Below are 114,646 nucleotides of genomic sequence, written 5' to 3'. Positions count from 1 at the left end.
GCCCCGAGGGCGGGTTCAGCGACGCCGAACTCGCCGCCCTGGCCGACGCCGGCGCCGTGCGGGCGCTGCTGGGCCCCACCGTGCTGCGGACCTCGACAGCGGGCGTGGCGGCGCTGGCGGTACTGCAGGCGCGCTGCGGGCGCTGGTAGGGCCCGCTCCGAACGCCAACGCGGGACGGCCACCGCAGGACCCGAGGCGCCGGGCAGAGCGGAGGGGCCGCCGGCCGGGCGGGACCCAGAGGTCAGTGGGTCTCCAGGACCGGGTCGGTGCCGGCCTCGCCCGAGGAGCTGGGCGGCGTGGTGGAGGGCTGCTCGCCGTCCCCGCCGGCGTCGCCGCCGCCGGGCGGCGCGGGCGGGGTGGTGGAGTCGTCGGGCGAGCCGGGGTCGCCGCCGGGACCGCCGGGCTCGGGCGCGGGGTCGGCGGGCTCGTCGCACTCGGCGGGGGCCGGCGCCGCGGAGTCCGGCTCCTCCGGCGAGCCGCTGGGGGTGACCGGCGGTGCGGTGGAGGAACCGTCGGGCGGGCACGCCTGGGCGGGGCCGTAGGGCGTGGCGGGGTCCGCGGACGCCTCGGGCGCCAGGGCGTCGGTGGACGGCTCGGAGCCCTCGCTGGGGGGATCGCCCGCGGAGGGGCGGTCGGTGGGCTCGGACTCCACCAGGTCGTCGTCGCCGGGGTCGCCGCCGGGGCGCTCGGCGCCGCCACCGCCCTCCCCGGCCGGGGAGGTCAGCGACTGCGGCAGGATCTGGTCGCGGACCTGCGGCGTGCCCAGCAGCACCGAGCCGGCGATCAGCGCGGCGGCGCCCACCGCCAGCGACGGCCGCAGCCACGACGGCGTGAACAGCGCCCAGAACCGGGAGTTGCGCTGGGTGCGGGCCCGGATGGCGGTCAGCGCCTCGGGGGAGGGGGCGACGGAGTCGGCCTCGGCGCGCAGGATCGCGCGGAGACGGTCCTCGAAGGCGTCGTCTGGTCGTTCGGTCATGTCGTCTGCTCCAGAACAGAGCGGAGCGCGGCGATGCCCCGTGCCGTGTGGCTCTTGACGGCACCGCGGCTGATCCCCATGGCGTCGGCGATCTGCGCCTCGGACAGGTCACCGTAGTACCGCAGGACGATCGCCTCCCGCTGCCGGGTGGGCAGCGCCCGCAGTGCCTCGATGACCGCCGCGCGCTCCAGTTCGCCCAATGCTCCGTGTTCGGCGCTGGGAGCGTCGGGCAGTGCCTTCGGCGCGTGCTTTTCTACCACGGCGCGGTGCCGCAGAACCGAACGGGCCCGGTTGACCACGGATTGGCGCAGGTAGGACAGGGCCTTGTTGGGGTCGCGCAGGCGCCGCCAGGCGCCGTGCATCGCGACGAAGGCGTCCTGCACGACCTCTTCGGCGGTGGCGAAGTCGCGAACGAGGAGGGTGGCCAGCCGGACCAGCGGGCGGTACTGCTCGCTGTAGAGCTGGGTGACGGCCTTGTCGGCGTCCCATTCGGCGGTCATCGACGCCGCCGTGGCCCCCGCGACCATAGTCTCAGTCACGTCCGTAGGACGCGCGCCCTTGTCGCCGGGTTTACGAAAGGGCATACCTGTACTTCTCGTTCCGCCTCGTTGGTGCTGCGATCGGACGCTGAGCGCGAAACCGACCCCGCCGGAGCGAAGGCACGGCCGCACAAGCCCCGCGGCCACGGGCAGCGGGGTTGCCGACAGTACAGGACGGCGCGGGGGTAGTTACGCGAAGCAACAGAATAGCCCGCGCGGCCGGGCCCGGGACGCCCCCCGCGGGTGAGGGCGGGCGGACCCCGCGGAGGGCAAGACCTCACCCGCCGACCGCTTGCGGCCGGGCGCCCGAAGGGGGCCGCCCGCCGGGCCGCCCGGTCCTCCACAGGCGGGCGGCGCGCGCGGCGCACCACCCGCCACTCGGGCATCATGGGGAGTCGGCGGCGGGCGGCCCGCCGCCCCGCACCAGCGCCACCGGCCAGGGAGGACGACCCACAGGTGAGCACCTACGACCCCGACTGCCTGTTCTGCAAGATCGCCGCGGGCGAGGCCCCCGCCGACATCGTCCGCCAGGGCGAGCGCGTCGTGGCCTTCCGCGACATCAACCCGCAGGCGCCCACGCACGTGCTGCTCGTCCCGCGCGACCACTACCCCGACGCCGCGGGCGCCGCCCGGGCCGGCACCGGCCTGCTCGACGAGATCGCGCGCGAGGCGCACGCCATCGCCGAATCCGAGGGCATCGCCGAGACCGGCTACCGCCTGGTCTTCAACACCGGTTCGGGCGCCGGCCAGACCGTGTTCCACCTGCACGGCCACCTGCTGGGCGGCCGCGGCCTGGAGTGGCCCCCCGGATAAACCCCTGGGGTCGGCATCTGCGCCGTTGGTAGACTTTGGGCAGACGACACCGTTCGCTGCAGTCCACTGTCGCCACGGTGCTCCCATCCCCCGGCGCGGACCGCCGCACCAGCGATCCACACCCGTGACCCGGACATTCGAGAGGTAGGGGCGAGACGGCCGCAAGGCCACATCATGGTCGAGTCAACACAGCAGAGCACCCAGGTGAAGATCGTCGTGCCTGAGGAGCACATGATGGTCCACCTGCTGGGCTCGGGCGACGAACTGCTCCGCACGGTGGAGCGCGCGTTCGACAGCGACATCCACGTCCGCGGCAACGAGATCACGATCAGCGGCAGTCCCGAGGAGACCGCGCTGGTCGTGCGGCTGATCGAGGAACTGGTGGAGCTGGTGAAGAACGGCGCCACCGTCACCCCCGACGTCATCGACCGCACCCTGGGGATGCTCCGCTCTCCGGGCGACGGCGCCGAACGGCCCGCCGACGTGCTGACGATGAACATCCTCTCGGCGCGCGGGCGCACGATCCGGCCCAAGACCCTCAACCAGAAGCGCTACGTCGACGCCATCGACAAGCACACCATCGTCTTCGGCATCGGCCCGGCCGGCACCGGCAAGACCTACCTGGCCATGGCCAAGGCGGTCAAGGCGCTGCAGAACAAGCAGGTCAACCGGATCATCCTGACCCGTCCGGCGGTCGAGGCCGGCGAGCGGCTGGGCTTCCTGCCCGGCACCCTCTACGAGAAGATCGACCCCTACCTGCGGCCGCTCTACGACGCGCTGCACGACATGCTCGCGCCCGACTCCATCCCCAAGCTGATGGCGGCGGGCACGATCGAGGTCGCGCCGCTGGCCTACATGCGGGGCCGCACGCTCAACGACTCCTTCATCATCCTGGACGAGGCGCAGAACACCTCGCCCGAGCAGATGAAGATGTTCCTGACGCGGCTGGGGTTCAACTCCAAGATCGTGGTCACGGGCGACGTCACGCAGGTCGACCTGCCCAGCGGGTCCTCCAGCGGCCTGCGCACCATCGAGCAGATCCTCGACGGCATCGACGACATCGGCTTCTGCCGTCTGAACAGCAACGACGTGGTGCGGCACAAGCTGGTCAGCGCCATCGTCGACGCCTATGGTCGGTATGACAACCGGCAGAACGGTTCGCACAGCGTGCGCGGGCGGGCGGGCTCGGCCCGCGCGAACGGCGCCTCCGGCTCCGCCGGATGACCGTCCGCTAGCGTTCCGCGGGCGGCGCGCCCCGGCCGGCGCGCCGCCCGTCGCGGCGCCCGCCACCCGGGGCGGCCGCCGCGGCTTCCGACACCCATACGACATGAAGGCGCGCTGACCCATGAGCATTGACGTCGCGAACGAGTCCGGCGTCCCGGTGGACGAGGAGCGGCTGTCGCGGCTGGCCCGCTTCGTCCTCGACGCCATGCGGGTCCACCCGCTGGCGGAGCTGTCCGTCGTCCTGGTGGACGAGGAGCCGATGGCCGAACTGCACGTCCGCTGGATGGACGAACCCGGCCCCACCGACGTCCTCTCTTTCCCCATGGACGAGCTGCGGCCCGGCGGCCAGGACCGCCCCTCCGAGCCCGGCGTCCTGGGCGACGTGATCATCTGCCCCCAGGTCGCCGCGCGCCAGGCCGAGAAGGCCGGGCACAGCGCGCAGGAGGAGATCGACCTGCTGTGCACGCACGGCATCCTGCACCTGCTCGGCTACGACCACGCCGAACCCGACGAGCACAAGGAGATGTTCGGGCTCCAGGGCGAACTGCTGGCGGGCTGGCGGGCCGCCGAGACCGACGACCGCGCTGAGACGCGGGAGAACACCCCCAGATGACCCCGGGCACGGCGGTCCCGCTCGTCCCCGCCGCGTCGCCGGGGCCGCATCCGCTCGCGGCGGCCTTCGACCAGGCCGCCCTGGCGCCGCTCTACGTCTTTCCGGCCGCCGCCGTGTTCGCGCTCGCGGCGGCGTTCTTCGTCAGCGCCGAGGTCGCCGTCGCCCGGGCCGCCGGCATGACCGGCGACCTCGCCGACGACGACCGCCCCGGCACCCGGCGGCTGCGCGCGGTGCTGGCCGAGCCCGCCGGGCACCTGAACATGGTGCTGCTGCTGCGCGTCTTCTGCGAGGTCGTGGCGGCGGTGGCGCTGACCGTCGGGTTCGCCGGGTGGCTGGGCGCGGGCTGGCCCGCGGTGGTGAGCGCGGTGCTGGTGATGTCGGTGGTGGACTTCGTGCTCGTGGGGGTCACCCCGCGCATCCTGGGCCGGCAGTTCGCGCCCGCGCTGGCCGGCGCCAGCGTCACCGTCCTGGCGCCCGTGGCGCCGCTGCTGCGGCCCCTCACCCACACGCTGGTCCGGCTGGGCCGGGCGCTGACCCCGCGCACCATCGGCGACCGCGAGGGGCCGTTCACCAGCGAGAGCGAGCTGCGCCGGCTGGTGGACCTCGCCGAGCGCGGGCACGTGATCGACGCCGACGAGCGGCAGATGATCCACTCGGTGTTCAAGCTGGACGACACCTCCGTGCGCGAGGTGATGGTGCCGCGCACCGACATCGTGTTCGTGGAGCGCGACGCCTCGCTGGACGACGGGCTGACCCTGGCGCTGCGCAGCGGGTTCTCCCGGATACCGGTGCTGGGCGCCGACGAGGACGACGTGGTGGGCGTGGTCTACCTCAAGGACCTGGTGGCCCGCATCCGCCGCGACTGGGCGCGCGAGGAGGACGGCGGCGCGGCGCGGGGCGCGGCGGCCGGCGGCGACCCCGCGGCGACCGTCGAGACGGTCATGCGCGCGCCCACCTTCGTGCCCGACTCCAAGCCGATCGACGAGCTGCTGCGCGACATGCAGCAGCGGCGCATCCACGTGGCCGTGGTCATCGACGAGTACGGCGGCACCGCCGGACTGGTCACCATCGAGGACATCGTGGAGGAGATCGTCGGCGAGATCACCGACGAGTACGACGACGAGATCCCGCCGATCGAGCGGCTGGGCGAGGGCCGGGCGCGTGTCACGGCGCGGCTGCCGCTGGGTGAGCTGGCCGAGCTGTTCGGCGCCGAGCTGGACGTGCCCGAGGTCGAGACGGTCGGGGGCCTGCTCGCCTACGCGCTGGGCCGGGTGCCCATCACCGGTTCCCAGGCCGTCTACGCTGGGTTGCGGCTGACCGCCGAGGACACGGTGGGCCGCCGCAACCAGACGGCCACGGTGCTCGTGGAGGCCGTCGCCCCCCAGCCGGACGAGGGGCGGTGACCCCGCCCGGCCGCGTGTCCCACCCGCCCGACGAGGAGAGTGCACAGCAGTGAGTGAGTTGGCCGCGGTCGACCTCGGCCCCGAGGACGACAAGCTGATAACACTGGCCCGCGCCACGCGCGCCCGCACCGGTGCCGCCGAGGGCGCCGCGGTGCGCGACGAGACCGGCCGCACCTACACGGCGGCCACCGTGGACCTGCCGTCGCTGCGGCTGTCGGCGCTGCAGGCCGCCGTCGCGGCGGCCGTCTCCAGCGGCGCCGAATCCCTGGAGGCCGCGGCGGTGGTGACCCCCTCCACCACCCCGGCGGAGGCCGACACCGCCGCGGCCGCCGACATGAAGACCCCGCTGGTGGTGTTCGCCGACGTCGACGGCACCCCGGTCCGCGCCGTGCGGTCCTGACCCCGGCGCGGAGCAACGCTCGATCCCCGGCGCGGTGGAGCACCGCGCAGGGAGCGGATGAGACTGGAGAGATGGACGACCTCGACCTTGAGAAGCTGCGCGCGCCGCTGCCCATGCCCTCCTACCCGGAGGGCTTCCGCAGCGGGTTCGCCTGCTTCGTCGGCCGCCCCAACGTGGGCAAGTCGACCCTGATGAACGCGCTGGTGGGCCAGAAGGTGGCCATCACCAGCGACCGCCCGCAGACCACGCGGCGCACCGTGCGCGGCATCGTGCACCGCGAGGACGCCCAGCTCATCATCGTGGACACCCCCGGGCTGCACAAGCCGCGCACGCTGCTGGGCGAGCGCCTGGACAGCCTGGTGCGCTCCACGCTGGTCGAGGTCGACGTGATCGCCTTCTGCCTGCCCGCCGACGAGCCCATCGGCCGGGGGGACACCTACATCGCCCGCGAGCTGGCCGCCCAGCGCGACACCCCGGTGGTCGCGCTGGTCACCAAGACCGACCGCACCGACCGCGCGGGTGTCACCAGGCAGCTCATGGCGGTGGAGCAGCTGGGGGAGTGGGCCGACATCGTGCCGGTGTCGGCGCAGAGCGGCTTCCAGGTCGACACCGTGGCCGACGTGCTGTGCGGCCACCTGCCGGAGGGGCCGCCGCTGTACCCCGACGGCGACCTCACCGACGAGCCCGACGAGATGCTGGTGGCCGAGCTGATCCGCGAGGCGTCCCTGGAGGGCGTGCGCGACGAGCTGCCGCACTCCATCGCCGTGGTGGTCGACGAGATGGCGCCGCGCGAGAACTCCCGCCCCGGGCGCGAGCTGATCGACATCTACGCCTCGCTGTATGTGGAGCGCTCCAGCCAGAAGGCCATCGTGATCGGCGCCAAGGGCGCCCGCCTGCGGGAGGTCGGCTCGGCGGCCCGCCGGCAGATCGAGGCGCTGCTGGGCACCCGCGTCTACCTCGACCTGCGGGTGAAGGTGGCCAAGGACTGGCAGCGCGACCCCAAGCAGTTGCGCCGGCTGGGGTTCGACCAGCAGACGTGAGGGGGCCGCGCCGCGGACGCGGCGCGGCCCGCGCCCGGCGCTACTCGCGGTGGTCGAGGTCGGCGGCCAGTTCGGCTGCGGCGCGCTGGACGATGGGGGCGGCCCTGGTGACGAACTCCCAGCTGACACGGGCCTCCGGGCCCGAGATCGAGACCGCCATCATGGCGGGTCCGCCCCGGACCGGGACCGCCAGGCAGCGGACGCCGACCTCCTGCTCGCCGTCGTCGATGGCGTAGCCGCGCTCGCGGATGCGGGTGATCTCGGCGGCGAAGGCGTCGGGGGTGGTGATGGTGCGGTCCGTCGCCGCGGGCATGCCCGCGCGGTGCAGCACCGCCATGGCCTCCCGGTCGGGGAGCTGGGCGAGCAGTGCCTTGCCCACCCCCGCCGAGTGCGCGGGGACCCGCCGGCCGACCTCGGTGAACATCCGCATGGCGTGCTGGGAGGGGACCTGGGCGACGTAGACCACCTTGTCGCCGTCGAGCATGGCCAGGTTGGCGGTCTCGCCGAGTTCCTCGACCAGGTGGGTCAGGTGCGGGCGCGCCCAGGTGCCCAGCATCCGCGAGGCGCTGTCGCCCAGCCCGATGAGCCGGGGGCCGAGCGCGTAGCGCCGTGAGGGGAGCTGGCGCACGTAGCCCTTGCCCACCAGGGTGCGGATGATGCGGTGGATGGTCGGCAGGGGCAGCCCGGAGGACTCCGCGAGCTGGCTGAGGGAGATCTCGCCGCCCGCGTCGGCCATGATCTCCAGCAGGGCGAAGGCGCGGTCGAGCGACTGCACGCCCCCGCCGCGCGCCTTGGCCGGGGTGTCGGCGGCGTCGGCCGCCGCCGATGGCGTTGCCACGTCCGGTGCTCCCTTCCCAGTGCCGCCGCTCGGCGCCGGGGGTTCCGGCGGGAGCGCCTGCGGGTGCTGTTTCGGATTGTAGAAGCCGAGCTCCGCCATACAGAAGCCGGATAAAGGCGGCCGTCCTCCCATTGGGGTGGTTGACAAGCCCCCAGGGCTGGCACAGACTCATGCCATTCCTTCAAGTGAAAAGCAAATTCCGCGAAGTGGAAATGAGCCTTCCGTAGCGGAGTTCGCCCCCGCGGCCGCCCTTTCGGCGCCGCGCTCCTCTCCCGCCACCCAGCCGCAGACGACGCTTCGCGCCCGAGGAGGCGAGCCGTGAGCCGCACCGTGCCGACCCTGCCCTACACCGTGAACTGCTCCCTGGTGTTCACCGAGCTTCCGCTGCTCCAGCGCCCGGCCGCCGCCCGGGCCGCCGGGTTCGAGGCGGTGGAGTTCTGGTGGCCCTTCGAGCGGGCGGTCCCCGCCGACTCCGAGGTCGACGCCTTCGTCGCCGCCGTCACCGACGCCGGGGTCCGCCTCACCGGCCTCAACCTCTTCGCCGGGCGGCTGCCCGGCCCCGACCGGGGCGTGCTGTCCCATCCCGACCGCGTCCAGGAGGTGCGCGACAACCTGGAGGTGGTCGCCGCGATCGCCGAGCGCACCGGCACCACCATGTTCAACGCCCTCTACGGCCTGCGCCTGGCGGGCGTGGACCCCGCCGAGCAGGACGAGACCGCCCTGCTGAACACCGTCACCGCCGCCAAGGCGCTCGGCCGGGTCGGCGGCACCGTGCTCATCGAACCCCTCAGCGGCGCCGAGGACTACCCGCTGCTCACCGCCGCCGACGGCGCGGCGTTCGTCGACCGCGCCCGCGCCGCGGGCGCGCCCAACGTGGCGCTGCTGGCCGACCTCTACCACCTGGCCGTCAACGGCGACGACGTCGCGGCCGTGGTGCGCGACCGCGCCGCCGAACTCGGCCACATCCAGATCGCCGACGCCCCCGGGCGCGGCGAACCCGGCACCGGAGACCTGCCGCTCCTGGACCTGCTCGCCACCGCCCAGGCCGGCGGCTACACCGGCCACGTCGGCCTGGAGTACCAGCCCAGCGGGGCCAGCGCCGACAGCTTCGGCTGGCTCGGGCGCTGAGCCCCCCGCCCCGCCCTCCCGAACCGATCCCCGAACCGCTCCGCGCCCCCGGCGGACGCGGACCCGCCCGGCACCCGGCGCGGCCGCCGGACGCCCTGCGGCGCACCCGCGCCGCCCTTCAGCCACCTCGCACCGCCCTCCGGCGCCGCGGCGGCCGGCCCGGCGGGCGGCCCCGCCGGCCCTCCGTCCCCGCGTCCGCGGCCCCGGCCCGGCCGGCGCCCGCCGCCGACCGGCACCGCCGGCCCCGCCCCCGCGCCCCGCGCGCGCCACCGCATGTGAAAGGGAGACACGACCGCGATGCCCCAACCGCACACCATCGGATTCATCGGCCTCGGCATTATGGGCCTGCCCATGGCCACCAACCTGGTCAAGGCCGGGTACACCGTGCGCGGCCTCGACCGCAGCCCCGACAAGACCGCCCGCTTCGTCGAGAACGGCGGCACCGCCGTCCACTCGTGCGCCGAGGCCGCCGAGGGCGCCGACACCGTCATCACCATGCTGCCCGACTCCCCGGACGTGGAGGCGGTGCTCCTCGGCGACGACGGCGTCTTCGCCGCCGCCGCCCCCGGCACGCTGGTCGCCGACATGAGCACCATCCGCCCCGACACCGCCCGCGCGGTCGCCGCCGCCGGCGCCGAGCGGGGCCTGCGCGTGCTCGACGCGCCCGTCAGCGGCGGCGAGGCCGGTGCCGTGGAGGGCGCGCTGTCCATCATGGTCGGCGGCGCGGCCGAGGACGCCGCCGCGGCGGCGCCCGTCTTCGGCCCGCTGGGCACCCCCGTGCACGTCGGCCCCTCGGGCGCCGGGCAGACCGTCAAGGCCGCCAACCAGCTCATCGTCGCGGGCAACATCCAGCTCGTCGCCGAGGCGCTGGTGTTCCTGGAGGCGCACGGCGTGGACACCGGCGCCGCGCTGCGCGTCCTCAACGGCGGCCTGGCCGGCAGCGCCGTGCTGACCCGCAAGGGCGAGGCCATGCGCACCCGCAGCTTCGAGCCGGGCTTCCGGATCGAGCTGCACCACAAGGACATGGGGATCGTCACCGCCGCCGCCCGCGAGGCCGGGGTGCCCATCCCCGTGGGCGCGCTGGTGGCCCAGTTCGTGGCCGCGCTCAACGCGCAGGGCCACGGCGGGCTCGACCACTCCGCGCTGCTCAAGCTGGTCGAGCGGCTCGCCGGCGACCGGCGGTAGGCGCGCGGCCGCAGGGGACCGCACCAAAGGGCCCGGGCGCGCCCGCGCCCCAGGGCGGTGGGACAGGCGGCCGCGCAGCGAGAAGGCCCGCCGGCGGGACGGGCCGCGGCCGTCGCGATTCGAAGGTGAGTCCGCGCGACGACCGGGGCCTGGGTGTTGGCCGCACCCGGCGTCCCGCCGGCGGACCCGGCAAACCCCCTAGCACTGAAGGGTTCCCTCACATGGTACAGATGCCCGCGATGAACGCCGTGGTGGAGGTGCTGAAGTCCGAAGGCGTCGACGTCGCCTTCGGCTGCCCCGGCGCCGCCATCCTCCCCCTCTACAAGGCGCTGGAGGAGGTGGGCGGCATCGAGCACCTGACCGTCCGCCACGAGGAGGGCGCCACCCACATGGCCGACGCCTGGGCCCGCACCAACGGGCGGGTCGGCGTGGCCATCGGCACCTCGGGGCCGGCCGGCACCAACATGATCACCGGCCTCTACACCGCGCTCGCCGACTCCGTCCCCATGGTCTGCATCACCGGCCAGAACGTCTCGACCAAGCTGCACCAGGAGGCGTTCCAGGCGGTCGACATCGTCGCCGTGGCCACGCCCGTCACCAAGTGGGCGGTGCAGCTCAAGGAGGCCGGCCAGGCCCCGTGGATCTTCCGCGAGGCGTTCCGGATCGCCCGCGAGGGCCGCCCCGGGCCGGTGCTGGTCGACATCCCGCTCGACATCGCCCAGCGCACCGTCACCTACGACCCCGCCATCGACGCCCCCCTGCCCGTGCACCCGGTGCGCCCGCACCCCCCGCGGGTCGAGCGCGCCCTGGACATGCTGCTGGCCGCCGAGCGGCCCCTGCTGCTGGCCGGGGGCGGGGTCGTCACCGCCGACGCCGCCGCCGAGCTGCGCGCGGTCGCCGAGTACCTGCAGGTGCCGGTGCAGACCACGCTCATGGGCAAGGGCGCCTTCGACGAGGACAGCCCGCTGTTCGCCGGGATGACCGGCATCCAGACCTCCCAGCGCTACGGCAACGCCTCCTTCCTTGAGGCCGACCTCGTGCTGGCGGTGGGCGCGCGCTTCGGCGACCGCCACACCGGGCGGCTGGACGTCTACCGGGGCGACCGCGCGTTCATCCACGTCGACATCGAGCCCACGCAGATCGGCAAGGTCTTCGAGCCCGACCTCGGCGTGGTCTCCGACGCCCGCCTGTTCCTGCGCGAACTGGCCGGCCTCGCCGCCCGGCGCGGCCCCGCCCGCGCCCCCGGCCCGTGGGTGGCGCGCGTCAACCGGCTCAAGGCCGAGCTGGGCCGGCGCGAGGACTTCGACACCGTGCCCATCAAGGCGCCGCGCGTCTACAAGGAGATCAACGCCGCGTTCGGCCCCGAGACCTACTTCGTCACCGCCATCGGGCTCTACCAGATCTGGGGCGGCCAGCACCAGAAGGCCCACCTGCCGCGCCACTACCAGGTGTGCGGCCAGGCGGGGCCGCTGGGCTGGGAGATCCCGGCGGCCATCGGCGTGCGCAAGGCGCTGGAGCGCACCGACCCCGACGCCGAGGTGGTGGGGATCGTGGGCGACTACAGCTTCCAGTACACCGTCGAGGAACTGGCGGTCGCCGCGCAGTACGACGTCCCCTTCGTGCTCATCATGATCAACAACGAGTACCTGGGGCTCATCCGCCAGGCCGAGATCCCCTACGGCATGAACTACCAGGTCGACATCCACTACGACGACCACGGCACCGACAACGTCCAGATCATGGCGGCCTACGGCTGCTCCGGCCGCCGGGTGACCGAGCCCGCCGACATCCGCCCGGCGATCGACTGGGCGCGCAAGGAGGCCCAGCGCACCAGCCGCCCGGTGCTGGTGGAGATCATGATCGAGCGTGAGGCCAACACCCCCCACGGCCCCGCCATCGACGCGGTGGCGGAGTTCGAGCCGCTGCCCGGCGCCGCAGCCTAGTCCGGGCGGCGCCCGCCCGCGGGGGAGGGGGCGCTGGGCGCGCGCCCAGCGCCCCCTCCCCCCCGGTTCGCCCGCTGTTCACCCGCCGCCGCCCGCGCCGCCGCATCCGGCGTACCGGCGCGGGCGGCGGGTTGCGAGGGGGTGAACAGCGGCGCCCGGACGCGGGCCGGGCGGGGCCTCGTGTCACGAGCGGGTGAGCGGACCTGCTAACGTGGCAACCACTATGCTGCGCGAGCTGCTCCTCCTTAGCGGCCGCGGCGGGGGTCGTTAACCAGGTCGGCTCCCTCGCCGCGGGGCTTCGGCGTGTTCTTGGTCGGCCGTGATCGCGAGCTTTCTCTCCAAGGAGCCTTTTCCATGGTGCCGCAGCAGCAACCCAGTGGTATGCCCGTACACCGCTACCGCCCGTTCCCGGTCGTGGACCTGCCCGACCGCACCTGGCCCGGCAAGACCATCACCACCGCCCCGCGCTGGCTGTCCACCGACCTGCGCGACGGCAACCAGGCCCTGATCGAGCCGATGGACCCCCAGCGCAAGCACGAGATGTTCGACCTGCTGGTGCGCATGGGCTACAAGGAGATCGAGGTCGGGTTCCCCGCCGCCAGCCAGACCGACTTCGACTTCGTGCGCAGCCTGATCGAGGGCGGCAAGATCCCCGACGACGTCCAGATCTCGGTCCTGACCCAGGCCCGCGCCGAGCTGATCGACCGCACCGTGCAGAGCCTGGTCGGCGCCAAGCGCGCCACCGTGCACCTGTACAACGCCACCGCGCCGGAGTTCCGCCGGGTGGTGTTCAACGTCGACCGCGACGCGTGCAAGGCCATCGCCGTCAACGGCACCCGCGAGGTCATGGCCTGCATCGAGCGCTACCTGGGCGACGCCGAGTACGTCGGCTACGAGTACTCGCCCGAGATCTTCATCGACACCGAGCTGGACTTCGCGCTGGAGGTCTGCGAGGCCGTCATGGACGAGTGGCGGCCCGGCCCCGGCCGCGAGATCATCCTCAACCTGCCGGCCACCGTCGAGCGCGCCACGCCCAACGTCTACGCCGACCAGATCGAGTGGATGAGCCGCAACCTGAGCCGGCGGGAGTACGTCTGCCTGTCGGTGCACCCGCACAACGACCGCGGCACCGGGATCGCCTCGGCCGAGTTCGGCGTCATGGCCGGCGCCGACCGCGTCGAGGGCTGCCTGTTCGGCCACGGCGAGCGCACCGGCAACGTCGACCTGGTCACCCTGGGCATGAACCTGTTCAGCCAGGGCGTGGACCCCCAGATCGACTTCTCCGACCTCGACGAGATCCGCCGCGTGGTCGAGCACTGCACCCAGCTGCCGGTCGCGCCGCGCCACCCCTACGGCGGCGACCTGGTCTACACCGCCTTCTCCGGGTCCCACCAGGACGCCATCAAGAAGGGCTTCGCCGCGCTGGAGCGCGACGCCGCCGAGGCGGGCGTGCCGGTGTCGGAGTACCGCTGGCAGGTGCCCTACCTGCCCATCGACCCCAAGGACGTCGGCCGCAACTACGAGGCCGTCATCCGGGTCAACAGCCAGTCGGGCAAGGGCGGGGTGTCCTACATCCTGCAGCGCGACCACGCGCTGGACCCGCCGCGCCGCCTGCAGATCGAGTTCTCCCACAAGGTGCAGGCCCACACCGACGCCGAGGGCGGGGAGTTCACCGGCGAGCGCATCTGGGAGATCTTCACCGACACCTACCTGCGCGACAACGGGCCGGTGGCGGTGCTGGCGCACCGCTCCGACTCCGGGGCCGACGGCACCTACCGCATCAGCGCCGACGTGCGCGTCCACGGAGAGATCCGCGAGATCACCGGCTCCGGGCAGGGCCCGATCTCGGCGTTCTGCGACGCGCTGACCGCCGTCGACGTGAAGGTGCGGGTGCTGGACTACGTCGAGCACTCCCTGGACGTCGGCTCCGACGCCCGCGCCGCCGCCTACGTCGAGGCCGAGATCGACGGCCGCACCGTGTGGGGCGTGGGCATCCACCACAGCATCACCACGGCGTCGCTGAAGGCGGTGTGCAGCGCCGTCGGCCGCGCCCAGGCCGAGGCCGCCGAGGAGGGCTAGCTAAGCGCCGGCCGCGGGGCGCACCGCCCCGCGGCCCCTGCGGACCCTCGGCGGCCCCGGGCGGCCCCCGCGTCCCGGTCCGGGCCTCTCCCGGCGCTACTCGGCGCCGAAGTTCTGCGCCCACATTCCGTCGGTGACGCCCACGCCGATCTCGGTGTTGCCGCAGTCGAGGATGTTGGCGCGGTGGCCGGGGCTGTTCATCCACCCGTCCATGACCGCCTCGGCCGAGGAGTAGCCGGCGGCGACGTTCTCGCCCGACCACGCCGAGTACCCGGCCTCCTCGGCGCGCTCCTGGGGTCCCACGCCCTCGGGCGTCTCGTGCGCCATGTAGTCGCGCTCGGCCATGTCGTCGGCGTGGTTCTGGGAGGCGGCGGTGAGCCGGGGGTCCACCCGCAGCGGGGCGCAGCCGGCGTCGGCGCGCTCGTCGTTGGCGATCTCCACGACCGCCGCGGCCAGGGACGGGGGCGCTCCGGGGGCGTCCGGGCCGTCCTGCCCGGGGTCCTCGGGCCCGGGGCCGGCCTCGGGCGGGGCGGGCTCCGAGGGCTGGGGGGAGACCTCGATGACCGTGCCGCCGCTGGCCACGCCGCCGTTGGCCGCCGCGCCGCCCCCGGTGCCTCCGGCGCCCGCTCCGGCTCCGGCGGCGGAGCCGGCCTCCTCGGGCGCACCGCCGGAGCCGCCGACGTCGTCGAAGAAGTCGTCGGCGGCGGGCGGCAGGGCGTCGTCGGGCACTCCGGCCGCACCGGTGCCGCTCTCCTCGGCGAAGGGCGCCGCCCCCGGGCCGCCCGCGGCCACGATCAGCGCGGCGGCCAGGCCCAGGCCGACCGGAACCGCCGTCAGGGAGCCCACCAGGGTGCGCCGCCAGGTCCCGCCGCGGTGCGCCTCCGCGCGGCGCCGCGCGCGGGTGCCGCCGCGTCTCCGGCCGCGCCTGCGTTGTCCGCGAGCCATCTCCAAACCCCTGTTCCGTCGGGAGTCTCGGTGCAGGCGATCGTAGAGCAAATCGGGGCGCATGGGGAGAAAGTCATCTATCAGCGGGCGTGCTGGACACATCGCCCAGGGCAGACGGGCTGTGGACGGCGGCACCGGCCGGCCGGCCGATCCGCGACAATGGGGGAGTGAGCCTGTACCGCGACGAAGGAGTCGTCCTCCGCACCCAGAAACTGGGCGAGGCCGACCGCATCGTCACGCTCCTGACCCGGCGCACCGGCCTGGTGCGGGCGGTGGGCAAGGGCGTGCGGCGCACCAAGTCCCGCTTCGGCGCCCGCCTGGAGCCCTTCACCCACGTCGACCTGCAGCTCTACACCGGCCGCACCCTCGACGTCATCACCCAGGCCGAGACCCTGCGCGCCTACGGCGAGACCATCGTCACCGACTACCCCCGCTACACCGCCGCCACGGCCATGCTCGAAACCGCCGAGAAGATCGTCGTGGTCGAGAAGGACCCCGCCCTGCGCCAGTTCCTGCTGCTGATCGGCGCGCTGCGTACCCTGGGTGAGGGCACCCACGACCCCCGGCTGGTCCTCGACGCCTACCTGCTGCGCTCGCTCGCCGTGGCCGGCTACGCGCCGGCGCTGCAGGAGTGCGCCAAGTGCGGCTCGCGCGGCGAGCACCGCTCCTTCGCGGTCCACGCCGGCGGATCGGTGTGCTCGGTGTGCCGCCCCCACGGCTGTACCCACCCCGCTCCCGAAACCCTGCGGCTGATGGTCGCCCTGCTCGGCGGAGACTGGCCCGAGGCCGACTCCAGCGCCGACCGCCACCGCACCGAGTGCAGCGGGCTGGTCGCCGCCTACCTGCAGTGGCACCTCGAAAACGGAATCCGATCCCTGCGTCTTGTGGAGCGCTCTTGAGCCTGTTCAACAACCCGCCCGAAGCCCCGATCCAGGGCTACCGCCCGCCCAACCCGCACCCCAGCGGCGCCCGGCCGCCCGAACTCCCCAAGGAACTGGTGCCGCGGCACGTGGCGGTCGTCATGGACGGCAACGGCCGCTGGGCCAAGCAGCGGGGCCTCGCGCGCACCGAGGGCCACAAGGCCGGCGAGAGCTCCCTGTTCGACGTGGTCGAGGGCGCGCTGGAGCTGGGCGTGGGCTACCTGTCGGCCTACGCGTTCTCCACCGAGAACTGGAAGCGCTCGCCCGAGGAGGTCCGCTTCCTCATGGGCTTCAACCGCGAGGTCATCCGCCGCCGCCGCGACGAACTGCACGCCATGGGCGTGCGGGTGCGCTGGGCGGGTCGGCGCGGGCGGCTGTGGAAGAGCGTCATCTCCGAGCTTGAGGACGCCGAGGAGATGACCAAGCACAACACCGCGCTCACCCTCCAGTTCTGCGTCAACTACGGCGGGCGCGCCGAGATCACCGACGCCGCCGCGGCGATCGCCCGCGCCGCCGCCGAGGGCCGCCTCAACCCCGACCGCATCACCGAGGCCACGCTCGCCAAGTACCTCGACGAACCCGACATCCCCGACGTCGACCTCTTCCTGCGGTCCTCGGGCGAGCAGCGGTTCTCCAACTTCCTGCTGTGGCAGTCGGCCTACGCCGAGATGGTCTTCCTCGACACGCTCTGGCCCGACTTCGACCGCCGCCACCTCTGGCACGCCTGCCAGATCTACGCCAGCCGCGACCGCCGCTACGGCGGCGCCGTGCCCAACCCCGTCGAGCCCGAACCCCACACGGGGGAGTCCCGGTGACACTCGACCTCCACCGCGACCGCCTGTCCTACGCCGCCCTCGGCGACAGCTTCACCGAGGGCGTCGGCGACCCCTACCCCGACTCCGCCGCCGGCGCCCACGGGCACTACCGCGGCTGGGCCGACCGCTTCGCCGAGCACCTGGCCGCCCAGGTGCCCCGCCTCGACTACGCCAACCTGGCGGTGCGCGGCAAGCTGCTGCGCCAGGTGGTGGCCGAGCAGTTGCCCGCGGCCCTCGACATGGCGCCCGACCTCGTCACCTTCTCCGCGGGCGGCAACGACGTCCTGCGCCCCGGCGCCGACCCCGACCGGCTCGCCGACGCCCTGGAGCAGGCGGTGCGCCGGCTGCGCGGCGCCGGATCCGAGGTCGTGCTGTTCACCGGCGTCAACTGGAGCACCGGCTACATGCGGGTGCGCATCGGGCTGTTCGCCCGCTTCTACCTGAACATCCGGGCCGTCGCCGACCGCAACGGCTGCTACCTGGTCGACCAGTGGGCCATGCGCGAACTCCTCGACCCCCGCGCCTGGGACTCCGACCGCCTGCACATGTCGCCCGAGGGCCACCGCCGGCTCGCCGTGCGCGTGTGCGAGGTGCTGGGCGTGCCCGTCGAAGACCGCCCCGGCGACTGGCCGCCGCTGCCGCCCGCCGACCCCCGCGCCCGGCGCCGCGAGAACGCCCGCTGGGCGCGCGAGTTCCTGGTGCCCTGGATCGGCCGGCGGCTCACCGGCCGCTCCTCGGGCGACAACGTCGTGGCCAAGCGCCCGCGCCTGGAACCCCTGGCCGCCCCGCGGCCGGAGGCCCCGGCCGGGGCGCCCGACCCCGAGGGCTGAACCCGCTCCGCGCCCGGTCGGGGCGCGGGGTGAGTCCGCTTACACATTTGACCGATCCCGCAACCTACTGTCGCGTAACCAGGGGGCCGAGTTGCATGATCGGTGTCCATGAGCGGCTTTGAGACCGGGCGCGAGATCCTCTCCTACGTCGCCCTCGGCGACAGCTTCACCGAGGGCATGGACGACCCCTATCCCGACTCCGCGAGCACGCCGCACGGCCGCTACCGCGGCTGGGCCGACCGGCTCGCCGAGCACCTCGGCGCCGACGGCACCGAGGTGCGCTACGCCAACCTCGCCGTGCGCGGCAAGCTCATCCGCCAGATCGTGGAGGAGCAGGTGCCGCTCGCGGTGGAGTGGCGGCCCGACCTGGTCACCATCTGCGCCGGCGGCAACGACATCATCCGCCCCGGCGGCGACCCCGACCTGGTGGCCCGGGTCTTCGAGGCGGCCGTCCGGCGGCTGCGCGCCACCGGTGCCCACATCGTGATCTTCACCGGCATGGACACCGGGTTCCAGCCGGTCATGCGCCACCTGCGCGGCAAGGTCGCCACCTACAACATGCACCTGCGGGGCATCGCCGACGACCACGGCTGCGACGTCGTGGACCTGTGGAGCATGAAGGTGCTCCAGGACCGCCGCGCCTGGAGCGTGGACCGGCTGCACCTGTCGCCCGAGGGACACCGCCGCGTGGCGCTGAAGGTCTGCGAGGTCCTCGGCGTTGCGGCCGCCGGTGACTGGCGCGAGCCCTGGCCGGCCGACGGCCCCCGCGACTGGCGGGCCGCCCGCCAGGAGGACCTGTCGTGGGCGCGGGAGTACCTGGTGCCCTGGATCGGCCGCCGGCTCACCGGGCGGTCGTCGGGCGACGGCCTCGCGCCCAAGCGCCCCCGCCTGGAGCGGCTGGAGGCGCTGGAGCGCATGCAGGACGCGGCGCGGCGCGTGGCGGCCGACACCGAGCGCGGGGTGTGAGGCCGAAGGACCGGTTGACCGGCGGGAGGGAGCGCGGGTGGCGGCGGGGTCAGCGCTTGGCGGCGGCGCAGTCGCCGCAGGTGCCGAACACCTCGACCGTGTGCGTGATGTCGGTGAACCCGTGCTGGGCGCCCACGGAGTCGGCCCAGCGCTCCACCGCGGGACCCTCGATCTCGACGGCCTTGCCGCAGCCGCGGCAGACCAGGTGGTGGTGGTGGGAGTCGGTGATGCACGCGCGGTAGACGGCCTCGCCGTCGTCGGTGCGCAGGACGTCGACCTCGCCGGAGTCGCTCAGCGCCTGCAGCGCGCGGTAGACGGTGGTCAGGCCGATCTTGGAGCCCTCGGAGCGAAGGTCGGCGTAGAGGTCCTGGGCACTGCGGAACCCGCTGCTCTCGGTGAGGGCCTGGCGGACGGTCTCGCGTCGTGTACTCATGTGACTGCACCCCCCTGCTCGGTCTGGGGAATCGTACCCGGACCGGGATCCTCCGCGCCTCCCCGGCCGGCGCGCGCGGCGCCCCGCGCGCCGCGCAGCAGGTAGCCGCCCGCCACCGCCGCGACGAACACCGCCAGGGTCAGCAGCACGATGGCCGCGCCGGGCGCGACGTCGACGTAGTAGGCGGTGGACAGCCCGCCCACGGCCGAGGCCGTGCCCACCACCGCGGCCAGCGCCACCGTGACCCGGAAGCTGCGGGTGAGCTGCTGGGCGGCGGCCACCGGCACCACCATCAGCGCGCTGACCAGCAGTACGCCCACCACGCGCATGGCCAGCACCACGGTCAGCGCCGCCGTGACCGCGATGACCAGGCTGAGGAGCCGCACCGGCAGGCCGTGCGCGCGGGCGACCTCCTCGTCCTGGCAGAGCACGAACAGTTCGCGGCCGAAGTAGCCCACGACGCCCAGCACCAGCACGGCCAGCAGCGCCACCAGCACGATGTCCTCGGAGCTGACGGTGGTGACCGACCCGAACAGGTAGGAGTTCAGGGTGGCGACGCCCCCGCCGGGCGCCAGGCCGATCAGCACAACGCCGCCGGCGATGCCGCCGTAGAACAGCAGCGCCAGGGCGATGTCGCCGCTGGCGCGGGCGCGCGCCCGGATCAGCTCGATGAGCCCGGCGCCCGCGGCCGCGGCGATCGCGGCGGTGATGATGGGCGAGGTGCTGGTGAGGAAGCCCATGGCCACACCGGTCAGCGCGACGTGGCCGATGCCGTCGCCCAGCAGCGCCAGGCGGCGCTGCACCAGGAACGTGCCGATGACCGGGGCGACCATGCCCACCAGCACGGCGGCGAGCAGCGCGCGCCGCATGAAGTCGAGCTGGAGCATCTCAGCCACGGCGGGGAACCTCGAGATCGGGCACCGCCGAGGGCGGGGCGGGGTCGGCGTGCGGGTGGACGTGGTCGTGGCCGGGGCGGGCGCAGTCGCCCTCGGGCGCCAACGGCGCGCCGTCGTGCACCACGGTGCCCTCCGACAGCACCACGCTGCGCTGGATCAGCGGCTCCAGCGGGCCGGTCTCGTGCAGGACGAGCACGACGGTGGCGCCGCGCGCGGTGAGCCGGGTGATGGCCTCGGCGAGGGCCTGCTGGTTGGCGGAGTCGACGCCGGCCATGGGTTCGTCCATGAAGACGGTGTCGGGGCGGGCCGCCAGCGCGCGGGCGATGAGCACCCGCTGCTGCTGGCCGCCGGAGAGTTCGTGCACGGAGTCGCGCGCGCGGCCGGTGAGGCCCACGGCCTCCAGCGCCTCGGCGACGGCGGCGCGGTCGGCCGCGGTGGGCAGGCGCAGCCGGCGGCGCCGGGCGACCTGGCCGGAGGCCACGACCTCGCGGACGGTGGCGGGCACCCCGCCGCCCGCCGACAGCCGCTGGGGGACGTAGCCGATGCGGCCCCAGTCGCGGAAGCGGCGCAGCGGAACGCCGTGGAGGTCGATACGGCCGCCGGTGGGGGCCACCAGGCCGAGCATGGCGCGCACCAGGGTGGACTTGCCCGAGCCGTTGGGACCCATGACGGCGAGGGTCTGGCCGGCCGGGACGTCGAGGTCGACACCCCGCAGCACGGGCACGCGGTCGTAGGCCACCGTGAGGCCCGCGACCCGGACGGCGGGGGCCGCGCCCGCCGCGGCGCCGGGGGCGGCGGCGCGGGCGCTGAGGGAGCCGAGCATGGAGGTGGACACCTCTTAAGTGTGCGGATAACGAAAACGGTTGTCAAAACCCGTAAACACCCAGGACAGCGGCTGGATTCCCGCTGTGACCGGGCTCGCCCCGCACCCGCGCCCGCGCGGTCGGGCCGGCGCGGCTAGAGCACGCCGCTCTGCAGCACCGCCAGCACCAGCAGCACCGCCACGACCACCACCCGCATGGCCCGCTCGCCGCTCTTCAGCCGCGGCCAGGCCAGGAACGCCAGCCAGCCGAAGAACGCCGCGAGCAGCGCCAGCAGCAGCGCGCCCGCCGCACCCGGCAGCGCCAGCCCGGCGATGAGCACGATCGCCATCGTCGCCGGCAGCAGCAGCCGCGGGGCGTTGTGCAGCCACACCAGCGGCACCGCGCTGCGGCGCTCCACCTCGCGGCGCAACCGGCCGGCCCCCGGCGTGTAGAAGGAGTCGCCCTGGGGAAGCGGGCGCGAGCGCGGCGCACCCCCCGAGGCGGCGGATCGGTTCGGGCGCGATTTCCTCGGCTTGGCTGACACGCGTCTCCTCCGGCCTCATCCCGCCGCAGCGCGGCTTGCGGTGCCCTTGGCGGAAGCTTAGGCCCTTGCCGACCGGGCGCGGCTCGCGGTGCGTTTGGCGGCATTTGCGGTGCGCACTCGCCGATGCCGTTATTTTTGTAGGGGCGGACGGCCGCCGGTCGCGCCGCGATTCCCGGATTCGGGTTTACCGGTCGCTTACTCGCGGTGACCTAGGTTGGCCCCCCGTCGCGCCGGGCCCCGCCGGTCCGGATCCCGCGCTCCGCATGCAGACACGTCGGGGAGAGTAGTTTTTCCGTGCCGAAGTTCAGCGTCATCGTCACCTTCGACGTCACCGAGCCGCACCTGCGGGACAGCCTGGACTCCCTGGGCCGCCAGAAGGACCACGCGCCCGGCGACATCGAGGTCGTCCTGGTGCCCGTGGCGCCCCACCCCGAGCCCTCGGGCGCCGCGGCCGAGGCGGAGGCCGAGGCGCGCGAGGCGGCCGCGGGCGGCGACCCCGCCTCGGACCAGGCCGCCGACGCCGAGGCCGCCGAGAGCGCCTCCGACACCGACGACTCCGACGACGGCGAGGACTCCGCCGACCCCGGCACCGCCGAGGAGCGCGACCCCGACACCGACGAAGGCGACGAGTCGGTCGACACCGCCCGGGCCGAGGGCCTGGCCATCGCCCGCGAGTTCGCCGCCGCCCCGCCGCCCGGCCTGGCCGCCGCGCTGGTCGAGGACACCCGACCCACCCACAGCGCCGCCCGGCACGCCGGCGCCGCCGCCTCCGCCGGCGAGTACCTGATGTTCGTCGAGGGCGGCGACACCCTCACCGGCTACGCGCTGGCCTACCTCGCCGACAGCCTGGAGCGCTCCGGCTCCGACCTGGCCACCGGCAACGTCTACCGGTTCAACGAGCTGGGCACCCGGCCCTCCTCGGCGCACCGCAAGTGCTTCGCCAAGACCCGCACGGGCGTGGACGTGCACGCGGCCCCCGCCCTGCTGTCGGACCGCCTGCACGGAAACAAGCTGTGGCGGCGCTCCTTCTGGACGCAGCTGCCCCACCACCACGTGGCCGACCTGCCCGACCGCGCCGCCGGCCGCGCCGCGCCCGACCCCGACCTCGACGGCGACCTCGACGTCGTGCGCGCGCTGTTCGCCGCCAAGGCCGTCGACGTGCTGTCCGCGCCGGTCTACCTGCGCCGCGACCGCACCACCGCCGACGACCGCAGCCGCATCGGCGCCCTCACCCGCCGCATCACCGCGCTCACCGCGCTCGCCTCGGCCCTCAGCGGCGCCGACCGCGACCTGTGGGACTCCCGCGTGCTGCGCGGCGACCTGCGGGTGATCCTGCTGCGCATGGACGACGCCGACGACGACGCGCGGGCGCGCTTCCTCGACCTGGCCAACGCCTACCTCGACACCGTGGCCCGCCCGGTCCTGGACCGCCTCTCGCCGCTGCACCGGCTCAACTACTACCTGGTGCGCAAGCGCCAGGACGAGCGCCTGCTGGAGGCCATCACCTTCCAGAAGAGCGTGGAGCTGAAGAAGGCGCCCGTGGTCCGCCGCGGCCTGCACTACTTCATCCGCTACCCGTTCTTCGAGGACCCCCAGGTCGGCGTGCCGCGCGAGGTCTACCGCCTGGACGCCGAGCTGAAGGTGCGCCAGAAGACCGAGCGCGTGGAGTGGCGCGACGGCCGGCTGGTGGTGGCCGGGCGCGTGGGCATCCTCAACCTGCGCGCCGCCAAGCGCTGGCACCAGCAGCTGCTGGCCTTCGCCGTCAACACCGAGACCGGCCGGCGCATCCCCGTGCCGGTGAAGGTGCGCCGCGCCGCCGAGTACCGGCTGCCCGACGTGCTCACCGCCGCCCGCCACGACTACGGCGGCTTCGAGATCAGCGTCGACCCCGCCCGGCTGCGGCTGTCGGGCCAGTGGCGGGCCACCGACTGGCGGCTGGAGCTGATCGTGGTCAACCGCGGCCTGGTGCGCCGCCGCGTCATCGGCAACCCGGTCAGCGGCCCGCCCGAGCGCCCGCCCTACCACCAGGTCGCCGACAACGTGTGGGTGCGGCCCTACTGGAACCGCGACAGCCAGCTCACCATCTCCGTGGCGCCGGTGCGCGCCCGTGTCGCCGAGCACCGCGTCAGCCTCGGCGGCGCCCGCCCCGAACTGGTGCTGAGCGGCGAGTTCGTCGCTCCGCCCGCGGCCGAGGCGCGCACCCTGCGGCTGACCCGCTCGCCGGGCACCGCGCGGCTGACCTACCCGCTGGAGGTCGTGGGCGCGCGCTTCACCGTGCGGGTGCCCGTGGCCGACCTCATCGACAACGCCGTGGACGAGGGCGCGCGCGGGCTGCGCCAGGAGCACTGGCGCGCCCACCTCATCACCCCCGACGACGAGGCCGTCGAGGTCGTGCTGCCCGACGAGGTCGCCTCGGCCGCCTACGGCACCGGCGACGGCTACCACGAGGTCGTCGTGCAGCGCACCGCCACGGGGCTGCTGCGGCTGCGCGGCGGCTGGGCGCACCCGGTCGTGCGCGACGTGGAGTGGTCGGGCCGCCGCCTGCTCATCAGCGGGCGCTACTCCGCCGAGGCCCAGGCCGAGCTGGTGTTCAAGGCGCGCGGCCGCGACGAGGAGCACCCGGTCTCCCTGGAGCGCGACGGCTCGGACTTCCGCGCCGTCTTCACCCCCGCCGACATCCCCACCCTGTCGGGCACCCTGCCGCTGTCGGCCGGCGGCTACCAGCTGTGGGCCCGGGTCCGCCGCGAGGACGGCGGGCTCACCGACATCGGCGCCGAGATCTCCGCCGACCTGCTGCGCCGGCTGCCGCTGCGCATGGAGACCGCCGAGCGCGCCTACACCTTCGAGGACTCCGGCAGCGAGGTCCCGGTGCTGCGCGTGGGCAGCGACCTGCGCCCCGAGGAGCAGGGGTCCTTCGCGCAGAAGCGGCTGCGCGAGACCGTCTACCCCGCGCTGCGCGAGGAGGGCGGCCGCGAGGAGATCCTGTTCGACAGCTACACCGGGCGCCAGTTCTCCGACAGCCCGCACAGCATCTACGCCGAGCTGCGCTCGCGCGGCGGGCGCTGGGCCGACTACCCGATGTCGTGGCTGGTCAAGGACGGCCAGGTGAACCTGCCCGAGGACCTGCGCCGGGTGCGGCACAACGGCCACGACTTCTACGAGTCGCTGGCCCGCAGCTCCTTTTTGGTCACCAACTCCCGCCAGCCCGCGTGGTTCACCCGCCGGCCCGGCCAGGTCGTGGTGCAGACCTGGCACGGCTCGATGCTCAAGCGGATCGGCTTCGACATCGAGAACATCCGCGGCAAGTCCCGCGACTACCACGAGAAGCTGGCGTGGGAGACCCAGCAGTGGGACTACCTGGTGTCGCCCAGCCCCTGGGCCACGCCGATCCTGCGCCGCGCGTTCCGCTTCGACGGCGAGATCCTGGAGACCGGGTACCCGCGCAACGACATCTTCTTCTCGCCCGAGCGCGAGGCGATCGCCCGGCGCACCCGCGAGCGGCTGGGCCTGCCCGAGGGCAAGAAGGTCGTGCTGTACGCGCCCACCTGGCGCGACGACAAGTACTACACGCGCGGCAAGCACAAGCTCGACCTGCACCTGGACCTGCGGCGGATGTACGACAAGCTCGGCGAGGACCACGTGCTGCTGGTCCGCCGCCACCCCCGGGTGGTCGACAGCGTGCCGATCGTGGGCCGCGACTTCGTCTACGACGTGTCGCTGTACCCGGAGATCATGGAGCTGTTCCTGATCACCGACGTGCTCGTCACCGACTACTCGTCGATGATGTTCGACTTCGCCAACACCGGCCGCCCGATGCTGTTCTTCACCTACGACATCGAGAGCTACCGCGACAACCTGCGCGGCTTCTACTTCGACTTCGAGGAGACCGCACCGGGGCCGCTACTCAAGGAGTCCGACGACGTCATCGGCGCGCTGCTGGACGTCGACGAGGTCGCCGCCGCCTACGGCGCCAAGTACAAGGCGTTCACCGACCAGTTCTGCCCGCTGGACGACGGCCGGGCCGCCAAGCGGGTGGTGGACCGGGTCTTCGGCGCCGACTAGCGGGGCGCGCCGGCCCGGCCGCCCGGGGCGGCCCGGGTGTCCCGGGGCCCCGCCGAGGGTGAGAGGATGGCCGGGTGGTCGTGATCACCCGGTTCACCGTCGCCCCCGACGAGGTCGAGGACTTCACCGCGCGCGCCGAGGCCGCGGTGGCCGCCATGGCCGCGCGCCCGGGGTTCCGCCGCTCCTGGGTGGGGCGCGCCGCCGACGACCCGCGGCTGTGGACCGTCGTGACCGAGTGGGACGGCGCCGGCGCCTACCGCCGGGCGCTGTCGAACTTCGACGTGCGGGTGGCCGCCGTGCCCCTGCTCGCGCAGGCCCGCAACGAGCCCAGCGCCTTCGAGGTGGTCGCGCACCGCGCCGCCGGGGCCCCGGCCGAGGGCTGATCCGGCGCCGGCCCGCGCCCCCGCCCGGCGCGCGGGGCACCGGCGCGGCGGTCCGTCGCGGCCGGTCGCCGCCGGTATCGCCAATGGTGCACGCGCCCTTCCGGCGGTCCCTTAAGCTGGGCACTCACCGGATCAACAACGTTGCGCGATCCACCGACCGCCAGCCGGATGGAGAATCGAGAGAGCTTATGGCCGCCAAGTCTGAGGCAATGGACGCCCTGGTCAACCTCGCCAAGCGGCGGGGCCTGGTCTACCCCTCCAGCGAGATCTACGGGGGTCTGCGCGCCTCTTGGGACTACGGCCCCTTGGGTGTGGAGCTGAAGAGCAACGTCAAGCGCCAGTGGTGGCGCGCGATGGTGCAGGAGCGCGAGGACATCGTCGGCCTCGACTCCAGCGTCATCCTGGCCCGCGAGGTCTGGGAGGCCTCGGGCCACGTCAAGGCGTTCGTCGACCCGCTGACCGAGTGCCAGTCCTGCCACAAGCGCTTCCGCCCCGACCACCTGCTCGAAGCCTACGAGGAGAAGCACGGCGGCGCGCCCGAGAACGGCCTGGACGACCTCGCCTGCCCCAACTGCGGCGCGAAGAAGTCGTTCACCGAGCCGCGCATGTTCAACGCCATGCTGCGGACCTACCTCGGCGCCGTCCAGGACGACGAGTCCGGCCTGGCGTTCCTGCGCCCCGAGACCGCCCAGGGCATCTTCATCAACTACCTGAACGTGCAGCAGAGCGCGCGCAAGAAGATCCCGTTCGGCATCGGCCAGGTCGGCAAGTCCTTCCGCAACGAGATCACCCCGGGCAACTTCATCTTCCGCACCCGCGAGTTCGAGCAGATGGAGATGGAGTTCTTCGTCCGCCCCGGCGACGACGAGGAATGGCACCAGTACTGGATCGACACCCGCATGCAGTGGTACGTCGACCTGGGCATCTCAAAGGACAACCTGCGGCTCTACGAGCACCCGCAGGAGAAGCTGTCGCACTACTCCAAGCGCACCGTCGACATCGAGTACCGGTTCAACTTCGTGGGCTCGGAGTGGGGCGAGCTCGAGGGCATCGCCAACCGCACCGACTACGACCTCACCACCCACTCCCAGGCGTCGGGCACCGACCTGTCGTTCTTCGACCAGGAGAACAACGAGCGCTACGTGCCCTACGTCATCGAGCCGGCGGCCGGTGTCGACCGCGCGATGCTGACCTTCATGCTCGACGCCTACAACGTCGACGAGGCGCCCAACGCCAAGGGCAAACTGGAGAAGCGCGCCGTGATGCGGCTGGACCCCCGGCTCGCGCCGGTCAAGGCCGCCGTGCTGCCGCTGTCGCGCAACGCCGACCTCTCGCCCAAGGCCCGCGACCTCGCCGCGCGGCTGCGCAAGCGGTGGAACGTGGAGTTCGACGACGCCGGCGCGATCGGCCGCCGCTACCGCCGCCAGGACGAGATCGGCACGCCGTTCTGCGTCACCGTCGACTTCGACACCCTTGAGGACCACGCGGTGACCGTGCGGGAGCGCGACTCGATGTCCCAGGAGCGGGTGTCGCTGGACCAGGTCGAGATGTACCTGGTGGAGCGGCTGCCCGGCTGCTGAGGCGCGCCGCCCGCCGGGGCGGCCCGCAGGCGATGCCCCGGCCGGGGCGGGAGGTGCTCCCGCCCCGGCCTTCGCGTTGGGCGGCGGCGCCGGGCGCGGCGGGTGCGGCGGGCCGGGAGGCGGGACCGGTGGCCGGGGCGGGCGCGGAGGGCCCCGGGAACGCGGAGAGGCGACCGGACCCGGGGGGATTGGTCTCCGGCCGCCTCACTGGTTCAACCGGACGCACACTTCCGGTTGAACCGGTTCTCACCGTAGTCGGGGGCGGCGGGCCGGGGGAGGGTTTCCCTCCGAAACGTCCGACCGCGTAAGCCAATCGTGACTCTGAGGACAGCCGGATCCGGCGCCGAGCGGCCCGCCTCCACCCGGGTACGGAACCCGTTCCAGGCCGCGCCGTGCGGAGTGTCCGCCGTCAGGTCGCCGCGTAGACGACGAACGACACCGCGATGTAGTGGCAGATGTAGGCCGCGATGGTCAGCGAGTGGAACACCTCGTGGAACCCGAACCAGCGCGGCGCGGGGTCGGGCCACTTGGCGCCGTAGACCACCGCGCCCAGGCTGTAGAGCACGCCGCCGATGAGCACCAGGATCCAGGCGGCGGGGTGGGTGCCGCCGACGAGCTGGGGGATGAACAGCACCGCCACCCAGCCGATGGCCAGGTACAGCGCGGTCGACAGCCAGCGCGGGGCGTTCACCCAGAAGATCTTGAACAGCACCCCGGCTCCGGCCCCGGTCCAGATGAGGGTGAGCATCGCCGTGCGCAGCGTGCCCTCCAGGACCAGCAGCACGAACGGGGTGTAGGTGCCCGCGATGATCAGGTAGATGTTGGCGTGGTCCATGCGCCGCAGCACCGCCATGCCCGCCGCCGACCAGCGGCCCACGTGGTAGACCGCCGAGGTGGTGAACAGCAGGACGGCGGTGACGGCGTAGACGGCGCTGGCGGCCAGGGCGGGGGTGGTCGGCGAGAGGCTGACCAGGACGATCCCCGCCGCCAGCGCGAGCGGGGCGGTGCCCAGGTGCAGCCAGCCGCGCAGCCGGGGCTTGACGACCTCCATGAGGTCGGCGGCGATTCCGCGCGCGCCCTGCTGGTCGCGGACCGGCGGGACGGCGCCCGTGCGCTCCGGCTGCCGGGGGCCGGGATCGGACTGCTGTGCGCACACCTGCCGTGCACCTTCTTCCTTCAGCGCTTGTCGGCTCGGCGCGGGCGCCCGTGCGCCCGCCGGCCGTGCGGCGCACCCCGGCGCGGACGGCTCGGGCGGTCGATGCGGCGGGCGGTGCGCCCACAGCCACACTAACCTACGCAACCGTAGGTTACTCGCGCGTATTCCTGTGGCTCTGGGCACAGGACCGCCGTTGGGAGCGGGATGGCCGGGTGCCCGGGGTGGCCGAAGCGGTCGGGGAGGGGCGGGAGGTCGGGAGGGCGGGGAGACCCGGGCGCCGTGCGGGCACGAGCCCCCGCACGGCCGGGGCGAGGGATTCAGGTTCGCGTGGCGCGGGCGGTGGAGCGGACCCCGGGGATGGCGTTGTTGCGGAACGCGTCCACGAACAGGGACTGGTCCACGCGCGCCTGCTCGGCGTAGTCGCGGGCGAAGGCGGTGTTCCAGGCGACGAACTCCTCCTCGCGGCCGTCGAGGACGTTGATGATCGCCTCCTCGGTCTGCACGGTGACCAGGGTCTGGTCGGAGTCGCGGTCGGAGACGCAGTGCGCCTTGGCGGTGGCGCGGCCGAGGTAGGCCAGGACCGGGGCGATCTCCTCGGGCTCGGTCAGGTTGCTCCAGTCCAGGTCGGCGGAGTAGGGAGAGAGCTCGGAGACGACGAACCCGGTCCCGTTGAGCTCGGTGTGGCCGAGCAGGGGGTCGGAGTGCGCCTGGAGCGCGCGCTGGGACACGGCCGTGCGGTGCCCGTGGTGCAGGAAGTAGTCCTTGATCCGGGGATCGCGCACCACGCGGGAGGGCGCGGCGACGTTGCCCTGCTTCATGGACAGGACCACGTCGTTGTCCAGGGCCTCGCTGTAGCCCTCGATCAGCACGTTGTAGGCGGGCAGGCCGGCGCTGCCGATGCCGAACCCCGCCTTGCCCACCACGTCCTTCACTCGGTAGGCGATCGAGCGGAAGCGCTTGTCGTCGGGGATGGTGGAGCGGTAGGCGTCGAACGCCGCGCACACCGCCGCGTGCTCCTCCTCGCCCAGCCGCCGCACACCCGCCTCGTCGCGGAAGCGGCGCTCGTAGTGCTCCACGCGGGTCATGGAGTCCAGCAGCGCCACCCGGCTGTGCATCCGGCTGCGCAGCAGGACCTGGTGGATGGCGCCCTCGGTGGTGTCCAGGCGCAGCGAGAACGCCTCGTCGCCGCTGTGCTCGGCGAACCGGCGCACCTGGTCGATGTAGGCCCGGACGTAGACCGCCACCAGGCCGTCGATGTCGTCGTCAGACAGCGCCTTGCGGCGGCCCAGCAGGGCGACGCTGGCCACGAACCGGCTGACGTCCCAGGTGAAGTGGCCCAGATAGGCCTCGTCGAAGTCGTTGACGTCGAAGATGAGGACGCCCTGCGCGTCCATGTAGGTGCCGAAGTTCTCGGCGTGCAGGTCGCCCTGGATCCACACCCGCGAGGTGCGCTCGTCGGCCCAGGGGTCCTCGAACCCGGCCACGTCGGCGTAGAACAGGCAGGCGCCGCCCCGGTAGAACGCGAAGGGGTCGGCCGCCATCTTGCGGAACTTGGTGCGGAAGGCGTCGGGGTCGGCCTCCATGAGTTCGGAGAACGCCTCGACCAGGGTCGTGACGATCCGCTCCTGGCGGGACTGGGGCGAGGAGTCGTTCACCATCGCGCGAAAGTCGGGCATAGCCCGATCATGCCAGCGCGCCGCACGAGGGAGACCCGGGTGCGCGCGTCGCTCAGGCGGCGAGGGGGTGAAGAACGCGGTGGGGGCGACGGGGTTCGGGGCCGTGATCACCGGTTCGGTTGTGGGTGGCCGCGGCCCCGGCCATCGCCCGCGCGCGCCGCCGACCGCGCGGCTGGGCGGGGGATTGGGCCACCGAGCCGCACCGCCGCCCCGGCGCATCCGCCTCACCCGTCACACCCGTCTCCACCTGCTTTGGCGTGCGATCGGGTGCCGTGGAGGTGCCCTCGGCGACCGGGTGGCCGGTGGTTCACTGGTGGACCATTGGTTTAGACCTTTTGCAATGCTTCTACCTGCGAAAATGTCAATAGTAGGGTGGGGTGAGAGGTTTTACGGCGTCCGAAGGATAAAGTCGCGCGCATTCGAGGAGGAGCGGCCGTCCAGGTCCTTCGACAGCAGGGAGCCACCGTGCCCAAGTACGTTTACGAGTTCTCCGAGGGCAACAAGGACCTCAAGGATCTGCTCGGCGGTAAGGGGGCCAACCTCGCCGAGATGACCAACCTCGGGCTGCCCGTGCCGCCCGGCTTCACCATCACCACCGAGGCGTGCCGGCACTTCCTCGCCAGCGGCACCGTGCCCGAGGGCCTTGACGCCGAGATCGACGCCAAGCTGCGCGCCCTTGAGGAGACCATGGGCAAGCGCCTGGGCCAGCCCGACGACCCGCTGCTGGTGAGCGTGCGCTCCGGGGCGAGGTTCTCCATGCCCGGCATGATGGAGACCGTCCTCAACATCGGCCTCAACGACGAGTCGGTGCTCGGGCTGGCCGCGCAGTCCGGCGACGAGCGCTTCGCGTGGGACTCCTACCGCCGCCTCATCCAGATGTTCGGCAAGACCGTGCAGGACATCGACGGCGAGCTGTTCGAGGACGCCTTCGACGAGGTCAAGCGGCAGAAGGGCGTCACGAGCGACCTCGACCTCGACGCCGCCGACCACCGCAAGCTCGTGGAGGTCTTCAAGGGGATCGTCGCCGAGCACACCGGCCGCGAGTTCCCCGCCGACCCCCGCGAGCAGATGGACCTGGCGATCAAGGCCGTCTTCCGCTCCTGGAACGCCCCCCGCGCCGTCCTCTACCGCCGCCAGGAGCGCATCCCCGTCGACCTCGGCACGGCGGTCAACGTCTGCGCCATGGTGTTCGGCAACCTGGGCATGGACTCCGGCACCGGCGTGGCCTTCACCCGCGACCCCGCCTCCGGCCGCCAGGGCGTCTACGGCGACTACCTGCAGAACGCCCAGGGCGAGGACGTGGTCGCCGGCATCCGCAACACCGTGCCGCTGGCCGACCTGGAGCGCATCGACAAGGCGAGCTACGACCAGCTCCTGGCCATCATGGAGAAGCTGGAGAACCACTACCGCGACCTCTGCGACATCGAGTTCACCATCGAGCGCGGCAAGCTGTGGATGCTGCAGACCCGCGTGGGCAAGCGCACCGCCGCGGCCGCGTTCCGGATCGCCGACCAGCTCATCGACCAGGGCATGATCACCCTGGAAGAGGCCATCGGCCGGGTCACCGGCGACCAGCTCGCCCAGCTGATGTTCCCCCGCTTCGCCGACGACGCCGAGGGCCACGTGCTGGGCTCGGGCATGAACGCCTCGCCCGGCGCCGCCGTGGGCAAGGCCGTGTTCGACTCCTACACCGCCATCAAGTGGTCGCGCAGCGGCGAAAAGGTCATCCTGTGCCGGCGCGAGACCAACCCCGACGACCTGGAGGGGATGATCGCCGCCGAGGGCATCCTCACCAGCCGGGGCGGCAAGACCTCCCACGCCGCCGTGGTGGCGCGCGGCATGGGCAAGACGTGCGTGTGCGGCGCCGAGGAGCTGGACATCGACACCAAGAACCGCCGGCTGGTCGCGCCGGGCGGCGAGGTGGTCGAGGAGGGCGACGTCATCTCCATCGACGGCACCAGCGGCCGGGTCTACCTCGGTGAGGTGCCGGTGGTGGCCTCGCCCGTCGTGCGCTACTTCGAGGGCGAGATCGACCCCGCCTCCGACCAGGCCGACGAGCTGGTCCGCGCCGTCGACCGCATCATGCACTACGCCGACGCGGCCCGGCGGCTGCGGGTGCGCGCCAACGCCGACAACGCCGAGGACGCCGCGCGCGCCCGCCGCATGGGCGCCGAGGGCGTGGGCCTGTGCCGCACCGAGCACATGTTCCTGGGCGACCGCCGCCAGCTCGTGGAGCGGCTGATCCTCGCCGACACCGAGGACGAGCAGCAGGAGGCGCTGGACGCGCTGCTGCCCATGCAGCGCGCCGACTTCACCGAGATCCTGGCGGCCATGGACGGCCTGCCGGTGACCGTGCGGCTGCTCGACCCGCCGCTGCACGAGTTCCTGCCCGACATCACCGAGCTCTCGGTGCGGGTGGCGGTGGCCGAGGCGCGCGGCGAGCGCCACGAGAACGACCTGCGGCTGCTGCAGGCCGTGCACAAGCTGCACGAGCAGAACCCGATGCTGGGCCTGCGCGGCGTGCGGCTGGGGCTGGTGGTGCCCGGCCTGTTCACCATGCAGGTGCGCGCCATCGCCCAGGCGGCGGCGGAGCGGCTGCGTGAAGGCGGCCGGCCGCGCCCGGAGATCATGATCCCGCTGGTGGGCACGGTGCAGGAGCTGGAGATCATCCGCGAGGAGTCGCTGCGGGTGCTGCGCGAGGTCGGCGCGGAGTACGGGGTCGAGCTGGACTTCCCGGTCGGCACGATGATCGAGCTGCCGCGCGCTGCGCTGACGGCCGGGCAGATCGCGGAGAACGCGGAGTTCTTCTCCTTCGGCACCAACGACCTCACCCAGACCGTGTGGGGGTTCTCGCGCGACGACGTTGAGGCGTCGTTCTTCTCCGCCTATCTGGAGAAGGGCGTGTTCGGGGTGTCGCCGTTCGAGTCGCTGGACGTGGAGGGCGTGGGCCGCCTGGTGGAGATCGCGACGGCCGAGGGGCGCGCGGCCCGGCCCGGGATCAAGCTGGGCGTCTGCGGCGAGCACGGCGGCGACCCGGCCTCGGTGCACTTCTTCCACCGGGTGGGGCTGGACTACGTGTCCTGCTCCCCGTTCCGGGTACCCGTCGCCCGCCTGGAGGCGGGTCGCGCGGCCGCCCGCGGCTGAGTCCCCCGGCCGGGGCCGCATCGGCCCCGGCCCCGCCGCCCGGCGGACCCGCCCCGACCGGCGGCCGACGGGCGGCGGCGTGTGCGGTGCCGCCGGGAGCGGCGGCGGGGCCCAGGCGGGCGGTCGGGACGGTTGCCCGCCGGGGGCGTCAGGGCGCCGGCACGTCGGTGCGCTCGGCCGGTTCCGCGGCGGCGGGTGACGCTCCGCACGCCCGTGTCCGCACACCGGGACCGTGACCTTTCCGTAATATGTGCGGGACCAGGGCGCGGAACAACCGCCGCGGAGCCCGTGCCTGCGGCGCCGCGCCCGCGCCGCCGGCGCGCGGCCGGTAAAGGCCGCGAACACAGCCGTCACCGGCACGGATGTCGGCTATCGTCGGGCGAGTCCACTCATCGATATCGGGGGGTGAAGGTGCGGACATCGGGGGGCGACCACGGGGGTGGATCGCGGCCAGACCGGGCGCTCGACGTCGACGCCGAGGGGACCCGCGTCTTCGTCCGCGGCGACCACGCCGAGCCCGTCATCGACACCCGGGCGGTGGGGGCCACACCCGTGGGCGGCGCTGAGACGCGCACCCAGCCGCTGACCCGGGCGGACCGCGAGATCCCCGAGCCGGCGGGTGCCGGCGCCCTGGGCCCTTCGGCCGAGGGCGGAGCGGGCGCGCCGGGCGGTGCGGTCGCCCAAGGCGCGGGCACGGTGCCGGGCAGCGTCGTGGGCGCCGACGACCCGGCCACGCGTGCCGGGCGCGCCTTTCCCCGGCCCGAGAGCTACGGCGGCTACGACGCCCACGGCGCGGACGGCACGGGCGACGGCGCAGCCGCCGAGCGCGGGGGCGGCGCCTACGGCGCGGCCGCCGCCGACGACACCCGCGCCGACCGCCCGGCCGCCGGCGGCCTCGGCGCCGACACCACCCGCACCCTGGAGCGCCCGCGCACGGCCCCCCGCCCGCCGGCGGAGCCGCCGCGCTCCCGGCGGCGCGGCCGCGGCACCGACGACCCCCCGCCCCGGCGCCGCCGGCTCCGCATCGGCCGGATCATCGCCCTGGTACTGCTCGTGGCCGTCGCGATCCCCCCGGCCACCTGGGGCTGGGTCTGGCTGACCGCCCGCGCAGACGAGCGGCCGGCCTCCGACGCGATCGTGGTGCTGGGCGCCAGCCAGTACAACGGGCGCCCCTCACCGATCTTCGAGGCCCGCCTCGCCCACGCCGAGACCCTCTACCGCGAGGGCGTGGCGCCGATGATCGTCACGGTCGGCGGCAACCAGCCCGGCGACAACTTCACCGAGGCGGGTTCGGGCCGCGACTGGCTCGTGGCCCAGGGGGTCCCCGCCGAGAACGTCGTGGCGGTCGGCGAGGGCAACGACACCCTGCAGAGCATGCGCGCGGTGGCCCGCGTCTACGCCGAGCAGGGGTGGTCCAGCGCCGTGATCGTCAGCGACCCCTGGCACAGCCTGCGCTCCCGCCTCATGGCCGAGGACTTCGGCATCGAGGCCGCGACGTCGCCGTCCCGCTCGGGCCCGGCCGTGCTGGAGCGCAAGACCCAGCTCTGGTACATCACCCGCGAGACGGCGTCGCTCTGGTACTACTGGATCTTCGGCGACAGCAGCGACATCGAGGTCGACGCCGCCTGACGCCCCGGCCGAGCGGGGTCGGCGACGTCACGCGGAAAAGCCCGGCCCCGGGCCGCGGGGTTGCCTAGAGTCGATGGCGATGGACATACCAGTGCGCGCCGCCGAGGAGACCCCGCCGCCCGGATACGGCGAGCCCGACCGGCGGCGGTGGGCGGCCGAGCCGCCCAAGAACCGGGCCCGGGGGCCCTTCGAGCGGGACCGCGCCCGCGTCCTGCACAGTTTCGCGCTGCGGCGGCTGGCGGCCAAGACCCAGGTCGTGCAGCCCGGGGCGAGCGACTTCCCGCGGACCCGGCTGACGCACTCCCTGGAGTGCGCGCAGATCGGGCGGGAACTCGGCGCGGCCCTGGGGTGCGACCCCGACCTGGTCGAGGCCGCCTGCCTGGCGCACGACCTCGGCCACCCGCCGTTCGGGCACAACGGGGAGCGGGCGCTGGACGCCGCGGCCGCCGCCTGCGGCGGCTTCGAGGGCAACGCCCAGAGCCTGCGGCTGCTGACCCGGCTGGAGGGCAAGGTCGTCACCGGCGGCGGCCCGCCGCTCGGCCGCAGCGCCGGGCTCAACCTCACCCGGGCCACCCTCGACGCCACCCTCAAGTACCCCTGGCCGCGCGGGGGAGGGGGCCGGACCACGCACAAGTTCAACTGCTACCCCGACGACCTCCCGGTCTTCGAGTGGATCCGCGCCGAGGCGCCCGCCACCGACGGCCCCGAGCCGCCGGTCTGCTTCGAGGCGCAGGTCATGGACTGGTCCGACGACGTCGCCTACTCCGTGCACGACCTGGAGGACGCCCTCTACGCGGGCATGATCCGCCTGCCCGCGCTGCGCAGCCGCACCGAGCGCGCCCAGGTCTGCGCGATCGCCGCCGAGCTGTACTGCGACGCCGGAGCGGCCGAGCTGGAAGAGGTCTTCACCGACCTCCTGGCCGAGCCCTTCTGGCCGGCCGACTTCAGCGGCGACATCACCTCCCTCGCCGCCCTGAAGAACCTCACCAGCGAGCTGATCGGCCGCTTCTGCCGGTCGGCGGAGCGGGCCACCCGCGCCGACCACGGTGCCGAACCCATCACCCGCTACGCCGCCGACCTGGTCGTGCCGCGCCGAACCCTGCTGGAGTGCGCGCTGCTCAAGGCGCTCACCGCGCACTACGTGATGGCGCGCTCCGAGGCGGTGGCCTACCAGGCCCGCGAGCGCGAACTGATCGCCGAACTCGTGGCCGCCGTGCGGGTGGGCGCCCCGGCCACACTGGAGCCCGCGTTCCGCGCCGCCTACGAGCACGCCTCCGACGACGCGGCGGCGCTGCGGGTGGTCATCGACCAGGTGGCCTCGCTGACCGACACCTCGGCGCGGGCCTGGCACGAGCGGCTGGCGGGCTGAGCCGCCGGACCCCGCGGCGCGGCTAGTACGGCTGCGTCGCCACCGTCACCAGGATGACGCCCAGCAGCAGGAGCAGGACCACGGCGCCGGCGAGGGCGCCGCCGAGCACGTAGGGGTGCTGCTCGGCCCACGACAGGATGCCCGGGTAGCGCCGGGCCAGCTCCTTGGCGGTGACAGGGCGGTCGGGGCCGCTCACCGGCAGGCCCAGCGCGTGCACCAGCCGGTCGAGGTCGCGGGGGGCGTAGTGCATGCCGTACACCCGGATGAGCACGCGGCCGAAGGCGTCGAGCACGAACAGGTTGTGGTGCGGCCCTCCCCGGGGCGCGATGAGAGTGGCGCGCACCACCACCGCGGCGCGTGCGCGCGCCCGGCGCCGCGGGCGGCCCAGCCCCGTCACCACGATCTCGTGCGGGGTCAGCACAACGCTGGACCTGGCCATGTGGACGGCCCCCACCGCGACCACGCCGAGCAGCAGCACGGCGCCACCCAGCGCCACCTGCCAGCCCCCCTTGAGCCACAGGCCCGCGGTGCCGACCGCGGTGATCACCACGGCGCTGACGAGCATCGTCCGCAGGGTCGAGCGCGGGGGCCGCAGCACGAGGCTGTCGTCGGCGGTCAGCACGGGGGACACCGTCCTTTCATTCGACGTTCACGATAGTTCCCCGTCGAAGGAGCGGGATCAGCGGCGCCGGGGAAAGGGCCGGGCGGGCGGCGGCCCCTCCCCGGCGGCCCGGGGGCGGCCTGCTAGGCTGGCCGCCACGATCACGGCAGCACGCTCGGCGTGCCGGTACGAGGAGGTGAGCCCGATTCCCGCTGTACGGACAGGGCGCTCCCGCCCCGACGCCGTGCGGTCCGGCAGGCGGAACTGACGCCAGGGGCCGCCGGGGGAGTGCCTCCGGTCTCTTCTGGAAGGCTCCATCCGCGTCATGCCGACCCCTTTCCCGCCCCGTTCCACCCCTTCCGCCGCCGCTGCATCCCCCGCCGCATCCTCCGCGCCCGGGCCCGCTGACGTCGCGGCCGCCGCCGACCGGCTGCGCGCCGCCGGCTGCGTGTTCGCCGAGGACGAGGCGCGGCTGATCGCCGACGCCGCCCGCACCGCCGCCGACCTGCGCGCCATGGTCGAGCGGCGGGCCGCCGGACTCCCCCTGGAGCACGTGGTGGGGTGGGCGGAGTTCCACGGCCTGCGGATCCTGATGGACCCCGGGGTGTTCGTGCCCCGCCGCCGGACCGAGTTCCTGGTCGAGCGGGCCATCGCCGCCGCGGGCGAGCGCCCCGTCGTGGTGGACCTGTGCTGCGGCTCGGGCGCGCTGGGCGCGGCACTGGCCGCCGCGCGGCCCGGAGCCGAACTGCACGCCGCCGACATCGACCCCGCCGCCGTGCGGTGCGCCCGCCGCAACGTCGAATCCGTCGGCGGCAGCGTCCACTCCGGCGACCTCTTCGCGGCCCTGCCCGCCGGCCTGCGCGGCCGCGTGGACGTCCTGCTGGCCAACGTCCCCTACGTGCCGACCGGCGACATCCGCGTGCTCCCGGCGGAGGCCCGCGAGCACGAGGCGCGCGCCGCCCTGGACGGCGGCGCCGACGGCCTGGCCGTGCTGCGGCGGGTGTCGGCGCAGGCGCCGGACTGGCTGGCGCCGGGCGGGCGGATGTTCGTGGAGACGAGCGACCGCCAGGTGCCGTCGGCGCTGGCGATACTGCGCGGCGACGGCATGGCGGCCGAGGCGGAGACGTCAAAGGAGTACGCCGCCACGGTCGTCGTCGCGTCGCGTGCGAACCGCTAGACCGACGAGGACGTGCGCCACCGAACGGGGCTGACGGGGGCCACCGGCGCGGGGGACACGCCGGCGCGCCGCCGTTCGCCGGGCGGGCCCTGTGCCGGTGGCCGTGAAGGCGGTCTGGGGCGGCCTTGGCTCCCGCTTCCGGTTCCGGGCGCAACGGCCCCGCGCGTGCCGGTCCGCCCGCGGTGGCCGCCGCCGCCCTGGGCCGCCACCGCCCTGGACGTCCGGCGGCTGGGCGGCCGTGCGGGCGGCCCGGCCGCCCGGTTGACGGGCTGAGGGAGCCGCGGGCACCGGGGCGGGACGCGGGTCCGGGCGCGCGGGCGTCGGTCCAGGGGGCGGGCGGCGGCCCGCACGGCGCGCCCATGCCCTTCTCCGCGCTCCCGACCTGGGACAACGCCTTCGAGCCCGCGCCGGCCGCCGCGCCTCCCGGCCCCTCCGGCGCCCGGCGGCGCAGGGCCCGGGCTCGCGGCTCTCCGGCGGATGCGCGCCGCTCCACCCCTTGACCGATGTGAATGTGAGCGCTAACAATGTTGCTCACGTCACGTGGACGCCTCTCCGGTGTCACACTCATCGGGCTTCCTCCGGGTGCCCGCGACCCCTCAAGGACGGTGCGGAACATGTCGGTACCCGCTGGGCGCAGTCCGGTGATGGCGGACGTCGCGCGGCTGGCCGGGGTCTCGCACCAGACCGTGTCCCGGGTGCTCAACGGGCACCCCAACGTGCGCGCCGAGACCCAGGCGCGGGTCCAGGCCGCCATCGAGGAGCTGGGCTACCGCCGCAACTCCTCGGCGCGGGCGCTGGTCACCCGGCGCACCGGCGTCATCGGCGTCGTCGCCTTCGACACCATCCACTACGGCCCCGCCCAGACCCTCGCCGGCATCGAGCACGCCGCCCGCGCCGACGGGTACTTCCTCAGCGTCGTCACCCTGCAGACGGTCACCCCCGCGGCCGTGCGCGAGGCGATGGACTACCTCGCCCAGCAGTCGGTCGAGGGCTACGTCGTCATCGCGCCCAAGCGGGCCGTGGTCGAGGGCCTGGCCGACCAGCCCGCCGGCCGGCCGGTCGTGGCCGTGGAGGGCGGCGAGGCGCCCGACCTGCCGATGGTCTGCGTCGACCAGGTCGGCGGCGGCTACCTGGCCACCCGGCACCTGCTCGACCTCGGCCACCGCACGGTCCACCACGTCGGCGGCCCGCGCGACTGGCTGGAGGCCGAGGGCCGCATCGAGGGGTGGCGGCGCGCGCTGGAGGAGGCCGGGGCCGAGGTCCCCGAGCCCCACTTCGGCGACTGGCGCCCCCGGTCGGGCTACGACATCGGCGTGCGCCTGGCCCGCGACCCCGGTATCACCGCCGTCTTCGTGGCCAACGACCAGATGGCCCTGGGCACCCTGCGCGCGCTGGCCGAGGCGGGCGTGCGCGTGCCCGAGGACGTCAGCGTCGTCGGCTTCGACGACATCCCCGAGTCCGAGTTCTTCACCCCGCCCCTGACGACCGTGGCGCAGGACTTCACCGAGGTGGGCCGGCGCGGCATAGGACTGCTGATCGACCTGCTCAAGGAGCCCGGCGGCGCCACCGCCGAGCCCCCGGCGCGCCGCGTCGTGCCCGCCCGGCTGGTCATCCGCACCAGCACCGCTCCCGCCCGCCCCTGACCGCGCCGCCCACGCACCGAGCCCGAGCCCCGCCGAGCCGACCGCCCGCCACCGAGAACGCCGACCGCCGCCCCAGCGCCCGCTCCGGACCCCGTCCCGCCGACCGAGCACGCCGACCGCCTCCGACGCCCGCCCGCCGCGACCCGCCTGTCCGACCGCGACCCCGGCCCGTCCGCCCCCGGCCCCGTCCGACCCCTCACCCGGTCCGCCTCCGCGCTCGTCCGCCCCCGTCCACCCGCGCGACACAGCCCGCCCTCTCGCCCCCTGGAGCCCCCGTGACTCAGAATGTGAGCGCTAACAATTCCTCGGACGTCGTCATCGGCGTCGACTTCGGCACCCTTTCGGGCCGCGCCGTCGTCGTGCGGGTCAGCGACGGCGCCGAACTCGCCAGCGCGGTGCACACCTTCGAGCACGGCGTGGTCTCCACCGCCCTGCCCGGCGCCTCCAGCGTGGTCCTGCCCCCCGACACCGCGCTCCAGATCCCCGAGGACTACCGCGCCGTGCTCGGCAACGCCGTGCCCAAGGCGCTGGCCGCCGCCGGTGTGGCCCCCGAGCGCGTCATCGGGATCGGCACCGACTTCACCGCCTGCACGGTCCTGCCCACCACCGCCGACGGCACCCCGCTGTGCGAGCTGCCCGAGTTCGCCGACCGCCCGCACGCCTACCCCAAGCTGTGGAAGCACCACGCCGCCCAGCGCGAGGCCGACGACATCAACGCCCTCGCCCGCGAGCGCGGCGAGACCTGGCTGGCCCGCTACGGCGGCCGCATCTCCGCCGAATGGGAGTTCGCCAAGGGACTGCAGGTCCTGCGCGAGGACCCCGAGGTCTACGCCCGCGCCGACCGCTGGATCGAGGCCGCCGACTGGATCGTGTGGGAGCTGTGCGGCCGCGAGACCCGCAACGTCTGCACCGCCGGCTACAAGGGCATCCACCAGGACGGCGCCTGGCCCAGCCGCGACTACCTCGCCGCGCTCGACCCCCGCTTCGCCGGGTTCGCCGAGGACAAGATCGCCCACCCGCTGTCGCAGCTGGGCGCGCCCGCCGGCCGGCTCTCGGCCCGCGCCGCCGCACGCACCGGCCTTCCCGAGGGCATCACCGTGGCCGTGGGCAACGTCGACGCCCACGTCACCGCCGCCGCCGCGCAGACCGTGGAACCCGGCCGGATGCTGGCCGTGATGGGCACCAGCACCTGCCACGTCATGAACGCCGCGACCTTCGCCGAGGTCCCCGGCATGTGCGGCGCGGTCCTCGACGGCATCGTGCCCGGCCTGTGGGGCTACGAGGCCGGCCAGAGCGGTGTCGGCGACATCTTCGGCTGGCTGGCCGAGGGGTTCGTGCCCGCCTCCTACCAGCGCGAGGCCGACGACCTCGGTGTCTCCGTGCACGACCTGCTCTCCCGCAAGTCCGCCGACCAGCCCGTAGGCGGCCACGGGCTCGTCGCCCTGGACTGGCACAGCGGCAACCGCTCCGTCCTGGTCGACCACCACCTCTCCGGGGTGATCGCCGGGCTCACCCTTGCCACCCGGCCCGAGGAGGTGTACCGCGCGCTGGTGGAGTCCACCGCCTTCGGCACCCGCACCATCCTCGACGCCTTCGCCGCCTCGGGCGTGCCCGTCACGGAGTTCACCGTGGCCGGCGGGCTCAAGCGCAACGCCTTCGTGCTCCAGATCTACGCCGACGTGCTCAACCGCCCCCTGCACGTGACCGACTCCGACCAGGCGCCCGCCCTGGGGTCGGCCATCCACGCCGCCGTGGCCGCCGGCGCCTACCCCGACATCCGCGCCGCCTCGGCCGCCATGGGCGGCGCCACCCGCGACGCGGTGCTGCCCGACCCCGGGCGCGCCGCCGCCTACGACGGCCTCTACGCCGTCTACACCGAGCTGCACGACCACTTCGGGCGCGGCGGCAGCGACGCGCTGCACCGCCTGCGCGCCATCCGCAACCAGAGCCTGACCCGGTGAAGGACGCCATGACCGCACTCCCCGCCCGCCACGCCGACGCGGCCGCCCGCCTGCGCCGCGAGGTCTGCGCGCTGCACGCCGAACTCGTCCGCTGGAACCTGGTCACCTGGACCAGCGGCAACATCTCCGCCCGGGTGCCCGGGGCCGACCTCATGGTGATCAAGCCCAGCGGTGTCACCTACGACGACCTCACCCCGGAGTCCATGGTGGTGTGCGACCTGCACGGCACCGTGGTGGAGGGCGCGCACGCCCCCTCCAGCGACACCGGCGCCCACGCCTACGTCTACCGGGCCATGCCCGAGGTCGGCGCGGTGGTGCACACCCACAGCACCTACGCCACCGCCTGGGCCGCCCGGGGCGAGCCGATCCCCTGCGCCATCACCGCGATGGCCGACGAGTTCGGCGCCGACATCCCGGTGGGCCCCTTCGCCCTCATCGGCGGCGACGACATCGGCAAGGGCATCGCCGCGACCCTGGCCGGCCACCGCTCCCCGGCGGTGCTCATGCGCGGCCACGGCGTGTTCACCGTCGGCAGGGACGCCAAGGCCGCCGTCAAGGCCGCGGTGATGTGCGAGGACGTCGCGCGCACCGTACACCTGGCGCGCGAGCACGGTCCCGTCGAGCGCCTGCCCCAGCACCACATCGACGCCCTCTACGACCGCTACCAGAACGTCTACGGCCAGCGCGGCCCGCGCCAGGAAGAAGGAGCCGACTCGTGAGCGAACGCCTCCCCAGCATCGGGATCCTCGGCATCATGCAGCCCCTCTACGACGACATGATCCCGGGCATCACCGAGCGCCAGGCCGGGTACGCGCGCGCCATCGCCGAGAGCCTCGCCGACGTCGCGGACTGCGTGGTCGGCGAGCCGGTGCGGGGCCGCGCCGACGCCGAGCGGGCCATGCGCGCCTTCGAGAACGACGACCTCGACGGCGTCCTGGTCGTGATGCTCACCTACGGCCCGTCCCTGCGCGTCACCCGGGTGCTGCACGAGGCGCGGCTGCCGCTGTGCCTGGCCAACATCCAGCCCGACCCCGTGGTCACCCCCGAGTGGGACATGGCCGACATGACCTACAACCAGGGCATCCACGGCGCCCAGGACACCGCCAACGCCATGGTCCGCGCCGGCCGGGCCTTCACCGTGGTCACCGAGGAGTGGCCGGGGGAGGCCTTCCGCGAGCGCGTGGGCCGCTGGGCGCGCGCCGCCCGCGCCGTCACCGCCTGGAAGCGGCTGCGGGTGGGGATCTTCGGCTACGCCATGAACGGCATGGGCGACGCCCGCTTCGACGAGACCGCCTGGGCGCGCAAGCTCGGCCCCGAGGTCGAGGTCATCGCGCCGGGCGCGCTGCACCGGGCGATGGGCGCCCTGCCCGAGGCGGCCGTGGCCGAGCTCATGGCCGAGGAGGACGAGCGGTTCGCCGTGGACGAGCGGCTGTCCAAGGAGGAGCGCGAGGACCACGCCCGCATGCAGCTGGCCATCGAGCAGCTGCTGACCGAGCGCGGCTGCGGCGCCTACTCCACCCACTTCGACGCCATCGGCGAGGACGGCCGGTTCGCCCGGCTGCCGATGGCCGCGGCCTCCAGCCTCATGGCCAAGGGCTACGGGTTCGCCGGCGAGGGAGACGCGCTGGCCGCCTCCATCGTCTACGCCGGGCACCGGCTCGCCGGCGACGGCCACTTCACCGAGATGTACGCCATGGACTTCCCGACCGACTCCATCCTCATGAGCCACATGGGGGAGGGCAACTGGAAGGTCGCCCGCCGCGACGAGCCCGTCCGGCTGATCAAGCGCCCCCTGGGCATCGGCGGCCTGGACGACCCGCCCACGCTGCTGTTCCGCATCCAGCCCGGCCCCGCCACCCTCGCCTCGCTGGTGGCGCTGGGCGGCGAGCGGTTCCGGCTGGTCGTGGCCGAGGGCGAGGTCCTGGACGCCCAGGAGCTGCCCGCCCTGGAGATGCCCTACGGGCAGTTCCGCCCCGACTCCGGGATCCGCGGGTGCATGGACGCCTGGCTGCGGGCCGGCGGCACCCACCACATGGTCATGAACCTGGGCCGCACCGCCGCCGACTGGGCGGTCTTCTGCGAGCTGGCCGGAATCGAGTACGTGCGGGTCTGAGGGCCCCTGACGCGGGCGGCCCGGCCCCGGCCCCCGGCCCGGCCGCCCGCCTCCACCGCCCCCACCCACGCCGCCACCACCCCGTCACCGCGACCGCCTCGACCGCACCGCGCGCCGCACCGGCCGCGCCCACCGACCACCGGCCGGGCACCCCGTCAGCCCGGCCGCGCGCCCCGCGCCGCCGGCGCCCGGCGCACCGCCCGCGGCCCTCGGGGGAGGCCGCGGCGCGGGCAACGCAGAGGAGCCGCCATGCGCACCACCCACCCCACCCCGCCCCCCGCACCGGGCCGCCGGGCCTTCCTCGCCGGCGGGCTGGCCGCCCTCGGCCTGGGCCTGGCCGGCTGCGGCCCGGCCGACACGGTCCTCAGCGGCCGGCGGCGCCTGCGCCAGTGGAACCTGTTCACCGGCGGCGACGGCGCCCGCATGGTGCAGATGCACGACGCCTACCGGCGCGAGCACCCCGACATCGACTTCGAGCCCGCCACCTTCCTGTGGGGCAACCCCTTCTACACCAAGTTCGCCATGGGCGCCGCCGGCGGGCGCGCCTTCGACATCGCGACCCTGCACGTCTCGCGCATCCGCGGCATGGGCGCGGGCACCCTCATCGACCCCGTGCCCACCGACCTGCTCGCCGAGCACGGCATCACCCGCGACACCGTGCTGGCCAACGTGTGGGACAAGTGCGTGGTCGACGGCGAGCTGTACGCGATCCCGCTGGACACCCACCTGGTCGTCACCTACTACAACCGCGAGGTCTGCGAGCGGGCCGGGGTGCTGGAGCCCGACGGCACGCTCGTGACCACCAGCGGCGAGGAGGAGTTCCTCGACGTCCTGGCGGCGGTCAAGGAGGCCACCGGCCAGTACGGGATCGCCATGGACACCACCCAGCCCTGGCGGCAGTTCTGGTCGCTGTACCGCCAACTGGGCGGCGAGATGTCCTTCGACGGCGACCTGCGCCTCGACGACGACAAGGCGCTGCGCAGCCTGGACTTCCTGCGCCGGGTCTCGGAGGAGGGCCTGGCGCCCCAGGCGTCCGACGCCCCGGGCACCCCCGCCAACTTCCAGAACGGCATCTGCGGCCTGATGTGGGCGGGCAACTGGGAGATCGCCACGTTCGCCGACGCCGGCATGGACTTCGGCATGCGGCCCTTCCCCGACATCTACGGCGCGGAACTGGGCCAGGGCGACTCCCACTGCTTCGTGCTCCCGCACCGCCGCGTGCCCGACGACGCGGCCGTGGCCGCCGCCGTGGGCTATGCCGCCTGGATGCTCAAGCACAGCATCACCTGGGCCGGCGGCGGCCACACCCCCGCCTACCTGCCGGTCACCCGCGGCGACGACTACGCCGCCCTGGAGCCGCAGTCGGAGTACCGGCACGCCGCGGCGGACGTGCAGTTCGACCCCGAGGCGTGGTTCAGCGGCTCGGCCGCGCCCCTGCAGAACGAGGCCAGCGCGGTCCTGAGCGGCGTGCACAACGGCTCGGTGACCCCCGAGGCCGCCCTGGAGCGGTTCAAGGCCGCCGCGCGCAAGCTCATCGACACCCCTGAACCGGTGTGACCGTGACCGCCCCACCGACCCCCTCGGAGCCTGAGATGTCCTCGCCCACCGCGACCGCCCGCGCCGCCGGCGCGCCGGCCGCCGCGCCCGCGCGCCGGTCCGGCCCCTCCGCGCGCGCCGCCCGCCCCGGGCGGCGCCGCTCCTCCCTGGCCGGGCTCTGGTTCGTCCTGCCCTTCGCCGCCCTGTTCGCCGTCTTCCTGGTGTGGCCCGTGCTGGCCGGGCTGTGGGCGAGCTTCACCGACCGGAGCCTGGCGAGTCCCGGCGCGGAGTTCGTCGGCCTCGCCAACTGGCGGGAGATGCTGGGCGACTCCGCGGTGTGGCAGTCGCTGTGGACCACCCTGGTGTTCACCGCCATCAGCACCCCGCCGCTGGTGGCGATCGCCCTGGCCATGGCGCTGCTGACCAACCGCGCCGCCGCCGGCCTGGGCTGGTTCCTGCGGCTGTCCTACTTCGCGCCGTTCCTGCTTCCGGTGGCCGTGGTCGCGCTCATCTGGGAGTGGATGTACCAGCCCGGGTTCGGCATGGTCAACGGCCTGCTCACCGCCGCAGGACTGGCCGAGGTCGCCTGGCTGACCGACGAGAACACCGTGCTGGCGGCCATCGCCGTCACCACGGTGTGGTGGACGGTCGGGTTCAACTTCCTGCTCTACCTGGCCGCGCTCCAGGGGATCCCCGCCTACGTCTACGAGGCGGCCGCGCTCGACGGCGCCGGCGCCTGGCAGCGGTTCTTGCGGATCACCCTGCCGCTCCTGCGCCGCACCACCGGGCTGATCGTGCTGCTGCAGATCGTGGCCTCGCTCAAGCTGTTCGACCAGGCCTACATCATGACCAACGGCTCGGGCGGGCCCGGCTACGCCGCCCGGCCCGCCATCGGCTACATCTTCGAGGCCGGGTTCACCGGCCTGCGGATCGGCTACGCCTCCGCCATCTCCTACCTGCTGTTCGCGGTGATCGCCGTGGTCTCCCTCGTCCAGTTCCGCCTGTTCTCGCGAAAGGGGGAGACGGCATGAGCGCCGCGATCCGCACCCCCCGCCCGCCGGCCGCGCCGGGGCGCCCCGCACCCGCCGCCGCGCGGCCCCGGCGCCTGCCCCGGCCCACCCCCGGCGGGGTGCTCGCCGCCGTGCTGGGGGTCTTCCTGGCGGTGGTGTGGCTGATGCCGCTGGTGTGGGCGGTGCTGACCTCGCTCAAGCCCGAGGCCGAGACCACCGCCGTGCCGCTGCGCTGGCTGCCGCTGGAGCCCACCTTCGCCGCCTACCAGGCGGTGATCGAGCGCGGCGACCTCCAGCGCTGGCTGCTCAACAGCGTGGTGGTGTCCGTGCTGGTCACCGCGCTGACGCTGGTGGTGTGCGTGCTGGCCGCCTACGCCTGCTCCAAGACGGAGTTCCCCGGCCGCTCCTGGCTGTTCGCGCTGTTCGTCGCGGGCATCCTGGTGCCGCCCCAGGCGCTGATCGTCCCGCTGTTCGACCAGATGAGCGTGCTGGGCATGGTCGACACCTACTGGGGCGTGGCCCTGCCGCAGGTGGTGGCGCCGGTGATGGTGTTCATCCTCAAGCGGTTCTTCGACGCCATCCCGCGCGACTACGAGGAGGCGGCCCGCCTCGACGGCGCCGGGCACCTGCGGGTGCTGTGGAGCGTCGTGGTGCCGATGTCGGGCCCGGTCCTCGCCGCCGTGGGGATCTTCACCTTCGTCCAGGCCTGGAACAACTTCCTGTGGCCCTTCGTGGCCACGGCCGACCCCGCCCTGATGACCGTGCCCGTGGGCCTGGGCACCGTCCAGGGCTCCTACGGCATCCAGTACGCCCAGGAGATGGCCGCCGCCGTGCTCGGCGCGCTGCCGCTGATCGCCGTGTTCCTGCTCTTCCAGCGCCACGTGGTGCGCGGCGTCACCGACGCCGGGCTCAAGTGAGGCGCCCCCGACCTCGACCGTGCCCCCGTTCACGACAAGAGGAGTCCCCCACATGTCCACCACCGTGCCGGCCACCGGGCGCGCCGCCGCGCCCTCCACCCCACCGCCGCCCCGCCCGCGCGGCGGCCTCCTCGCCCGGGCGGCGGCCCTGGGCGCCGCGGCCCTGATGGTGCTGACGGCCGCGCCGGCCGCAGCCGAGACCGCCGCGCCCGCCGCGCCCGCCATGGCCCCCACCAACGTCGCCGTGCACGACCCCGCCCTGGTGACCGGCGGCGGCCGCGACTGGTACGTCTTCGGCACCGGCGACGCCGCCGTGGCCGACGGCAACATCACCGTCCACCGCTCGTCCAACGGCACCGACTGGCGCCCGGCCGGGCACGTGTGGACCACCAAGCCCGCCTGGCTGGCCCGCGAGGTGCCCGGGGTGACCAACCTGTGGGCGCCCGAGGTCTACGAGAACGACGGCACCTACTACCTCTACTACTCCGCCTCCACCTTCGGGTCCAACCGCTCGGTGATCGGGCTGGCCACCAACACCACGCTGGACCCCTCCGACCCCGACTACCGGTGGGTCGACCGCGGCAAGGTCTACGAGAGCACCACCTCCAGCGACTTCAACGCCATCGACCCCGGGATCGTCGAGGACGCCTCGGGCACCCCGTGGATGGCGTTCGGGTCGTTCTGGAGCGGCATCCGCATGGTGCGCCTGGAGTGGCCCAGCGGCAAGCCCGCCGCCGGGCAGGGCGCGCCGCTGCGGCTGGCCGCCGGGCAGCCCAACGGCAACGCCATCGAGGCGCCCTACATCGTCCACCGCGCCGGCTACTACTACCTGTTCGTCTCGCTGGGCCGGTGCTGCGCCGGCCTGGACAGCACCTACCGCATCGCCGTGGGGCGCTCCACCAGCGTCACCGGCCCCTACGTCGACCGCGCCGGCACGCCCATGCTCCAGGGCGGCGGCACCGTCATCCGCGCCGCGCGCGGCGACTCCGTGGCCGCGGGCGGCCAGTCGCTGTCGCTGAGCCGGATGGCCTACCACTCCTACGGCCCCTACGGCACGCCCGGCGACTTCCGCCTGGAGATCGACCAGATCGGCTGGTCCGGCGGCTGGCCCGCGCCCATGGGCTGACCGCCCGCCACCGGGGCGCCCGGCGCACCCGCGCCGGGCGCCGCACCGACCGCACCGCCACCCACGACCGCCCGGCACCGACCGCACCGCCACCGCACCCAGGGGGAGCAGAGCCCATGCTGACCGCGTCGATGACCCTCGACCCCGCCTTCCGCGTCGCGCCCGTCCACCGCCGCACCTTCGGCTCGTTCGTCGAGCACATGGGCCGCTGCGTCTACACCGGCATCTACGAGCCCGGCCACCCCGCCGCCGACGCCGACGGGTTCCGCACCGACGTGGCCGCCCTCGTCCGCGAACTGGGCGTGACCACCGTGCGCTACCCCGGCGGCAACTTCGTCTCCGGCTACCGCTGGGAGGACGGGGTGGGCCCCAAGGCCGAGCGGCCCGTGCGCCGCGACCTGGCCTGGCACAGCACCGAGACCAACCAGTTCGGCCTGGACGAGTTCATCACCTGGACCCGCACGCTGGGCATCGAGCCGATGATGGCGGTCAACCTGGGCACCCGCGGCCTCCAGGAGGCCCTGGACCTGCTGGAGTACGCCAACCACCCCGGCGGCACCGCGCTGTCGGACCGGCGCGCCGCCAACGGCCACCCCCAGCCGCACGCCGTCCGCATGTGGTGCCTGGGCAACGAGATGGACGGCCCCTGGCAGATCGGCCACAAGACCGCCCGCGAGTACGGGCGGCTGGCCGCCGAGGTCGCCCGCGCCATGCGCATGAGCGACCCCGGCCTGGAGCTCGTGGCCTGCGGCAGCTCCGGGTCGTCCATGCCCACCTTCGGCGCCTGGGAGGCCGAGGTACTGGAGGAGACCTACGACCTGGTCGACTACATCTCCCTGCACGCCTACTACGAGGAGCACGACGGCGACCTCGCCAGCTTCCTGGCCTCGGCGACCGACATGGACCACTTCATCGAGTCGGTCGTGGCCACCGCCGACGCGGTGCGCGCGCGGCTGGGCGCCACCAAGCGCGTCAACCTCTCCTTCGACGAGTGGAACGTGTGGTACCTCAGCCGCCACCAGGCCGCCGAGCCCCGCACCGACTGGCCGGTGGCGCCGCGCGTCATCGAGGACCGCTACCACCTCGCCGACGCGGTGGTGGTGGGCGGCCTGCTGATCTCGCTGCTGCGGCACAGCGACCGGGTGACCGCCGCCAGCCTCGCCCAGCTCGTCAACGTCATCGCGCCCATCATGACCGAGCCCGGCGGCCCCGCCTGGCGCCAGACCACCTTCCACCCCTTCGCCCTGACCGCCGCCACCGCCGCCGGCACCGTGCTGCGCGTGGAGCCCGAGAGCCCGGTGCGCGAGACCGCCCGCTACGGCGCGGTGCCCGTCGTCGACGCCGTGGCCACCCACGACCCCGAGCACGGCCGCGCCGCCGTCTTCGTCGTCAACCGCGCCGTGGACGAGCCCGTGACCCTGCACGTCGACCTGCGCGGGCTGGCGGCCGAGCGCGTCGTCTCCTGCCGCACCCTGCACGACGACGACGTCTACGCCGCCAACACCGCCGAGCACCCCGACCGCGTGACGCCCGCGGAGAACAAGGACACGGCCCTGGACGGCGGCCGGCTGAGCGTGGTGCTGCCCCCCGTCTCCTGGACGGTCCTCACCCTGGAGGTCCCGCGCGCCTGACCCCGGCCCGCCCCGCGGACGCCGGCCCCCGCCGTCACCCCTTCACCCACCCCCCATCCGGAAACGAAGGTGACCACGATGAAGCGCACCCCCGCCGCCCTCGCGGCGGCACTGTCCCTGGTCATGGCGCTGCTGCTGAGCGCCTGCGGCGGCGTCGGCGACGCCGCCCGGCCCGAAGGCGAGAACGGCACCATCGGCATCGCCATGCCCACCAAGTCCTCCGACCGCTGGGTCGCCGACGGCCAGAACATGGTCCGGCTGTTCGAGGAGGCCGGCTACGCCACCGACCTGCAGTACGCCGAGGACGTGGTCGAGGACCAGGTCTCCCAGATCGAGAACATGATCACGCGCGGGGTGGACGCCCTGGTGATCGCCGCCATCGACGGCGAGGCGCTGACCGACACCCTGCAGATGGCCGCCGACAGCGACATCCCCGTCATCGCCTACGACCGCCTCATCAACGGCAGCGAGCACGTCGACTACTACGCCACGTTCGACAACTTCCAGGTCGGCGTGCTCCAGGGCGAGTACATCGAGCAGGCCCTGGACCTGGAGAACGAGGAGGGCCCGTTCAGCATCGAGCTGTTCGGCGGCTCACCCGACGACAACAACGCCTACTTCTTCTACGACGGCGCGATGTCGGTGCTCCAGCCCTACATCGACGAGGGCGTGCTGGAGGTCCGCAGCGGCCAGACCGAGATGGACCAGATCGCCACGATGCGCTGGAGCGGGTCCGCCGCCCAGGCGCGCATGGACAACCTGCTCAGCTCCCACTACTCCGACGAGGAGGTCGACGCCGTCCTCTCGCCCTACGACGGCATCAGCATCGGCGTCATCTCCTCGCTGAAGGCGGTCGGCTACGGCACCGAGGAGCGGCCGCTGCCCGTGATCACCGGCCAGGACGCCGAGGTGGCCTCGGTCAAGTCGATCATCGCCGGCGAGCAGACCCAGACCGTCTTCAAGGACACCCGCGAACTGGCCGAGGTCGCGGTGGCCATGACCGACGCCGTGGTCCGGGGCGAGGAGCCCGAGGTCAACGACACCGAAAGCTACGACAACGGCGTCAAGGTCGTGCCCGCCTACCTCATCGAGCCGGTGTCGGTGGACGCCGACAACTACGAGGAGGAACTCGTCGGCAGCGGCTACTACGAGGCGTCGGAGCTGGAGTGACGCGGAGGCGGTGGTGGCTGTGCCGAGGGAGACTGCCATGGACGACCTGATCCTGCACATGCGCGGCATCTTTAAGGAGTTCCCCGGCGTCAAGGCGCTGGACGGCGTGGACCTGCGGGTGCGGCGCGGCGAGATCCACGCCCTGATGGGCGAGAACGGCGCCGGCAAGTCGACGCTGATGAAGGTGCTCAGCGGGGTCTACCCGCGCGGCTCCTACACCGGCGACATCCTCGTCGACGGCGAGGTGCGGGCGTTCTCCGGCATCCGCGACAGCGAGCGCGCCGGGATCGCGATCATCCACCAGGAGCTGGCGCTGGTGCCGGAGCTGTCGGTCGCCGAGAACATCTTCCTGGGCAACGAGCGCACGCGGGGGTTCGGCCTCATCGACTGGGGCCGGACCGCCGCGGCGGCCCGGGACCTGCTGCGCCGGGTCGGCCTGGAGGAGGACCCCACCGCGCCGGTCGCCGCGCTCAGCGTCGGCCGGCGCCAGCTGGTGGAGATCGCCAAGGCGCTGTCCAAACGGGTGCGGCTGCTGATCCTGGACGAGCCGACCTCGGCGCTCAACGAGACCGAGAGCGACAACCTGCTCGCCCTGCTGCTGGAGCTGAAGGCGCAGGGCATCACCTCCATCCTGATCTCGCACAAGCTCGGCGAGGTCACCCGGGTCGCCGACACCATCACGGTGCTGCGCGACGGGCGCACGGTCGAGACCCTGCCGATGGCCGGGGGCGGCGTGGACGAGGACCGCGTCATCCGCGCGATGGTCGGCCGCGACCTCGACCACCGCTACCCGCCGCGCACCGCCGAGATCGGCCCCGTCCGGTTCACCGTGACCGGCTGGACCGTGGACCACCCCACCCAGGTGGGCCGGCGGGTGGTCGACGGCGCCTCCCTGGAGATCCGCCGGGGCGAGATCGTGGGCCTGGCCGGGCTGATGGGAGCCGGGCGCACCGAGCTGGCGATGAGCGTGTTCGGGCGCTCCTACGGCCGCTACGTGTCGGGCACCGTCCACAAGGACGGGCGCCCCCTGCGGGTGCGCGACGTCGGCGACGCCATCGCCGGCGGCATCGCCTACGTGCCCGAGGACCGCAAGGAGCTGGGGCTCATCCTGGACGACGACATCCGCCGCAACCTGACCCTGGCCGCGCTGGGCCGGATCAGCCGGGGGACCGTCATCGACCCGGCCCGCGAGGCCGTGGCCGCCGCCGAGATGAGCCGGAGCATGCGGGTCAAGAGCAGCGGCGTGCTCCAGACCACGGGCGAGCTGAGCGGCGGCAACCAGCAGAAGGTCGTGCTGGGCAAGTGGATGTTCGCCGAGCCCGACCTGCTCATCCTGGACGAGCCCACGCGCGGCATCGACGTCGGCGCCAAGTACGAGATCTACCTGATCGTGCGGCGCCTGGCGGCCGAGGGCGCGTGCGTGCTGCTCATCTCCTCGGAGCTGCCCGAGCTGCTGGGCATGTGCGACCGGATCTACGCCATGTGCGCCGGGCGCATCACCGGCCAGCTGCCCGGCCCCGAGGCCGACCAGGAGTCCCTGATGAAGCTGATGACCCAGACGAGGGCGTGACGAGCCATGGAAGCAATACGCGAGCTGCTGCGCAGCAACGCACGGCAGTACGGCATGGTGATCGCCCTGGCGGTCATCGTGGTGCTGTTCCAGATCCTCACCGGCGGGCTGCTGCTGCGCCCGCTGAACATCACCAACGTCATCATGCAGAACTCCTACGTGCTGATCCTGGCGATCGGCATGATGCTGGTGATCGTCACGGGCAACATCGACCTGTCGGTGGGGTCGGTGGTGGCCTTCACCGGCGCGGTGGCGGCGGTGCTGCTCACCGACGTGGGGCTGCCCGTCTACGTGGTGATACCGCTGGCCCTGGCCATGGGCGGGCTCATCGGCGCCTGGCAGGGGTTCTGGATCGCCTACGTGCACATCCCGGCGTTCATCGTCACCCTGGCCGGCATGCTGATCTTCCGCGGCGCCACCCTGATCGTGCTGGGCGGCCGCTCGGTGGGACCGCTGCCGGACTCCCTGCGGATGTGGGCCAGCGGGTTCGTGCCCGACGTCGTGCCCGACGGCCCGCACCTGCTGACCCTGGCGCTGGGCGCGGCCGGCGCGGCGGCGCTGGTGTGGATCCAGTGGCGGGTGCGCGCCCGCAGCCTGCGCCACGGGCTGCCCGCGCCCGCGGCCGGGCTGACCGCCGCGCAGTCGGCGGCCACCGTGGTGGTGGTCATGCTGTTCGCCTACGCCCTGGCCGACTACAACGGGATCCCGGTGGTGGGCCTGCTGCTGCTTGTGCTGATCGTGGGCTACTCGTTCCTGATGAAGTCCACCACCATCGGGCGGCGGGTCTACGCGGTGGGCGGCAGCGAGAAGGCCGCCCGGCTGTCGGGGGTCAAGACCCAGCGCACCACGTTCTGGGTGTTCGTGAACATGGGCGTGCTCTCGGCGCTGGCCGGGCTGGTGTTCACCGGGCGGCTCAACGCCGCCACGCCCGGCGCCGGGGAGATGTTCGAGCTGGACGCCATCGCCGCGGCGTTCATCGGCGGCGCCTCGGCCTCGGGCGGGGTGGGCACGGTCATGGGCGCCATCGTGGGTGCGCTGGTCATGGGCGTGATGAACAACGGCATGTCCATCATCGGGCTGGGCGTGGACTGGCAGCAGGCGATCAAGGGCCTGGTGCTGTTGGCGGCCGTGGCCTTCGACATCTACAACAAGAGGAGGGTGGGCTTCGGGCGGGGCGGCGGGGTGCCGGCGTTCCTGCGCTCCTCGCGGAGCCGCCCCGACCGCCCCGACGGCCCCGGCGCCGCGGCGGCCGAGCAACCCGACGAACCGGCGGCCGCGTCCGGGGGCGGCCGGTGAGGCCGGGGCGGGCGGCTCCTGTGCAGGAGGAGCCGCCCGCCCCTTTTCCCCAGGCGAGTGACCTCCGTGGCCGAGCGCTCGGGCGGAGAACTAGGCTGAGGAACCGTGGCCGGAAGGATCAGAGACGAAGACGTCGCGCTCGTGCGCGAACGCTCTCCCATCGCCGACGTGGTGGGGGAGTACCTTCAGCTGCGCAGCGCCGGCGGCGGCTCCCTCAAGGGCCTGTGCCCCTTCCACGACGAGAAGTCGCCGTCCTTCAACGTCACCCCCGCCCGGGGCCTGTACTACTGCTTCGGCTGCGGCGAGGGCGGCGACGTCATCCGCTTCATCCAGGAGATCGAGCACCTCAGCTTCGTCGAGGCGGTGGAGTCCCTCGCCCAGCAGGCCGGCATCCAGCTCCGCTACGAACAGGGCGGCCGCTCCTCGGCGCGCCACGACCAGAGCCAGCGCCAGCGGCTCATCGAGGCCCACCGCGAGGCCCAGCGCTTCTACGCCGAGCAGCTGCTCACCCCCGCCGCCCAGGAGGGCCGCCGCTTCCTCCGCGAACGCGGGTTCGGCCGGGCCGACGCCGAGCACTTCGGCGTGGGCTACGCCCCCGGCGGCTGGGAGGCCCTGACCACCCACCTGCGCGGCAAGGGCTTCACCGACCACGAGCTGATCACCGCCGGGCTGGCCAGCCAGGGCCGCCGCGGCGCCTACGACCGCTTCCGCAACCGCCTGGTGTGGCCGGTGCGCGAGGTCACCGGCGACGTCGTGGGCTTCGGCGCCCGCAAGCTCGACCCCGCCACCGACGACGGCCCCAAGTACCTCAACACCCCCGAGACCCCGATCTTCAAAAAAGGCCACCTGCTCTACGGCCTCGACCTCGCCAAGCGCGACATCTCGCGCGAGCGCCGCGCCGTCATCGTCGAGGGCTACACCGATGTGATGGCCTGCCACCTGGCGGGCGTCACCACGGCGGTGGCCACCTGCGGCACCTCCTTCGGCGAGGAGCACCTCAAGATCCTGCGCCGCATGCTGCTGGGCCGCTCCAACCAGGGCGGCGAGGTCGTGTTCACCTTCGACGGCGACGCCGCCGGGCAGAAGGCCGCCGTGCGCGCCTTCGCCGAGGAGCACGGGTTCGCCTCCGAGACCTTCGTCGCGGTGCAGCCCGACGGCCTTGACCCCTGCGACCTCCGCCAGCGCGGCGGCAACGCCGCCGTGCGCGACCTCGTGGCCAACCGCAAGCCGCTGTATGAGTTCATGATCCGCACGGTCATCCAGCAGTACGACCTCGACACCGCCGAGGGCCGCATGGCCGGCCTCGACGCCGCCGCCGAGATCGTCGCCAGCATCCGCAACGAGGGGGTGCGCAAGCTCTACGGGGTCAACCTCGACCACTGGCTGGGCATCATGGACGAGGCGTTCGTGCAGCGCCGCGTGGCCCAGCACGTGGCCCGCCACCGCGCGGGCGGCCCCGCGCGCCGGCCCGCGCCCCCGGCGCCGCCCGGCGCGGCCGACTCCGCCCCCTACGACCTGCGCGACCCCTCGCTGCAGCGCGAGCGCCAGGCGCTGAAGATCGCGGTGCAGTACCCAGGGCTGGCAGCGGAGTTCGACGACCTCGACACCGAGTCGTTCACCGTGCCCCAGCACCGCGCGGTCCACGAGTTGATCACGGGCCTGGGCGGGGTGCGGGCGGCCACCGAGCCCCAGCAGTGGGCCACCCGGCTGCGCGACGCCGCGCCCAACGAACCCCAGCGGGCGTTTGTGACCCGGTTGGCGGTGGAGCCGATCGAGGTCTACGGAGAACTCGACGAACATTACGCCCGGGAAATTCTGGGCACGATCAAGATTCATTCCATCAATCGCCAGGTCGCAAACCTGAAATCCCGGCTCGGCAGGCTCGACCCCGCCGCCCAGCCCGACGATTACCAGCGCGTCTTCGCCGAACTCATGGCTGTTGAGCAGCAGAGACGGCTGATGCGCGAGCGCGCCGCAGGTGCCACGTAGCACCCTGGTGACAAAAATAGTTCTCACTATTCCGCGAGAGGATCAGGCACACTGTAAGGGTGGCTCTTTCGGTGCTGCCCGGTGAAATGCCACCGATCACACAGGTGGCGCGATTGGTCGCGGACACGGGCTCCGGCGAGATGGTGACCGTCGCCGACGTCGCCGCCGCCCTGGACCGCCTCGACGCCCCGCCCGAGTTCCTGGACCAGGTGGTGCGGGGCCTGGCCCAGCAGGGGGTCGAGGTCCTCGACCCCGCCGACGACGACCCCGTCCCGGCCGCCGACGTGGAGCGCCGGGCCTCACCCGCCGGCGACCTCGTGCGCATCTACCTGCGCGAGATCGGCCGCGTGCCCCTGCTCACGGCCGAGGAGGAGGTCGACCTCGCCAAGTCCATCGAGGTCGGGCTGTTCGCGGCCGAGAAGCTGCGGCGCTCCGCGTCCGGCGCGCCCGCGCCGCGCGGCGGCCCCAGCGCCGCCGACCTCGAACTCCTGGTGGCCGAGGGCGAGCGCGCCAAGCACCGGCTGATCGAGGCCAACCTGCGCCTGGTGGTCTCGATCGCCAAGCGCTACCTGGGCCGGGGCCTGCTGCTGCTCGACCTCGTGCAGGAGGGCAACCTCGGCCTCATCCGCGCCGTCGAGAAGTTCGACTACACCAAGGGCTTCAAGTTCTCCACGTATGCCACGTGGTGGATCCGCCAGGCCATCACCCGCGCCATCGCCGACCAGGCGCGCACCATCCGCATCCCGGTGCACATGGTCGAGACCATCAACCGGCTGATGCGGGTGCAGCGCCAGCTCCACCAGGAACTCGGCCGCGAGCCCACCCCTGCGGAGATCTCGCGCGAACTGGGGTTCGCCGGCGACCGCGTGCAGGAGATCCAGCGCATCGCCCAGGAGCCGGTGTCGCTGCAGGCGCCCATCGGCGACGAGGACTCCGACTTCGGCGACTTCATCGAGGACTCCGACGCCGTGGCGCCGGTCGAGGCGGCCGCGTTCACCATGCTCCAGGACCAGCTGGTGGCGCTGCTGGGCGCGCTCAGCGACCGCGAGAAGCGGATCATCCAGCTGCGGTTCGGGCTGCGCGACGGCCACCCCCACACGCTGGAGGAGGTCGGGCGGGAGTTCGGGGTCACCCGCGAGCGGATCCGGCAGATCGAGTCCAAGACCCTGGCCAAGCTGCGCCACCCCTCGCGCGCGCAGACCCTGCGCGACTACCTCGAATAGCGGGAGCGGGCGGCGCGGGCACCGGCCGGGAGCCGTGAGCCGGCGGTGCGCGGCGCATCCGGAGGACAACGCCCGCCGCGGGCGCGGAGTTCCGGCGGGGGCGGGGTCGGCCTGATGTGGTCGCGGCGGGCACCCGCGCGCCGCGCGCGGATTACGTTGGCCCGTGTGACTCCTTCGCGGCGGCACCACGCGCGGCCCCCTCGGCCTCCGGGCCGATGGCGTCGGCTGCTGCTGGGCTGCGCGGCCGGGGCGGGGGCGCTCGCACTGGTGGCGGGTGTCGTCGCGGTCGTCGACGCGGTGAGGGAGCCGTCCGTGCAGCGCATCGCCTACTTCGCCGACTGGAACACCGCCAACCGGGGCTACCGGATCAAGGACGTCGCCGACAGCGGCGCGGCCGACCGCCTGACCCGGCTGATGTGGGCCTTCGGCGAGATCTCGCCCGAGGGCCGCTGCCACATCCCCGTGGCCGGCAGCCGGGCGTGGGAGGTCTACCAGCGCCGCTACTCCGCCGAGGACAGCGTCGACGGGCGGGCCGACACCTACGAGCAGCCGCTGGCCGGCGGCCTCAACCAGCTGCGCAAGCTGCGGGAGAGCCACCCGTCGCTGGGCGCCAGCATCTCGCTGGGCGGCTGGAACACCTCCACCCACTTCTCCACGGCGGCGCGCACCGAGGAGTCGCGGCGGGAGTTCGTGCGCTCGTGCGTCGACCTGTGGCTGCGGGGCGACCTCCCGGTGGCCGACGGCGAGCCGCAGGGCGGTGCGGGGGCGGCGGCCGGGGTGTTCGACGGCGTGGACCTGGACTGGGAGTGGCCCGGCGGCGACGGGCACCCGGACAACACCGAGCACCCCGCCGACCGGCGCAACTTCACCCTGCTGGTGGCGGAGTTCCGGCGGCAGTTGGACGCGCTCGCGGAGGAGACGGGGCGCGAGTACACGCTGTCGGTGTCCCTGGCGGGCGACGAGGAGCGGATGCGGGAGAGCTACGAGCCCGAGGCGTTCGGGCCGGTGGACTTCGCGACGGTGCAGGGCTACGACCTCACCGGGCCGTGGAGCCAGACCACCGGGCACCACTCCCAGCTCTACACCCCCCGGGGCGCGCCCGAGGAGGAGAGCGTCGACAGCGTGGTGCGCGCCTACCTCGACCACGGCCTGCCGGCCGAGAAGCTGGTGGTGGGGTTCCCCGGGTTCGGGCGGGGGTGGCAGGGGGTCGAGACGGGCGCGGACGCGTCGTTCGGCCGGTTCGCCCCGGCGCCGGAGCCGGCGGAGGGCGACTACGGCGAGGGCGCGGCCTCCTACGCCGACCTGGAGCGGCGCTCGGGGCGGCGCTTCCACGACGAGTCCAGCGGCAGCCAGTGGCTGGTGAGCGGGGACGAGTGGTGGTCCTACGACACCCCGGAGGTCGTCGCCCAGAAGGCGGAGTACGTGCGGCAGCACGACCTGGGCGGGCTGATGCTCTGGAACCTCGACATGGACCCGGATGGCGAGCTGGTCCGCGCGATGGACGACCACCTGGGGTGGTGAGGTCGCCAGAGGCCGCCGGGACTTCTCGGGGAAGCGGGTGGGGCCGGGCGGGCGTGCGGACGTCCGGGGCGGTGGCCCAATGGGCGGGGGTGCGGTGAGCGGCGGCGCGGCGGGCGGCGGCGCTCTGTGCTGTTCCGCACGCGGCCGGCGGACCGGGCGCGCTTTTCGGCGGCGTCTGGGCGGGTAGTGCAGCAGGCCGGCGCCGGTCGCCCCCAGCGGCTCGGCGCCGGACAGCGACGCCAACGGTTCGAGGAGCGCTTTCCCACCCATGACAGAGCGACCGGCACAGGCAGCCACCAACGCAGCGGCCGCAGCGGCGGCGACAGAGACAGCGGCAGGAGCGGAGGCGCCGGGCGGCCCGCCGCCGTCGCCGGATCCGTCCGCGAAGCCGACACGCATCGAGCGCGCCCCGCGCCGCACCCGCCTCGGGGCGGCGCTGTGGATCCTCGGCGCCGTGCAGCTGCTCACCGCGCACCTGGCGGTGCAGGCGGCGTGGCCCGAGCCCTACAGCTGGGCCCGCAACAACGTCAGCGACCTGGGCGCCGTCTCCTGCGGGATGGGCGGCGACGCGCCCCAGGTCCGCTACGTCTGCTCGCCGCTGCACGACCTCATGAACGTGTCGTTCGCGCTGGAGGGGGTGCTGCTGACGGCGGGCGCGGCCCTGCTCACGTCGCTGTGGCCGCGCCGGGGGCGCGTCACCGCCTGGCTGGGGGGTGCGCTGCTGCTGGTGCAGGGCCTCGGCTGGATCGTCATCGGGCTGGCGCCGTCAGACACCCGGTCCGCCGTTCACGGGGTGGGCGCGCTGCTGCTGGCGGTCGGCAACGGCGGACTGATCGCGCTCGCGGCCGGAGCCTCGGGCGGCCCGCTGCGCGCCCTGCGGCTGTCGGCCCTGGTGGCGGGCGCCGTGGGACTGACGGCGAGCCTGCTGTACTCCGTGGAGGCCGATCTCGGCCTGGGCCTGGGCGGAATGGAACGCCTGTGGGTGTTCGCGGTGCTGGTATGGACCACCTACGCCGGCGCCCGCCTGCTCCTCGCCCCCACGGCCCCGCCGCCGCCCGCACAACCCCAGCAGGAGCCGTCGACCCCCTGAGCCACAGCCGGACCATCCGGAGCCGCTCAAGGCGGTGGGTGGTGGGGCGGGGCGGTGAGCGGTCCGGCCGCCATGGAGCGGCGGCTCCGTCGGGGGCGCCGAAGGCAGCGGGGGGTTGGGGTAGGCGCCGATCAGTGACCGGTGTCGGCGGCGGGGGTGGGGGCGGGACGAGTGGCGCACCGCCTGCGTGAACGGGTCGCCGCCGGTAAAGGGACCAGCGCGGCCTAGAAGCGAGAATCGGCAGATCGTCGGCGGTCGAGCGCCCGTTTGCTGCTTATGTCCCCTTTGGGGCGGGCCATGAAGGGTGGTTTTTTAAGGGAATGCCCGTTTTCCAGGGTGACGATCTTCGGTTCTCGGTCGCCCGGACGGCCGAGGATGCGAGATCGTCGCTCCCACGGCGGTTGTGTACTCATATGGTGAGACCAAAGAGGGGGTAAGCGGTTTCCGCTTCACGCCTGTGGCTTGGCCGCAGATGAGCGCGGGATCGTCGTCGTGGCGACGGTGAACCGGTTGGCTCCGGGTCCCGCGCTCAACCGCTGCGGCCGGATCACCGCATCCCGGCTGCGCCGGAATGCGGGATGAGGGCGAGGTCCTCTCCTGGCCTGCGGAATTACCCCGGGAGGGCTCACCCCTGGCGGCGGATTTCCCGTACGCCCGTCGCCGGGCGCCAGGTGCGGACCACCAGTTCGTCGCCCTCCACGGTCGTCAGCACGGCGTCGGTGAGCAGGACCCGGAACACGTGCACACCCTCCCCGACCTCTTCCTCCGGACCGAGGAGGCGGGACAGTTCCGCCTTGTCGCGCACCTCCAAGGCCAGCCCCGAGATCTTCACGTCGCCCGGCTGCATCGAGGTGTCGCCGGGCATGGCGTGCAGGGCGAAGCGCGGATCCCGCTGCAGGTCGCGCGCCTTGCGGGCGCCTGGCATGGAGCCGAACAGCATTTCGTCGCCGCGGAAGTCGACCTCGGTGCCGCTGACCCGCGGCGCTCCGTCCTTGCGGATCGTCGCGAGCACGTGGTGCCGGTGGGCGCGGAACGCCGCGCCCACCACGCCCGAGAAGTCCGGGTCCGCCCCGACGAACTCGCCCCAGGTGGCCGCGCTGTCGGGCCCCGGGCGGAGGTCGTCGGTGGTACCGGTGGCGCGGGCGGTGGGGCCGGTCGGGGACGCCGCCTGGGCGGGCACGCCGGTGGACGCGTTGGGGTCGGAAGTGGTCGCCATGCCACCAGTCTGCGGCCGGTACCTGCCATCTGCTGTCAGGTGGAAAACGGCGGCGCGCCCCGGCCGGTGACGCCTCCGCCTTCCACCTCCGCCCCGGCCTCCGCCCTCCGCCTCGGCCTCCGCCCGGCCGTTGCCGTACCACCGCCCCGCGAGGCTCCCATCGGCCATGCCCGCGCCCAAGGACGCGTGCCTTACCGCCACCCCCGGCGCCGCCGTCATGCCGCCGCGGCTGCGTCCCCGCCCCCGCCCCCATCCCCGTTCCGTCGCGAATCGTCGGCACGCATGTGTTGTCACTCACGGCACGGAGCGCCACGCTGGGGACATGCCCGAAATGATCTCCCCAGCGACTCCGCACGACGACATCGACCTCGACGGCTTCGAGCGCGCGCTGCGCCGCGACGTATCGGGGACGGTGGCCTTCGACGCGGGTACGCGGGCCCTCTACACCGCCGACGCCTCCAACTACCGGCACGTCCCCCTGGGGGTCGTCCGGCCGCGGACCGTGGACGACGTCGTCGCCGCCGTCGCGGCCTGCTCGGCCTACGGCGTGCCGCTGACCACGCGCGGCGGCGGCACGAGCATCGCCGGCAACTCCATCGGCCCCGGCCTGGTCGTGGACACCTCCCGCTACCTGACGGCGATCGAGGAGGTCGACCCGCGCACCCGCACCGCCCGCGTCCAGCCCGGCGTCGTCCTGGACCACCTCCGCGCGGCCGCGGCGCCCCACGGGCTGACGTTCGGCCCCGACCCCTCCACCCACAGCAGGTGCACGCTGGGCGGGATGATCGGCAACAACTCCTGCGGCTCCCACTCGGTGGCGTGGGGCACCACGGCCGACAACGTGGAGTCGCTGGACGTGCTGCTGCACGACGGCACGCGCATGACGGTCGGCGCGACCGGCCGCGACGACCTGCTCCGGCTGGCGGCGCAGCCCACGCGCGAGGGCCAGGTCTACGCGGCCCTGCGCGATCTGGTCGACACCTACATGGGCGACCTGCGGACCGGGATGCCCCGCCTCCGGCGCCGCGTCTCCGGCTACTCCCTGGACCGCCTGCTGCCGGAGAACGGCGGCCACCTCGCCCGCGCGCTCACCGGCACCGAGGGCACGTGCGTGACCGTGCTGGGCGCCACGGTCAAACTGGTGGAGGCGCCGGCGGCCCGGATCCTCGTGGTGCTGGGCTACCCCGACGCCCCGGCCGCCGCCGACGCCGTGCCCGAACTGCTGGGGCACGAGCCGCTCACCGTCGAGGGCCTCAACGAGCACCTGCTGGCCAGCGTGCGGCGCCCGGGCGCGCGCACCCCGCTGCCCGAGGGCGGCGCCTGGCTGATGGTGGAGGTCGGCGGCGCCTCCGCCGACGAGGCCGCCGAAAAGGGCCGGGCCATGCTGCGCGGCCTCACCGGCGCGGCCCGCCCGGTGGACTCCGCGGTGGTCACCGACCCCGCCCACATGCGGGCGCTGTGGCGCATCCGCGAGGAGGGGTCGGGCCTGGCCACCCGGGCGCCCGACGGCACCGAGGCGTGGCCGGGCTGGGAGGACGCGGCCGTGCCCCCGGAGAACCTGGGCTCCTACCTGCGGGCCTACGACCGGCTCATGGCCGACCACGGGTATCGGGGCGTCGTCTACGGGCACTTCGGCGAGGGCTGCCTGCACGTGCGCGTCGACTTCGACCTGGCGGGCGAGCAGGGGAGGCGCCGCTTCCGCGCGTTCATGGAGGAGGCCGCCGACCTGGTCGCCGCGCACGGCGGGTCGGTGTCGGGGGAGCACGGCGACGGCCAGGCGCGCTCGGAGCTGCTGCCCCGGATGTACGGCGAGCGGCTGATGCGCGCGTTCGGCGAGTTCAAGGCGATCTGGGACCCGCGCAACCTGATGAACCCGGGCAACATCGTCGACCCCCGCCCCCTGGACGCCGACCTGCGCGTGGCCACGGTGACGCGGGGGCCACTGACCGTCCTGGCCTACCCCGACGACCAGGGCGACTTCGCGCGGGCGATGCGCCGGTGCGTGGGCGTGGGCAAGTGCCGCCGCCACGAGGGGCCGGGGGTGATGTGCCCGAGCTACATGGTCACCAAGGAGGAGCGCCACTCCACGCGCGGGCGCGCCCGCATGCTGTTCGAGATGGTCAACGGCGAGGTCATCACCGACGGGTGGGACTCGGAGGAGGTGCGCGACAGCCTCGACCTGTGCCTGTCCTGCAAGGGGTGCCGCAGCGACTGCCCGGTCAACGTCGACATGGCGGCCTACAAGGCGGAGTTCCTGCACCACCACTACCGGCGGCGGGTGCGCCCGGCCTCGCACTACTCGATGGGGTGGCTGCCGCTGTGGGCGCGGCTGGCGGCGCTGGCCCCGGCCGAGGTCAACCGGGCTGGCGCGGCGCGCGGGCTGGGCGACCTCGTCAAGCGGATCGGGGGGATCGCGCCGCAGCGCTCCATCCCGGAGTTCGCCAAGACCACCTTCACCCGCTGGTTCCGCCGCCGGGAGCGGGGGAAGGCGGCGGGCGGCGCGGCGGCGCGGACGCCGGCCGGGCGCGCGCGGGGGCGCGGAGCGGGCGCCGAGCGGGGCTCGGTGGTCCTGTGGCCCGACACCTTCGGCAACTACCTCAACCCGCGCGTCCCGGCGGCGGCGGTGCGGGTGCTGGAGGACGCCGGGTTCCGCGTCGTCCTGCCGCGGGGCCAGGTGTGTTGCGGACTGACGTGGGTGTCGACCGGGCAGCTCGACGTCGCCAAGGCGGTCATGCGCCGCTCGCTGCGCGCGCTGGCCCCGCACGTGGCGGCGGGGACGCCGGTGGTGGGCCTGGAGCCCAGCTGCACGGCGGCACTGCGCTCGGACCTGGTGGAACTGCTGCCGGGCGCGCCGAGTGAGCGCGTGGCGAAGTCGGTGTACACACTGGCGGAGTTCCTCAACGCGTTCGCCCCTGACTGGGAGCCGCCGCGCCTGGACGCCGGCGCCATCAGCCAGGTGCACTGCCACCAGCACGCCGTGATCGGCTTCGACGCCGACCGCGCGCTGATGGAGCGCGCCGGGATCGACACCGAGGTGCTGGACTCGGGCTGCTGCGGCCTGGCCGGGAACTTCGGGTTCGAGGCCGACCACTACGAGGTCTCCAAGGCGGTGGGGGAGCGGGTGCTGCTCCCGGCCGTCCGCGAGGCGGCGCCGGAGACGATGATCCTGGCCGACGGGTTCAGCTGCCGCACGCAGATCGACCAGGAGACCGACCGCCCGGCCGTCCACCTGGCCGAGGCCCTGGCGGAGGGGATCGCCCGGCGCGACCGCGAGGGCCGGAAGGGCCGGAAGGGCCGGAAGGGGGGCCGAGGGGAGGGCTGAAGGAGAGGTCGGCAGCGCGGCGTGGCGCGGTGAGGGAGGGCGCACGGGAACGGTGCGTTCGGCGTACGCGGTGAGGGCGCCGCCGGGGCGCCCTCCCGCGCGCCGCTGCAGTCCGTGGCCGCGCGTTCCGGAGGCGGCCGCCCGACCGCCCGACCGTGCGACCGCGGCGCGGCGGCGGAGGGCTACACGCCCATCTGATCCCGCAGCGCCGCCAGCGCGGGGGCGACCCGGGCCGCGACGCGCGGGTCCTGGGGGTCCACGCCCTCGTCCATGTGCACCTGCCAGGTGACGTCCGAGCCGCCCGGCGGCCGCCGCGCCACCAGCCGGAAGCCGCGCCCGGCGGTGGCCGGCGCGGAGCCGGCGCCGGGGTCGGGGTCGGCACCCGTGCCGGTGTCGTCGGCGGCGGCGCCCAGCGGCACGTGGCGGCTGACGAGGATGGTCGCGGTCACCCGCTCGTAGACGACCTCCGCGAGCCGTCCGGGGTCGGCGACCGCGAACCGGTGCTCGCCCCGGCCCTCCTCGACGAACGCGAACGCGTCCTCGGTCCACCGGGCGCGGTCGACGTGCTCCCAGGGCACGGCGCGGCCGTCGGGCAGGTGCAGCGCGCGGTCGGTGGCCACCAGGGTGCCCTCGGCCGCGCCGGTGTGGGCGAGCACGCGTTCGCCGCGTGCCAGCCGCACCCGGGCGCGGACCTCGGCGGGCAGCGCGGCGCGGCCGGGGAGGCGCATGGGTGTCAGCGGCCCTTCCCGGGGACGTCGGGCCCGGCGCCGTTGAGCTTGCTGTCGCTCGACCCGCTGGTGGGCATGCCCTCGACCACGGTGGGGTCGAGTTCGTCGGCCTCGTCCTCGGTGGGCCGGGCCAGGAAGTCCTTCAGCGACGTGACCGGCAGCCGTTCGCTGATGCGGTGGTAGGCGGCCTTTCCGGCCCCCGCGACCTGGGCGCCCACCACTCCGGCGGTCTCCTGCACCGCGGGACTGTCGACCACACTGCGCGCGAGGCGCACGATCTGCTCGTAACGGGCCTTGCCGGCCTTGGCCCCGAGGACGTACCCCACGGCGAGTCCGGCGACGAACGTGATCCGGTAACGCATAGCTGCCTCTCCGGTCGACGGTGCTGCCGTCAGCGACGTTACCCCGTGCCAGCGGAAAAACCTGTCACGAGCACGTCCGGGCATGCGCTAGTCTATTTCCTGTCGCCACGGGGGCAACGGACCCCCGATCCCCGAGGCGCCGAGCAACCATCCCGCGTAGCTCAATTGGCAGAGCAGCCGGCTGTTAACCGGCAGGTTACTGGTTCGAGTCCAGTCGCGGGAGCACAAGCGGAAGTCCGCCTTATCGGCGGACTTCTTTTGTTTTTCGCAGGTTTCTCAGCGGTTTACCCCGGTCCGCATGTGCGCGCCCATGTGCGGGTTCCCGGCTTCCCGGTATTCCGTCGGCGATTGTGCGGTCATCGCACATATGGAGGACCTGAGTTGGGAGCGCATCGGGGAGCGCGTGCGTGCGAGCAGAGCCGCCGCGGGGCTGTCCCAGCAGGCTCTGGCGGACGCCGTGGGCCTGGAGCGCAGCATGGTCTCCAAGCTGGAGAGCGGTGACCGCCGCATCGACGCGGTGGAGCTGACCCGCATCGCGCGTGCCGTGGGGGTGCCGGTGTCGCACTTCCCCAATCCGCTTCCCGAGGTGGTCTCCCGTCGGGCGGCCATCGCCGGCAGCGAGGAGGTCGGCGACAGCGGGGCCGCGCGCAGCGCCTACGCGACCGAGGTCCGCCTGTCGGAGTGGCTGCGGGCGGTGTCCGCTCCGGGCGACGAGGTGCGCCGGCTCCGCGCCCGCACGCCCACCGACGCGGAGTTCCGGGACGCGGTCGGATGGAAGCCGCAGCCGGACCTGTCGTCGGTGCTGGTCCCGCCCCGCTACTCCTCCGCCGTGGTGGCGGCACTGGGGGCACGTGCGATCACCCCTGCCCGAGCGGTGGAGACGCTGCGAGGCCAGGTCTCCGCCGAACAGCTCACCGGGGAAGCGGCGGAGTGACCCTCCCACCGGAACGACTCCGGCGGCCCCGCCCCTTCGGGGCGGGGCTTTGGCGGTGACCGGCGCGGGTCAGCAGCACGTCCGGGTGGTGTGGGCGGCCGGGGCGGCGGTCGTGGGGGATTCCTCGTCGGTGGCGATCCGGCCGCGGATCATGGACTCCATGACCTCCATGAAGCGGCGGGTCCGGGTGCCGCCGATGATGAACGGGTTCTCCGACGCGTCGGCGCGGAGCTGCTCCATGCGGGCCACGCCGTAGTCCGCGCCGGGGTGGTTGTTCAGTTCGGCGACCACGCCCGCCGCGCGCATCCGCGCGGCGAAGGAGCGCACCGACGACAGGTAGATCCGCTTGTCCGCGGTCGCGGACGGCGGGTTGGTGCCGCCCCACAGCATCGTGGTGTGGCGGGTGCCCCTCCACAGCGCCGGGAAGACCGGGGAGACCGTTCCCGGCGTGTGCCCGGGGGTGTGGTGGAGGGTGATCGTGGTGTCTCCCACCGTCAGCCGCTGGCCGTCGTGGATCTCCAGGTCGCGGACCGGGGCGTTGGGCGGGGCGTCGGCGGCGATGAAGTCCCAGTCGGCCGGGGACATCATGACCCGCGCGCCGTACCGGTCGGCCAGGTACTGGGCGCCGCCGAAGTGGTCGTAGTGGGCCTGGGTGACGACCACGTGCGTGATCCTCTCCGGGTCCACGCCCACCGCGCGCAGGCCCGGCAGGAGGACCTGCTCGGCCTCCTCCGGCGAGCTGAGCGCGTCGAGGAGCACGACCCCCGCCGACGTGGTGATAGCCGCGGCCGAGACCATCTTGGTGTTGACCATCGCGACGTTGTCGAACACCCGGATCGGCGCGGGCGCCTGCCCCGGCGGGAACACGGCGTCGGGCGACAGCGCCTTGATGAGGGCCAGCGAGACCGGGTCGTCGCCGGCCAGGCGGGCCGCGCGGTCGTAGTGGCGCTGGGCGTCGCCGGACGCGGTGGCCTGCGTGGTGGTCGCGGCGGCGCGGCCGCCGGTCGCGGCCCCCACGGCGCCCACCGCCACGGGCAGCAGGGCGGCGGCGACCAGCAGCGAGCGGCGGGAGGTCGCGGCGGAAGGATCGGAGGCGGAGGCGCGGGAGTGGGAGCGGAAGGGGCGGCCGGAGGGGTCGGCGGACATGGGCGTTACCTGCTTTCAGGTGCGCGGACAGGACGGGAAAGGCCCGATGGCGCCCTCGGGTGAACGTCGACGCCGCTCAGCACACCAGAGCGGTTCATGCCTGTCCAATACGGAAGTGGCCGCTAACCGCCGGGTCGGGTATCAGCGCTGGTCGGTCGGCCCGACCGTCGGCGCTCCGCCGGTGCGGGATGGCATGCTGGCGCCATGACGAGGCTGAGCGCGGGGCTGCTGCTCCACCGGGGCGGGGGCGAGGACGGGCTGGAGGTCCTGCTCGCCCACATGGGCGGGCCCTTCTGGGCGAAGAAGGACGAGCGGGCGTGGTCGGTGCCCAAGGGGGAGTACGCCGAGGGCGAGGCACCCCTGACGGCGGCCTACCGGGAGTTCGCCGAGGAGATGGGCCGGCCCGCGCCCGAGGGCGAGGTGGTCGACCTCGGGCACGTGCGGCAGTCGGGCAAGGTCGTCACCTGCTTCGCCCTGGCGGCCGACTTCGACGCCGCCGACATCTCCAGCAACACCTTCACCCTGGAGTGGCCGCCCCGCTCGGGGCGGACGGCGGAGTTCCCCGAGGTCGACCGGGCGGAGTGGTTCGGGCTGGAGGCGGCGCGGGTGAAGCTGGTGAAGGGGCAGGTGCCGTTCCTCGACCGGCTGGTGGAGGCGGTGCGCGGCTGAGCCGGGAGAGGGGCCGCGAACAGGGGGAGGAGCCGGAGGCGGGGTGGGGAGCGGGTGCACGAGCAGGGGCGGTGAGAGGCCGGGACCCGGATCGGCATCCGGGAGAGGGGGTCGGGGGCCGGCCGCATTCGGGGATGGTTCCGGGGGGCGGTACCGGCCGCGGGGTGACCGGGACTCCGCCTCCCCCGTGCCTACAGGGGCTTGACGGCGACTCCGCCGATGATGAGCCGCATGTTACGGGCCGGCATGAGGTAGGAGCCGGGAACCTTGGCGCTGGGCGGCAGCGGGCGCCAGTTGTTGAGCGGGACCAGCCCGGGCTCCACCAGCGGCCAGTCGCCGAAGTAGGCGCGGATCACCTCGGTTCCGCGCCAGCGGCCCGCCTTCAGCTTGGCCATGAACGCCACCTCCAGGCGGCGGGCGTGGTCGGCGTCCTCGGGGAACTCCGCGTCGTCGGGGCGGCAGAAGTGGCTGATGACAAGACACGAGCCCGGACACAGCGCCGCGCACAGGCGCCGGGTGAGCCCGCCGGGGTCCTGGTGGTCCTCGATGTGGTGCAGGATCCCGCCGAGCATGAGGGCGACCGGCTTGCCGAGGTCGATCAGGCCGGTGCGCTCGGCCTCCTTGAGGATCTTCTCGGGCTCGGTGAGGTCCTCGGCGAGGACGGTGGTGGTGGCGTTGTCGGTGAGCAGCGCCCGCGCGTGGGCCTGCACGATCGGGTCCTTGTCGATGTAGACCACGCGGGCGTCGCGGATGGACTCGTGGGCGATCTCGTGGACGTTGCCGTCGGTGGGCAGGCCCGAGCCGATGTCCAGGAACTGGCGCATGCCGCGCTCGGCCGCCAGGTAGCGTGTGGCGCGCTGGACGAAGGCGCGGTTGCCCAGGGCGAGTTCGGTGACGCCGGGAACGACGTCCTCGGCGTAGTTGGCCATCTCGCGGTCGACCGGGAAGTGGTCCTTGCCGCCCAGGTAGTAGGAGTACACCCGCGCGATGCTCGGCTTGGTGGTGTCGATGGTGGGCTGGCGGGGGCTGTACTGCCGACTGGCGTTCTTCATGAACGCGCCGGCACGCTGAGCGTAGGGGTCGGAAGCAGGCATGGCGTCGCTGTCCTCTTCGGGGGGTTGAAGCAGGCAGGTCGTCGATAACCTCGGAGTCTATGCCTGTCGCCTCGCGAGGGTTACGGATTCGCCCCGCTCCGTGATCGTTTTGGCGCGCACCCCCACGTCAGCGCCCGGGGCCGAAGATGTCCGCATCCGGCCGCCCGGTGCTGGTGGGGAACGGGGGGCGCGCTGACCGGCGCTCGGATTCGGTCCGCGGCCGTCCTGGCCGGCAGATGGCGCGACCCGTGAGCTGCGGCAACAACGGCCGCGCGCGCCTTGGTTGTCTCGCCATATGAGATGGATGAGCTGCGGAGGCGACGATCCCGCATCCACGGCCGCCCGTCCGGTCGAAACCCGCAGATCGTCGTTCTTGAAAACGGGCGTTTGCCTCAGAATGGCCTTGCGAGTCGGACTGGCGTCTCACATGGTGGACAACGAGGCGTTGTGGGTGCTGTTGGTCGGCCCATGTGCAACCCCGAAGCGGACATAAGGGGCAAACGGCTGCCGGTTAGGCAGACGATCTGCGGATTCTCGCCAGTCGGCAGCGCGCGGCGCGCGGATCGGCTAACACGCGGCCACCCAGCCCGCAGCAGTGGTGCCCGGCCCGAGTGTCGCAACGGCGGCCCTCGCCGCCGACACCGATTTCCGCCTGCCCGCACCCCCTGCTGCCTTCGGTGCTCCCTTCGGGGGCCGTAGCCGGACGAAGGCCGAGCCGGTGATCGCCCGGCGCAGGCTCGCGCTGCCTTTGGCGCCCTCGTTGCGGCCTTGGGCTGAGGGCAGGGTGCGGTGGCCGCTCTGCCCCGCCATGCGCTGTCCTCGGTGCCTCGTCGCAACCGCGACCATCCGCTACGGTCCCGGTCTCCGCTTGCCCCGGGCTCCCGCTGCCTTTGGCGCCCCGTCGCGGCCTCAGCCCGACGAGGGGCGACGCTGGTCGCCCCGCGCGGCTTCCGCCGCCCTGGGGCCCTGCTCGGGCCCGGTGCGCCGACACGGGGGCGCGGCGGCCACGGTTGCGGCACTCCGGCGCGGGGCCGTGTCGGCGCACGGCGGGCTAGCCGATCGACCGGCCCGCGTAGTCGGGAGCGGGCTCGACCAGTGCGGACAGGCGATCGGCGACCTCGGGCGGGAACGGCACGGCCGAACCCGCGGCCTGGTCGACGTGGAGGGCCATCAGCTCCTCGGTGGCGCGCAGGTCGCCCTCCAGGAGCATCTCGTGGCAGAACCGGACCTTCTTCGCGCCCACCGAGAGGACGCGGGTGCGGACCTCGACCTCGGTGCCGGCGCCGACCTCCCGCAGGTAGCGGACGTGCGCCTCGACCGTGTAGAGCGACCGGCCGGTGGCCTCGCGGTAGGCGGGGCCCAGCCCCACCCGCTCCATCAGCGCGTCGGTGGCGAAGCCGAACACCAGGACGTAGTACGCCTCGCTGAGGTGGCCGTTGTAGTCGATCCACTCGGGGCGGACGGGCTGGCGGAACAGCACGGCCCCGGCCCCGGTCCCCGGTTCCGCCGTCACGCCCGCGCCTCCTGCGCCTCTCGCGCCTCCTCGGCCTCCACCTCCGCCAGGGCGCGCATGACCGCGATCAGCCGGCGGTCGCGCTGGGCGATCAGTTCGGCGTTGCTGCGCCCGGCCGCCACCTCGTCGGTCTCGCGGACCATCGCGTCGCGCAGCGCGGGCGTCAGCTCCGGCGACTCCAGGCGGGTCCACGGCGACTTCAGCGACGGGCCGAAGTGGTCGAGCATGTGCGCCATCCCGCCCTCGCCCCCGGCCAGGTGGAAGGTTAGGCACGGGCCGAAGAACGCCCACCGCAGCCCCGGCCCCGCCGTCATGGCCAGATCGATCTGCTCCACCGTGGCCTCGCCGTTGGCCACCATGTGCAGCGCCTCCCGCCAGGCGGCCTCCTGGATGCGGTTGCCGATGAACCCCGGCAGCTCCCGGTCCATGGTGATGACCGACTTTCCCGCCGCACGGTAGAACTCCGACGCCCACTCCACCGCCCACGCGTCCGTGGCCGTGCCGCCGACCACCTCCACCAGCGGTACCAGGTAGGGCGGGTTGAACGGATGGCCCACCACGAGCCGCCCCGGCCGCGCCGCCCGCACCTGCATCTCGGTCATGGAGTAGCCCGAGGTCGAGGACCCGATGACGACGTGCTCGGGCGCCGCCGCGTCGATCTCGGCGAGCAGCTCCACCTTCAGCTCCAGCCGCTCCGGCGCGCTCTCCTGCACGAAGTCCGCTCCGGCCACCGCCTCGGCCAGCGTGGGCGCCACGGTCAGGTTGGCCACCGAGGCGCCCTCGGCCAGGCCCAGGCGCGTCAGCGCCGGCCAGGCGGAGTCCACCAGGTCGCGCAGCCGGCGCTCGGCGTCAGGCGCCGGGTCCCAGGCGGTGACCCGGTAGCCGCGCGCCAGGAAGTGCGCCACCCAGCCGCCGCCGATCACGCCCGCCCCCACGCAGGCGACGGTGCGCACGGCCTCCGGCGAAACGGCGCCGGCCGGGCGGGCGGACGCGGTGGCGGGCGCGCCGCCGGGTCCGGGACGGGCGGGCTGCTGGTCGGGTGTTGTCACGGTGGTCCCCCTCCGGGTGTCGGCGGCGTGCGGTTGCGCGGCGCGGGTCAGCGGGCGCTGCGCAGCTTGAGCTTGGCGCGGGTCTCCTCGGGCGTGGCCACGCGGGCGCCGAGGGACTCGATGATCCCGACCGCCTTCTCCACGAGCTGGGCGTTGGTGGCCTTCACCCCGCGGCTCAGGTACAGGTTGTCCTCCAGGCCGACCCGGGCGTGCCCGCCGAGCAGGATCGACTGCGCCACCCACGGCATCTGCATGCGCCCGATCGCGAAGCTCGCCCACTGCGCGCCCTCGGGCAGCAGCCGCACCATCGACTGCAGCACGCCGGGGTCGGCCGGGGCGCCGTAGGGGATTCCGGTGCACAGCTGGAACAGCGCCGGGTCGTCGATCAGCCCCTCGGCGTACATCTGCTTGGCGAACCACAGCTGCCCGGTGTCGAAGATCTCCAGCTCCGGGCGCACCCCCAGCTCCTGGATGCGCTTTGCGCCCGCGCGCAGCATGTCGGGGGTGGAGACGTAGACCAGGCTGCCGTCGCCGAAGTTGAGGCTGCCGCAGTCCAGCGTGCAGATGTCGGGCAGCAGCTCCTCAACGTGCGGCAGCCGGTCCAGGCCGTTGACCAGGTCGGTGCCCTCGCCGAACGCCAGCGGGTCGTCCTGGCCGATGACCAGGTCCCCGCCCATGCCCGCCGTCAGGTTGATGACGATGTCCACCCCGGTCTCCTTGATGCGCTCCACCACCTCGCGGTAGAGGGCGTTGTCGCGGGAGGGCGCGCCGGTCTCGGGGTCGCGGACGTGGATGTGCACCGCGCTGGCGCCGGCCTCGGCGGCGGCCACCGCCGACTCCGCGATCTGCTTGGGGGTCACCGGCACGTGCTCGCTCTTGCGGACGGTGTCGCCCGCGCCGGTCAGCGCCGCGGTCAGGATGACGTCGGTGTTCATGGTCTCGTTCACGGCTGGGTGCCTCCTTCGATGGCGGTGGCGACGAACTCGCGCAGGGTCTCGCGCATGGCCTCGACCGTGCGGCCGGGCCGCCCGGTCATGACCTGGATGCCCAGGCCGTCGATGAGCGCGGTCAGCCGCATCGTCATGGCCTCGACGTCGAACTCGCGGAACTGGCCCGCCTCGATCCCCTCGCGCAGGGTGCGCGCGATGGTGTCGTGCCAGCGCTGGTAGTGGGCCGCGTGCAGGTCGCGCAGCTGCGGGTTGAGGGCGGACTCCGTCCAGACCTGGAGCCAGATCGACCACTCCCGGCGCAGCAGCCCGGGGTAGGGCAGCTGCAGCTCGATCAGCCGGTACAGCCGCGTCCGCGCGCAGGGCACCGTGTGCAGCACCGCCACCTGGCGGTCGAACGCCTGCTTGGCGGCCGAGCGCAGGGCCTCGTCGAGCAGGTCGCGCAGGGCGGGGAAGTGGTAGTGGATGGTGGCGCTGGAGGTGCCGCAGGCGCGCGCGATGTCGACCGTGCGCACGCTGTGGTAGCCGTGCACCGCGATGAGGCGGTGGGCGGCCTCGATGATCTGGCGGCGGCGCTCGGCCCCTGCGGCCCGTTCGGTACCCCGCTCGGCGGCCGGCACGGGGGAGCGGTCCCTGGGCGGGACGGCCACGACGGTGGCCGCGTCGTCGCTGCCGTGCAGCAGCCAGTTGACGGTGACCCCGGCGACCTCGGCGATACGGATCAGCTCATCGGCCGCCAGGCGCCGCGTGCCCTTCAGCGACTTCGACAGTTTGGAGGGCTCCAGGCCGAGGAGGTCGGCGAACTCCCGCTGGGAGCGCCCCGAGCGCACGATCAGCTCGCGGACCCGCTGCCGCAGGCCCGCAAGGGGGTCGGGGGCGGCGCCCGCCCCGCTCGTCGCGCTCACGGTTGGCGACCGTACCAGGGCGCTGGCGAAAATCGCAACGACGCATGCGCTCTGACACGGCTTATCGCAACGAGCCTGACTCGATGATCAGTCGTCGGCGGTACCTCGCAACGCGGTGGCCTGTCGCGACGCGCCGCCCCGCCGCCCGCCGCGCCCGCCTGCGCCCCGGACAGCGCGCACAGCAGACGGCGCGGTCGCGCGGGCCCCGGTCCCCCTGCCCGCGCGGCCGCGCCGCCCCGCCCCGCCTGGCCCGCCTCAGACCGCGGGCAGACCCGTGTAGTTCTCCGCGAGCGCCGCGGCCGCCGGCTCGCAGGCGGCGATGTGCTCCAGGTGGGAGATCTGCAGCCGGCGGTCGAACTCCGAGCCCTCCGGGTCCAGGTGCAGCAGCGTGGTCATCCAGTAGGAGAAGTGCTCGGCCCGCCACACCCGCCGCAGCGCGGTCGCCGAGTAGGCGTCCAGCCCGGCGGCGTCGCCCTTGGCGAACCACGCGCGCAGCCCTTCGGCCAGCAGCAGCACGTCGCGCATCGCCAGGTTGAGCCCCTTGGCGCCGGTGGGCGGCACGATGTGCGCGGCGTCGCCGGCCAGGAACAGCCGCCCGTGGCGCATCGGCTCGGTCACGAAGCTGCGCATCGGCGTGATGCCCTTGTCGGTGATGGGCCCCTGGCCCAGCGTCCACCCGCCGTCGCGTAGCGCGAACCGGGCGGCCAGCTCCGACCAGATGCGGTCGTCGGACCACTCCGCGGGGTCGGTGCCGGCCGGGACCTGGAGGTAGAGCCGGCTGACCGTCTCCGAGCGCATGCTGTGCAGCGCGAACCCGCGGTCGCTGTGGGCGTAGATCAGTTCGTCGCAGGAGGGCGCGACATCGGCGAGGATCCCCAGCCAGGCGAAGGGGTAGACCTTCTCGAAGGTCCGCACCACGGCGGCGGGCAGGCTGGCCCGGCCGATGCCGTGGAAGCCGTCGCAGGCCACCACGTAGTCGCACTCCAGTACCTCCTCGGCGCCGCCGTGGGTGAACCGGATCCGGGGCCGCTCGGTCTCCGCGCCCTCGATCGCCGTGGCCTCGGCCTCGAACAGGACCTGCCCGCCGTCGGCCAGGCGGCGCGCGATGAGGTCCTTGACGATCTCGGTCTGCGCCCAGATCAGCACATTGCGTCCGCCGGTCAGCGCGGGGAAGTCGACGCGGTGGCCGCGCCCGTCGAAGCGCAGCTCGATGCCCTCGTGCACGAACCCCTCGCGGTCCATTCGCTCGCCCAGCCCGGTGGCGCGCAGCGCCTCGGCCACGCCGTGCTCGACGACGCCGGCGCGCTGGCGGCGCTCGCAGTAGGCGCGGTCGCGCCGCTCCAGGACGACCGACTCGATCCCGTGCAGGTGCAGCAGGTGCGAGAGGAACAGGCCGGCGGGGCCGGCTCCGACAATGCCGACGGGGGTACGCATAACCGGGTCCGCGGCGCCGGGCGCCGCTTGCCTCCCTTGCAGAGGTGAAGTGGGTGGGGGTCGACGCCGGGGCCGCGCGGCGCGGCCCCGGAGGCTCAGCGGGCGGTGCCCTCCGCCGGCGCGGGGGCGCCCTCGGACAGGACGCGCTGGGCGATCCCGAACGCCTTGTTGGCGGCGGGCACGCCGCAGTAGACCGCCGCCTGGAGGAACACCTCGGCGATCTCCTCGGCGGTCAGGCCGTTGCGCACGGCCGCGCGCACGTGCATGGCCAACTCGTCCCAGTGGCCCTTGGCCGTCAGCGCGGTCAGCACCATGCAGCTGCGGGTGCGCCGGTCCAGGCCCGGCCGGGTCCAGATCTCGCCCCAGGCGTAGCGGGTGATCAGGTCCTGGAACGGTTCGGTGAAGGGGGTCGTTGCGGCCTCGGCGCGGTCGACGTGGGCGTCGCCCAGCACCTCGCGGCGCACGGCCATGCCCTCGGCCCGGCGGGCGGTGTCGTCGCCCACGGTCATCGTGCCTCCTCGGTCTCGGCGCCCGCGCCGGCGGCGCCGGGCAGGGCGGCGCCGCCGAAGTGGGCGAGCAGCAGGTCGTTGAGCTGTGCCGCGCACTCCCAGCTCGCCAGGTGGGCGCCGGGCAGCGCGCGCAGGTGCGCGCCGGGGATCCGCTCGGCGATCGCCCGCGCGTGCTCGGGCGGCATGGCGGGGTCGGCGGAGCCGCCCACCACCAGGGTCGGCGCGGTGATGTGCGGCAGGTCGCCGCGCAGGTCCATGTGCTCGATCGCGGCGCAGCAGCCGGCGTAGCCCTCGGCGGGGGTGGCCGCGACCATCTCCCGCATCCACCGCGCGGTCCCGGGCTCGCGCTCGGCGTAGCCGGGGGTGATCCAGCGGTCCACGACCGCATCGGCGATCGCGCCCACGCCCGACTCCCGAACGGTCGCCGCCCGCGCGGCCCAGTCCTGCGGCCGCATCCGCGCCGACGTGCACACCAGCGCCAGCCGGTCGATCCGCTCGGGGGCGTGGGCGGCCAGCCACATGCCGGTCATGCCGCCCAGCGACACCCCGGCGAAGTGGGCGCGCTCGGCGCCCAGGCGGTCCAGCAGCCGCAGGACGTCGCCGCCGAGGTCGGCCAGCCGGTAGGGGCCGGGCGGCACCGGCGAGCCGCCGTGGCCCCGGGTGTCGTAGCGCACCACCCGGTAGCGCGCGGCCAGCGCCGCGGCCTGCGGCTCCCACATCGCCAGCGTGCTGCCCAGCGAACCCGACAGCACCACCAGCGGTGCGTCGGGCGGGCCCTCGGCCACGTGGTGCACCTCGACGGTCTCGGTGTTCACGCTCTCCCATCCCTCCTCGGCGAATCGTGGCCGGTGCGCCGGGCCCGCGCGGCGGCGCGCCGGCGGTGGGCCGCCAGCGCGCGGTCGACCAGCGGCCGGGCGGACCCCAGGTAGCCGGCCGGGTCCAGCAGTTCGGCGATGCGCTCCGGGCCGCGGCGGCCCGCCAGGCGCTCGGTGAGCACCTCCTCCAGCGCGCGGCCGGCGGCCACCGCCTCGGCGCAGGCGTCCTGGACGAATCGGTGGGCCTGGGCGCGGCCCAGCTCCCCGGCGAGGTCGGTGGTGACCCGCTCGGCCAGCGGGAACCCGCCCGCGGCGTCGAGGTTGGCGCGCATCGCCTCGGAACGGACCTCCAGCCGCTCCAGCGACGTGCGCAGCCACGCCACCGCCGAGCCGGTGGTGCGCAGCAGGTCGGTGAGCGCCGGCCACTCGGCGTGCCAGGGCCCGGCGGCCCGCTGGTGCTGCTGGGCCTGGGCGCCCAGCAGGGTCGCGGCCAGACCGGGGGCGCGCTGGGCGCACGCCGCCGCCTGCACGGCCGCGATGGGGTTGCGCTTGTGCGGCAGGGTGGAGGAGCCGCCCGTGCCGGGGCCGCCGGCCTCGACCACCTCGCCGACCTCGGTCTGGGCCAGCAGCGCGATGTCGCCGGCCGGCTTGGCCACCGCGCCGCACACCCGCGCCAGGGCGCCGGCGAGTTCGGCGATCCGGCCGCGCTCGGTGTGCCAGGGCAGGCCGGGTTCTGCCAGCCCGGTCTCGGCGGCGAACGCCGACACCGCGGCCAGGCCGTCGCGGCCCAGCGACGCCAGCGTGCCGGCCGCGCCGCCGAGCTGGGCGGCGGCGCGGTGCTCCAGGACGTGCTCCAGGGCCGCCGCCGCCTCCTCCAGTCCCGCCAGCCACGTGGCCGCCACCAGCCCGAAGGTGGTGGGCAGCGCCTGCTGGAGCAGGGTGCGCCCGGCCATCACCGTGGCGCGGTGCTCCTCGGCCAGGGCGGCCAGCGCCGCGGCGGCCGCGGCGGCGTCGGCGGCGATGACCGCGCCCGCGCGGCGGGCCACCAGCATCGCGGCGGTGTCCATGATGTCCTGGCTGGTGGCGCCCTGGTGGATGTGCCGGGCGGCCTCGCCCCCGACCATGCGGGTCAGCTCGGCCACCAGCGGTACCACCGGGTTGCCCGCGCCGGGGGCGGCGGCCCCCAGCGCGGCGGTGTCGAACCGGTCGGGGTCGCAGGCGGCCGTGATCGCCTCGGCGTGCTCGGGCGCCACCAGCCCGATGCGGGCGTGGGCGCGCGCCAGCGCCGCCTCGGCGTCCAGCAGGGCGCGCAGCCACGCCCGGTCGCCGGTCTCCCGGGCGATCGGCCCGGCGGCGAAGACCCCGCCGAACAGGCCGCCCGCCGCCGCGTCCGCGCCGGTCACCGCGCCACCCCCGCTTCCGTGGCCTCACACATCGAAGAAGACCGTCTCATCCTCTCCCTGGAGGCGGATGTCGAAGCGGTAGCCGTCCTCGGCGGGTCGCGCCACCAGGGTGGCGCGCTCGGGCTCGGGCACGCTCGACAGCACCGGGTCGGCGGCGTTGGCCGCGGCCTCCTCGGGGAAGTAGACGCGGGTCACGGTGCGGTGGAGCATGCCCCGCGCGAACACCGAGACGTCGATGTGCGGCGCCTGGAGGCGGCCCCCGGGACCGGGTACGGGGCCGGGCTTGAGGGTGAAGATCCCGTACTCGCCGTTGGCGTCGGTCGGGCAGCGTCCGAACGCGCGGAACCCGGGCCGCTCCACCGCGCCGCGCGGGTCGTCGGGGTGGTTGAACCGGCCCTCGGGGTCGGCCTGCCAGGTCTCGATCAGGCCGTCGGGCACCGGGGCGCCCGCGCCGTCGTAGAGGACGCCGCGGATCCAGACCCCCTCGGGCGTGCCCTCGGCGACGGCGAACGGACCGTCGGGCCAGGGCAGTCCGATGTGCAGGTAGGGGCCCACGGTCTGGGAGGGGGTGGTCTTGTGGCGCGCCATCAGTCCTCGTCCACCTCGTCCTCGAACACGGTGGCCTCGCGCCCGCGCAGCACGATGTCCCACTCATAGGCCAGGGCCCACTCCGGCGCGGTGTTGGCGTAGTCGAACCGCGCCACCAGCCGCTCGCGCGCCTTCTCGTCGGGGATGGAGTTCCACATGGGGTCCTGGAAGAACAGCGGGTCGCCCGGGAAGTACATCTGGGTGACCAGCCGCTGGGTGAAGGCCCGCCCGAACAGCGAGAAGTGGATGTGGGCGGGCCGCCAGGCGTTGTCGTGGTTGCGCCAGGGGTAGGCGCCGGGCCGGATCGTGGTGAACCGGTAGCGGCCCTGGTCGTCGGTGAGCGTGCGGCCCACGCCGGTGAAGTTGGGGTCCAGCGGGCAGGGCCAGTTGTCGCCGGTGTGGCGGTAGCGCCCGCCGGCGTTGGCCTGCCAGATCTCCACCAGGGTGTGGGGCACGGGGCGGCCGTCGCCGTCGCGCACCTGGCCGTGCACGATGATGCGCTGGCCCTGCGGCTCGCCCTCGTGCTGGCGGGTGAGGTCGTTGTCGGTCTCGCTGATGCGGTCCTCGCCCAGCAGCGGGCCGGTGACCTCGGTCAGCAGGTGCGGCAGCAGGCGCAGGGCGCGCTTGGGGTGGCGCAGCGCGGTGCTGCGGTAGCCGGGGTAGTCCAGCGGCGGGTGCACCCCGGTGTCGCGCGCGTAGGCGAGCGGCGCCGGGCCGGTGTCGGGGGCGGTGCTCATGGCGTTGATGCCTCCTCCCGTCTGAGGGGTGGGTGTGGGGGTCAGGCGTGCAGGACGACGGCCAGGCCCTGGCCGACACCGATGCAGATCGCGGCCAGCCCCCAGCCGCCGCCGCGCCGGCGCAGCTCGTGGGCCAGGGAGCCGAGGATGCGCGCGCCGGAGGCGCCCAGCGGGTGCCCGATGGCGATCGCGCCGCCGTTGGGGTTGACGATCTCGGGGTCGAGTTCGGGCCACAGCCGCAGGCAGGCCAGCGCCTGGGCGGCGAACGCCTCGTTCAGCTCGACCACCGACAGGTCCGACCAGCCGATCCCGGCGCGGCGCAGCGCGGTCTCGGCGGCCTGGACCGGCCCGATGCCGAAGCGGTGCGGCTCCACGGCGGCCACCCCGCGGCTGACGATGCGCGCCAGCGGGGCGCGGCCGGTGGCCTGGGCCGCGGCCTCGTCGCCGATCAGCAGCGCCGCCGCGCCGTCGTTGAGGGGCGAGGCGTTGCCCGCGGTGACCGTGCCGTCGGGCCGGAAGGCCGGCTTGAGGCCGGCGAGCTTGTCGAGCGAGGTCGCGCGGATGCTCTCGTCGCGGTCCAGCTCCACGCCCGCCACGGGCACGATCTCGGCGTCGAAGACGCCCTTCTCCCAGGCGGCGGCGGCGTTGGTGTGCGAGCGCAGCGCGAAGGCGTCCTGCTCGGCGCGCCCCACGCCGTGCAGCTCGGCCAGCTGCTCGGTGGCCTCGCCCAGCGACACCGTCCACTCGGCGGGCATGGCCGGGTTGACCATGCGCCAGCCCAGCGTGGTGGAGTGCAGGGTCTCGTGGCCGGAGGGGAAGCCCTTGGCCGGCTTCTGCAGCACCCAGGGGGCGCGGCTCATCGACTCCACACCGCCGGCCACCACCAGGGAGGCGTCGCCCACGGCCACGGCGCGGTTGGCGGCGATGACCGCCTCCAGGCCCGAACCGCACAGCCGGTTGAGGGTGGCGCCGGGCACCGAGGTCGGCAGCCCGGCCAGCAGCGCGGCCATGCGGGCGACGTCGCGGTTGTCCTCGCCGGCGCCGTTGGCGTCGCCGAAGTACACGTCGTCGATCGCGGCGGGGTCGAGGTCGGGGGAGCGGTCCACCAGCCCGCGCACGGCGTGGGCGGCGAGGTCGTCGGGGCGGACTCCGGACAGCGCGCCCCCGTACTTGCCGAAGGGCGTGCGCACCGCGTCCAGGACGTATACGTCGGTCATGTCCACTGCCTTCTCTGTGCGGTGGTGGGGCGCCGCCCGGCGCGCTCGCGCGGGCGGCCCCGTGGGTGGCGGCCGGTGCGGGCGGGCGCGGCCGGCGCCGCTGCCACTTCTACACCCCGCCCCGGCCGGTGAGCGAGCGCAGCACCGCCAGCTCCTCGGAGGTGGGCTCGGGGGTGGTGGCGAGGTCGGGGGCCACGGCCAGGTCCCAGCCGGTGGCGGCGCGGGCGTCCTCAGCGGTGACCCCGGGGTGGACCTGGACCAGGGTCAGCTCGCGGGTGGCGGGGTCGGGCTGCAGCACCCCCAGGTCGGTGATGACGCGGGTGGGGCCGGCGCCGCGCAGGCCCAGCCGCTCGCGGTCGCCGGGGCCCGAGCCGTGGCCCACCGAGGTCACGAAGTCGATCTTCTCGACGAAGGTCCGCCGGCTCTGCCGGACGATCACGACGACCTCGCGGCAGGAGGCGGCGATCTCGGGGGCGCCGCCGGCGCCGGGCAGCCGCACCGCGGGGTCGGCGTAGTCGCCGATGACGGTGGTGTTGATGTTGGCGTAGCGGTCGATCTGGGCGGCGCCGAGAAACCCGACGTCGATCCGGCCGGGCTGCAGCCAGTAGTTGAAGACCTCGGGGACCGACACCACGGTGTCGGCGGTCTCGGCGAGCACGCCGTCGCCGATGGACAGCGGCAGCGTGTCGGGCCGGGTGCCCAGGGTGCCGGACTCGTAGATCATCCACAGGCCGGGCGCGTGGGTGCGCACGGCCAGGTTGGCGGCGGTGCTGGGCAGGCCGATCCCCACGAAGCAGGCGGTCTCGGAGGTGAGGGCGCGGGCGGCGGCGACCGTCATGATCTCGTCGGAGGTGTACCCGGTCGTCATGTCATCCTGCCTTTCCGGGCAGCGGTGCCTGCGCGCCGATCTCGTCGGTCAGCCACCGGGCGAACGCGTCGCGGTCCCGGCTGACGGCGTCCCACGCCTGGTAGGCGCCGTTGTCGCGGGCGTAGTAGCCGTGGGCGTAGGAGGGGCGGGCGCCGCCGGGCACCACCGCGACCGCGGTGACCACCCGGGAGGGCAGGACCACCTCGCCGGGCACCGGATCCAGCCGGTCCACGACCTCCTCGACGGTGACAAGGGAGCGGCGCGCGGCCAGCACGGCCTCCTTCTGGATGCCGGTGATGCCCCACAGCTGCACGTTCCCGGCGCGGTCGGCGCGCTGGGCGTGGATGACGGTGACGTCGGGGTTGAGCGCGGGCACGGCGGCCAGCCGCTCGCCGGTGAAGGGGCACTCGACGGTCTTGATAGTGGGGGTCTGTTCGACCAGGTCGGTGCCGGCGTAGCCGCGCAGCACCGCGAACGGCACGCCCGAGGCCCCCGCGACGTAGCGGTTGGCCATGCCGGCGTGGCTGTGCTCCTCGATCTCCAGCGGGCGCGGCCAGCCGTTCTGGATGGCGTCGCGGAAGCGGTGCAGCGAGCCGACGCCGGGGTTGCCGCCCCAGGAGAACACCAGCCGGGCGGCGCAGCCGGCGCCGATGAGCTGGTCGTAGACCACGTCGGGGGTCATCCGGACCAGGGTGAGGTCGCGCCGGCCCTGCCGGATGATCTCGTGGCCGGCGGCCACGGGGATCAGGTGGGTGAATCCCTCCAGCGCGACCGTGTCCCCGTCGTGGACGAGTTCGCGGACCCCCTCGTCCAACGGCACGATCATGAGCGGTCCAAACTGTTCGGATGGCGAATGCGTGTTCTCAATTCGCACATCATTGCCGACGCCCGACCCGAGGGTCAAGAGTCCCGAACCCGGCGCGGGGGCGGTGCCGCGCCTCAGCCCAGCCCGGAGGCCCGCCGCGCGATGTCGAGGTCGGCCTCGATGCGCGAGGCCGTGGCCAGCAGCGGCGGCAGCAGGTCGCGCCGGATGTCCTCCACCGAGGACCGGCTGGCGTGCGCCGAGACGTTCACCGAGGCCACGACCCGCCCGTCGCGGTCGCGGATGGGCGCCGCCACCGAGCGCAGGCCCTCCTCCAACTCCTGGTCCACCAGCGCCCAGCCCTGGGCGGCCACCCGCTCCAGTTCGGCGCGCAGCCGCGCCGGCGTGGTCAGCGTGAAGGCGGTGAGCCGGCGCATCTCCACCCGCCGCAGGTAGGCGTCGATCTCGTTCTCGGGCAGGCCGGCCAGCAGCACCCGGCCCATCGAGGTGGCGTAGGCGGGGAAGCGGGTGCCCACGCTGATGGCCACGTGCATGATGCGCGAGGTGGGCACGCGCGCCACGTAGACGACGTCGTCGCCGTCGAGCACCGAGACCGACGACGACTCCCGCAGTTCGGCGGCCAGCCGCTCCAGGTGCGGCTGGGCGACCTCGGGAAGTCCGGCCGAGGACAGGTAGGCGTAACCCAGTTCCAGCACCCTGGGGGTCAGCGCGAACATCCGGCCGTCGGTGCGCACGTAGCCCATGTCGGTCAGGGTGAGCAGGAACCTCCGGGCGGCGGCCCGGGTCAGGCCCGTCACCCGGGCGACGTCGCTGAGGGTCATGGACGGCTGCTGGGCGGTGAACGCCCGGATGACGGCGAGGCCGCGCTCCAGCGACTGCACGAAGTGCTCGGGCTTGGGCTGGACGGCGGTCGGGTCCGTGCTCATGGTCTCCCCACATGCGGTGCGCGGGTGGCGGACGCGGCGCGGTGCGCGCGCCGGCGCGGCGGGGGCGCCGCGCGGGCGGCGGGGGTGCGCCCTCCGCCGCCGGTCCTCGGGGCGATGTTCTCATACCGCACAGGGCTGCGGTGGTGTCAATCCGTACCAGGACCGGCGGACATTGCCGGGCGCGGGGGGTTGACGCCGGTGATCGCGGTCACCTAAGTTCGCTCAAAGAACGCTCGTTCGTACTTCGTACACGGGTTCGCGGTAGGCGCGCCGCCCGCGTGTGCGCCCGCCCGACCGCCCGCGGCACCGCGCCGCCGGGCCGGGCGGCCGCCGCCTGGCGCGCCTCGGCGGTGCCGGGCCGCACGGCCGCGGCCGGGGTCCGCGCCGGCCGCCCGCCATCCGACCCGCGGCGGCCGGACGCGCCGAAGCCGGTGCGCGCGGCGGGACCAGGACGAAGAGAAGACCCGGGGAGACCATGACCCAGCCCGCGCTCCGGCGGCAGACCCCGCCGTTCCGCGCCGACCACGTCGGCAGCCTTCTGCGCCCCGCCGCCCTGCGGGAGGCCCGCGACCGCCACGCCCAGGGCCTGATCGGCGACGACGAGCTGCGCGCCGCCGAGGACTCCGCCGTACGCGAGGCGGTCCGCGCCCAGGAGGAGATCGGCCTGGCCTCGGCCACCGACGGGGAGTTCCGCCGCGCCTCCTGGCACATGGACTTCATCTACCAGCTTGGCGGAATCTCCCGCGCCCAGGACGAGATTCAGGTCACGTTCCACAACGAGCAGGGCGACATCAGCTTCACCCCCGCCGCCCTCCAGGTGACCGGCCGGATCGGGCTGGAGCACACGATCTTCGCCGACGCGTTCTCCTTCCTGCGGGACACGGTCACCACGGCCACGCCCAAGCTGACCATCCCCTCGCCCAGCATGGTCCACTACCGGGGCGGACAGGCCGCGATCGACCGCTCGGTCTACCCCGACCTTGAGGAGTTCTGGAGCGACCTGTCGGCGGCCTACGCCGAGCAGATCCGCCGCCTGGGCGACCTGGGCTGCACCTACCTGCAACTGGACGACACCAGCCTGGCCTACCTCAACGACCCGCGCCAGCGCGCGATGATCCAGGAGCGCGGTGACAACGGCACCGACCTGCACAAACGCTACATCGCGCAGATCAACGCGGCACTGGCCGGACGGCCCGAGGGCATGCGGGTCACCACCCACCTGTGCCGCGGGAACTTCCGCTCGTCCTGGGTGGCCGAAGGCGGCTACGATTTCGTCGCCGAGGAACTCTTCGGCACCCTCGGCGTCGACGGGTTCTTCCTGGAGTTCGACGACGCCCGGTCCGGCGGGTTCGCACCACTGCGCTTCGTCCCGCCCGGCAAGCAGGTCGTTTTGGGCCTGGTCACCACCAAGCGTGGCGACCTGGAAAGCAAGGACGACCTCAAGCGCCGCATCGACGAGGCGAGCAGGTACGTCCCGCTGGAGCAGCTCTGCCTCGCGCCGCAGTGCGGTTTCTCCAGCACGCTGGAGGGCAACCGGCTCAGCCACGACGAGCAGTTCGCGAAGCTGCGGCTGATCGTCGAGACCGCGGCCGAGGTGTGGGGTTGACCCGCATCCCCGCTCACCCCGCGGGGCATCCCCGACCCGCTATTCCCACCTACCCCCTCACCCCCACTCACCACTGGAGAACCACCATGCGCCGGATGATCCTCCCCGTGGCCGCCACGGTCACACTGCTCGCCACCGCCGCCTGCGGCGGGGGCGGTGAAGGCGGTGGCGACGGCGACGGGCCGCAAAGCATCACCGTCGGCGCCATCCCGATCGTCGACGTCGCGCCCCTGCACCTCGGTGTGGACCAGGGCATCTTCGAAAAGCACGGCATCGAGTTGACGATCGAGAACACCACGGGCGGCGCCCAGGCCGTGCCCAGCGTCGTCAGCGGCGAGTTCGACTTCGCCTTCGGCAACACCACCTCCCTGCTGGTCGCCCAGGAGCAGGACCTGCCCGTGCGGATCGTCGCCAACGGCGTCACCAGCACCGGCGAGGAGGGCAACGACTTCGGCGGCGTCGTGGTCCCCGAGGGCAGCGACATCGCCGAGCCGCGGGACCTGGAGGACGCCACCATCGCGGTGAACAACCTGGAGAACATCGGCGACACCACCGTGCGCAACACGGTGCGCCAGGCCGGCGGCGACTCCGACACCATCGAGTTCGTCGAGCTGCCGTTCCCGGAGATGCCCGCCGCGCTCGAGCGGGGCGACGTCGACGCCGCCTGGGTGGTCGAGCCGTTCCTGACGTCGGCCAAGGCCGGCGGCGCCACCGAGATCGCCTCGAACTTCGTGGACGCCCACGAGTCGCTGTCGGTGGCCTACTACTTCACCACCGAGCAGGTCATCCAGGAGGACCCCGAACTGGTGGACAACTTCACCGCCGCCATGGAGGAGTCGCTGGCCTACGCCAACGACAACCCCGACGAGGTGCGCCGGATCCTCGGCGAGTACACCGAGATCGAGGAGTCGGTGGCGCAGGAGATCGTGCTGCCGACCTGGCCGACCGACCTCAACCGGGAGTCGACCCAGGCCGTGGCCGACCTGATGGTGCACGACGGTGTCCTTGAGGACAAGCCCGACCTGGACGAACTGTACCGATGAGCACCGACATCGCCGATCCGGCCCGTCCTTCCGCCGCCGCCGCGGCGGAGGGCGGGCCCCCCGCCCCCAAGCGGGCCCCCAACCGCCTCCTGCTGGGCGCCGCGGGCGTCGCGGCCTTCCTGCTGCTGTGGGAGGCCGTGCCCCGCCTGGGCATCATCCCCGGCCGGTTCCTGCCGCCCGCCACCGAGGTCCTGGCCACCCTGGGCGAGCGGGTCCTGCTGCCCGAGTTCTGGATCGCGGTGCTGGACACCCTCATCGCCTGGGGCCTGGGCCTGGCCATCGCGTTCGCCGCCGCGGTCGTCCTCGGGTTCGTCGTGGGCGCGGTGCCGGCGCTGCGCCGGTTCACCTCCTCCACGGTGGAGTTCTTGCGGCCCATCCCCTCGGTGGCGCTGATCCCGCTGGCCATCCTGCTCTACGGCACCGACCTGGCGTCCACACTGATGCTGGTCATCTACGCCGCCTTCTGGCAGATCTACATCCAGGTGCTCTACGGGGTCGGCGACATCGACCCCGTGGCCGAGCAGACCGCGCGCTCCTACGGGCTGGGCCGGTTCGCGCGGCTGCGCTACGTGGCCTGGCCCTCGGCGCTGCCCTACCTGATGACCGGGCTGCGGCTGGGCGCCTCCGTCGCGCTGATCCTCGCCGTCACCGGCCAGCTCATCATCGGCACCCCCGGGCTCGGCGAGCAGATCGCCGTCGCCCAGGCCAGCGGCGCCACCGCCCTGGTCTACGCGCTGATCATCGCCACCGGCGCCCTGGGTGTCGCCGTCAACGTCGGCCTGCGCGCCCTGGAGCGGCGCGCGCTGCGCTGGCACGTCTCGGTCCGCGGAGAGGAGAACGCGTGAGCGCCCCAACCACCCGCCCCGCGGGGGCCACGGCGGGCGGCGGCCTCCTGCGCGCCGGCCTGCGCGTCCTTGAGGTCGTCCTGCTGCCCGCCGTGCTCATCGCGGTGTGGTGGGTCGCCAGCGTCACCTCGGGGCTGTACTACCTGCCCACACCCGGCGAGATCGCGGCCACGTTCGCCGAGCTGTGGTTCTCCGAGCGCTTCTTCGAGGACGTGCTGCCCAGCGTGGCGCGGCTGCTGGGCGGGTTCGCCCTGGCCGGCGTGCTCGGGGTCGGGCTGGGGATCGTCCTCGGGCTCTCGCCGCGCCTGCGGGCGGTGGTCGAGCCGGTCCTGGAGTTCTTCCGGGCCATCCCGCCGCCCGTGCTGGTGCCGCTGCTGATGCTGCTCGTCGGTGTCAACACCTCGATGAAGCTCGCCGTCATCGTCTCCGGCGCGGTCTGGCCCATCCTGCTCAACACCATCGAGGGCGTGCGCGCCGTCGACCCCGTGCTCGTCGACACCTGCCGCTGCTACGGCGTCCGCGGCCGGCGCTGGCTGACCACGCTGGTGCTGCGCTCGGCCAGCCCGCAGATCATGGCCGGGCTGCGCCAGGGGCTGTCCATCGCGATCATCCTCATGGTCATCAGCGAGATGTTCGCCAGCTCCAGCGGCCTGGGCTACAGCATCATCCAGTTCCAGCGCGGCTTCGCCATCCCCGAGATGTGGAGCGGCATCGTGCTGCTCGGCCTCCTCGGGTTCCTGCTGGCGCTGCTGTTCGGCCTGGTCGAGCGGCGCGTCCTGAACTGGTACCACGGCGTGCGCGCCGCGGCCAAGGGGGAGTGAGCGCCATGGCCGCGTCCCCGGCGCCTTCCCCGACCCGATCCACCGCCCCGCACGAGAAGGCACCCATGCTCGACGTCTCCGGACTGAAGAAGATCTACCCAGGCCAGCACGGCTCCGTCGAGGCCCTGCGCGACCTCACCTTCAAACTCGGCGACGGCGAGCTGGCCTGCCTGGTCGGGCCCTCCGGCTGCGGCAAGACCACCCTGCTCAAGTGCGTGGCCGGGCTCATGCAGCCCACCTCCGGCACCGTGACGCTGGCCGGCACGCCGGTGGCCGGGCCGCCGCCGGACATGGCCGTGGTGTTCCAGGAGTACGGCCGCAGCCTGTTCCCGTGGCTGAGCGTGCGCGACAACGTCGAGCTGCCGCTGAAGGAGAAGCGGCTCGCGCCGGCGCGCCGCCGCGAGCTGTCCGACGAGGCGCTGGAGGCGGTGGGGCTCACCAAGTTCGCCGGCGCCTACCCCTGGCAGCTCTCCGGCGGCATGCAGCAGCGCGTGGCCATCGCGCGCGCCATCGCCTACGAGCCGCGCGTGCTGCTCATGGACGAGCCGTTCGCCGCCGTGGACGCCCAGACCCGCGCCGACCTGGAGGACCTGATCCGGGCGCTGTGGAAGCGGTTCAACATGACCGTCCTGTTCGTCACCCACGACATCGACGAGGCGGTGTACCTGGGCCAGCGGGTGCTGGTGATGTCGTCCTCGCCCACGGTGATCCAGGACGACGTCGCCGTGGACCTGCCCGACGAGCGCGACCAGATCGGCACCCGCGCTGAGCACCGGTTCGCCGAGCTGCGCTCGCACATCTACGCCGAGATCCGCAACGCCGCTCGCCCGCAGGCCGCGGCCACCGCCGACTGACTCGGGGCGCGCCGCGCGCCCCGCCCAACCGCCCGGGAGCAGCACATGACCCTTCTCAACGACCGCGAGTGGCGCGGCAACGTCTTCACCGGCGCCTGGCGCCCCGCCAAGGGCGGCGACGCGCCGGTCGTCTCGCCCACCACCGGCTCGGAACTGGGCCGGATCGGCGTGGCCAACGCCGCCGACGTCGCCGAGGCCGCCGAGAACGCGGCCGAGGCCCAGCGGCACTGGGCGGCGGCGTCGTTCGAGGAGCGGGCCGCCGTGCTGCGCCGGGCGGGCGCGAAGTTCGAGGAGGAGGCCGACGAGATCGCCGAATGGCTGATGCGCGAGGCCGGCTCGGCGCGCGGCAAGGCCGGGTTCGAGGTCCACCTCGCCGTGACCGAGTCCTACGAGTGCGCCGCCCTCGCCTCCCAGCCCACCGGCGAGGTGCTGCGCAGCGCCCAGCCCCGGCTCAGCCTGGCCCGGCGGGTGCCGGCGGGCGTGGTCGGGGTCATCGCGCCGTTCAACTTCCCGCTGATCCTGGGCATGCGCTCGGTGGCGCCCGCGCTGGCCCTGGGCAACGCGGTGCTGCTCAAGCCCGACCCCCGCACGGCGGTCTCGGGCGGCGCGGTGATCGCGGAGGTCTTCCGCGAGGCCGGCCTGCCCGAGGGGCTGCTGCAGATGCTCCCCGGCGGCGCCGAGGCGGGGGAGGCGCTGGTGGCCGACCGGCACGTGCGGGTCGTCTCCTTCACCGGCTCCACGGCGGCGGGCCGCAAGGTCGGCGAGGCCGCCGGCCGCCACCTCAAGCGGGCGCATCTGGAGCTGGGCGGCAACTCCCCGCTCATCGTGCTGGAGGACGCCGACGTCGAGCGCGCGGCGTCGGTGGGCGCGTGGGGGTCGTTCCTGCACCAGGGGCAGATCTGCATGACCACCGGTCGGCACATCGTGCACGAGTCGCTGGCCGACGCCTACGTGGAGCGCCTGGCGGCCAAGGCCGAGGCCCTCACCGTGGGCGACCCCGAGCAGGAGGGCACGGCGCTGGGTCCGATCATCGACATCGGCCAGCGCGACCGCATCCACGACCTCGTCACCCGCAGCGTGGAGGCGGGGGCGGAGCTGCGCGCCGGGGGCACCTACGACGCGCAGTTCTACCGGCCCACGGTGCTGGACCGGGTGACGCCCGAGACCCCGGCCTACTCGGAGGAGGTCTTCGGGCCGGTTGCGCCGGTCATCCGGTTCTCGACCCTGGACGAGGCGGCGGAGATCGCGGCCGCCAGCGACTACGGGCTGTCCCTGGGCATCCTCACCGGCAACCCCATGCGGGGGATGGAGCTGGCGGACCGGATCCCCAGCGGGATCGTGCACATCAACGACCAGACGGTCGACGACGAGGCCGTGGCCCCCTTCGGCGGCGTGGGCGCGTCGGGCACCGGCGCCCGCTTCGGCGGCACCCGCGCCAACCTGGAGGCGTTCACCGAGACGCAGTGGGTGACAATGCAGAGCGAGATCAAGCGGTACCCGTTCTAGCGGCGCGCGGCCGGGTACGGCGAATCGCCGACGGAAAGGCGGCGGTCCACTCCGGTGGGCCGCCTTGCCGTTTGTTCCCTTGCTCGGGTGCCGGGCGCCGTGACCGCCGTCAGTCGGGGATGGGGCGGCGGCAAGGCGGTGGGTGAGGGCCGGGGCGGCGACGGCGGCGGAGGGTGGAGGTGCGCGGTGATCGGTTCGGGAGTGGTGGGTGGGGTGGGCGACGGGGGCGCCGAGGCGGTCCGGGGTAGGGGCAAGCGCCTTCCGGGCCGCCGGGCGGGTGGGTGAGGTGGCGACGGGGCGGCGAGGACTCGGGGCGCGCGGTCGCCGGGGCCGCCCGGCGTTGGCCGCCCACGCGACGCGCGAGGCTCGCCGGTGCGCGAAACGGGCGAATGGGGCGCGCGGCCCCGCATCTCGCACCTGGTGAGACGGAAGCACCCTGGCCGGCGTCGGTGCTCCGTCCGGGCCCAAGGCGTCGGCCCCGCCTAGATCGTTGATGGGGAATTGGTGCCCTGGTCAGTGGTCGTAAGCGATCAATGACCGCTTGACCGGGGCCCCGATCAGCCAGTTGTGCCAGATCGCGGCGTTGAGCGCGCACACCCGCTGGCAGGTGCGCGCCCACAGGCCCTCGGTGGTGCGGGCGGCGTGGCGCTCCAGGCCGAGCTGGTTCTTCAGCGTCCAGATGACGGCCTCGATCCGCTGGCGCAGCCGGGAGGGGAACACCTTCACCTCGGGTTCGGGCTCGTCCTGGCGGACCGGGCGGATGAGCAGATGGCCCACCTCCTCCGCGGCGGTCTCGATGCCGGCTCCGGCGAAGCCCTTGTCACATACGATCGGCACTGGCCCTGGGCCGGGGGCGCAGTCGTGGACGTGGAGCAGGTGCAGGGCCTGCTTGCGTTCGTCCAGCTCCTTGGGGTGGGCCAGGGAGAAGGCGGTGACGGCCCCCTCAGCGGTGGTGATGAGCATGAGCTTGGCGCCCCAGTAGAAGGCGTGGTGGGACTTGTCCATCCCGTACCCGGCGATCTCACCCAGGCCGGAGCGGTTGACGGTGACGCGGGAGGCGCCGCAGCGCACCGGGGTGCCGTCCATCAGCCGCAGGCGCTCCCACCAGGTGGGCACGGCCCGGGCCAGCCACCTCGCTGCTGTGAGCAGGGCCGGTCCCAGATCGCGCAGGTGGCGGTTGTACTCGGACTGGCCGGGCAAGCGGGGGAAGAGGTGGCCGATACGGGCGGGGGCAGCGCGCATCCAGTGACGTTCGGAGTCATGGCGCAGCAGGACCTGGGCCACCGCGACGCAGACGAGTTCGGCGTCGGTGAGAAGCCGGTTGGGGCCGCGTTTGACGGGTTGTTCGCGCGAAGGCAGGACGTGGTCGTCCAGGTGGACGTAGAGTGCGGTCAGAAGGGCGTCAAGGTTGGTCGTCACACACCGATCCTCGACGCCCTTCGCCATGTCCGCAGGAGATTCAGAAAACCCCCATCAACGATCTAGCCCCGACTGCGCTCCTGGACCCCGGCCGCCTCGGTGCCTCGTCGCCACGGTGGCCCTCCGCCGGGCTTGGCGTTGACCGTGTTCCCGTCCCCGGCGGCTTCTCGCCCTTCCGCGGCGCCGGCCGTTCGGCGGGGAGCGCGGACGAGCGGGTCCGGTCGCTCCCGGCGCCGGCCGCTAGGCTGGCGGCATGCCCGACCGATCGCTGCCCCACACCATTCTGAGCTGTGCGATGTCGCTCGACGGCTACATCGATGACACCAGCCCGGAACGGCTGCGGCTGTCCTCGGAGGCCGACTTCGACGAGATCGACGCGCTTCGCGCGGAGTGCGACGCGATCCTGGTGGGTGCGGGGACCGTCCGCAGCGACAACCCCCGGCTGCTGGTCCGGTCGGCGCGGCGGCGTGAGGAGCGGTTGGCGCAGGGCAAGACCGGCGACATCGTCAAGGTGGTCCTCAGCGAGCGGGGCGGTCTGGACCCCGCGGCGCGGGTCTTCACCACCGGCGACGCGGCCAAGCTGGTCTACGTGGGCAGCGCAGCGCACGCCGACACCGCCCGCCGGTTCGCCGCCGCGCGGGCTCCCGGCGACACCCCCCGCGCCCCCGGCGGGGCCGATCCGGCGCGGCCGGACCACCCGGCGTCCTCAGTGCACCCGGCCCCTCTGCCGCCCCCGGCGGACCGGCCCGGTGCCGCGGACGCGGACGTGGTCGTGGTGGACGCGGGGCCGGACTGCGACCTCGCCGGAATCCTGGCCGACCTCGCCGAACGCGGTGTCAGGCGCCTCCTGGTGGAGGGCGGCACCGGGGTGCACACGCGGTTCCTCACCGCCGGGCTGGCCGACGAGATCCGCGTGGCCATCGCGCCGTTCTTCGTGGGCGACCCCGGCGCCCCGCGCTTCGTCGGCGCGGGCGACTTCGCCAACGACCCCCGCCACCCCATGCGGCTCGCCGAGGCCCGCGCCCTCGGCGACATGGTCGTGCTGCGCTACGTCCCGCGAACCGCGTCCCCCGCTGAGCCCGGTTCCGCGCCGAACGCCGCTTCCGCGTCCGACTCCGCGCCCGCCGCTTCCGCGTCCGCCTCCGACTCCGCGCCCGCCCCCGATGCCGCGGCGCCCGCCTTCACCACCCCCACCGGGAGAGACCGGTGAACCGGCCCAGACCCCCACACCGGTCGGAGCCGTCCCCCTCCCCGCCTCCGTCCCCGGCCGCGCCCCCAAGCCCGCCTCCCGGCCCCGCACCGGCGCCGGTCCCGGGCACCGGCGCCGAGGCCACCGCCGCCGACCGCGAGTGGCTGGAGCGCGCCATCGCGCTGTCGTGGAAGTGCCCTCCCTCGCAGACGGCGTTCTCGGTCGGCGCGATCGTCGTGGACGTCCGAGGCGCGGTCGTGACCGACGGGTACTCCCGCCGCGACGACCCCCACGACCACGCCGAGGAGGCTGCGCTGCGCGCCGTGGACCCCGGCGACCCCCGGCTGGTGGGCGCCACCGTCTACAGTTCGCTGGAGCCCTGCACCCGGCGCGCCTCGCGGGTGCGCTCCTGCACCCGGCTCATCCTGGACACGCGCATCAGCCGCGTGGTGTTCGCCTGGCGCGAGCCCGAGATCTTCGTGAACGGCGAGGGCGCGGAGGAGCTCCGCCTGGCGGGCCGCACCGTGGTGGAGGTCCCGGACCTCGCCCACCGCGTGCGCGAGGTGAACGAGCACCTGCTGCGCTGAGCCGGGCCGAGGGAGCGGAGCGCCCGCGCTCCGCCGCCCGCGGCTGCCGCGGTCGGTCCGCCCCACCTGCGGCGGCGGCGCCTCCGCGCGGCCCGCGCGCCCTACATCCGGTTGACGTCGACCACGCGCACCACCGCGTACCCCGCCTCGTCGGAGGCCGCGAGGTCGACCTCGGCGGTGATGCCCCAGTCGCGGTGCCCGGCAGGGTCGTCGAAGACCTGGCGGACCTCCCACACACCGGGGTTCTCGGTGATCTGCAGCATGGCCGGGCCGCGGGCGTCGGGGCCGATACCGAGGTCGTCGTGCTCGGCGAAGTAGGCGTCCATGGCCTCCTCCCACGCCTCGGCGTCCCAGCCGTCCTCGGCGTCCAGCGCGCCCAGTTCGGCGTAGCGGCCCAGCGCCGCGAGTTCGACCCGGCGGAACAGGGCGTTGCGCACCAGCACCCGGAAGGCCCGCTGGTTGGCGGTGACCGGCTTGACGCGCTCCTCGGCCTCGGCGGTGTCGCCCTCTCCCGTGCGGGCGGCGCTGGGGTTGGTCAGCTCCTCCCACTCGTCGAGCAGGCTGGAGTCGACCTGGCGGACGAGTTCGCCCAGCCACTCGATGAGGTCGCGCAGCTCCTCGGTCTTGGCGTCCTCGGGCACGGTCTGGCTGACCGCCTTGTAGGCGCCGGCCAGGTAGCGCAGCACCAGGCCCTCGGACCGCGCGAGCTCGTAGAAGCCGACGTAGTCGGAGAAGGTCATGGCCCGCTCGTAGAGGTCGCGCGCCACCGACTTGGGCCGCAGCGGGTGGTCGCCGACCCACGGGTGGCCGCGCCGGTAGACCTCGTAGGCGTGGTCGAGCAGGTCCTCCAGCGGCTTGGGGTAGTCGATCTCCTCCAGCCGCTCCATGCGCTCGTCGTACTCGATGCCGTCGGCCTTCATCTGCGCCACGGCCTCGCCACGGGCCTTGTTGAGCTGCGCGGCCAGGATCTGGCGGGGGTCGTCCAGGGTGGACTCGACCACCGTGAGGACGTCCAGCGCGTAGGTGGGCGAGGCGGGGTCGAGGAGTTCCAGGGCCGCCAGCGCGAAGGTGGACAGCGGCTGGTTCAGCGCGAAGTCGGGCTGGAGGTCGACGGTGAGGCGGGCGATGCGGCCGTTGGAGTCGGGTTCGGGCAGCCGCTCCACGATTCCGCCGTCGATCAGCGACCGGTAGATGGCGATCGCCTCGCGGATGTGCCGGCGCTGGGTGGCGCGGTCGTCGTGGTTGTCGGTGAGCAGGTGGCGCATGCCCGCGAAGCAGTCGCCGGGGCGGGCGATGACGCTCAGCAGCATGGCGTTGCTGACCCGGAACCGCGACTTCAGGGGTTCGGGTTCGGCGGCGATCAGCTTCTCGAAGGTGCTCTGGTCCCAGCTGACGAAGCCCTCGGGCGCCTTCTTGCGCACGACCTTGCGCCGCTTCTTGGGGTCGTCGCCGGCCTTGGCCAGCGCCTTCTCGTTCTCGATGACGTGCTCGGGCGCCTGGGCCACCACGTTGCCGACGGTGTCGAACCCGGCACGCCCGGCGCGGCCGGCGATCTGGTGGAACTCGCGCGCGCCCAGGCGCCGCACCCGCGAGCCGTCGTACTTGCTCAGCGCGGTGAACAGCACCGTGCGGATGGGGACGTTGACGCCCACGCCCAGGGTGTCGGTGCCGCAGATGACCTTGAGCAGGCCGCGCTGGGCCAGGCGTTCGACCAGGCGGCGGTATTTGGGCAGCATGCCCGCGTGGTGGACACCGATGCCGTGGCGGACGTAGCGCGACAGGTTGCGGCCGAAGCGGGTGGTGAACCGGAACCGGCCGATCTCGGCGGCGATGGCGTCCTTCTCGGCCCGGGAGCACATGTTGATGCTGGTGAGCGACTGCGCGCGCTCGACCGCCTGCGCCTGGGTGAAGTGCACGATGTAGACCGGGGCCTCGCGGGTCTCCAGCAGCTCCTCAAGGGTCTCGTGCAGCGGGGTGGTGCGGTAGGAGTAGTACAGCGGGACCGGGCGTTCGGCCGAGGAGACGACGCTGGTGGCGCGGCCGGTGCGGCGGGTGAGGTCGTCCTCGAACCGGGTGACGTCGCCGAGGGTGGCCGACATCAACAGGAACTGCACGTGGGGGAGTTCGAGCAGCGGCACCTGCCAGGCCCAGCCGCGGTCGGGGTCGCCGTAGAAGTGGAACTCGTCCATGACCACGGTGCCGATGTCGGCGTCGGCGCCGTCGCGCAGCGCGATGTTGGCCAGGACCTCGGCGGTGCAGCAGACGATGGGGGCGTCGGCGTTGACGCTGGCGTCGCCGGTCATCATGCCGACGTTGTCGTGGCCGAAGACGGCGCACAGCTCGAAGAACTTCTCCGAGACCAGGGCCTTGATCGGCGCGGTGTAGAACGCGCACTCATCGCGGCCCAGGGCGGCGAACAGGGCGCCGGCGGCCACCAGGCTCTTGCCCGAGCCGGTGGGGGTGCTCAGGATGACGTTGGACCCCGAGACGACCTCGATGAGGGCTTCCTCCTGGTGGGGGTAGAGCGTGAGCCCGCGGTCCTCGGCCCACGAGGCGAACGCCTCGTACAGGGAATCGGGTTCGGGGTGGGCGGGAAGACGATCAATGAGACTCACGCATTCCATACTGCCTGCTCCCGGCGACTCCCCGGTCCATTCGTCCACAGGCCCCTCCGCCCGGGACGCGGCGGCGCCCGCTCCGGCCGCGGTTCCGCCCCCAGGACCCTGCCCCCACCCCTCCTCATGACCGCCCTGCCTCGTCGACGGCGTAGGCGTTGTAGACCGCCTGGCAGGTGGAGGGCGGCGTCACCTCGTCCAGGCGGCGCGCCGCCGAAGGGACGGGGAGACGGCCGGGCAGGACCGGGTTCCGCCCAGCCGGGTCCCGCCGGAGCGGGACCCGCGGGGGCGGACCTCGTCGGAGGCGGGAGCCGCTAGAGCAGGCCGAGCTTGCGGACCGCCTCGCGCTCCTCGCTGAGCTCCTGGACCGAGGCGTCGATGCGCTCGCGCGAGAAGGCGTCGATCTCCAGGTCCGGCACGATCTCCCAGCGCCCGCCGCGCGAGACGACCGGGAAGGAGGAGATGAGGCCCTCGGGCACGCCGTAGGAGCCGTCGGAGGGGATGGCCGCCGAGGTCCAGTCGCCCTCGGGGGTGCCGTTGACCCAGTCGTAAACGTGGTCGATCGCGGCGTTGGCGGCCGAGGCGGCCGAGGACGCGCCGCGCGCCTCGATGATCGCGGCGCCGCGCTTGGCGACGGTCGGGATGAACTCGTCGCGCACCCACGCCTCGTCGTTGACGGCCTTGGCGCCGGTGGTGCCGTTGACCTCGGCGTGGAAGATGTCGGGGTACTGGGTGGCCGAGTGGTTGCCCCAGATGGTCATCTTCTTGATCTCGGTGACGTCCACGCCGAGCTTCTTGGCGAGCTGGGTGAGGGCGCGGTTGTGGTCCAGGCGCGTCATGGCCGTGAAGCGCTCGGCGGGAACGTCGGGCGCGTGCGCCTGGGCGATGAGGGCGTTGGTGTTGGCCGGGTTGCCCACCACGAGCACCCGCACGTCGTCGGCGGCACCGGCGTTGATGGCCTCGCCCTGCGGCTTGAAGATGCCGCCGTTGGCCTCCAGCAGGTCGCCGCGCTCCATGCCCTTGGTGCGGGGGCGGGCGCCCACCAGCAGCGCGATGTTGACCCCGTCGAACGCCTGGCGCGCGTCGTCGAAGATGTCGATCCCCTTGAGCAGCGGGAACGCGCAGTCGTCCAGCTCCATCGCGGTGCCCTCGGCGGCCTTCACGGCCTGCGGGATCTCCAGCAGCCGCAGCTTGACGGGCGTGTCGGGGCCAAGCAGCTGACCCGAGGCGATGCGGAACAGCAGCGCGTAGCCGATCTGCCCGGCCGCGCCGGTGACGGTGACGTTGACAGGTACTTGGGCCATGACCTTCTTCTCCTGGTGACGTTTGTGCGACCCGCGATGCTATCGCCCCGCCCCGCGCCCATCCCGGACCACCCCGAGGATGGCGCGCCCCCGCAGGCGCAGGTGACCGGCGCCGCGACCCCCAACCCTAGCCGCGCCGTCCCGGCCGGGCGCGGCGGACCCGCCAGAATGCCCGCCGCCCGGGGCGGCGGGGCGCAGGCCGCCCGCCGCCGCCCGGGCCCGGTCCAGAGACGGCTGTCCCCCCGCTGTTCGCGCGGGCGTCCGACCGGGACCGGCCCGGGCCGGTCCCGGGCCGCCGCTTGACCTCGACTTACCGCGCGGTTAGTTTGTTAACCAAGCGGTCAGTCGGCCGCCGTGCGGCGGCCCGCTGCATCCGGGGGAGGAACCATGGCCGAGAACCCGCGCCCTACGCCGCGCCGTCAGCGCGACCCGGTCGCCCGGAGCGGCCAGGACGGCCGCCGCGAGCGGCGGTGGAGGAGGCGCCCGCGCACCCGCACGCTCGCCATCGCCGCTGTCGCGGTGATCGCCCTGCTCGCCGCCGCGCTCGTCGTGCGCCAGCCCGCTCCGGTCGGCCACTTCACCTCGGGGCCGGCCAAGACCGAGTTCGCGGCGGCCTACCGCACCGCCATGGCCGAGCTGCCCGAGCCCGACGCCGTGCACGACCTGCGCACCGACTTCGGTGTCGTGCGCGCCTACCACTTCGACGGCCCCGCCGACGGCGTCCCGCTGGTGCTCCTGCCGGGCCGGGCCGCCGCGTCGCCGGTGTGGGCCGACAACCTGCCGTCGCTCCTGCGCCACCGCGACGTCTACACCGTGGACCTGCTGGGCGAGCCCGGCATGAGCGTGCAGGACCGGCCCATCACCTCCGACGCCGACCAGGCGCGCTGGCTGCACCAGGCGGTGCGCGCGCTGCCGGAGGAGCGCGTGCACCTGCTGGGGCTGTCCATCGGCGGGTGGACGGCGGTCAACCTCGCGATGCGCGAACCCGCCGGGATCGCCGGCGTGGCCCTGGTCGACCCGGTGTACGTGTTCGACGGCATGCCGCTGGAGACGGTGGTGCGGTCGGTGCCCGCGTCGGTCCCCTGGCTGCCCCGGAGTTGGCGCGAGAGCTTCAACTCCTACACGGCCGGGGGCGCGCCGGCGGACGACTCCCCGCAGGGCGCGCTGATCGAGGCGGGCATGCGCACCTACGCGCTGCGGCTGCCCCAGCCCGGCCAAATCCCCGAGGAGCGGCTGGCCGGGCTGCGCCCGCCGGTGCTGGCGGTCCTGGCGGGGGAGTCGGTGATGCACGACCCCGCCACCGCCGAGGCCGCCGCCCGCCGGGCGCTGCCGGACGACCGCGTGAAGGTCTACCCTGATGCCTCCCACGCCATCAACGGCGAGTACCCCGAGGAGGTCGCGGCCGACGTCGGCGCGTTCCTCGACGCCGTGGAGTAGTCCGCGGCCGACCCCCGGGCCGCAGCCCAGGGGAGCGTGCGTCCGGACGGGATCCGGCCGAACGCCCGTTCAGAGCCGATTCGGACCCCGGCCCGCGAACCGGGCCGGGGTCCGTGCGAGAGGAGCCGAGCTGCCCCGCCGCCCCGCCGCCGAGTCCCGGCGGCCCACCATCACCGAGCGCGCCCGCCGCGAGCAGCTGGTCGAGGTGACCATCGCGCTGATCGCCGAGCACGGCTACGCCGCCACCTCCCTGGCCCGCATCGCCGAGGCGGCCGAGATCTCCAAGGCGGCCGTGCTCTACCACTTCACCTCCAAGAACGCGGTCGTGGAGGCCGCCTACCGCGCCGTCCTGGACGCCCTGGTCGGCCACGTGGGCGCGGCGGTGGACGCCGCCCCGGGCCCCGGCGCGGCGGTCGAGGCGTACGTGACGGCGATGATCGGCTACCTGGCCGAGCACCCCGGCCACGGCCGCGTCATCACCGAGGCGCTGCGGCAGGGGGAGCGGATCGGCGTGGCCGACTCCCCGTCGTCGGAGGCGCGCTGGCGCCCGCTCGCCGACCTCGTGGTCCGCGCCCAGGAGGCGGGGGAGTACCGCGCGGAGATCGACGCGCGCACCCTCGCCCTCGTGGTCAACGGCGCGATCGACGCGGTGGTCGCCGAGTCGATGGAGGACCGCGGCTTCGCGCTCGCCACCGCCGCCCCCGAGGTCGTCGCCCTCCTCGCCCGCGCCGCCCGCACCTGACCCCCGCGCACGGTCCCGCACCCTCCGCCCCGCCCCGACCGCCCTGGACAAGGCCGGGGTCCGTGTTCGTCGATCCTGCGGTGAACGAACGATGTGCGAATTCGGTAGAGTGGTCCCCCGTACCTGCGCCCCTGGTGAGGGGGCGTGATGGCGGGGCGGTAGCTCAGCTGGTCAGAGCAGAGGACTCATAATCCTTGGGTCGCGGGTTCGAGCCCCGCCCGCCCTACCCACCCCCACCTGCGCGGACACCCGCGCCAGTGGCCGCTGAGCGCGTCCGGCGCCGGCCAATCCGCCGGCCAACGGCCCGCACGCCGGTTGCGGCCGGGTTGCCGCTCTACCCGCCAGGTGCGGGCGGACTGTAGGCGGGGAGCAGGATCCGCTCGTGCCAGCGGTTTACCGTGCCGTCCTTGCGCACTGTCAAGGGCAGGGACAGTTCCGACCAGACCTTGTACCCGTCCTCCCTGTACAGGAGGATCCACAGGGTCCCGGCCCCGACCCCGTGTGCCACGTCCGCGACGGGTTCTTCGATCAACTCATCCGCGAAAAAGAGCGGAAGTTGGGATTCGTAGCGGTCACGGTTCCGTTCGATGGCCTTGAGAGTCACGATCCCTCGTGGTCGGCGGGTGCTGGGAGAGGAGAAACTCCGAAAACCGGTGTGCTCGTCGCCGGTCACCGCCACAATGCCGACGGTGCGGTCCGGAGAAAGGGTCACGGGCAGGTTCCCGGGGTTGTCGATCCCCCATCCCGCAGGTGCCAGGCGGTCGCGCAACCCCCGCACCGTTCCGGCCCATCGGGCGAGCCCCGGCATGTTCGGCGGGTCGTGCTTGGTCAGGTAGCGGCGGGACTCGCGGTCCCCGGCCGCCAGGGCGTGGGCGAGGTCGTCCAGGGTGAGGGAGAGGTCGTGGAGGCGGCGGACCGCTTGTTCGCCTTCGTGAACCCAGGCCATGGCTCCTCCGCGGCTGGAACCGGCGGTTGAGGCAATCGTCAGGCAGCCCGGGCCGACGGGCAATTGTCCGAGAGGTGACAACTCCATGGGGCCGGCGGGGCGGTAGCCGTATCGGGGCGGCGGTGCGGACTCTCGTCTCGCGTCTGCGGCGATCGTCGGCTGGTGGGGCCGGAACGCAATGGTGCGCGGCCGGACCCCGCTGCGATACTTGGTCTGCCCGGCCGCCGCCGAAAGGGAGCCCCCCGTGCAGCCTTTCGATCCGACATCCGCGCCCTCCTCCTTTTCTCCTCCCGCTCCCGCTCCATCCCCGAGGCAAAGCCGTGTGGGGCTGGTGCTGCTGATCGCGGTCCCGGCCCTGGTGCTCGTGCTGGTCGCCGCCGGGGCGGCCGTGTGGCTGCTGTGGCCCGGGCGGGCCGGGGGCGGGGAGACCGTGGTCGTGCGGGTGGACTCGGGGGCCTCGCGGGACGAGGTCGCCGAGGTGGCCGAGATCCTGGCGGAGCGCGTGCGCGAGATGGGGGAGGGCGATCCGGTCGTGACCGCCGACCCGGGCGTGGTCGCCGTGGAGCTGCCCCGCGGTGCCGACTCCGAGGCCGCCGCGGACCTGCTCGGGCGGCGCGGGGTGCTGGCGTTCCGGCCGGTGGTGGGGACCGGGGCGCAGGCCGGCGACCCCGCCGACGCGGAGCTGTCCCTGCCCGATCCGGACACCGGCCAGGACCTGCACCTCGGTCCGGCCCGGCTCGGCAACGCCGAGGTCTCCGCCGCCGAGGCCGCGCTGGACGAGCGCAGCGGCCAGTGGACGGTGAACGTCACCTTCACCGACGGCGGCCGCGAGGCGTGGGCCCGGCTGACCGGTGAGGCCGCGTGCCGGCCGGCGGGCGACGCCCGGCGCCGCGTCGCCATCGTGGTGGACGAGGAGGTCGTCTCCGCGCCGGAGGTGGGGCCCGAGACCGCCTGCGACGTCGGCCTCACCGACGCGGCCACCGTCCTGTCGGGGCGGTTCACCGGCGACGAGGCGCGGGCGCTGGCGAGCCTCGTCCAGGTGGACCCGCTGCCCGTGGATGCCGAGGTGGCCGAGGTCCGGTGAGCCGCCCGGGCCCGCCCGCACCGCCCACCGCCGCGCCTCCGGCGGCCTTTGCCGCCTTCTGATCCCCCGGCCCCGCCCCGCCTCCTCTCGCGTCCGCCCCGGTCGCCGCGCCGTCCTTGCCGCCGCCCCGCGTGAGGGCTACACTCGCCAGTACCGTACCGAACCGTTCGGTACGGTTGGGGAAGGGGAGCCATGAGCGAGGCCGGTACCGATCCCAAGCGGGAGCAGATCCGGGCCGCGGCCGGCGAGCTGTTCCTGGAGCGCGGGTACGCGGGGACCTCCACCGCCGAGGTGGCCAAAAAGGCGGGGGTGTCCAAGGAGACGCTGTACTCGCGCTACCGGGGCAAGGACGAACTGCTCGGCGACGTGCTTGAGTCCTACATCGCGCGGTCCCTCGCGGCCGCCGCCCCGGCGGGCGAGCTCGCGGCGCCGGCGACCGAGGAGGAGTTGCGCGGGCTGCTGACGACCTTCGCCGAGCGCCTGCTGGCCCAGCTCACCCGGCCCGACTACCTCGCCCTCGCGCGCATGGTCATCGCCGAGCGCCACCGCGTGCCCGAGGTCGGCGAGCGGTTCCGCGCCGCCGTGCCCGTGCGCGCGCTCACCCGCGTCTCCGACATGCTCCGCGCCGCCGAGGGCGCCGGCGTCATCGCGCTGCCCGACGCCGACCCCGCCGCCGCGGCTCGTCTCTTCATGGGGCCGCTGCTCATCCACCTGCTCATGAACCACCTGCTGACAGACCCCGACGAGAACCGTCCCCTGGGCCGCCTGGACATCCCGACCCACGTCGACCTCTTCCTCGCCGCCGTGCGCCCGTCCGCCTGACCGAAAGGACCCCCCATGAGCGAGCACAGCAGCACCGAAACCGGCACCGACGTCCTCGTCGTCGGCGCGGGCGGCACGGGCCTGGCCCTGGCCGCCGGACTCGCCCGGCGCGGCGTGCGGGTGCGCGTCGTGGAGAAGGCGCCGGCCCTCTCGCCGGTGCCCAAGGCCCTGGGCGTGCAGGCACGCACCCTGGAGGTCCTGGAGGACCTCGGGGTGGTGCCGCGCATGGTCGCCGAGGGCCTGCCCATGACCGCCATGCACATCCGCAGCGAGCGCCGCCCCGTGGCCGACGTCGACCTCTCCCTCATCGACAGCGGCTACCCCTACCTGCTGATGCTGCCGCAGAGCGCCGTCGAGCGGATCCTGGCCGACCGCCTGGCCGAGGACGGCGTGGCGGTCGAGCACGGCGTGGAGCTGACCGGGTTCACCGACACCGGCGCGCACGTGGCGGCCGTGCTGCGCCACGCCGACGGCCGGACGGAGACGGTGCGCGCGGGCTGGCTCGCGGGCGCCGACGGCGCCCACAGCACCGTGCGCCACCTGCTCGGCATCCCCTTCGAGGGCACCGCGCTGGAGGAGAACTTCGCCACCGCCGACATCGGCCTGGACTGGCCGCTCGGCTTCGGCGACGGCTTCGCCTTCCTCGACCGGGGCCGGCCGGCCGCCTTCTTCCCGCTGCCCGAGGGCCGCTACCGCATGGTGATCGCCTACCCGCCCGGCGCCGACCCCGGCGGCGAGGTCACCCGCGCCGAGATGCAGGCCCAGTTGGACCGGCTGGGCGTGCCCGGCGCGCGCGTCACCGACTTCGGCTGGTCGGCCCGCTTCCGCGTCAACCAGCGGCTGAGCGCCCGGCACTCCGCGGGCCGGGTCTTCCTCACCGGCGACGCCGCCCACATCCACTCGCCGGTGGGCGCCCAGGGCATGAACACCGGCATCCAGGACGCCGTCAACCTCGCCTGGAAGCTGGCCGCCCACATCACCGGCGGCGCCCCCCGCGACCTGCTCGACACCTACCACCAGGAGCGCGGGGCCGTCGCCCGCCGCCTGGTCGCCGGCACCACCCGCTTCACCCGGCTGACCCTGCTGCACGGCACCGTCACCACGATGGTGCGGCGGGCCGTGGCGCCGCGCGTGCTGGGCCGGGGGCCGGTGCAGCAGCGGCTCACGCGGGCGATCTCGCAGTTGGACGTGGCCTACCCCGACTCCGCGCTCAACGCCGGGGCCGCGCCCTCGGGCGGTCCCGCGCCCGGTGAGCGCGCGCCCTACACCGGCCTGTTCGGCCCGGCCGCCGGCCCGGGCTGCACGCTGCTGGTGTTCACCGGCTACCGGGGCGCCGCCGACCCCGAGGTGCGCGCGGGGGTGGGCGAGCTGACGGCGCTGGCCCAGGCCCGCCCGGGCGTGGCGGTGGAGGTGGCGGCCCCCGAGGGCGACGACGGGCTGCCCGGTGTGCGCCACGACGCCTCGCTGGAGGCGCACCGCCGCTTCGGCCTGACCGCCGGGGGCTACGCCCTGGTGCGGCCGGACGGCTACATCGCGGTGGTGGGCGCGCTCGGCGACACCGCCGCGCTGCGCGGCCACCTCGACCGCTGGTTCCCGCGGGCGGCGTCGGCGCCGACGGCGGGTCCGCGCCGCCAGGCGGGCTGACCGGGCGCGCGGACCGGCGCGGATGGCGGCACGGGGTTCGGGCGGGTCGGCGCGGCCCGGCCGGACCCCCGCGCCGCGGCCCCGCGCGCCGCCCGCCGCCGCCGGAATTCCGCGTGTCCACGTATTGACAGAGTGTTTGTTCTCACATAATCTCCAAACAATTGAAAGCGCTTTCCTGGGTGGCGGGAAGAAAGGAGATCACTTTCCCGCTCCGACCGCTCCCGGCTCCTGGGGCGGTTTCCTCTCCGCTGCCCCGGGCCTGCGTGAAGGTGCCGTCACGCAGGCCCGATATCCGCCGCCGCGGTCCCCCGGCGGGCCGGTTGGGCGGCCCGCACCGCGGCGGCGGAATATCCGAGGAGGTAATTCCCCCATGTCGAATTCCATTGTGCGCGCGGTCGCGGCGCCGGGCGCCCGCCGCGGGTTCGCGGCCTGCGCGGCGCTCGCGCTGGGCGCGGCCACCCTGGCCGCCGCCGGAGCCCTGGCCTTCCCCACCGCCGCCCACGCCGGCGGCTCGCCCGAGGGCTGGGCGAGCATGAACGGCGGCACGACCGGCGGCGCCGCCGGCCCCACGGTCACCGTGAGCGGCGCCGACGCCCTGGTCGATGCCATGGAGAGCGACGGCCCGCTGACCATCCAGGTCTCCGGCAGCATCGAACTGTCGGGCATGAACGACGTGACCTCCGACAAGACCGTGGTGGGCCTGGGCTCCACCGCCGAGATCACCGGCGGCGGGCTCAACATCTCCGAGGCCCACAACGTCATCGTGCAGAACATCGCGTTCTCCGACTGGGGCGACGACGCCGTCAACGTCCAGCGCGGCTCGACCAACGTCTGGATCGACCACAACAGCTTCACCAACGGCTACGACGGCGCCATCGACGTCAAGCGGGAGTCCGACTTCGTCACCGTGTCGTGGAACCACATCTACGACCACAGCAAGTCGATGCTGCTCGGCCACGACGACGACCACACCGCCGACCGCGGCCACCTGCGGGTGAGCTACCACCACAACTTCTTCGACGGCTCCGACCAGCGGCACCCGCGCGTGCGCTACGGCGACCCGGTGCACGTCTACAACAACTACTACCGCGACGTCTCGGCCTACGGCGTGGCCTCCACCATGGACGCCGGCGTGCTGGTGGAGTGCAACTACTTCGAGAACGTCGAGAACCCCACGCACGTGGGCTACGCCGACTCCGACCCCGGCCGCATCGAGGCCCGAGGCAACGTGCTGGTCGACTCCGGCCCGCTGGAGACCGCCGGGTCGGTCGACGACCCGCCCTACCCCTACGTGCTGGACGACTGCGCGCGGGTGCCGCAGATCGTCTCCGCCGGCGCCGGGCCCGGCAACATCTGACCGCGCGGCCGCCGCGCGCGGCCCGCGCGGAACACGAGAAAACAGCGGGGGCCCGCCCACGGGCGGGTCCCCGCCCGCGTGCGCCGCGGCCCGCCCGGTCCCGCCCCCGCGCCCCGCCTCCGGCCGGGGGTTGTCGATCGGCGACCGGCTCGGTGACCATGGACACCCCCCGCTGTGGTGTTGAACACCGATGTATTTCACTGTATACAGACAAACACACCACAGCACGACAAGTCCACCAGCGGGTACGGGTGGACGAGGAGGCGCGCGATGACAGACCCCAAGCCCCCCTCCGCCGACGCCGAGGGGCCGCCCTGGCGCAGGGCCGCCCTGCGCACCGGCCCCTTCGTGGCCGCCGCGGTGGTCACCGTGCTCCTGGCCGGAGCGGCCGTGGCCGGCGCCGACGACGAGGAGGCCCACGGCTTCGCCCAGGGCGAGCAGTTCCGCCTGCTGGCCCCCGCCGATCCCGGCGGCGGCTGGGACCAGACCGCCCGCGAGATGCAGTCGGCGCTGCGCGACCAGGTGGGCCGCGTGGAGGTCTACAACGTCGGCGGCGCGGGCGGCACCATCGGCCTCAACCAGTACGCGCAGCTGCCCGCCGACCCCACCGAGCTGATGGTCACCGGCCTGATCATGGTCGGCGCGATCGAGACCAGCGGCTCGGCGGTCACCATGGACGACGTCACGCCGCTGGTCCGCCTCACCACGGACTACGAGATCATCGTCGTCCCCAACGACTCGCCCGTTCAGGACACCGGCGACCTCGTGGACCTCATGCGCGAGGACGTCGGCGCGGTCTCCATCGCGGGCGGCTCGGCCGGCGGCGTGGAGCAGATCCTGGCCGGGCTCGTGGCCCAGGACATCGGCGCCGACCCCGCCGAGGTCAACTACATCGCCCACGCCGGAGGCGGCGAGGCACTGGCCACCGTGCTCTCCGGCCGCGCCACGGCCGCCATCTCCGGGGTCTCGGAGATCCTGCCGCAGATCGAGGCCGGCCGGCTGCGCCCCATCGCGGTCTCCAGCACCGAGCGGCTGCCCGCCCTGCCCGACGTCCCCACCCTCATGGAGGAGGGCGTGGACGTGGAGCTGTCCAACTGGCGCGGCGTGGTCGCCCCCGCGGGGATCACCGACGAGGAGGAGCGCCGCCTGGAGGAGCTGCTGATGACGATGGCCGAATCCCCCGGCTGGCAGGAGGCGCTCCAGCGGCGCGGCTGGGAGGACGCCGCCCTGGCCGGCCCCGAGTTCGAGAGCTTCATCGCCTCCGAGCGCGACCGCACCGCCGAGGTGCTTGAGCAGATCGGGTTGACATGAGCGCCACCGCCGACACCCCCGGGCCCCGCACCCCCGACGCCGAGGCGGCCGGCTCCGCCGCCGAACCCGGCACCCCCCGCCCCGCCGCATCACCCGGCACCCCGGGGCGCCCGCCCGCCGCACCCGCGCCCGCCCCCGAGGCCGGTTCCGACCGGCAAGGCCACCAGGCCGCCGCCGCCCTCGGCGCGCTCATGGCCGTCTTCGGTGTCGTCGTCCTCGTCGACGCCGCGAGCCTGGGCGACGGCGTCGGCGCCGCGCTCGTGGGCCCCGGCGGGTTCCCCACGGTCGTGGGCGTGCTGCTCGTCGCCGTGGGCGCCGCCCTGGCCGTCCGTGCGCTCCTGGCGCTGCGCACCGCGCCCGCCGCCGCACCCGCCGCCGAACTCAAGGGCCGGTTCCTGCGGCTGGCCGCGCTGGTGGGCGCGCTCGTCGTCTTCGCGGTGGTCCTGCCCTACGCCGGGTTCACCCTGTCCTCGGCACTGCTGTTCACCGCCGCCGCGCTCCTGCTGGGCGCGCCCCACCCCTGGCGCACGGCCGCCTACGGCTGGACCCTGGCCGGCGTGCTGTTCCTGCTCTTCGACGTGCTGATCGGGCTGTCCCTGCCCGGCGGCCCCTGGGGGTTCTGAATGACCGAGATCTCCGCCCTGATCGACGGGTTCGGCGCGGCGCTGTCGCCGGTCAACCTGCTGTGGGCGCTGCTGGGCGTCACCATCGGCACCGCCGTGGGCGTCCTGCCGGGCATCGGCCCGGCGCTGACGGTGGCCCTGCTGCTGCCGCTGACCTTCCGGCTGGACCCCGCCGCGTCGCTGATCATGTTCGCCGGCATCTACTACGGCGGCATGTACGGCGGCTCCACCACCTCCATCCTGCTCAACACCCCCGGCGAGAGCGCGTCGATGGTCTCGGCGCTGGAGGGCAACAAGATGGCCCGCGCCGGGCGCGGGGCGGCGGCGCTGGCGGCGGCGGCCATCGGCAGCTTCGTGGCCGGCACCATCGGCACGGTCGGGCTGACCTTCCTGGCGCCCGTCGTCGCCGACTTCGCGGTCGGGTTCGGCCCGCCCGAGTACGTCGCGCTGATGGCGCTGGCGTTCGTCACCGTCAGCGCGCTGCTGGGCCGCAGCATCCTGCGCGGCGCCGCCAGCCTGCTGATCGGCGTGACCATCGGCCTGGTCGGGATCGACCAGCAGAGCGGCGACGCCCGCCTGGCCTTCGGCCTGCCCTCGCTGCTGGACGGGATCGACGTCGTGGTGGTGGTCGTGGCGCTGTTCGCGCTGGGGGAGACCTTCAGCCGCCTCATGCACGGCACCGGCGGCGAGACCGTGGAGCCCGTGCGCGACCGCGCCGTGCTGTCGCGCTCGGACTGGCGGCGCTCCTGGCCGGCGTGGCTGCGCGGCTCGGCCCTGGGCTTCCCGATCGGCAGCCTGCCCGCGGGCGGCGCCGAGGTCCCCACGTTCCTCAGCTACAGCGTGGAGAAGCGGCTGTCCAAGCGCCGCGAGGAGTTCGGCCACGGCGCGATCGAGGGCGTGGCCGGACCCGAGGCCGCCAACAACGCGGCGGCTGCCGGGGTGCTGGTGCCGCTGCTGACCATCGGCCTGCCCACCTCGGCCACGGCGGCCGTCATCCTCACGGCGTTCCAGTCCTACGGGCTGCAGCCGGGGCCGCAGCTCTTCAGCGAGTCGGGTCCGCTGCTGTGGACGCTGATCGCCAGCCTCTACATCGGCAACGTGATGCTGCTCGTCCTCAACCTGCCGCTGGTGCGGATGTGGGCGCGGCTGCTGACCATCCCCGCCTACGCCATCTACGCCGCGGTGCTGGTGTTCGCCACCCTGGGCACGTTCGCCTCGGGCGGCACCACCGCCGACCTGCTGATCCTCTACGCGCTCGGCCTGCTGGCGCTGCTCATGCACGCCGCGGACGTGCCGATCGCCCCGGCGGTGGTGGGCCTGATCCTGGGCCCGCTGCTGGAGCAGGAGCTGCGGCGGGCGCTGGCGCTGTCGCAGGGGGACCCGATGATCCTGGTCTCCAGCCCGCTGACCGTCGTGCTGTGGGTGCTGATGGCCCTGGCCCTGGCGCTGCCGCTGGTGGCCAAGGCGGTGCGCCGCGACGTCGGCCGCGCCGCCGAGGCCGACCCGGAGCGGCCGGAGCAGGAGGAGGGGGGCCCGCCGCCCGCCACCCGCGCCTGAGCCGGACTGCGGCGGCCCCCCGGACCCCCGGTCCGCCGGGCCGCGGGTCAGCCGGGGGCGGTGAGCCGGGCCACGGCCGCGCGCAGGGCGCGGCGGCGCCGGTCGCGCACCGCGGGGTCGTCGTCGGGGCCGGCCAGGCGGCGCAGGGCCGGCGACGCCCACGTCCAGGACTGGAGCAGGGCGAGGACGAAGGCGAGCACGTCGGCCGGCGCGAAGGCGCCGCCGACGTCCCCGGCCTCGGCGGCCCCGGCGATTCCGGCCGCCGCGCGCCCGTAGGACTCCTCCTCGGCGGGGGCGGCCGCGCCGCGCTCCAGGTTGCGCCAGGCCAGCAGCCGCAGCACCGCGGGCCGCTCGTGCAGGTGGTCGAACAGCGCGGCGGCGTAGCCGGGCAGGTCGCGGGGGGTGAACGGCACGGCGTCGAGCAGGCCCGCCAGGTCGCGCGCCACCACGGCGTCGAAGAGGCCGTCCTTGTCGCCGAAGTAGATGTAGATGAGCCGCTTGTTGGCACCGGCCCGTTCGGCGATCCGGTCGACACGGCCGCCCGCCAGGCCATGGCGGTGGAACTCCTCGAAGGCGGCGTCGAGCAGCCGCCGCCGGGTGGCCGCCGACTGCTCGGCCTTGCTGGTGCGGCGGGGCTGCGTGCTCACCCGGCCGACCATACACCCTAACCGGATGGTGAACATGAGGGCGCCCGCAGGCCCGCCGCGCGGGGACGGGCCCGAGCGGGGCCCGTCTCAGGCGTTGAGCCGCCACACCGCCAGGTTGAGCGCGGCGGCGAACGCCGTCCACGCCCAGTAGGGCACCAGCAGCAGCGCCGCGATTCGGCTGCGGCGGTAGAAGGCCGCGACGGTGGCGGTCAGCACCACCAGCAGCGCCGCGATGACCGCGAACGCGGCGCCGCGCCGGTCGGCGGCGAAGAACAGCGGCGTCCAGGCCGCGTTGAGCACCAGTTGCGCCGCGAACAGGCCCAGCGCCAGCGGCGCGCCGCGCAGGCCGCGCCGGCGCCACACGTCCCACCCGGCCAGCGCGATCAGCACGTACAGCACCGTCCAGACCGGGCCGAAGACCCACGACGGCGGTGCCCAGGCCGGCCGGCGCAGCGCCGCGTACTCCTGCGCGGTGCCGGCCGCGGAGAGCACGCCGACCAGCGCGGCGGCCGCGACGGCCAGCAGGAAGACGGCGAGCCCGGCGAGCGCGCGGCCTCGCGACGGGGGTCGGCGGGTGAGGGAAGCGGTCATGGCGGCCTCGCGGGTCTCGGCGGCGGTGTCGGGCGGCCCGCTACCCGCGCGGGGCCCGGCCACACCCCCGCCGACGCCGTCCTTCGGACCCGCCCCTCCCGGCAGGGAGAGGGGCGGGCCGCGCGCGGCGTCAGGCGAGGTCGTAGACGCGCACGTAGTCGATCTTCATCTCCTGCGGGAACCGCGTGCTCGCGTCGGGCGGGCCGGGCCACTGCCCGCCCACGGCGACGTTGAGGATCAGGAAGAACGGGTGGTCGTACACCCACGGGTTGCCGCGGGTGTCGGCCGGGGTGAACGTCTGGTAGGCCACCCCGTCGACGAACCAGGTGATGCTGTCGGGGCGCCACTCCACGGCGAAGGTGTGGAAGGTGTCGGTGAACGCCCAGCCCTGGGGGTGGTGGTAGGAGCCGGTCACCGCGCTGCCGCCGGAGTAGCCGGGGCCGTGCAGGGACCCGTGGACCGTGGCGGGCTCGTGGCCGACGTTCTCCATGATGTCGATCTCGCCGCTGTTGGGCCAGCCGACCTGGCCGAGGTCGTCGCCCAGCATCCAGAACGCCGGCCAGACGCCCTGCCCGGTGGGGATCTTGATGCGGGCCTCGAACCGGCCGTAGGCGTGGGTGAACTTCCCGGAGGTGTTCATCCGGCCCGAGGTGTACTGGCAGGGGCCGTAGTGGCACCGGTACCCGGCGGGGTTGCCCTGGCGGGCGGTGATCACCATGTTGCCCGCGCCGTCGTGGGCGAGGTTGTCGCGGGAGTCGGCGTAGTACTGGAGTTCCTGGTTGCCGCCGCCGTCGCCGTTGACCTCGACGGTCCACTTGCCGGGGTCGGGCGCGGTGCCGGCGGGCGCGTTGAACTCGTCGGACCACACGAGCGCGGCGGAGTCGGCGTCGAAGGCGGAGACGGGCTGGGCCGCTGCGGGTGCGGCGGGTGTGCCGGAGGCCGCCAGTCCGGCGGCGGCGGTCGCCGCCGCGCAGGCCAGGGCCGCGGCGCGGAGTCCGCGTCGGCGGTGCCGGGGGAGGGAGCCGGGGGGCATTGTACTCATGGGGGACCGTTCCGGGCGCCGGTTGCCCCGCATGCGGTGGGACCGCAGCGGGGGTGACACGGGACAGCCGGTGCCCTGCTGGACGGGTGCGGACCCGGCCCGAGCCGCCGCGGCCGTCCGCGCGGAGGCGGAGGGCGGAGGACGCGGACCCGGCGTGCACGATGACGGATCTGGCCATGCTTCGTCACCCTTGGTAATGGGAAGCAACCTTACTTATTTGTCCGGAAGATCCGCAAGGGGTGTTTCCTGTTTTCCGCGCGGGGCGCGCGTCCCCCTCGCCCCGTGCGAGCCCGCCCGGCGCCCCTACCCCGCACCCTGGCCCGGCCGCCGCCCCGGCGGGCGGTTCGACGGGGCGCGGCGTTCGGGCTTCACCAGCGACACCTTGGGCCTTCGCCCGAGCCCGGCGCGCACGCCCCGCGCGGCGCCCAGGGCCGGATCGGCCGCATCCGGCGCGTCGGCGGCGGGCCGCCCCGGGGAGAGCAGCAGCGCCCTGCCCCTGCGGTCCACGGGGACCCCCGTCAGGATCTCGGCCTCGGACACGGCCAGCACCGCCGCGTCGGCGCCCTGCTTGGTGTGCCGCAGGTCGCCGGCGCGGAGGCGCTCCACCGCGTCCGCCACACTGAGCGCGGCGTGCTCGGAGGTGTAGTGCGCCAGGACGTCGCGCACGCGGAGGGAGGCCCCCAGGTAGGCCGGGTAGTTGTCGGCGACGGCCATCAGGCGCTCGGCGATCACCTCGTGGCGCATGGCTCCCGTGGGCGGCGCCGCGCCCATGACCGCACCGCTCAGGTCGATGCTCCCGGAGTCGTCGACGACCGCGTAGGCGCCGAGCGCGCGCGGGACGCGCGCGGTGTCCTGGAGGAACGCGGCGAACCCGTTGCCGTCGCCCGGGGCGATGACCAGGGGCTTGCCCACAGCGGCGTACTCCGCGCTCACCAGCCCCAGCGACTCGTTGCGGGTGGCCACCACCAGGACGTGGGACTCGGCGATCGCGCGCTCCACCTCGCGCCGGTCCGTGGTGAAGTCCTTCACCTCGATGGCCGCCTCCCAGGACGGCCCGTAGTGGAGGCGCATCGCCTCCTCGACCTCCGCGCGCTCGCCCTCCTGGACCCCCATAAGGGTGAGGTGGACCTCGCGGTAGCCCATCGCGTGCATGAGGCGCAGGGCCGCGGCCACCTCGGCGGCGCCCTTGTTGGGGTCGGCCGTGCGCCCCAGCATCAGCAGGCGGAGCGGTTCGCCGGCGCGCGGCGGCGTGTGCGCCGCTCGGCTGACCGCCATTCCGGGGATGTACTGGTGGGTGGGCGGCAGCATCGCCGCGCCGCGGGCTCCGGTCATGAGGCGCCGCGCGTCGGCGGCGGCCTTCGGCCCCTGGCCGAGGACCAGGTCGGCGGCGGCGAAGGACACCGCGTGGCGCTGCGCCCGGTGGAGGCCGAGTTCCTCGTTCCCGGCCGCGCGCAGGACCGGCAGCGGATCGAATGTGATGTGGTTGACGACCTTCGCCGAGCGGTAGAAGCGGTCGCGCAGCTCGGCGGCCGCCGGACCGGTCATGTCGGCGTAGCCGACGATGGCGTCGAAGGCGTCCTCGCCCTCGGGCAGCCCGAGGTCCGCCGGCGAGCGGTCCCGGAAGTGCTCCACGATGGCGGGCGAGAACCGGTTGACCGGGGGTTCGAGGGCGGCGATGCCCGCCGCGACCTCCGCGGGAAGCCGGTCGGGGGTGAGCTCGACGACCCGCACCCCCTTGTGCTCCACGGTCGGTTCGGGGCACAGCACCGTGACCTCGTGGCCCTGGGCCGCCAGGCTCTCGGTCAGACGGATGTTGGTGATGACCCCTCCGTCGTAGGGCCCTCCGACATGCAGGAGGAAGAGGAACCTCGCCACTGTGGTGTCGTCCGTTCGGTGCCGATGGGGTGGGTGGGGAGCACGCCTGCGGTCACAGGCGCCGGAGGAGGACGGTGAACTCCCGGACCGTCAGCGCGAAGGGGTAGGCGTCGAAGCGCACGGCGTCCGCGGCCCGGCCCGGGGCCAGGCGGGCGGCCAGCTCGTCCAGCATCTCGGCCGCGACCTCGGCCACCGCGCGCGACATCGCCTTCCAGCGCCGCTCGGCCGTGGGCGGCTGGAACACCTCGCCCGGCTCGGGGGCGCGCGGCGCGGGCTCGGCCTCCAGGAGGGCGCGCCAGGCGCGCGCCTCCTCGCCGAAGGGCGCCGGCTCCCCCCGGCACAGCAGCGACCGCCCCGGGTCGGGGCGCGGGTCGCGCGCCGCCGCGGGGTCGCCGTCGAGGACGCGCACCAGCGCCTCCGCCGCGTCGACCACGTCGGGGTCCACGGCGACCTCCCGCTCGGCGCGCCAGCGCTCGCGGGTGGGGACCTCCTCGGCGGCGCGCCGGGCGGCCCGGCGCAGGCGGTCGAGCCGGTGGGGGGCCGGGGGTTCCGCGGCGGCGGGCGCGCCGCCGATCCAGGGCGCGTCGGCGGGGTGGGGGGTGACGGCCGGGGCGCCGAAGGGCGCCCGCAGGCGGTCGGCCGCCGCGTGCAGGGCCGACGACAGCTCCCGCGCCTCGGGGCCGACCACGCAGGCCGGGGTGCCCGGGGCCAGCCGGTGGTCCAGCTCCGCCAGGAGGGAGGCCGGCCCGGTGACCCAGCCCGACGCGCACAGCAGGCCGACCCCCGGCGGGAACACCGGGGTGTCCCGCAGTTCGGGCACGTCGAGCAGGAGGTCCTGGGGGTGGCGGACGTGGCCTCCGGCGCGCAGCCGCTCCCGCCACTCCCGCGCGGCGGCGGCGAGCGGCAGCGGCCGGTCGTCGGCGGTCCGCCGGACCAGCAGGTGGCGGGCCGGGTCGGAGGGCGCGCCGGGCTCCTCGGGGGCGGGCGGCAGGGCGCGGAGTTCGGCCTCCAGGTCGCGCCAGGCCGCGCGGCGCTCGGCGGGCCAGTCCGCGCCGTGCCAGCGCATGGTGGGCTGCGCCCACAGCATGCGGGCCGCGGCCGAGTAGATCCGCTCGTACTCGGCTCCGGGCTCCCTGTCCGCTCCCATGGACTCCTCCGCACCGCTTCCGCCCGCGGCCGGGACCGCCGGGCGGGCGGTACGAACCAGGCACAGATCGGGCCGAACCACGTTAGCCCACCTGGACGCGCCGCAGCGCACCGGTTCCGCGCCTTTCACCACCGCGCGGACGGGCACCCGGCCGCCGCGCCCGCCGCCGGGCCGGGCGCGAAAACCCGTTGCGGGCCGCCGCGCGCGTTGGCGAGGGTGGGCGGCGTCCCACGGCCGTGGAGCGGGCGCGCCCAGGCGCCCGAGGAGGAGGGCATGTGCTGACCGAGCGCGAGATCGCGTCGTTCGTGGCGGACGGGTTCGTCGCGGTGCGGGGTGCGTTCCCCCGCGCCCTCGCCGACCGCGGCCGGGCCGAACTGTGGGCCGACACCGGCTGCGACCCCGACGACCCCGCCACCTGGACCCGCCCCGTGGTGCGGCTGGGCGGCTACCACAGCGCCCCGTTCGTGGAGGCCGCCAACACCCCCGCGCTGCACGCCGCCTACGACCGGCTGGTGGGAGCGGGCCGCTGGCGCGCGCCCCTGGGACTGGGCACCTTCCCGGTGCGCTTCCCCAGCGACGAGCCGCCCGGCGACGACGGCTGGCACCTGGACGCCTCGTTCGGCGGCGCCCGGGGGGAGGGCCGCGTCAACCTGCGCTCGCGCGGGCGGGCGCTGCTGATGCTCTTCCTGTTCTCCGATGTCGGCCCCGACGACGCGCCCACCCGGATCCGGGTGGGCTCCCACCGCGACGTCCCGCCGCTGCTGGCCGAGGCCGGCGACGAGGGCCGCGAGTGGTTCGAGCTGTGCGGGGCGGCGGTCGCGGCCGGCGAGGGCCGTCCCGAGGCGCTGGCCACGGGCGAGGCCGGCGACGTCTTCCTGTGCCACCCGTTCCTGGTGCACGCGGCCCAGCCGCACCGGGGCA

General features: G+C 74.1%; 98 protein-coding genes and 2 tRNA genes (2 of these 100 only partly in view). 61 read left to right on the top strand and 39 right to left on the bottom strand.

Annotation, left to right across the window (positions count from 1 at the left end):
* On the top strand, window positions 1-149 hold the 3' portion of the coding sequence (locus HNR12_RS08355) for a 16S rRNA (uracil(1498)-N(3))-methyltransferase (RefSeq protein WP_179766944.1). The gene continues 604 nt to the left of window position 1, outside the view; the window shows 149 of its 753 coding nt (coding positions 605-753); the start codon falls outside the window, past its left edge; it ends in the stop codon at window positions 147-149.
* A gap of 92 nt (window positions 150-241) precedes the next feature.
* Here HNR12_RS08355 and HNR12_RS08350 read toward each other — a convergent pair whose 3' ends face one another.
* Together HNR12_RS08350 and HNR12_RS08345 are read right to left on the bottom strand one after the other, a co-directional pair.
* Window positions 242-976 (bottom strand): hypothetical protein, encoded by a 735-nt coding sequence (locus HNR12_RS08350; protein ID WP_179766943.1) that lies wholly within the window; start codon window positions 974-976, stop codon window positions 242-244.
* Entirely contained in the window at window positions 973-1,503 is a 531-nt protein-coding gene (locus tag HNR12_RS08345) for a SigE family RNA polymerase sigma factor (protein WP_179770492.1), read from the bottom strand. Before HNR12_RS08345 ends, HNR12_RS08350 begins: the two co-directional genes overlap by 4 nt.
* A gap of 468 nt (window positions 1,504-1,971) precedes the next feature.
* On the opposite strand from HNR12_RS08345, the gene HNR12_RS08340 reads away from it, so the two are divergent.
* The 6 genes from HNR12_RS08340 to era all read left to right on the top strand — a co-directional run bounded on the left by HNR12_RS08340 (window position 1,972) and on the right by era (window position 7,008).
* Entirely contained in the window at window positions 1,972-2,328 is a 357-nt protein-coding gene (locus tag HNR12_RS08340) for a histidine triad nucleotide-binding protein (RefSeq protein WP_308118563.1), read from the top strand.
* A gap of 174 nt (window positions 2,329-2,502) precedes the next feature.
* Window positions 2,503-3,552, top strand: a complete 1,050-nt coding sequence (locus HNR12_RS08335) for a PhoH family protein (protein ID WP_179766941.1) — start codon at window positions 2,503-2,505, stop codon at window positions 3,550-3,552.
* Window positions 3,553-3,673: 121 nt separating this feature from the next.
* Window positions 3,674-4,165 carry an rRNA maturation RNase YbeY gene (gene ybeY / locus HNR12_RS08330; protein ID WP_179766940.1) on the top strand — a complete coding sequence of 164 codons (492 nt, stop codon included), beginning with the start codon at window positions 3,674-3,676 and terminating at the stop codon, window positions 4,163-4,165.
* Entirely contained in the window at window positions 4,162-5,568 is a 1,407-nt protein-coding gene (locus HNR12_RS08325) for a hemolysin family protein (protein WP_179766939.1), read from the top strand. Before ybeY ends, HNR12_RS08325 begins: the two co-directional genes overlap by 4 nt.
* 49 nt (window positions 5,569-5,617) lie before the next feature.
* Window positions 5,618-5,968: a cytidine deaminase gene (locus tag HNR12_RS08320; RefSeq protein WP_179766938.1), complete on the top strand. Its 351-nt coding sequence runs from the start codon at window positions 5,618-5,620 to the stop codon at window positions 5,966-5,968.
* A gap of 71 nt (window positions 5,969-6,039) precedes the next feature.
* Window positions 6,040-7,008, top strand: coding sequence for a GTPase Era (era, locus tag HNR12_RS08315; RefSeq protein ID WP_179766937.1), 969 nt, complete (start codon window positions 6,040-6,042; stop codon window positions 7,006-7,008).
* Between the two features lie 40 nt (window positions 7,009-7,048).
* Here the strand turns inward: era and HNR12_RS08310 are convergent, their stop codons facing one another.
* Complete coding sequence (locus HNR12_RS08310) at window positions 7,049-7,783, bottom strand: IclR family transcriptional regulator (protein WP_372451068.1); 735 nt, start codon at window positions 7,781-7,783, stop codon at window positions 7,049-7,051.
* A 381-nt stretch (window positions 7,784-8,164) separates the two neighbouring features.
* Between HNR12_RS08310 and HNR12_RS08305 the strand changes: the two genes are divergently transcribed.
* From HNR12_RS08305 to leuA, 4 genes are all read left to right on the top strand, one after another.
* Window positions 8,165-8,974, top strand: coding sequence for a hydroxypyruvate isomerase family protein (locus tag HNR12_RS08305; protein WP_308251232.1), 810 nt, complete (start codon window positions 8,165-8,167; stop codon window positions 8,972-8,974).
* Window positions 8,975-9,271: 297 nt separating this feature from the next.
* Complete coding sequence (locus tag HNR12_RS08300) at window positions 9,272-10,159, top strand: 2-hydroxy-3-oxopropionate reductase (RefSeq protein WP_179766935.1); 888 nt, start codon at window positions 9,272-9,274, stop codon at window positions 10,157-10,159.
* Between the two features lie 221 nt (window positions 10,160-10,380).
* On the top strand, window positions 10,381-12,102 hold the full coding sequence (gene gcl, locus HNR12_RS08295; RefSeq protein ID WP_179766934.1) for a glyoxylate carboligase: 1,722 nt from the start codon (window positions 10,381-10,383) through the stop codon (window positions 12,100-12,102).
* Between the two features lie 354 nt (window positions 12,103-12,456).
* Window positions 12,457-14,181: a 2-isopropylmalate synthase gene (leuA, locus tag HNR12_RS08290; RefSeq protein WP_179766933.1), complete on the top strand. Its 1,725-nt coding sequence runs from the start codon at window positions 12,457-12,459 to the stop codon at window positions 14,179-14,181.
* 96 nt (window positions 14,182-14,277) lie between these two features.
* On the opposite strand, the gene HNR12_RS08285 is transcribed toward leuA, so the two are convergent.
* Window positions 14,278-15,126, bottom strand: coding sequence for a CAP domain-containing protein (locus tag HNR12_RS08285; RefSeq protein WP_179766932.1), 849 nt, complete (start codon window positions 15,124-15,126; stop codon window positions 14,278-14,280).
* 167 nt (window positions 15,127-15,293) lie between these two features.
* Between HNR12_RS08285 and recO the strand changes: the two genes are divergently transcribed.
* The 4 genes from recO (at window position 15,294) to HNR12_RS08265 (ending at window position 18,657) form a co-directional block, all read left to right on the top strand.
* Window positions 15,294-16,025 (top strand): DNA repair protein RecO, encoded by a 732-nt coding sequence (recO, locus tag HNR12_RS08280; RefSeq protein ID WP_179766931.1) that lies wholly within the window; start codon window positions 15,294-15,296, stop codon window positions 16,023-16,025.
* Complete coding sequence (locus HNR12_RS08275) at window positions 16,022-16,861, top strand: isoprenyl transferase (RefSeq protein WP_179766930.1); 840 nt, start codon at window positions 16,022-16,024, stop codon at window positions 16,859-16,861. Before recO ends, HNR12_RS08275 begins: the two co-directional genes overlap by 4 nt.
* Window positions 16,858-17,691: an SGNH/GDSL hydrolase family protein gene (locus tag HNR12_RS08270; protein WP_338119744.1), complete on the top strand. Its 834-nt coding sequence runs from the start codon at window positions 16,858-16,860 to the stop codon at window positions 17,689-17,691. Before HNR12_RS08275 ends, HNR12_RS08270 begins: the two co-directional genes overlap by 4 nt.
* A 108-nt stretch (window positions 17,692-17,799) precedes the next feature.
* On the top strand, window positions 17,800-18,657 hold the full coding sequence (locus tag HNR12_RS08265) for an SGNH/GDSL hydrolase family protein (RefSeq protein ID WP_179766929.1): 858 nt from the start codon (window positions 17,800-17,802) through the stop codon (window positions 18,655-18,657).
* 49 nt (window positions 18,658-18,706) lie between these two features.
* Here the strand turns inward: HNR12_RS08265 and HNR12_RS08260 are convergent, their stop codons facing one another.
* The 4 genes from HNR12_RS08260 to HNR12_RS08245 form a co-directional block, all read right to left on the bottom strand.
* Window positions 18,707-19,090, bottom strand: a complete 384-nt coding sequence (locus HNR12_RS08260; protein ID WP_179766928.1) for a Fur family transcriptional regulator — start codon at window positions 19,088-19,090, stop codon at window positions 18,707-18,709.
* Complete coding sequence (locus tag HNR12_RS08255; protein ID WP_179766927.1) at window positions 19,087-19,986, bottom strand: metal ABC transporter permease; 900 nt, start codon at window positions 19,984-19,986, stop codon at window positions 19,087-19,089. Before HNR12_RS08255 ends, HNR12_RS08260 begins: the two co-directional genes overlap by 4 nt.
* A complete protein-coding gene (locus HNR12_RS08250; protein ID WP_179770489.1) occupies window positions 19,979-20,809 on the bottom strand; it encodes a metal ABC transporter ATP-binding protein in 831 nt (276 codons plus the stop codon). The genes HNR12_RS08255 and HNR12_RS08250 overlap by 8 nt, the downstream gene beginning before the upstream one ends.
* A gap of 134 nt (window positions 20,810-20,943) precedes the next feature.
* On the bottom strand, window positions 20,944-21,333 hold the full coding sequence (locus HNR12_RS08245; protein ID WP_179766926.1) for a DUF6703 family protein: 390 nt from the start codon (window positions 21,331-21,333) through the stop codon (window positions 20,944-20,946).
* Between the two features lie 294 nt (window positions 21,334-21,627).
* On the opposite strand from HNR12_RS08245, the gene HNR12_RS08240 reads away from it, so the two are divergent.
* The 3 genes from HNR12_RS08240 (at window position 21,628) to HNR12_RS08230 (ending at window position 27,358) form a co-directional block, all read left to right on the top strand.
* Window positions 21,628-25,395, top strand: coding sequence for a CDP-glycerol glycerophosphotransferase family protein (locus tag HNR12_RS08240; RefSeq protein ID WP_179766925.1), 3,768 nt, complete (start codon window positions 21,628-21,630; stop codon window positions 25,393-25,395).
* 74 nt (window positions 25,396-25,469) lie between these two features.
* Window positions 25,470-25,778, top strand: coding sequence for an antibiotic biosynthesis monooxygenase (locus tag HNR12_RS08235; protein ID WP_179766924.1), 309 nt, complete (start codon window positions 25,470-25,472; stop codon window positions 25,776-25,778).
* Between the two features lie 188 nt (window positions 25,779-25,966).
* Complete coding sequence (locus tag HNR12_RS08230; RefSeq protein ID WP_179766923.1) at window positions 25,967-27,358, top strand: glycine--tRNA ligase; 1,392 nt, start codon at window positions 25,967-25,969, stop codon at window positions 27,356-27,358.
* A 409-nt stretch (window positions 27,359-27,767) separates the two neighbouring features.
* On the opposite strand, the gene trhA is transcribed toward HNR12_RS08230, so the two are convergent.
* Both trhA and HNR12_RS08220 read right to left on the bottom strand, forming a co-directional pair.
* The gene (trhA, locus tag HNR12_RS08225; protein WP_179770488.1) at window positions 27,768-28,409 is read right to left on the bottom strand and encodes a PAQR family membrane homeostasis protein TrhA; all 642 of its coding nucleotides are present in this window, start codon (window positions 28,407-28,409) and stop codon (window positions 27,768-27,770) included.
* A gap of 422 nt (window positions 28,410-28,831) precedes the next feature.
* Window positions 28,832-30,190 (bottom strand): DUF2252 domain-containing protein, encoded by a 1,359-nt coding sequence (locus tag HNR12_RS08220; protein WP_179766922.1) that lies wholly within the window; start codon window positions 30,188-30,190, stop codon window positions 28,832-28,834.
* A gap of 465 nt (window positions 30,191-30,655) precedes the next feature.
* On the opposite strand from HNR12_RS08220, the gene ppdK reads away from it, so the two are divergent.
* From ppdK to HNR12_RS08205, 3 genes are all read left to right on the top strand, one after another.
* On the top strand, window positions 30,656-33,334 hold the full coding sequence (ppdK, locus tag HNR12_RS08215; protein ID WP_179766921.1) for a pyruvate, phosphate dikinase: 2,679 nt from the start codon (window positions 30,656-30,658) through the stop codon (window positions 33,332-33,334).
* Between the two features lie 411 nt (window positions 33,335-33,745).
* Window positions 33,746-34,963 carry a YdcF family protein gene (locus tag HNR12_RS08210; RefSeq protein ID WP_308118397.1) on the top strand — a complete coding sequence of 406 codons (1,218 nt, stop codon included), beginning with the start codon at window positions 33,746-33,748 and terminating at the stop codon, window positions 34,961-34,963.
* A 79-nt stretch (window positions 34,964-35,042) separates the two neighbouring features.
* Window positions 35,043-36,332: a deoxyguanosinetriphosphate triphosphohydrolase gene (locus HNR12_RS08205; protein ID WP_179766920.1), complete on the top strand. Its 1,290-nt coding sequence runs from the start codon at window positions 35,043-35,045 to the stop codon at window positions 36,330-36,332.
* A gap of 22 nt (window positions 36,333-36,354) precedes the next feature.
* Here HNR12_RS08205 and HNR12_RS08200 read toward each other — a convergent pair whose 3' ends face one another.
* Window positions 36,355-36,963: a hypothetical protein gene (locus tag HNR12_RS08200; protein ID WP_179766919.1), complete on the bottom strand. Its 609-nt coding sequence runs from the start codon at window positions 36,961-36,963 to the stop codon at window positions 36,355-36,357.
* Window positions 36,964-37,258: 295 nt separating this feature from the next.
* On the opposite strand from HNR12_RS08200, the gene HNR12_RS08195 reads away from it, so the two are divergent.
* The 17 genes from HNR12_RS08195 (at window position 37,259) to HNR12_RS08115 (ending at window position 59,906) form a co-directional block, all read left to right on the top strand.
* Window positions 37,259-38,110, top strand: coding sequence for a putative protein N(5)-glutamine methyltransferase (locus HNR12_RS08195; protein ID WP_179766918.1), 852 nt, complete (start codon window positions 37,259-37,261; stop codon window positions 38,108-38,110).
* Window positions 38,111-38,754: 644 nt separating this feature from the next.
* Window positions 38,755-39,753, top strand: a complete 999-nt coding sequence (locus HNR12_RS08190; RefSeq protein ID WP_246425033.1) for a LacI family DNA-binding transcriptional regulator — start codon at window positions 38,755-38,757, stop codon at window positions 39,751-39,753.
* A gap of 287 nt (window positions 39,754-40,040) precedes the next feature.
* Window positions 40,041-41,714, top strand: coding sequence for a ribulokinase (gene araB, locus HNR12_RS08185; RefSeq protein WP_308118396.1), 1,674 nt, complete (start codon window positions 40,041-40,043; stop codon window positions 41,712-41,714).
* 8 nt (window positions 41,715-41,722) lie between these two features.
* The gene (locus HNR12_RS08180) at window positions 41,723-42,433 is read left to right on the top strand and encodes an L-ribulose-5-phosphate 4-epimerase (protein ID WP_179766915.1); all 711 of its coding nucleotides are present in this window, start codon (window positions 41,723-41,725) and stop codon (window positions 42,431-42,433) included.
* Between the two features lie 35 nt (window positions 42,434-42,468).
* On the top strand, window positions 42,469-43,827 hold the full coding sequence (locus HNR12_RS08175; protein WP_218902421.1) for an L-fucose/L-arabinose isomerase family protein: 1,359 nt from the start codon (window positions 42,469-42,471) through the stop codon (window positions 43,825-43,827).
* A gap of 249 nt (window positions 43,828-44,076) precedes the next feature.
* The gene (locus HNR12_RS08170) at window positions 44,077-45,384 is read left to right on the top strand and encodes an ABC transporter substrate-binding protein (protein WP_179766913.1); all 1,308 of its coding nucleotides are present in this window, start codon (window positions 44,077-44,079) and stop codon (window positions 45,382-45,384) included.
* 35 nt (window positions 45,385-45,419) lie between these two features.
* Window positions 45,420-46,394, top strand: coding sequence for a carbohydrate ABC transporter permease (locus HNR12_RS08165; protein ID WP_179766912.1), 975 nt, complete (start codon window positions 45,420-45,422; stop codon window positions 46,392-46,394).
* Window positions 46,391-47,290, top strand: coding sequence for a carbohydrate ABC transporter permease (locus HNR12_RS08160; RefSeq protein WP_179766911.1), 900 nt, complete (start codon window positions 46,391-46,393; stop codon window positions 47,288-47,290). The genes HNR12_RS08165 and HNR12_RS08160 overlap by 4 nt, the downstream gene beginning before the upstream one ends.
* A gap of 52 nt (window positions 47,291-47,342) precedes the next feature.
* Window positions 47,343-48,416: an arabinan endo-1,5-alpha-L-arabinosidase gene (locus HNR12_RS08155; protein ID WP_179766910.1), complete on the top strand. Its 1,074-nt coding sequence runs from the start codon at window positions 47,343-47,345 to the stop codon at window positions 48,414-48,416.
* 116 nt (window positions 48,417-48,532) lie between these two features.
* Window positions 48,533-50,047, top strand: coding sequence for an arabinosylfuranosidase ArfA (arfA, locus tag HNR12_RS08150; RefSeq protein WP_179766909.1), 1,515 nt, complete (start codon window positions 48,533-48,535; stop codon window positions 50,045-50,047).
* 78 nt (window positions 50,048-50,125) lie between these two features.
* Window positions 50,126-51,217, top strand: coding sequence for a multiple monosaccharide ABC transporter substrate-binding protein (gene chvE / locus HNR12_RS08145; RefSeq protein WP_179766908.1), 1,092 nt, complete (start codon window positions 50,126-50,128; stop codon window positions 51,215-51,217).
* 37 nt (window positions 51,218-51,254) lie between these two features.
* Window positions 51,255-52,787, top strand: coding sequence for a sugar ABC transporter ATP-binding protein (locus HNR12_RS08140; protein WP_218901892.1), 1,533 nt, complete (start codon window positions 51,255-51,257; stop codon window positions 52,785-52,787).
* Between the two features lie 6 nt (window positions 52,788-52,793).
* Window positions 52,794-54,083 (top strand): multiple monosaccharide ABC transporter permease, encoded by a 1,290-nt coding sequence (mmsB, locus tag HNR12_RS08135; RefSeq protein ID WP_246425032.1) that lies wholly within the window; start codon window positions 52,794-52,796, stop codon window positions 54,081-54,083.
* 105 nt (window positions 54,084-54,188) lie between these two features.
* Window positions 54,189-56,072 carry a DNA primase gene (dnaG, locus tag HNR12_RS08130; protein WP_179766907.1) on the top strand — a complete coding sequence of 628 codons (1,884 nt, stop codon included), beginning with the start codon at window positions 54,189-54,191 and terminating at the stop codon, window positions 56,070-56,072.
* An 86-nt stretch (window positions 56,073-56,158) separates the two neighbouring features.
* Window positions 56,159-57,295 carry an RNA polymerase sigma factor RpoD gene (gene rpoD / locus HNR12_RS08125; RefSeq protein WP_246425031.1) on the top strand — a complete coding sequence of 379 codons (1,137 nt, stop codon included), beginning with the start codon at window positions 56,159-56,161 and terminating at the stop codon, window positions 57,293-57,295.
* Window positions 57,296-57,460: 165 nt separating this feature from the next.
* Window positions 57,461-58,816 carry a glycoside hydrolase family 18 protein gene (locus tag HNR12_RS08120; RefSeq protein WP_338119743.1) on the top strand — a complete coding sequence of 452 codons (1,356 nt, stop codon included), beginning with the start codon at window positions 57,461-57,463 and terminating at the stop codon, window positions 58,814-58,816.
* A gap of 454 nt (window positions 58,817-59,270) precedes the next feature.
* Entirely contained in the window at window positions 59,271-59,906 is a 636-nt protein-coding gene (locus tag HNR12_RS08115; RefSeq protein ID WP_179766905.1) for a DUF998 domain-containing protein, read from the top strand.
* 625 nt (window positions 59,907-60,531) lie between these two features.
* Here the strand turns inward: HNR12_RS08115 and HNR12_RS08110 are convergent.
* Window positions 60,532-61,122, bottom strand: a complete 591-nt coding sequence (locus HNR12_RS08110; RefSeq protein ID WP_179766904.1) for a pyridoxamine 5'-phosphate oxidase family protein — start codon at window positions 61,120-61,122, stop codon at window positions 60,532-60,534.
* Between the two features lie 331 nt (window positions 61,123-61,453).
* Between HNR12_RS08110 and HNR12_RS08105 the strand changes: the two genes are divergently transcribed.
* Window positions 61,454-64,444, top strand: a complete 2,991-nt coding sequence (locus HNR12_RS08105; protein WP_246425378.1) for an FAD-binding and (Fe-S)-binding domain-containing protein — start codon at window positions 61,454-61,456, stop codon at window positions 64,442-64,444.
* A 182-nt stretch (window positions 64,445-64,626) separates the two neighbouring features.
* Here the strand turns inward: HNR12_RS08105 and HNR12_RS08100 are convergent, their stop codons facing one another.
* Window positions 64,627-65,172, bottom strand: coding sequence for a hypothetical protein (locus HNR12_RS08100; protein WP_179766902.1), 546 nt, complete (start codon window positions 65,170-65,172; stop codon window positions 64,627-64,629).
* Window positions 65,173-65,177: 5 nt separating this feature from the next.
* Window positions 65,178-65,534 carry a hypothetical protein gene (locus HNR12_RS08095; RefSeq protein ID WP_179766901.1) on the bottom strand — a complete coding sequence of 119 codons (357 nt, stop codon included), beginning with the start codon at window positions 65,532-65,534 and terminating at the stop codon, window positions 65,178-65,180.
* Window positions 65,535-65,684: 150 nt separating this feature from the next.
* Here HNR12_RS08095 and HNR12_RS08090 point away from each other — a divergent pair.
* Together HNR12_RS08090 and HNR12_RS08085 are read left to right on the top strand one after the other, a co-directional pair.
* Window positions 65,685-65,757: transfer RNA gene (locus HNR12_RS08090), tRNA-Asn, on the top strand.
* 144 nt (window positions 65,758-65,901) lie between these two features.
* Window positions 65,902-66,468 (top strand): helix-turn-helix domain-containing protein, encoded by a 567-nt coding sequence (locus HNR12_RS08085; protein ID WP_246425030.1) that lies wholly within the window; start codon window positions 65,902-65,904, stop codon window positions 66,466-66,468.
* 69 nt (window positions 66,469-66,537) lie between these two features.
* On the opposite strand, the gene HNR12_RS08080 is transcribed toward HNR12_RS08085, so the two are convergent.
* The gene (locus HNR12_RS08080; RefSeq protein WP_179766900.1) at window positions 66,538-67,614 is read right to left on the bottom strand and encodes an MBL fold metallo-hydrolase; all 1,077 of its coding nucleotides are present in this window, start codon (window positions 67,612-67,614) and stop codon (window positions 66,538-66,540) included.
* A 204-nt stretch (window positions 67,615-67,818) separates the two neighbouring features.
* Between HNR12_RS08080 and HNR12_RS08075 the strand changes: the two genes are divergently transcribed.
* The gene (locus tag HNR12_RS08075; RefSeq protein ID WP_179766899.1) at window positions 67,819-68,283 is read left to right on the top strand and encodes an NUDIX domain-containing protein; all 465 of its coding nucleotides are present in this window, start codon (window positions 67,819-67,821) and stop codon (window positions 68,281-68,283) included.
* Between the two features lie 191 nt (window positions 68,284-68,474).
* Here HNR12_RS08075 and HNR12_RS08070 read toward each other — a convergent pair whose 3' ends face one another.
* The 15 genes from HNR12_RS08070 to HNR12_RS08000 all read right to left on the bottom strand — a co-directional run bounded on the left by HNR12_RS08070 (window position 68,475) and on the right by HNR12_RS08000 (window position 83,111).
* Window positions 68,475-69,377 carry an SAM-dependent methyltransferase gene (locus HNR12_RS08070; protein WP_179766898.1) on the bottom strand — a complete coding sequence of 301 codons (903 nt, stop codon included), beginning with the start codon at window positions 69,375-69,377 and terminating at the stop codon, window positions 68,475-68,477.
* A gap of 1,051 nt (window positions 69,378-70,428) precedes the next feature.
* Entirely contained in the window at window positions 70,429-70,890 is a 462-nt protein-coding gene (locus HNR12_RS08065; protein WP_308251229.1) for a thioesterase family protein, read from the bottom strand.
* Window positions 70,887-71,843 (bottom strand): 3-hydroxyacyl-CoA dehydrogenase NAD-binding domain-containing protein, encoded by a 957-nt coding sequence (locus HNR12_RS08060; protein WP_217781587.1) that lies wholly within the window; start codon window positions 71,841-71,843, stop codon window positions 70,887-70,889. Before HNR12_RS08060 ends, HNR12_RS08065 begins: the two co-directional genes overlap by 4 nt.
* Before the next feature lie 143 nt (window positions 71,844-71,986).
* A complete protein-coding gene (locus HNR12_RS08055) occupies window positions 71,987-72,886 on the bottom strand; it encodes a BKACE family enzyme (protein ID WP_179766896.1) in 900 nt (299 codons plus the stop codon).
* Window positions 72,883-73,791, bottom strand: coding sequence for a TetR family transcriptional regulator C-terminal domain-containing protein (locus HNR12_RS08050; RefSeq protein ID WP_179766895.1), 909 nt, complete (start codon window positions 73,789-73,791; stop codon window positions 72,883-72,885). Before HNR12_RS08050 ends, HNR12_RS08055 begins: the two co-directional genes overlap by 4 nt.
* 255 nt (window positions 73,792-74,046) lie before the next feature.
* Complete coding sequence (locus tag HNR12_RS08045) at window positions 74,047-75,225, bottom strand: 4-hydroxybenzoate 3-monooxygenase (protein ID WP_179766894.1); 1,179 nt, start codon at window positions 75,223-75,225, stop codon at window positions 74,047-74,049.
* 95 nt (window positions 75,226-75,320) lie between these two features.
* Window positions 75,321-75,734: a 4-carboxymuconolactone decarboxylase gene (gene pcaC / locus HNR12_RS08040; protein WP_179766893.1), complete on the bottom strand. Its 414-nt coding sequence runs from the start codon at window positions 75,732-75,734 to the stop codon at window positions 75,321-75,323.
* A complete protein-coding gene (gene pcaD / locus HNR12_RS08035) occupies window positions 75,731-76,549 on the bottom strand; it encodes a 3-oxoadipate enol-lactonase (protein ID WP_179766892.1) in 819 nt (272 codons plus the stop codon). Before pcaD ends, pcaC begins: the two co-directional genes overlap by 4 nt.
* A complete protein-coding gene (gene pcaB, locus HNR12_RS08030; RefSeq protein WP_308118393.1) occupies window positions 76,546-77,952 on the bottom strand; it encodes a 3-carboxy-cis,cis-muconate cycloisomerase in 1,407 nt (468 codons plus the stop codon). Before pcaB ends, pcaD begins: the two co-directional genes overlap by 4 nt.
* Window positions 77,953-77,976: 24 nt before the next feature.
* Entirely contained in the window at window positions 77,977-78,540 is a 564-nt protein-coding gene (gene pcaG, locus HNR12_RS08025) for a protocatechuate 3,4-dioxygenase subunit alpha (RefSeq protein WP_179766891.1), read from the bottom strand.
* Window positions 78,540-79,277, bottom strand: a complete 738-nt coding sequence (gene pcaH, locus HNR12_RS08020; protein ID WP_179766890.1) for a protocatechuate 3,4-dioxygenase subunit beta — start codon at window positions 79,275-79,277, stop codon at window positions 78,540-78,542. The genes pcaG and pcaH overlap by 1 nt, the downstream gene beginning before the upstream one ends.
* 41 nt (window positions 79,278-79,318) lie before the next feature.
* Window positions 79,319-80,494, bottom strand: a complete 1,176-nt coding sequence (locus tag HNR12_RS08015; protein ID WP_179766889.1) for a thiolase family protein — start codon at window positions 80,492-80,494, stop codon at window positions 79,319-79,321.
* Between the two features lie 109 nt (window positions 80,495-80,603).
* Window positions 80,604-81,362 carry a CoA-transferase subunit beta gene (locus tag HNR12_RS08010; RefSeq protein WP_179766888.1) on the bottom strand — a complete coding sequence of 253 codons (759 nt, stop codon included), beginning with the start codon at window positions 81,360-81,362 and terminating at the stop codon, window positions 80,604-80,606.
* A gap of 1 nt (window position 81,363) precedes the next feature.
* The gene (locus tag HNR12_RS08005) at window positions 81,364-82,188 is read right to left on the bottom strand and encodes a CoA transferase subunit A (protein ID WP_179766887.1); all 825 of its coding nucleotides are present in this window, start codon (window positions 82,186-82,188) and stop codon (window positions 81,364-81,366) included.
* 113 nt (window positions 82,189-82,301) lie between these two features.
* The gene (locus HNR12_RS08000) at window positions 82,302-83,111 is read right to left on the bottom strand and encodes an IclR family transcriptional regulator (protein ID WP_179766886.1); all 810 of its coding nucleotides are present in this window, start codon (window positions 83,109-83,111) and stop codon (window positions 82,302-82,304) included.
* A gap of 475 nt (window positions 83,112-83,586) precedes the next feature.
* Between HNR12_RS08000 and HNR12_RS07995 the strand changes: the two genes are divergently transcribed.
* The 6 genes from HNR12_RS07995 to HNR12_RS07970 all read left to right on the top strand — a co-directional run bounded on the left by HNR12_RS07995 (window position 83,587) and on the right by HNR12_RS07970 (window position 89,786).
* Entirely contained in the window at window positions 83,587-84,717 is a 1,131-nt protein-coding gene (locus HNR12_RS07995) for a 5-methyltetrahydropteroyltriglutamate--homocysteine S-methyltransferase (protein ID WP_179766885.1), read from the top strand.
* Between the two features lie 95 nt (window positions 84,718-84,812).
* On the top strand, window positions 84,813-85,760 hold the full coding sequence (locus HNR12_RS07990; protein ID WP_338119742.1) for an ABC transporter substrate-binding protein: 948 nt from the start codon (window positions 84,813-84,815) through the stop codon (window positions 85,758-85,760).
* Window positions 85,757-86,605, top strand: coding sequence for an ABC transporter permease (locus HNR12_RS07985; RefSeq protein ID WP_179766883.1), 849 nt, complete (start codon window positions 85,757-85,759; stop codon window positions 86,603-86,605). Before HNR12_RS07990 ends, HNR12_RS07985 begins: the two co-directional genes overlap by 4 nt.
* On the top strand, window positions 86,602-87,426 hold the full coding sequence (locus HNR12_RS07980; protein ID WP_179766882.1) for an ABC transporter permease: 825 nt from the start codon (window positions 86,602-86,604) through the stop codon (window positions 87,424-87,426). Before HNR12_RS07985 ends, HNR12_RS07980 begins: the two co-directional genes overlap by 4 nt.
* A 65-nt stretch (window positions 87,427-87,491) precedes the next feature.
* Complete coding sequence (locus HNR12_RS07975) at window positions 87,492-88,280, top strand: ABC transporter ATP-binding protein (protein ID WP_179766881.1); 789 nt, start codon at window positions 87,492-87,494, stop codon at window positions 88,278-88,280.
* A 45-nt stretch (window positions 88,281-88,325) separates the two neighbouring features.
* A complete protein-coding gene (locus HNR12_RS07970) occupies window positions 88,326-89,786 on the top strand; it encodes a benzaldehyde dehydrogenase (protein ID WP_179766880.1) in 1,461 nt (486 codons plus the stop codon).
* 513 nt (window positions 89,787-90,299) lie between these two features.
* Here HNR12_RS07970 and HNR12_RS07965 read toward each other — a convergent pair.
* On the bottom strand, window positions 90,300-91,205 hold the full coding sequence (locus HNR12_RS07965; protein WP_179765538.1) for a transposase: 906 nt from the start codon (window positions 91,203-91,205) through the stop codon (window positions 90,300-90,302).
* Window positions 91,206-91,458: 253 nt separating this feature from the next.
* Between HNR12_RS07965 and HNR12_RS07960 the strand changes: the two genes are divergently transcribed.
* Together HNR12_RS07960 and HNR12_RS07955 are read left to right on the top strand one after the other, a co-directional pair.
* Window positions 91,459-92,415: a RibD family protein gene (locus HNR12_RS07960; RefSeq protein WP_179766879.1), complete on the top strand. Its 957-nt coding sequence runs from the start codon at window positions 91,459-91,461 to the stop codon at window positions 92,413-92,415.
* 143 nt (window positions 92,416-92,558) lie between these two features.
* Entirely contained in the window at window positions 92,559-92,981 is a 423-nt protein-coding gene (locus HNR12_RS07955; protein WP_218902414.1) for a dCMP deaminase, read from the top strand.
* Between the two features lie 101 nt (window positions 92,982-93,082).
* Here HNR12_RS07955 and HNR12_RS07950 read toward each other — a convergent pair whose 3' ends face one another.
* Both HNR12_RS07950 and HNR12_RS07945 read right to left on the bottom strand, forming a co-directional pair.
* Window positions 93,083-95,605, bottom strand: a complete 2,523-nt coding sequence (locus tag HNR12_RS07950) for a DEAD/DEAH box helicase (protein ID WP_179766877.1) — start codon at window positions 95,603-95,605, stop codon at window positions 93,083-93,085.
* A 305-nt stretch (window positions 95,606-95,910) separates the two neighbouring features.
* Entirely contained in the window at window positions 95,911-96,900 is a 990-nt protein-coding gene (locus tag HNR12_RS07945; protein WP_179766876.1) for a malate dehydrogenase, read from the bottom strand.
* Window positions 96,901-97,287: 387 nt separating this feature from the next.
* Here HNR12_RS07945 and HNR12_RS07940 point away from each other — a divergent pair, with 387 nt between their 5' ends.
* The 3 genes from HNR12_RS07940 to HNR12_RS07930 all read left to right on the top strand — a co-directional run bounded on the left by HNR12_RS07940 (window position 97,288) and on the right by HNR12_RS07930 (window position 99,305).
* A complete protein-coding gene (locus HNR12_RS07940; RefSeq protein ID WP_179766875.1) occupies window positions 97,288-98,337 on the top strand; it encodes an alpha/beta fold hydrolase in 1,050 nt (349 codons plus the stop codon).
* A 205-nt stretch (window positions 98,338-98,542) separates the two neighbouring features.
* Window positions 98,543-99,079, top strand: a complete 537-nt coding sequence (locus tag HNR12_RS07935; protein ID WP_338119741.1) for a TetR/AcrR family transcriptional regulator — start codon at window positions 98,543-98,545, stop codon at window positions 99,077-99,079.
* A 152-nt stretch (window positions 99,080-99,231) separates the two neighbouring features.
* Window positions 99,232-99,305, top strand: a tRNA-Ile gene (locus HNR12_RS07930).
* Between the two features lie 108 nt (window positions 99,306-99,413).
* Here HNR12_RS07930 and HNR12_RS07925 read toward each other — a convergent pair.
* A complete protein-coding gene (locus HNR12_RS07925; protein ID WP_179766873.1) occupies window positions 99,414-100,025 on the bottom strand; it encodes a hypothetical protein in 612 nt (203 codons plus the stop codon).
* Between the two features lie 322 nt (window positions 100,026-100,347).
* Here HNR12_RS07925 and HNR12_RS07920 point away from each other — a divergent pair, with 322 nt between their 5' ends.
* From HNR12_RS07920 to HNR12_RS07890, 7 genes are all read left to right on the top strand, one after another.
* On the top strand, window positions 100,348-101,109 hold the full coding sequence (locus HNR12_RS07920) for a SecDF P1 head subdomain-containing protein (RefSeq protein ID WP_179766872.1): 762 nt from the start codon (window positions 100,348-100,350) through the stop codon (window positions 101,107-101,109).
* Between the two features lie 192 nt (window positions 101,110-101,301).
* Entirely contained in the window at window positions 101,302-101,931 is a 630-nt protein-coding gene (locus tag HNR12_RS07915; RefSeq protein ID WP_179766871.1) for a TetR/AcrR family transcriptional regulator, read from the top strand.
* Window positions 101,932-101,946: 15 nt separating this feature from the next.
* A complete protein-coding gene (locus HNR12_RS07910; RefSeq protein WP_179766870.1) occupies window positions 101,947-103,575 on the top strand; it encodes an FAD-dependent monooxygenase in 1,629 nt (542 codons plus the stop codon).
* A 370-nt stretch (window positions 103,576-103,945) separates the two neighbouring features.
* Entirely contained in the window at window positions 103,946-104,932 is a 987-nt protein-coding gene (locus tag HNR12_RS07905; protein ID WP_179766869.1) for a pectate lyase family protein, read from the top strand.
* Window positions 104,933-105,202: 270 nt separating this feature from the next.
* Window positions 105,203-106,243, top strand: coding sequence for a Bug family tripartite tricarboxylate transporter substrate binding protein (locus HNR12_RS07900; protein WP_179766868.1), 1,041 nt, complete (start codon window positions 105,203-105,205; stop codon window positions 106,241-106,243).
* A complete protein-coding gene (locus tag HNR12_RS07895) occupies window positions 106,240-106,866 on the top strand; it encodes a tripartite tricarboxylate transporter TctB family protein (RefSeq protein WP_179766867.1) in 627 nt (208 codons plus the stop codon). Before HNR12_RS07900 ends, HNR12_RS07895 begins: the two co-directional genes overlap by 4 nt.
* Entirely contained in the window at window positions 106,867-108,423 is a 1,557-nt protein-coding gene (locus HNR12_RS07890) for a tripartite tricarboxylate transporter permease (protein ID WP_179766866.1), read from the top strand.
* A 47-nt stretch (window positions 108,424-108,470) separates the two neighbouring features.
* Here the strand turns inward: HNR12_RS07890 and HNR12_RS07885 are convergent, their stop codons facing one another.
* The 5 genes from HNR12_RS07885 to HNR12_RS07865 form a co-directional block, all read right to left on the bottom strand.
* Window positions 108,471-109,070, bottom strand: a complete 600-nt coding sequence (locus tag HNR12_RS07885; protein ID WP_217781539.1) for a TetR/AcrR family transcriptional regulator — start codon at window positions 109,068-109,070, stop codon at window positions 108,471-108,473.
* An 87-nt stretch (window positions 109,071-109,157) separates the two neighbouring features.
* Complete coding sequence (locus HNR12_RS07880; protein WP_179770480.1) at window positions 109,158-109,661, bottom strand: TspO/MBR family protein; 504 nt, start codon at window positions 109,659-109,661, stop codon at window positions 109,158-109,160.
* A 130-nt stretch (window positions 109,662-109,791) separates the two neighbouring features.
* Entirely contained in the window at window positions 109,792-110,703 is a 912-nt protein-coding gene (locus HNR12_RS07875; protein ID WP_246425029.1) for a glycoside hydrolase family 16 protein, read from the bottom strand.
* A 303-nt stretch (window positions 110,704-111,006) separates the two neighbouring features.
* The gene (locus tag HNR12_RS29480) at window positions 111,007-112,578 is read right to left on the bottom strand and encodes a glycosyltransferase (RefSeq protein WP_179766864.1); all 1,572 of its coding nucleotides are present in this window, start codon (window positions 112,576-112,578) and stop codon (window positions 111,007-111,009) included.
* 52 nt (window positions 112,579-112,630) lie between these two features.
* Window positions 112,631-113,725 carry a hypothetical protein gene (locus HNR12_RS07865; protein ID WP_179766863.1) on the bottom strand — a complete coding sequence of 365 codons (1,095 nt, stop codon included), beginning with the start codon at window positions 113,723-113,725 and terminating at the stop codon, window positions 112,631-112,633.
* 275 nt (window positions 113,726-114,000) lie between these two features.
* On the opposite strand from HNR12_RS07865, the gene HNR12_RS07860 reads away from it, so the two are divergent.
* A protein-coding gene (locus tag HNR12_RS07860) for a phytanoyl-CoA dioxygenase family protein (RefSeq protein WP_179766862.1) crosses the window boundary here: on the top strand, window positions 114,001-114,646 show its 5' portion. The gene runs 116 nt beyond the window's last position; only the first 646 of its 762 coding nucleotides appear in the window; the start codon lies at window positions 114,001-114,003; the stop codon falls past the right edge of the window.

Origin of the sequence: Streptomonospora nanhaiensis (assembly GCF_013410565.1) — a bacterium.
GTDB classification, from domain to species: Bacteria; Actinomycetota; Actinomycetes; order Streptosporangiales; family Streptosporangiaceae; genus Streptomonospora; species Streptomonospora nanhaiensis.
Note: the sequence above shows the minus strand (reverse complement) of the source record. Positions and strands in the feature narration are given on the sequence as shown.

Excerpts from the sequence above, each read along its gene's own strand:
- HNR12_RS08250 (WP_179770489.1), bottom strand. The coding sequence starts at position 20,809 with ATGCTCGGCTCCCTCAGCGCCCGCGCCGCCGCCCCCGGCGCCGCGGCG.
- HNR12_RS08220 (WP_179766922.1), bottom strand. The coding sequence starts at position 30,190 with ATGCCCGACTTTCGCGCGATGGTGAACGACTCCTCGCCCCAGTCCCGC.
- HNR12_RS08095 (WP_179766901.1), bottom strand. The coding sequence starts at position 65,534 with ATGCGTTACCGGATCACGTTCGTCGCCGGACTCGCCGTGGGGTACGTC.
- HNR12_RS08170 (WP_179766913.1), top strand. The coding sequence starts at position 44,077 with ATGCGCACCACCCACCCCACCCCGCCCCCCGCACCGGGCCGCCGGGCC.
- HNR12_RS07995 (WP_179766885.1), top strand. The coding sequence starts at position 83,587 with ATGACCCAGCCCGCGCTCCGGCGGCAGACCCCGCCGTTCCGCGCCGAC.
- HNR12_RS07985 (WP_179766883.1), top strand. The coding sequence starts at position 85,757 with ATGAGCACCGACATCGCCGATCCGGCCCGTCCTTCCGCCGCCGCCGCG.
- HNR12_RS07940 (WP_179766875.1), top strand. The coding sequence starts at position 97,288 with ATGGCCGAGAACCCGCGCCCTACGCCGCGCCGTCAGCGCGACCCGGTC.
- leuA (WP_179766933.1), top strand. The coding sequence starts at position 12,457 with ATGGTGCCGCAGCAGCAACCCAGTGGTATGCCCGTACACCGCTACCGC.
- mmsB (WP_246425032.1), top strand. The coding sequence starts at position 52,794 with ATGGAAGCAATACGCGAGCTGCTGCGCAGCAACGCACGGCAGTACGGC.
- pcaG (WP_179766891.1), bottom strand. The coding sequence starts at position 78,540 with ATGGCGCGCCACAAGACCACCCCCTCCCAGACCGTGGGCCCCTACCTG.
- HNR12_RS08045 (WP_179766894.1), bottom strand. The coding sequence starts at position 75,225 with ATGCGTACCCCCGTCGGCATTGTCGGAGCCGGCCCCGCCGGCCTGTTC.
- pcaH (WP_179766890.1), bottom strand. The coding sequence starts at position 79,277 with ATGAGCACCGCCCCCGACACCGGCCCGGCGCCGCTCGCCTACGCGCGC.
- HNR12_RS08080 (WP_179766900.1), bottom strand. The coding sequence starts at position 67,614 with ATGTCCGCCGACCCCTCCGGCCGCCCCTTCCGCTCCCACTCCCGCGCC.
- HNR12_RS07960 (WP_179766879.1), top strand. The coding sequence starts at position 91,459 with ATGCCCGACCGATCGCTGCCCCACACCATTCTGAGCTGTGCGATGTCG.
- HNR12_RS08230 (WP_179766923.1), top strand. The coding sequence starts at position 25,967 with ATGGCCGCCAAGTCTGAGGCAATGGACGCCCTGGTCAACCTCGCCAAG.
- HNR12_RS07950 (WP_179766877.1), bottom strand. The coding sequence starts at position 95,605 with ATGGAATGCGTGAGTCTCATTGATCGTCTTCCCGCCCACCCCGAACCC.
- HNR12_RS08175 (WP_218902421.1), top strand. The coding sequence starts at position 42,469 with ATGCAGCCCCTCTACGACGACATGATCCCGGGCATCACCGAGCGCCAG.
- HNR12_RS07915 (WP_179766871.1), top strand. The coding sequence starts at position 101,302 with ATGAGCGAGGCCGGTACCGATCCCAAGCGGGAGCAGATCCGGGCCGCG.
- HNR12_RS08070 (WP_179766898.1), bottom strand. The coding sequence starts at position 69,377 with ATGCCTGCTTCCGACCCCTACGCTCAGCGTGCCGGCGCGTTCATGAAG.
- rpoD (WP_246425031.1), top strand. The coding sequence starts at position 56,159 with ATGCCACCGATCACACAGGTGGCGCGATTGGTCGCGGACACGGGCTCC.
- HNR12_RS08075 (WP_179766899.1), top strand. The coding sequence starts at position 67,819 with ATGACGAGGCTGAGCGCGGGGCTGCTGCTCCACCGGGGCGGGGGCGAG.
- HNR12_RS07945 (WP_179766876.1), bottom strand. The coding sequence starts at position 96,900 with ATGGCCCAAGTACCTGTCAACGTCACCGTCACCGGCGCGGCCGGGCAG.
- HNR12_RS07900 (WP_179766868.1), top strand. The coding sequence starts at position 105,203 with ATGACAGACCCCAAGCCCCCCTCCGCCGACGCCGAGGGGCCGCCCTGG.
- HNR12_RS07905 (WP_179766869.1), top strand. The coding sequence starts at position 103,946 with ATGTCGAATTCCATTGTGCGCGCGGTCGCGGCGCCGGGCGCCCGCCGC.
- HNR12_RS08110 (WP_179766904.1), bottom strand. The coding sequence starts at position 61,122 with ATGGCGACCACTTCCGACCCCAACGCGTCCACCGGCGTGCCCGCCCAG.
- HNR12_RS08345 (WP_179770492.1), bottom strand. The coding sequence starts at position 1,503 with ATGGTCGCGGGGGCCACGGCGGCGTCGATGACCGCCGAATGGGACGCC.
- HNR12_RS08190 (WP_246425033.1), top strand. The coding sequence starts at position 38,755 with ATGGCGGACGTCGCGCGGCTGGCCGGGGTCTCGCACCAGACCGTGTCC.
- HNR12_RS08265 (WP_179766929.1), top strand. The coding sequence starts at position 17,800 with ATGAGCGGCTTTGAGACCGGGCGCGAGATCCTCTCCTACGTCGCCCTC.
- HNR12_RS07865 (WP_179766863.1), bottom strand. The coding sequence starts at position 113,725 with ATGGGAGCGGACAGGGAGCCCGGAGCCGAGTACGAGCGGATCTACTCG.
- gcl (WP_179766934.1), top strand. The coding sequence starts at position 10,381 with ATGGTACAGATGCCCGCGATGAACGCCGTGGTGGAGGTGCTGAAGTCC.
- HNR12_RS07970 (WP_179766880.1), top strand. The coding sequence starts at position 88,326 with ATGACCCTTCTCAACGACCGCGAGTGGCGCGGCAACGTCTTCACCGGC.
- HNR12_RS08015 (WP_179766889.1), bottom strand. The coding sequence starts at position 80,494 with ATGACCGACGTATACGTCCTGGACGCGGTGCGCACGCCCTTCGGCAAG.
- chvE (WP_179766908.1), top strand. The coding sequence starts at position 50,126 with ATGAAGCGCACCCCCGCCGCCCTCGCGGCGGCACTGTCCCTGGTCATG.
- pcaC (WP_179766893.1), bottom strand. The coding sequence starts at position 75,734 with ATGACCGTGGGCGACGACACCGCCCGCCGGGCCGAGGGCATGGCCGTG.
- HNR12_RS08100 (WP_179766902.1), bottom strand. The coding sequence starts at position 65,172 with ATGCGCCTCCCCGGCCGCGCCGCGCTGCCCGCCGAGGTCCGCGCCCGG.
- HNR12_RS07875 (WP_246425029.1), bottom strand. The coding sequence starts at position 110,703 with ATGAGTACAATGCCCCCCGGCTCCCTCCCCCGGCACCGCCGACGCGGA.
- trhA (WP_179770488.1), bottom strand. The coding sequence starts at position 28,409 with ATGGAGGTCGTCAAGCCCCGGCTGCGCGGCTGGCTGCACCTGGGCACC.
- HNR12_RS07910 (WP_179766870.1), top strand. The coding sequence starts at position 101,947 with ATGAGCGAGCACAGCAGCACCGAAACCGGCACCGACGTCCTCGTCGTC.
- HNR12_RS08205 (WP_179766920.1), top strand. The coding sequence starts at position 35,043 with ATGGACATACCAGTGCGCGCCGCCGAGGAGACCCCGCCGCCCGGATAC.
- HNR12_RS08140 (WP_218901892.1), top strand. The coding sequence starts at position 51,255 with ATGGACGACCTGATCCTGCACATGCGCGGCATCTTTAAGGAGTTCCCC.
- HNR12_RS08165 (WP_179766912.1), top strand. The coding sequence starts at position 45,420 with ATGTCCTCGCCCACCGCGACCGCCCGCGCCGCCGGCGCGCCGGCCGCC.
- HNR12_RS08105 (WP_246425378.1), top strand. The coding sequence starts at position 61,454 with ATGATCTCCCCAGCGACTCCGCACGACGACATCGACCTCGACGGCTTC.
- HNR12_RS08335 (WP_179766941.1), top strand. The coding sequence starts at position 2,503 with ATGGTCGAGTCAACACAGCAGAGCACCCAGGTGAAGATCGTCGTGCCT.
- HNR12_RS08285 (WP_179766932.1), bottom strand. The coding sequence starts at position 15,126 with ATGGCTCGCGGACAACGCAGGCGCGGCCGGAGACGCGGCGGCACCCGC.
- HNR12_RS07990 (WP_338119742.1), top strand. The coding sequence starts at position 84,813 with ATGATCCTCCCCGTGGCCGCCACGGTCACACTGCTCGCCACCGCCGCC.
- HNR12_RS07925 (WP_179766873.1), bottom strand. The coding sequence starts at position 100,025 with ATGGCCTGGGTTCACGAAGGCGAACAAGCGGTCCGCCGCCTCCACGAC.
- HNR12_RS07890 (WP_179766866.1), top strand. The coding sequence starts at position 106,867 with ATGACCGAGATCTCCGCCCTGATCGACGGGTTCGGCGCGGCGCTGTCG.
- HNR12_RS08260 (WP_179766928.1), bottom strand. The coding sequence starts at position 19,090 with ATGAGTACACGACGCGAGACCGTCCGCCAGGCCCTCACCGAGAGCAGC.
- HNR12_RS08180 (WP_179766915.1), top strand. The coding sequence starts at position 41,723 with ATGACCGCACTCCCCGCCCGCCACGCCGACGCGGCCGCCCGCCTGCGC.
- arfA (WP_179766909.1), top strand. The coding sequence starts at position 48,533 with ATGCTGACCGCGTCGATGACCCTCGACCCCGCCTTCCGCGTCGCGCCC.
- HNR12_RS08160 (WP_179766911.1), top strand. The coding sequence starts at position 46,391 with ATGAGCGCCGCGATCCGCACCCCCCGCCCGCCGGCCGCGCCGGGGCGC.
- HNR12_RS08085 (WP_246425030.1), top strand. The coding sequence starts at position 65,902 with ATGGAGGACCTGAGTTGGGAGCGCATCGGGGAGCGCGTGCGTGCGAGC.
- HNR12_RS08005 (WP_179766887.1), bottom strand. The coding sequence starts at position 82,188 with ATGATCGTGCCGTTGGACGAGGGGGTCCGCGAACTCGTCCACGACGGG.
- HNR12_RS07895 (WP_179766867.1), top strand. The coding sequence starts at position 106,240 with ATGAGCGCCACCGCCGACACCCCCGGGCCCCGCACCCCCGACGCCGAG.
- HNR12_RS08300 (WP_179766935.1), top strand. The coding sequence starts at position 9,272 with ATGCCCCAACCGCACACCATCGGATTCATCGGCCTCGGCATTATGGGC.
- HNR12_RS08350 (WP_179766943.1), bottom strand. The coding sequence starts at position 976 with ATGACCGAACGACCAGACGACGCCTTCGAGGACCGTCTCCGCGCGATC.
- HNR12_RS08000 (WP_179766886.1), bottom strand. The coding sequence starts at position 83,111 with ATGAGCACGGACCCGACCGCCGTCCAGCCCAAGCCCGAGCACTTCGTG.
- HNR12_RS08010 (WP_179766888.1), bottom strand. The coding sequence starts at position 81,362 with ATGACGACCGGGTACACCTCCGACGAGATCATGACGGTCGCCGCCGCC.
- HNR12_RS08325 (WP_179766939.1), top strand. The coding sequence starts at position 4,162 with ATGACCCCGGGCACGGCGGTCCCGCTCGTCCCCGCCGCGTCGCCGGGG.
- HNR12_RS08155 (WP_179766910.1), top strand. The coding sequence starts at position 47,343 with ATGTCCACCACCGTGCCGGCCACCGGGCGCGCCGCCGCGCCCTCCACC.
- era (WP_179766937.1), top strand. The coding sequence starts at position 6,040 with ATGGACGACCTCGACCTTGAGAAGCTGCGCGCGCCGCTGCCCATGCCC.
- HNR12_RS07975 (WP_179766881.1), top strand. The coding sequence starts at position 87,492 with ATGCTCGACGTCTCCGGACTGAAGAAGATCTACCCAGGCCAGCACGGC.
- HNR12_RS07880 (WP_179770480.1), bottom strand. The coding sequence starts at position 109,661 with ATGACCGCTTCCCTCACCCGCCGACCCCCGTCGCGAGGCCGCGCGCTC.
- ybeY (WP_179766940.1), top strand. The coding sequence starts at position 3,674 with ATGAGCATTGACGTCGCGAACGAGTCCGGCGTCCCGGTGGACGAGGAG.
- HNR12_RS08195 (WP_179766918.1), top strand. The coding sequence starts at position 37,259 with ATGCCGACCCCTTTCCCGCCCCGTTCCACCCCTTCCGCCGCCGCTGCA.